The organism is Amycolatopsis sp. SB7-3 (assembly GCF_041021335.1).
Taxonomy (GTDB): Bacteria; Actinomycetota; Actinomycetes; order Mycobacteriales; family Pseudonocardiaceae; genus Amycolatopsis; species Amycolatopsis japonica.
This window is the reverse complement of record NZ_JBFPJQ010000007.1, coordinates 55,783-171,125: the sequence shown is the minus strand read 5'-3', so window position 1 is coordinate 171,125 and position 115,343 is coordinate 55,783. Positions and strand designations below refer to the sequence as shown.

103 protein-coding genes (2 of these 103 only partly in view) are annotated in these 115,343 nt (G+C 68.6%); 48 read left to right on the top strand and 55 right to left on the bottom strand.

Translation table 11 applies throughout. The features are described 5' to 3' along the window. Together AB8M46_RS35645 and AB8M46_RS35640 are read right to left on the bottom strand one after the other, a co-directional pair. A protein-coding gene (locus AB8M46_RS35645; protein ID WP_037346196.1) for a response regulator crosses the window boundary here: on the bottom strand, positions 1-567 show its 5' portion. 96 nt of this gene lie to the left of the window's left edge; only the first 567 of its 663 coding nucleotides appear in the window; the start codon lies at positions 565-567; the stop codon falls past the left edge of the window. Continuing rightward, a complete protein-coding gene (locus tag AB8M46_RS35640; RefSeq protein ID WP_394363034.1) occupies positions 564-2,096 on the bottom strand; it encodes an ATP-binding protein in 1,533 nt (510 codons plus the stop codon). The genes AB8M46_RS35645 and AB8M46_RS35640 overlap by 4 nt, the downstream gene beginning before the upstream one ends. A 132-nt stretch (positions 2,097-2,228) precedes the next feature. On the opposite strand from AB8M46_RS35640, the gene AB8M46_RS35635 reads away from it, so the two are divergent. The 4 genes from AB8M46_RS35635 to AB8M46_RS35620 all read left to right on the top strand — a co-directional run bounded on the left by AB8M46_RS35635 (position 2,229) and on the right by AB8M46_RS35620 (position 6,883). Next, entirely contained in the window at positions 2,229-3,197 is a 969-nt protein-coding gene (locus AB8M46_RS35635; RefSeq protein WP_016331771.1) for a tripartite tricarboxylate transporter substrate binding protein, read from the top strand. Next, a complete protein-coding gene (locus AB8M46_RS35630; RefSeq protein ID WP_037346191.1) occupies positions 3,194-3,688 on the top strand; it encodes a tripartite tricarboxylate transporter TctB family protein in 495 nt (164 codons plus the stop codon). Before AB8M46_RS35635 ends, AB8M46_RS35630 begins: the two co-directional genes overlap by 4 nt. Further along, positions 3,688-5,205: a tripartite tricarboxylate transporter permease gene (locus AB8M46_RS35625; protein WP_037346190.1), complete on the top strand. Its 1,518-nt coding sequence runs from the start codon at positions 3,688-3,690 to the stop codon at positions 5,203-5,205. The genes AB8M46_RS35630 and AB8M46_RS35625 overlap by 1 nt, the downstream gene beginning before the upstream one ends. Before the next feature lie 241 nt (positions 5,206-5,446). Next, positions 5,447-6,883: a DUF1996 domain-containing protein gene (locus tag AB8M46_RS35620; RefSeq protein ID WP_394363115.1), complete on the top strand. Its 1,437-nt coding sequence runs from the start codon at positions 5,447-5,449 to the stop codon at positions 6,881-6,883. A gap of 213 nt (positions 6,884-7,096) precedes the next feature. Here the strand turns inward: AB8M46_RS35620 and AB8M46_RS35615 are convergent, their stop codons facing one another. From AB8M46_RS35615 to AB8M46_RS35590, 6 genes are all read right to left on the bottom strand, one after another. After that, a complete protein-coding gene (locus AB8M46_RS35615) occupies positions 7,097-7,786 on the bottom strand; it encodes a hypothetical protein (RefSeq protein ID WP_037346187.1) in 690 nt (229 codons plus the stop codon). Positions 7,787-7,907: 121 nt separating this feature from the next. Continuing rightward, entirely contained in the window at positions 7,908-8,609 is a 702-nt protein-coding gene (locus tag AB8M46_RS35610) for a Crp/Fnr family transcriptional regulator (protein ID WP_037346186.1), read from the bottom strand. 29 nt (positions 8,610-8,638) lie between these two features. Beyond that, entirely contained in the window at positions 8,639-9,004 is a 366-nt protein-coding gene (locus tag AB8M46_RS35605; RefSeq protein ID WP_016331763.1) for a hypothetical protein, read from the bottom strand. A gap of 50 nt (positions 9,005-9,054) precedes the next feature. Then, the gene (locus AB8M46_RS35600) at positions 9,055-9,567 is read right to left on the bottom strand and encodes a hypothetical protein (protein WP_394363033.1); all 513 of its coding nucleotides are present in this window, start codon (positions 9,565-9,567) and stop codon (positions 9,055-9,057) included. Between the two features lies 1 nt (position 9,568). Continuing rightward, positions 9,569-11,323 (bottom strand): substrate-binding domain-containing protein, encoded by a 1,755-nt coding sequence (locus tag AB8M46_RS35595; RefSeq protein ID WP_394363032.1) that lies wholly within the window; start codon positions 11,321-11,323, stop codon positions 9,569-9,571. 36 nt (positions 11,324-11,359) lie between these two features. Then, positions 11,360-13,981, bottom strand: a complete 2,622-nt coding sequence (locus tag AB8M46_RS35590; protein WP_394363031.1) for a P-loop NTPase fold protein — start codon at positions 13,979-13,981, stop codon at positions 11,360-11,362. Positions 13,982-14,119: 138 nt separating this feature from the next. Between AB8M46_RS35590 and AB8M46_RS35585 the strand changes: the two genes are divergently transcribed. Continuing rightward, positions 14,120-14,671 (top strand): snapalysin family zinc-dependent metalloprotease, encoded by a 552-nt coding sequence (locus tag AB8M46_RS35585; RefSeq protein ID WP_037346175.1) that lies wholly within the window; start codon positions 14,120-14,122, stop codon positions 14,669-14,671. Between the two features lie 49 nt (positions 14,672-14,720). Here the strand turns inward: AB8M46_RS35585 and AB8M46_RS35580 are convergent, their stop codons facing one another. Both AB8M46_RS35580 and AB8M46_RS35575 read right to left on the bottom strand, forming a co-directional pair. After that, the gene (locus tag AB8M46_RS35580) at positions 14,721-14,900 is read right to left on the bottom strand and encodes a ferredoxin (protein WP_037346172.1); all 180 of its coding nucleotides are present in this window, start codon (positions 14,898-14,900) and stop codon (positions 14,721-14,723) included. Positions 14,901-14,905: 5 nt separating this feature from the next. Next, the gene (locus tag AB8M46_RS35575) at positions 14,906-16,108 is read right to left on the bottom strand and encodes a cytochrome P450 (RefSeq protein WP_394363030.1); all 1,203 of its coding nucleotides are present in this window, start codon (positions 16,106-16,108) and stop codon (positions 14,906-14,908) included. Positions 16,109-16,270: 162 nt separating this feature from the next. On the opposite strand from AB8M46_RS35575, the gene AB8M46_RS35570 reads away from it, so the two are divergent. Then, complete coding sequence (locus tag AB8M46_RS35570; RefSeq protein WP_394363029.1) at positions 16,271-17,212, top strand: helix-turn-helix domain-containing protein; 942 nt, start codon at positions 16,271-16,273, stop codon at positions 17,210-17,212. 153 nt (positions 17,213-17,365) lie between these two features. On the opposite strand, the gene AB8M46_RS35565 is transcribed toward AB8M46_RS35570, so the two are convergent. From AB8M46_RS35565 to AB8M46_RS35550, 4 genes are all read right to left on the bottom strand, one after another. After that, on the bottom strand, positions 17,366-18,589 hold the full coding sequence (locus tag AB8M46_RS35565) for a DUF222 domain-containing protein (protein ID WP_394363114.1): 1,224 nt from the start codon (positions 18,587-18,589) through the stop codon (positions 17,366-17,368). A 284-nt stretch (positions 18,590-18,873) separates the two neighbouring features. Beyond that, entirely contained in the window at positions 18,874-23,757 is a 4,884-nt protein-coding gene (locus tag AB8M46_RS35560) for a DNA repair ATPase (RefSeq protein ID WP_394363028.1), read from the bottom strand. After that, positions 23,754-25,700, bottom strand: coding sequence for a flotillin family protein (locus AB8M46_RS35555; RefSeq protein WP_235213451.1), 1,947 nt, complete (start codon positions 25,698-25,700; stop codon positions 23,754-23,756). Before AB8M46_RS35555 ends, AB8M46_RS35560 begins: the two co-directional genes overlap by 4 nt. Before the next feature lie 80 nt (positions 25,701-25,780). Then, positions 25,781-26,365, bottom strand: coding sequence for a hypothetical protein (locus tag AB8M46_RS35550; RefSeq protein WP_037346159.1), 585 nt, complete (start codon positions 26,363-26,365; stop codon positions 25,781-25,783). A gap of 277 nt (positions 26,366-26,642) precedes the next feature. On the opposite strand from AB8M46_RS35550, the gene AB8M46_RS35545 reads away from it, so the two are divergent. From AB8M46_RS35545 to AB8M46_RS35510, 8 genes are all read left to right on the top strand, one after another. Then, positions 26,643-27,080: a hypothetical protein gene (locus AB8M46_RS35545; protein WP_038518537.1), complete on the top strand. Its 438-nt coding sequence runs from the start codon at positions 26,643-26,645 to the stop codon at positions 27,078-27,080. A 23-nt stretch (positions 27,081-27,103) separates the two neighbouring features. Then, entirely contained in the window at positions 27,104-29,203 is a 2,100-nt protein-coding gene (locus tag AB8M46_RS35540; protein WP_037346153.1) for a (Fe-S)-binding protein, read from the top strand. Positions 29,204-29,251: 48 nt separating this feature from the next. Then, a complete protein-coding gene (locus AB8M46_RS35535; RefSeq protein ID WP_394363027.1) occupies positions 29,252-30,166 on the top strand; it encodes a metal ABC transporter substrate-binding protein in 915 nt (304 codons plus the stop codon). Further along, positions 30,163-30,906, top strand: a complete 744-nt coding sequence (locus tag AB8M46_RS35530; RefSeq protein ID WP_394363026.1) for a metal ABC transporter ATP-binding protein — start codon at positions 30,163-30,165, stop codon at positions 30,904-30,906. Before AB8M46_RS35535 ends, AB8M46_RS35530 begins: the two co-directional genes overlap by 4 nt. Next, complete coding sequence (locus tag AB8M46_RS35525) at positions 30,903-31,772, top strand: metal ABC transporter permease (RefSeq protein ID WP_037346150.1); 870 nt, start codon at positions 30,903-30,905, stop codon at positions 31,770-31,772. Before AB8M46_RS35530 ends, AB8M46_RS35525 begins: the two co-directional genes overlap by 4 nt. Positions 31,773-31,844: 72 nt before the next feature. Beyond that, the gene (locus AB8M46_RS35520) at positions 31,845-32,660 is read left to right on the top strand and encodes an ABC transporter ATP-binding protein (protein WP_394363025.1); all 816 of its coding nucleotides are present in this window, start codon (positions 31,845-31,847) and stop codon (positions 32,658-32,660) included. 17 nt (positions 32,661-32,677) lie between these two features. Continuing rightward, positions 32,678-33,655 (top strand): ABC transporter substrate-binding protein, encoded by a 978-nt coding sequence (locus tag AB8M46_RS35515; RefSeq protein ID WP_394363024.1) that lies wholly within the window; start codon positions 32,678-32,680, stop codon positions 33,653-33,655. Next, entirely contained in the window at positions 33,655-35,670 is a 2,016-nt protein-coding gene (locus tag AB8M46_RS35510; protein WP_394363023.1) for an iron ABC transporter permease, read from the top strand. The genes AB8M46_RS35515 and AB8M46_RS35510 overlap by 1 nt, the downstream gene beginning before the upstream one ends. A 62-nt stretch (positions 35,671-35,732) precedes the next feature. On the opposite strand, the gene htpG is transcribed toward AB8M46_RS35510, so the two are convergent. From htpG to AB8M46_RS35495, 3 genes are read right to left on the bottom strand one after another with little or no spacing between them, the layout of a single operon-like run. Beyond that, the gene (gene htpG / locus AB8M46_RS35505; protein WP_037346144.1) at positions 35,733-37,598 is read right to left on the bottom strand and encodes a molecular chaperone HtpG; all 1,866 of its coding nucleotides are present in this window, start codon (positions 37,596-37,598) and stop codon (positions 35,733-35,735) included. Positions 37,599-37,618: 20 nt separating this feature from the next. Beyond that, positions 37,619-39,214: an alkaline phosphatase D family protein gene (locus AB8M46_RS35500; protein WP_394363022.1), complete on the bottom strand. Its 1,596-nt coding sequence runs from the start codon at positions 39,212-39,214 to the stop codon at positions 37,619-37,621. A 51-nt stretch (positions 39,215-39,265) separates the two neighbouring features. Further along, the gene (locus AB8M46_RS35495) at positions 39,266-40,501 is read right to left on the bottom strand and encodes a YncE family protein (RefSeq protein ID WP_394363021.1); all 1,236 of its coding nucleotides are present in this window, start codon (positions 40,499-40,501) and stop codon (positions 39,266-39,268) included. A gap of 144 nt (positions 40,502-40,645) precedes the next feature. Here AB8M46_RS35495 and AB8M46_RS35490 point away from each other — a divergent pair, with 144 nt between their 5' ends. Beyond that, positions 40,646-41,785 (top strand): helix-turn-helix domain-containing protein, encoded by a 1,140-nt coding sequence (locus AB8M46_RS35490; RefSeq protein ID WP_394363020.1) that lies wholly within the window; start codon positions 40,646-40,648, stop codon positions 41,783-41,785. Between the two features lie 62 nt (positions 41,786-41,847). Beyond that, positions 41,848-43,509, top strand: a complete 1,662-nt coding sequence (locus tag AB8M46_RS35485; protein WP_394363019.1) for a sulfatase — start codon at positions 41,848-41,850, stop codon at positions 43,507-43,509. 18 nt (positions 43,510-43,527) lie between these two features. On the opposite strand, the gene AB8M46_RS35480 is transcribed toward AB8M46_RS35485, so the two are convergent. Then, positions 43,528-44,487, bottom strand: coding sequence for a helix-turn-helix transcriptional regulator (locus AB8M46_RS35480; protein WP_394363018.1), 960 nt, complete (start codon positions 44,485-44,487; stop codon positions 43,528-43,530). A 61-nt stretch (positions 44,488-44,548) separates the two neighbouring features. Here AB8M46_RS35480 and AB8M46_RS35475 point away from each other — a divergent pair, with 61 nt between their 5' ends. Continuing rightward, positions 44,549-45,706, top strand: a complete 1,158-nt coding sequence (locus AB8M46_RS35475) for an epoxide hydrolase family protein (protein WP_394363017.1) — start codon at positions 44,549-44,551, stop codon at positions 45,704-45,706. 71 nt (positions 45,707-45,777) lie between these two features. Here the strand turns inward: AB8M46_RS35475 and AB8M46_RS35470 are convergent, their stop codons facing one another. Continuing rightward, on the bottom strand, positions 45,778-46,782 hold the full coding sequence (locus AB8M46_RS35470) for an aldo/keto reductase (protein WP_394363016.1): 1,005 nt from the start codon (positions 46,780-46,782) through the stop codon (positions 45,778-45,780). A 46-nt stretch (positions 46,783-46,828) separates the two neighbouring features. Here AB8M46_RS35470 and AB8M46_RS35465 point away from each other — a divergent pair, with 46 nt between their 5' ends. Continuing rightward, positions 46,829-48,178 carry a PLP-dependent aminotransferase family protein gene (locus tag AB8M46_RS35465; RefSeq protein WP_394363015.1) on the top strand — a complete coding sequence of 450 codons (1,350 nt, stop codon included), beginning with the start codon at positions 46,829-46,831 and terminating at the stop codon, positions 48,176-48,178. Between the two features lie 184 nt (positions 48,179-48,362). Here the strand turns inward: AB8M46_RS35465 and AB8M46_RS35460 are convergent, their stop codons facing one another. After that, positions 48,363-48,722 carry an arsenate reductase family protein gene (locus AB8M46_RS35460; protein ID WP_037346133.1) on the bottom strand — a complete coding sequence of 120 codons (360 nt, stop codon included), beginning with the start codon at positions 48,720-48,722 and terminating at the stop codon, positions 48,363-48,365. 90 nt (positions 48,723-48,812) lie between these two features. Between AB8M46_RS35460 and AB8M46_RS35455 the strand changes: the two genes are divergently transcribed. Beyond that, positions 48,813-49,382 (top strand): YdeI family protein, encoded by a 570-nt coding sequence (locus tag AB8M46_RS35455; RefSeq protein ID WP_394363014.1) that lies wholly within the window; start codon positions 48,813-48,815, stop codon positions 49,380-49,382. Between the two features lies 1 nt (position 49,383). Here AB8M46_RS35455 and AB8M46_RS35450 read toward each other — a convergent pair whose 3' ends face one another. Continuing rightward, positions 49,384-50,589, bottom strand: a complete 1,206-nt coding sequence (locus AB8M46_RS35450; RefSeq protein ID WP_394363013.1) for a PP2C family protein-serine/threonine phosphatase — start codon at positions 50,587-50,589, stop codon at positions 49,384-49,386. Between the two features lie 9 nt (positions 50,590-50,598). Then, positions 50,599-51,294 (bottom strand): TetR/AcrR family transcriptional regulator, encoded by a 696-nt coding sequence (locus tag AB8M46_RS35445; RefSeq protein WP_394363012.1) that lies wholly within the window; start codon positions 51,292-51,294, stop codon positions 50,599-50,601. Between the two features lie 58 nt (positions 51,295-51,352). On the opposite strand from AB8M46_RS35445, the gene AB8M46_RS35440 reads away from it, so the two are divergent. The 9 genes from AB8M46_RS35440 (at position 51,353) to AB8M46_RS35400 (ending at position 62,868) form a co-directional block, all read left to right on the top strand. Beyond that, positions 51,353-52,150, top strand: coding sequence for a thioesterase family protein (locus tag AB8M46_RS35440; RefSeq protein WP_394363011.1), 798 nt, complete (start codon positions 51,353-51,355; stop codon positions 52,148-52,150). Between the two features lie 78 nt (positions 52,151-52,228). Continuing rightward, the gene (locus AB8M46_RS35435) at positions 52,229-54,277 is read left to right on the top strand and encodes a hypothetical protein (protein ID WP_394363010.1); all 2,049 of its coding nucleotides are present in this window, start codon (positions 52,229-52,231) and stop codon (positions 54,275-54,277) included. A 247-nt stretch (positions 54,278-54,524) separates the two neighbouring features. Beyond that, complete coding sequence (locus tag AB8M46_RS35430) at positions 54,525-54,932, top strand: DoxX family protein (protein WP_394363009.1); 408 nt, start codon at positions 54,525-54,527, stop codon at positions 54,930-54,932. A 298-nt stretch (positions 54,933-55,230) separates the two neighbouring features. After that, positions 55,231-56,523 carry an extracellular solute-binding protein gene (locus AB8M46_RS35425; RefSeq protein WP_037346124.1) on the top strand — a complete coding sequence of 431 codons (1,293 nt, stop codon included), beginning with the start codon at positions 55,231-55,233 and terminating at the stop codon, positions 56,521-56,523. Beyond that, positions 56,520-57,506 (top strand): carbohydrate ABC transporter permease, encoded by a 987-nt coding sequence (locus AB8M46_RS35420; protein ID WP_037346123.1) that lies wholly within the window; start codon positions 56,520-56,522, stop codon positions 57,504-57,506. The genes AB8M46_RS35425 and AB8M46_RS35420 overlap by 4 nt, the downstream gene beginning before the upstream one ends. Beyond that, a complete protein-coding gene (locus tag AB8M46_RS35415) occupies positions 57,503-58,333 on the top strand; it encodes a carbohydrate ABC transporter permease (protein ID WP_037346122.1) in 831 nt (276 codons plus the stop codon). Before AB8M46_RS35420 ends, AB8M46_RS35415 begins: the two co-directional genes overlap by 4 nt. A gap of 3 nt (positions 58,334-58,336) precedes the next feature. Then, complete coding sequence (locus AB8M46_RS35410; RefSeq protein ID WP_037346120.1) at positions 58,337-59,779, top strand: glycoside hydrolase family 3 protein; 1,443 nt, start codon at positions 58,337-58,339, stop codon at positions 59,777-59,779. Between the two features lie 209 nt (positions 59,780-59,988). Then, positions 59,989-61,890, top strand: coding sequence for a GTP-binding protein (locus AB8M46_RS35405; protein WP_394363008.1), 1,902 nt, complete (start codon positions 59,989-59,991; stop codon positions 61,888-61,890). Positions 61,891-61,905: 15 nt separating this feature from the next. Then, the gene (locus AB8M46_RS35400) at positions 61,906-62,868 is read left to right on the top strand and encodes an LLM class flavin-dependent oxidoreductase (protein WP_394363007.1); all 963 of its coding nucleotides are present in this window, start codon (positions 61,906-61,908) and stop codon (positions 62,866-62,868) included. A gap of 56 nt (positions 62,869-62,924) precedes the next feature. On the opposite strand, the gene AB8M46_RS35395 is transcribed toward AB8M46_RS35400, so the two are convergent. After that, positions 62,925-63,788 (bottom strand): NAD(P)-dependent oxidoreductase, encoded by an 864-nt coding sequence (locus AB8M46_RS35395; RefSeq protein WP_394363006.1) that lies wholly within the window; start codon positions 63,786-63,788, stop codon positions 62,925-62,927. A 103-nt stretch (positions 63,789-63,891) separates the two neighbouring features. On the opposite strand from AB8M46_RS35395, the gene AB8M46_RS35390 reads away from it, so the two are divergent. Next, positions 63,892-64,092: a hypothetical protein gene (locus tag AB8M46_RS35390; RefSeq protein ID WP_394363005.1), complete on the top strand. Its 201-nt coding sequence runs from the start codon at positions 63,892-63,894 to the stop codon at positions 64,090-64,092. 5 nt (positions 64,093-64,097) lie between these two features. Here the strand turns inward: AB8M46_RS35390 and AB8M46_RS35385 are convergent, their stop codons facing one another. The 3 genes from AB8M46_RS35385 to AB8M46_RS35375 form a co-directional block, all read right to left on the bottom strand. Beyond that, positions 64,098-64,835, bottom strand: coding sequence for a GNAT family N-acetyltransferase (locus AB8M46_RS35385; protein ID WP_394363004.1), 738 nt, complete (start codon positions 64,833-64,835; stop codon positions 64,098-64,100). 55 nt (positions 64,836-64,890) lie between these two features. After that, a complete protein-coding gene (locus AB8M46_RS35380; RefSeq protein ID WP_394363003.1) occupies positions 64,891-65,985 on the bottom strand; it encodes a glycosyltransferase family 4 protein in 1,095 nt (364 codons plus the stop codon). Between the two features lie 78 nt (positions 65,986-66,063). Beyond that, a complete protein-coding gene (locus AB8M46_RS35375; RefSeq protein WP_125735722.1) occupies positions 66,064-66,852 on the bottom strand; it encodes an inositol monophosphatase family protein in 789 nt (262 codons plus the stop codon). A gap of 18 nt (positions 66,853-66,870) precedes the next feature. Here AB8M46_RS35375 and AB8M46_RS35370 point away from each other — a divergent pair, with 18 nt between their 5' ends. Next, positions 66,871-67,566: a creatininase family protein gene (locus AB8M46_RS35370; RefSeq protein WP_378424388.1), complete on the top strand. Its 696-nt coding sequence runs from the start codon at positions 66,871-66,873 to the stop codon at positions 67,564-67,566. Here AB8M46_RS35370 and ribA read toward each other — a convergent pair. The 5 genes from ribA to AB8M46_RS35345 are packed head-to-tail and all read right to left on the bottom strand — an operon-like array spanning position 67,522 to position 72,390. After that, complete coding sequence (ribA, locus tag AB8M46_RS35365; protein ID WP_394363002.1) at positions 67,522-69,114, bottom strand: GTP cyclohydrolase II; 1,593 nt, start codon at positions 69,112-69,114, stop codon at positions 67,522-67,524. The two genes, AB8M46_RS35370 and ribA, sit on opposite strands and share 45 nt — an antisense overlap. Next, entirely contained in the window at positions 69,111-69,929 is an 819-nt protein-coding gene (locus AB8M46_RS35360) for a methyltransferase domain-containing protein (RefSeq protein ID WP_394363001.1), read from the bottom strand. The genes ribA and AB8M46_RS35360 overlap by 4 nt, the downstream gene beginning before the upstream one ends. Then, positions 69,926-70,993: a glycosyltransferase family 4 protein gene (locus AB8M46_RS35355; protein ID WP_394363000.1), complete on the bottom strand. Its 1,068-nt coding sequence runs from the start codon at positions 70,991-70,993 to the stop codon at positions 69,926-69,928. The genes AB8M46_RS35360 and AB8M46_RS35355 overlap by 4 nt, the downstream gene beginning before the upstream one ends. Continuing rightward, complete coding sequence (locus tag AB8M46_RS35350) at positions 70,990-71,388, bottom strand: 6-carboxytetrahydropterin synthase (protein ID WP_016331711.1); 399 nt, start codon at positions 71,386-71,388, stop codon at positions 70,990-70,992. The genes AB8M46_RS35355 and AB8M46_RS35350 overlap by 4 nt, the downstream gene beginning before the upstream one ends. Positions 71,389-71,409: 21 nt before the next feature. Further along, positions 71,410-72,390: a zinc-binding alcohol dehydrogenase gene (locus AB8M46_RS35345; protein WP_394362999.1), complete on the bottom strand. Its 981-nt coding sequence runs from the start codon at positions 72,388-72,390 to the stop codon at positions 71,410-71,412. Between the two features lie 60 nt (positions 72,391-72,450). On the opposite strand from AB8M46_RS35345, the gene AB8M46_RS35340 reads away from it, so the two are divergent. Continuing rightward, a complete protein-coding gene (locus AB8M46_RS35340; protein ID WP_125735729.1) occupies positions 72,451-73,146 on the top strand; it encodes a CDP-alcohol phosphatidyltransferase family protein in 696 nt (231 codons plus the stop codon). On the opposite strand, the gene AB8M46_RS35335 is transcribed toward AB8M46_RS35340, so the two are convergent. Genes AB8M46_RS35335 through AB8M46_RS35325 form a run of 3 tightly spaced genes read right to left on the bottom strand, consistent with a single transcriptional unit; the run spans position 73,147 to position 76,723 of the window. After that, entirely contained in the window at positions 73,147-73,509 is a 363-nt protein-coding gene (locus AB8M46_RS35335) for a tautomerase family protein (protein ID WP_350592283.1), read from the bottom strand. A 1-nt stretch (position 73,510) separates the two neighbouring features. Next, complete coding sequence (locus AB8M46_RS35330) at positions 73,511-74,074, bottom strand: TetR/AcrR family transcriptional regulator (protein ID WP_394362998.1); 564 nt, start codon at positions 74,072-74,074, stop codon at positions 73,511-73,513. A 48-nt stretch (positions 74,075-74,122) separates the two neighbouring features. Beyond that, entirely contained in the window at positions 74,123-76,723 is a 2,601-nt protein-coding gene (locus AB8M46_RS35325; protein ID WP_394362997.1) for an EAL domain-containing protein, read from the bottom strand. 134 nt (positions 76,724-76,857) lie between these two features. Between AB8M46_RS35325 and AB8M46_RS35320 the strand changes: the two genes are divergently transcribed. From AB8M46_RS35320 to AB8M46_RS35310, 3 genes are all read left to right on the top strand, one after another. Further along, positions 76,858-78,009, top strand: a complete 1,152-nt coding sequence (locus AB8M46_RS35320) for a beta-ketoacyl synthase N-terminal-like domain-containing protein (RefSeq protein ID WP_378424376.1) — start codon at positions 76,858-76,860, stop codon at positions 78,007-78,009. Positions 78,010-78,090: 81 nt separating this feature from the next. Further along, positions 78,091-78,756: a DUF998 domain-containing protein gene (locus AB8M46_RS35315; protein WP_037346072.1), complete on the top strand. Its 666-nt coding sequence runs from the start codon at positions 78,091-78,093 to the stop codon at positions 78,754-78,756. A 55-nt stretch (positions 78,757-78,811) separates the two neighbouring features. Continuing rightward, positions 78,812-79,438, top strand: coding sequence for an AAA family ATPase (locus tag AB8M46_RS35310; RefSeq protein WP_125735732.1), 627 nt, complete (start codon positions 78,812-78,814; stop codon positions 79,436-79,438). A 146-nt stretch (positions 79,439-79,584) separates the two neighbouring features. Here AB8M46_RS35310 and AB8M46_RS35305 read toward each other — a convergent pair whose 3' ends face one another. The 5 genes from AB8M46_RS35305 to AB8M46_RS35285 form a co-directional block, all read right to left on the bottom strand. Beyond that, positions 79,585-80,739 carry a 4-hydroxybenzoate 3-monooxygenase gene (locus tag AB8M46_RS35305; protein WP_394362996.1) on the bottom strand — a complete coding sequence of 385 codons (1,155 nt, stop codon included), beginning with the start codon at positions 80,737-80,739 and terminating at the stop codon, positions 79,585-79,587. Between the two features lie 72 nt (positions 80,740-80,811). Then, on the bottom strand, positions 80,812-81,753 hold the full coding sequence (locus AB8M46_RS35300) for a DNA polymerase domain-containing protein (RefSeq protein WP_394362995.1): 942 nt from the start codon (positions 81,751-81,753) through the stop codon (positions 80,812-80,814). A gap of 77 nt (positions 81,754-81,830) precedes the next feature. Further along, on the bottom strand, positions 81,831-82,346 hold the full coding sequence (locus tag AB8M46_RS35295) for a lytic polysaccharide monooxygenase auxiliary activity family 9 protein (RefSeq protein ID WP_016331699.1): 516 nt from the start codon (positions 82,344-82,346) through the stop codon (positions 81,831-81,833). A 212-nt stretch (positions 82,347-82,558) separates the two neighbouring features. After that, positions 82,559-85,048, bottom strand: a complete 2,490-nt coding sequence (locus AB8M46_RS35290) for a CHAT domain-containing protein (protein ID WP_394362994.1) — start codon at positions 85,046-85,048, stop codon at positions 82,559-82,561. 214 nt (positions 85,049-85,262) lie between these two features. Beyond that, positions 85,263-85,436 (bottom strand): hypothetical protein, encoded by a 174-nt coding sequence (locus AB8M46_RS35285; RefSeq protein ID WP_158073312.1) that lies wholly within the window; start codon positions 85,434-85,436, stop codon positions 85,263-85,265. Positions 85,437-85,803: 367 nt separating this feature from the next. Here AB8M46_RS35285 and AB8M46_RS35280 point away from each other — a divergent pair, with 367 nt between their 5' ends. Together AB8M46_RS35280 and AB8M46_RS35275 are read left to right on the top strand one after the other, a co-directional pair. After that, the gene (locus AB8M46_RS35280; protein ID WP_378424368.1) at positions 85,804-86,436 is read left to right on the top strand and encodes a hypothetical protein; all 633 of its coding nucleotides are present in this window, start codon (positions 85,804-85,806) and stop codon (positions 86,434-86,436) included. After that, a complete protein-coding gene (locus AB8M46_RS35275) occupies positions 86,393-86,776 on the top strand; it encodes a hypothetical protein (RefSeq protein WP_235213449.1) in 384 nt (127 codons plus the stop codon). Before AB8M46_RS35280 ends, AB8M46_RS35275 begins: the two co-directional genes overlap by 44 nt. A 39-nt stretch (positions 86,777-86,815) precedes the next feature. Here AB8M46_RS35275 and AB8M46_RS35270 read toward each other — a convergent pair whose 3' ends face one another. Then, on the bottom strand, positions 86,816-87,274 hold the full coding sequence (locus tag AB8M46_RS35270) for a membrane protein (protein ID WP_037346056.1): 459 nt from the start codon (positions 87,272-87,274) through the stop codon (positions 86,816-86,818). Positions 87,275-87,429: 155 nt separating this feature from the next. On the opposite strand from AB8M46_RS35270, the gene AB8M46_RS35265 reads away from it, so the two are divergent. Both AB8M46_RS35265 and AB8M46_RS35260 read left to right on the top strand, forming a co-directional pair. Next, a complete protein-coding gene (locus AB8M46_RS35265; RefSeq protein WP_394362993.1) occupies positions 87,430-88,326 on the top strand; it encodes an ABC transporter ATP-binding protein in 897 nt (298 codons plus the stop codon). Further along, entirely contained in the window at positions 88,316-89,140 is an 825-nt protein-coding gene (locus AB8M46_RS35260) for an ABC transporter permease (protein WP_125735739.1), read from the top strand. Before AB8M46_RS35265 ends, AB8M46_RS35260 begins: the two co-directional genes overlap by 11 nt. 58 nt (positions 89,141-89,198) lie before the next feature. On the opposite strand, the gene AB8M46_RS35255 is transcribed toward AB8M46_RS35260, so the two are convergent. The 3 genes from AB8M46_RS35255 to AB8M46_RS35245 all read right to left on the bottom strand — a co-directional run bounded on the left by AB8M46_RS35255 (position 89,199) and on the right by AB8M46_RS35245 (position 91,254). Next, complete coding sequence (locus tag AB8M46_RS35255; protein WP_037346047.1) at positions 89,199-90,056, bottom strand: aldo/keto reductase family oxidoreductase; 858 nt, start codon at positions 90,054-90,056, stop codon at positions 89,199-89,201. Between the two features lie 86 nt (positions 90,057-90,142). Continuing rightward, the gene (locus AB8M46_RS35250) at positions 90,143-90,811 is read right to left on the bottom strand and encodes a TetR/AcrR family transcriptional regulator (RefSeq protein ID WP_037346045.1); all 669 of its coding nucleotides are present in this window, start codon (positions 90,809-90,811) and stop codon (positions 90,143-90,145) included. Positions 90,812-90,840: 29 nt separating this feature from the next. Continuing rightward, the gene (locus AB8M46_RS35245) at positions 90,841-91,254 is read right to left on the bottom strand and encodes a PGPGW domain-containing protein (RefSeq protein ID WP_037346915.1); all 414 of its coding nucleotides are present in this window, start codon (positions 91,252-91,254) and stop codon (positions 90,841-90,843) included. A 129-nt stretch (positions 91,255-91,383) separates the two neighbouring features. Here AB8M46_RS35245 and AB8M46_RS35240 point away from each other — a divergent pair, with 129 nt between their 5' ends. Next, positions 91,384-91,725: a YciI family protein gene (locus AB8M46_RS35240; RefSeq protein WP_037346043.1), complete on the top strand. Its 342-nt coding sequence runs from the start codon at positions 91,384-91,386 to the stop codon at positions 91,723-91,725. A gap of 78 nt (positions 91,726-91,803) precedes the next feature. Here the strand turns inward: AB8M46_RS35240 and AB8M46_RS35235 are convergent, their stop codons facing one another. Both AB8M46_RS35235 and AB8M46_RS35230 read right to left on the bottom strand, forming a co-directional pair. Next, positions 91,804-92,385, bottom strand: a complete 582-nt coding sequence (locus tag AB8M46_RS35235) for an FMN reductase (protein ID WP_394362992.1) — start codon at positions 92,383-92,385, stop codon at positions 91,804-91,806. Then, positions 92,382-93,455 (bottom strand): LLM class flavin-dependent oxidoreductase, encoded by a 1,074-nt coding sequence (locus AB8M46_RS35230; protein WP_037346041.1) that lies wholly within the window; start codon positions 93,453-93,455, stop codon positions 92,382-92,384. The genes AB8M46_RS35235 and AB8M46_RS35230 overlap by 4 nt, the downstream gene beginning before the upstream one ends. 135 nt (positions 93,456-93,590) lie before the next feature. On the opposite strand from AB8M46_RS35230, the gene AB8M46_RS35225 reads away from it, so the two are divergent. Next, complete coding sequence (locus tag AB8M46_RS35225) at positions 93,591-95,012, top strand: glycoside hydrolase family 76 protein (protein WP_394362991.1); 1,422 nt, start codon at positions 93,591-93,593, stop codon at positions 95,010-95,012. Here the strand turns inward: AB8M46_RS35225 and AB8M46_RS35220 are convergent. Further along, on the bottom strand, positions 94,996-95,937 hold the full coding sequence (locus AB8M46_RS35220) for a hypothetical protein (protein WP_394362990.1): 942 nt from the start codon (positions 95,935-95,937) through the stop codon (positions 94,996-94,998). The genes AB8M46_RS35225 and AB8M46_RS35220 overlap by 17 nt on opposite strands. 230 nt (positions 95,938-96,167) lie before the next feature. On the opposite strand from AB8M46_RS35220, the gene AB8M46_RS35215 reads away from it, so the two are divergent. Together AB8M46_RS35215 and AB8M46_RS35210 are read left to right on the top strand one after the other, a co-directional pair. Then, the gene (locus tag AB8M46_RS35215) at positions 96,168-98,219 is read left to right on the top strand and encodes a type IIA DNA topoisomerase subunit B (protein WP_037346037.1); all 2,052 of its coding nucleotides are present in this window, start codon (positions 96,168-96,170) and stop codon (positions 98,217-98,219) included. 29 nt (positions 98,220-98,248) lie between these two features. Then, on the top strand, positions 98,249-100,735 hold the full coding sequence (locus tag AB8M46_RS35210) for a DNA topoisomerase (ATP-hydrolyzing) subunit A (protein WP_037346035.1): 2,487 nt from the start codon (positions 98,249-98,251) through the stop codon (positions 100,733-100,735). A gap of 203 nt (positions 100,736-100,938) precedes the next feature. Here the strand turns inward: AB8M46_RS35210 and AB8M46_RS35205 are convergent, their stop codons facing one another. From AB8M46_RS35205 to AB8M46_RS35185, 5 genes are read right to left on the bottom strand one after another with little or no spacing between them, the layout of a single operon-like run. Beyond that, complete coding sequence (locus tag AB8M46_RS35205; protein ID WP_394362989.1) at positions 100,939-102,150, bottom strand: acyl-CoA dehydrogenase family protein; 1,212 nt, start codon at positions 102,148-102,150, stop codon at positions 100,939-100,941. Further along, on the bottom strand, positions 102,147-103,016 hold the full coding sequence (locus AB8M46_RS35200; RefSeq protein WP_072028673.1) for an SDR family oxidoreductase: 870 nt from the start codon (positions 103,014-103,016) through the stop codon (positions 102,147-102,149). Before AB8M46_RS35200 ends, AB8M46_RS35205 begins: the two co-directional genes overlap by 4 nt. Positions 103,017-103,026: 10 nt before the next feature. Further along, on the bottom strand, positions 103,027-103,869 hold the full coding sequence (locus AB8M46_RS35195; protein WP_394362988.1) for a MaoC/PaaZ C-terminal domain-containing protein: 843 nt from the start codon (positions 103,867-103,869) through the stop codon (positions 103,027-103,029). Next, positions 103,866-104,297, bottom strand: a complete 432-nt coding sequence (locus AB8M46_RS35190; RefSeq protein WP_394362987.1) for an SRPBCC family protein — start codon at positions 104,295-104,297, stop codon at positions 103,866-103,868. Before AB8M46_RS35190 ends, AB8M46_RS35195 begins: the two co-directional genes overlap by 4 nt. A 17-nt stretch (positions 104,298-104,314) precedes the next feature. Continuing rightward, positions 104,315-105,508, bottom strand: a complete 1,194-nt coding sequence (locus tag AB8M46_RS35185; RefSeq protein ID WP_199755096.1) for a lipid-transfer protein — start codon at positions 105,506-105,508, stop codon at positions 104,315-104,317. Between the two features lie 182 nt (positions 105,509-105,690). On the opposite strand from AB8M46_RS35185, the gene AB8M46_RS35180 reads away from it, so the two are divergent. Together AB8M46_RS35180 and AB8M46_RS35175 are read left to right on the top strand one after the other, a co-directional pair. After that, complete coding sequence (locus tag AB8M46_RS35180; protein WP_394362986.1) at positions 105,691-106,638, top strand: hypothetical protein; 948 nt, start codon at positions 105,691-105,693, stop codon at positions 106,636-106,638. A 9-nt stretch (positions 106,639-106,647) separates the two neighbouring features. After that, on the top strand, positions 106,648-107,355 hold the full coding sequence (locus tag AB8M46_RS35175) for an RraA family protein (RefSeq protein WP_394362985.1): 708 nt from the start codon (positions 106,648-106,650) through the stop codon (positions 107,353-107,355). 167 nt (positions 107,356-107,522) lie between these two features. Here AB8M46_RS35175 and AB8M46_RS35170 read toward each other — a convergent pair whose 3' ends face one another. Further along, positions 107,523-108,344 carry a ThuA domain-containing protein gene (locus AB8M46_RS35170; RefSeq protein ID WP_378423010.1) on the bottom strand — a complete coding sequence of 274 codons (822 nt, stop codon included), beginning with the start codon at positions 108,342-108,344 and terminating at the stop codon, positions 107,523-107,525. Between the two features lie 133 nt (positions 108,345-108,477). Here AB8M46_RS35170 and AB8M46_RS35165 point away from each other — a divergent pair, with 133 nt between their 5' ends. Continuing rightward, positions 108,478-109,377 carry a LysR family transcriptional regulator gene (locus tag AB8M46_RS35165; protein WP_394362984.1) on the top strand — a complete coding sequence of 300 codons (900 nt, stop codon included), beginning with the start codon at positions 108,478-108,480 and terminating at the stop codon, positions 109,375-109,377. 57 nt (positions 109,378-109,434) lie between these two features. Here the strand turns inward: AB8M46_RS35165 and AB8M46_RS35160 are convergent, their stop codons facing one another. Together AB8M46_RS35160 and AB8M46_RS35155 are read right to left on the bottom strand one after the other, a co-directional pair. Further along, positions 109,435-110,229, bottom strand: a complete 795-nt coding sequence (locus AB8M46_RS35160; protein ID WP_037346017.1) for a thioredoxin domain-containing protein — start codon at positions 110,227-110,229, stop codon at positions 109,435-109,437. Between the two features lie 2 nt (positions 110,230-110,231). After that, positions 110,232-110,720, bottom strand: a complete 489-nt coding sequence (locus AB8M46_RS35155) for a MauE/DoxX family redox-associated membrane protein (RefSeq protein WP_394363113.1) — start codon at positions 110,718-110,720, stop codon at positions 110,232-110,234. A gap of 91 nt (positions 110,721-110,811) precedes the next feature. Here AB8M46_RS35155 and AB8M46_RS35150 point away from each other — a divergent pair, with 91 nt between their 5' ends. Further along, positions 110,812-111,639, top strand: coding sequence for a glutamate ABC transporter substrate-binding protein (locus AB8M46_RS35150; protein ID WP_394362983.1), 828 nt, complete (start codon positions 110,812-110,814; stop codon positions 111,637-111,639). Further along, a complete protein-coding gene (gene hrpB / locus AB8M46_RS35145) occupies positions 111,636-114,029 on the top strand; it encodes an ATP-dependent helicase HrpB (protein WP_394362982.1) in 2,394 nt (797 codons plus the stop codon). Before AB8M46_RS35150 ends, hrpB begins: the two co-directional genes overlap by 4 nt. Here the strand turns inward: hrpB and AB8M46_RS35140 are convergent. Next, positions 114,014-114,802, bottom strand: coding sequence for an ion transporter (locus AB8M46_RS35140; RefSeq protein ID WP_037346006.1), 789 nt, complete (start codon positions 114,800-114,802; stop codon positions 114,014-114,016). The genes hrpB and AB8M46_RS35140 overlap by 16 nt on opposite strands. A gap of 135 nt (positions 114,803-114,937) precedes the next feature. On the opposite strand from AB8M46_RS35140, the gene AB8M46_RS35135 reads away from it, so the two are divergent. After that, positions 114,938-115,343, top strand: partial view of an ABC transporter ATP-binding protein gene (locus AB8M46_RS35135; protein WP_125735755.1) — the start only. 512 nt of this gene lie beyond the right edge of the window; 406 of the gene's 918 nt are visible here — the first part of the coding sequence; its start codon is at positions 114,938-114,940; its stop codon lies beyond the right edge, outside the window.

Here is a 115,343-nt window from a genome sequence, read left to right as displayed (position 1 = left end):
GCGCGCGCTCACTCGCGCGACACCGGTCGCCTCCGCGCATTGGCTCGCCGACATCCCGCCGTCCGCGCCCCGCAAGGCGTTCTCCACCAGTCGCGCGGTCTCGGCGGTGAGTCCCTTGGGCAGCACGGGTTTCGCGCTCGGCCGCGCGCCGAAGACCTGGTCGACGTCGGCCTGCCCGGCCTCGGCGAGGCGGTCCAGCCGCCGGTGCAACGACGCGAAATGGGTCAGCTGATCGCGCAGCGACGCGTACTCGAACGGTTTGATCAGATAGTGCAGGACACCGCCCCGCATCGCCTGCCGCACGGTTTCCACGTCGGTCGCGGCGGTGATCAGGATGACGTCGACGTCCTCGGTCGCGCGCAGTTCCCGCAGCACCGAAAGCCCGTCGACATCGGGAAGATAGACGTCCAGCAGCACCAGATCCGGTTTCAGTTCCCGCGCCAGGCGGATCGCGTCGGCACCGGTGTGCGCGACCCCGACCACGGCGAACCCCTCCGTACGCGTGACGTATCCACTGTGGACCTTCGCGACCATGAAATCGTCGTCGACGACGAGCACCTTGATCATCGCGGCAACCTCGCCGTGAACACCGCGCCGCCGGAGTTGTGCACCTCGACCGAACCGCCTCGCCGCACGCACGCCTGCCGGATCAGCGCGAGCCCGAGACCGCGCTGGCCGTGCGCGGCGGCCTTCGTCGTGAACCCGTGCTCGAACACCTCTTCCGCGATCTCCGGGGCGACTCCCGGCCCGGAATCACGGACCTCCACCCGCACTTCGTCCTCCTCCTGCCACACGCCGACCTCGATCCAGCCCTGTTCACCACCCAGCGCGTCCAGGGCGTTGTCGACGAGATTTCCCAGCACTGTCACCAAATCCGTGGAAAGGGCGTCATCGACGCGGTCCAGTTCGCTGTCCGGGGCCATCCGCAGCCCGACCCCGCGTTCGGCCGCGAGCGACGCCTTCGCGATCAGCAACGCCGCCACCGCCGGGTCGCCGACGCGCGAGCCGACCTCCGCGCGCCACTCCCCTTGAGCCGAACTGATCCGGCTGACATAGCCGCGAACCTCTTCGTATTCCCCGAGTTCCAGCAGTCCGGAGATGGTGTGCAGCCGGTTGCTGAACTCGTGCGCCTGCGCCCGCAACGTGTCGGTGGCGTGCCTGCTGGCGTCGAGTTCGTCCCGCAGGGTCATCAGATCGGTGCGGTCCCGCAGGGTGACCACGGCTCCCCGCACGTCGATCGGCATCCGGTTCAGCGTGAGCACCTTCCCCTCCCGCAGCACGATCTGGTCGGCGCCGGTCGCGCGGCCGGTGAGCAGGTCGCGGATGCGTTCGTTGAGGTCGAGGTCCTCGACCGACCGGCCGACCACGTCGTCCGGCAGCGCCAGCAGTGCGCGCGCCTGATCGTTCACCAGGGTGATCCGGTGCTGCGGATCCAGGCCGACGACGCCCTCCTTGATGCCGTGCAGGAGCGCCTCCCGGTTCTCGACCAGCGCGGTGATCTCGTGCGGTTCCAGGCCGAGCGTCTGGTTCTTCACCCGCTGTGCCAGCAGCAGCGAACCGCTCACCCCGATCACCAGCGCGACTCCCAGCACGCGCAGGGCGTTGTCCGGCGACTCGAGCACTCCGGCGAAGAACCCTGGCGACTTCGAGCCCGCCGCGACCATGCGGACCACCTTGCCGCCCTTCTCGTCGAGCACCGGGACGTGCGCCACGATCGAGCCGTCGAGTTCGCCGACCCACGACCGTCCAGAGAGGACGGTGCTGTCGCCGAGGTCGAGCAGCGTGCGCACCTGCCCCGGATCAGGTGACGCGAGCACATAACGGTCCGCTCCCGCGATCACGACGAAATCGACCCCGGAGAGGCTTCGCGCGGTCTCCGCGGGCGCGTTCAGCTCCCACGGGCCGTTGTCGAGGTCGCCCACAATGCCCTGAGCGGCGACACTCTCCGCGACCGAAAGCGCCCGGCGTCCCTCGGTCGTGCGGAAGTTGTTCCCCGCCTGGACGACGGCCAGCACGCCGACCGCGCACAGTAGGCAGCTGACGACTACCAGTTGCCACACGAGGAGCTGGCGGGCCAAGGAACCCCGGGCACCCATCGCCACCTCCTCGTGACCACAAAGAACAAAAGAACCCTTAGGCGTCTAAGCGAGACATCTCTGTTTACACGAGTGCAACATGTCCAACCACGCGGCAGAGAGGCGGGGATCACAGTGAAGCCCAGTAGCTGGTTGGCCATCGCGGCGGCGCTCGTCGCCGTTTTGCTGGTGCCACCGTTGCTCACCCCGGGCAGCGAGGCCGACGAGGGCTCGCAGATCCGGTCGTTGCGGGTACTCGTGCCCAACGCGCCCGGCGGCGGTTACGACATCACGGCGCGGACCGCGACCAAGGCCATGGAGGACGCCGACCTGCTCGGCAACGCGGAGGTGTTCAACCTCCCCGGCGCCGGCGGCACGGTCGGCCTCGGCCGCACGGTGGCCGAACGCGGCAACGGCAAACTCGTCATGTCGATGGGGCTCGGCGTCGTCGGCAGCGTGTTCACGAACAAGTCGCCGTCTTCGCTGCTCGACACCACGCCGGTGGCGAAGCTGATCGAAGAGTCGGACATCGTCGTGGTCGGCAAGGATTCGCCGTACCAGAACATCGGCCAGCTGCTCGACGCCTGGAAACGGGACCCGGGCGCGGTCCAGGTCGGCGGCGGCTCGTCCCCCGGCGGGCCGGACCACCTGGCGCCGATGCTCATGGCGAAGGCGATCGGGCTCGCGCCCAAGTCCGTCAACTACGTCCAGTACGACGGCGGCGGCGAACTGCTCGCCTCGGTGCTCGGCGGCAAGGTCGCGTTCGGCGTCTCCGGTGTCGGCGAGTACCGCGACCAGATCGCGGCGGGCACGCTCCGGGTCCTGGCGGTGACGAGCGAGAAGCGGCTCCCCGGCATCGACGCGCCGACGCTGACGGAGTCCGGGGTGGACGTGAAGTTCACGAACTGGCGCGGCATCGTCGCGCCGCCGGGTATCACCGAGTCGGACCGGGCGAAGCTGGTGAGCCTGTTCGAGCGGTTGCAGAAGACGCCGCAGTGGCAGGAAGCCTTGCAGCGCAACGGATGGACCGGCGCGTTCGCGCCAGGTGAGCAGTTCGGTTCGTTTCTCAAAGAGGAGAACACTCGAGTGGCAACGGTGCTGAAAGAGCTGGGTCTGGCATGACCACGTGGCTGAAAGGGCGCTCCGAACTCGGCGTGAGCGTGGTGCTCGTGGTGCTCGGCGTGCTGGTGCTGACCGACGCGCTGAGCATTCCCACCGACTTCGCCCAGCGCGGTCCCGTCGGGCCGAAGGCGGTCCCGGTCCTGGTCGGCTCGCTGCTGCTGATCGTCGCGGTACTGCTGGCGCGCGACGTCCTGCGCGGTGGCAAGGGCGAGGCCGAGGGCGGCGAGGACATCGACCTCACCGCGCCCGCCGACATGCGCACGGTTCTGTTGCTGTGCGGTGCCTTCCTCGCCAACGCGGCGCTGATCGGCCTCGTCGGCTTCCCGATCTCGGGCGCGATCCTGTTCTGGGGCGCGGCGTTCGCCCTCGGCAGCCGCAACCTGGTGCGTGATCCGCTGATCGCGGCGGGTATGTCGGTCGTGACCTTCCTGATCTTCAACAACCTGCTCGGTGTCCCGCTGCCCGGTGGCCCGTTGATGGAGGTGTTCTGATGCTGCAGCAACTCATCGACGGGTTCGGCACCGCGCTGACCCCGACGCACCTCGCGCTCGCCGCGCTCGGTGTGCTGCTGGGCACCGCGATCGGGGTGCTGCCGGGGATCGGCCCCGCGATGGCGGTGGCCCTGTTGCTGCCGGTGACCTACGGCATGGAGCCGACGGCGGCGTTCATCATGTTCGCCGGCATCTACTACGGCGGCATGTTCGGCGGCTCGACGACGTCGATCCTGCTGAACACCCCGGGTGAGAGCTTCTCCGTGGTCGCCGCGATCGACGGAAACCCCATGGCACGCAAGGGCCGCGGCGCCCAGGCGCTGGCGGCGGCCGCGATCGGGCATTTCGTCGGCGGCATCCTCGGCACGATGGCGCTGGTGCTGCTGGCGCCGATCATCGCGAAGTACGCGGTCGACATCGGCGCGCCCGACCTGTTCGCGATCATGGTGCTGGCGTTCATCGGGGTCACCTCGGTGCTCGGCAACTCGCGGATCCGCGGTGTCGCGTCGCTGCTGATCGGCCTCACCATCGGCCTCGTCGGCCTGGACGAGATGACCGGCCAGTCGCGCCTGACCTTCGGTTCACTGCATCTGGCGGACGGGATCGACGTGGTGATCGTGGCGGTCGCGCTGTTCGCCGTCGGCGAGTCGCTGTGGGTGGCCGCGCATCTGCGGCGCAACACCTTCAAGCCGATCCCGGTCGGCAGGCCGTGGCTCTCGCGCGCCGATCTGAAGCGGACCTGGAAGCCGTGGCTGCGCGGTCCGGTGATCGGGTTCCCGTTCGGTGCCATCCCGGCCGGTGGCGCGGAGATCCCGACGTTCCTCTCGTACCTGACCGAAAAGCGGCTGTCGAAGCACAAGGACGAATTCGGCAAGGGCGCCATCGAAGGGGTCGCGGGCCCGGAAGCGGCCGCGTCGTCCTCGGCGGCGGGCACGCTGGTCTCGATGCTGACGCTGGGCCTGCCGACCACCGCGGTCGCGGCCGTGATGCTGGCGGCGTTCCAGCAGTACGGCATCCAGCCGGGCCCGCTGCTGTTCGAACGCGAGTCGAAGCTGGTGTGGGGCCTGATCGCCTCGCTGTTCGTCGGCCTGACGCTGCTGCTGGTGCTGAACCTGCCGCTGGCGCCGCTGTGGGCGAAGCTGCTGCGCATCCCGCGGCCGTACCTCTACGCGGGCATCCTGTTCTTCGCCAGTGTCGGCGCGTACGCGGTCAACGCGGACATCTTCGACCTGCTGGTGATGTTCGTGATCGGCCTGATCGGGTTCGCGATGCGCCGCTACGGATTGCCAGTCCTCCCGGCTATCATCGGCGTGATCCTCGGCCCGGCCGCCGAACAGCAGATGCGGCGCGCGCTGCAGCTCAGTGACGGCTCGCTGACCGGGCTGGTCAACACGCCGTTCGCGATCGTGGTCTACGTGATCATCCTGGTGATCCTGTTCTTCCCGTTGATCAAGCGTTTCCTTCCGGCCCGTCCCACCGCTCCCGAGGCGGAGCCCAAGGACAAGGTCGACGCCTGAGAAGCGGGAACCGGCCCGGCCTCGACTGCCCCGAGGCCGGGCCTTTTCCTTCTCTGAAGGTAACGAAAAGATAACGGCGAGATCGCTTTTTGAACCGCCTCTCGTTCGGGGCCGTTTCAGCCAACACGGAGTCAGTGACGCCGGCACTCCCGGCGACGCATCCCCCGGGCTCCGGGCAACGACACCGAACGAGGTGAACAAGTTCATGCCCCGTAACCAAAGATCCGCCGGCCGCCATCGCATGGCGCGCCGCACCAAGGTCGCCACGGGCGCCATCGCCCTCGCCTTCGCCGTCGGCGGGATCGTCGTGGTCAACACGACCGGGACCCCAGACGCCGCCAGGGCCGACGGAGCGGACAAGTCGTTCTTCATCGACATCACGAAGGTCCCCCGCGGCAACAACGTCAACCTCGACCTCGCGAAACGAGGCGCACGAGGGACGTTCACCGTGGACTGCGGCCGCAACGAGAACGGCCACTTCAACGGCGACAACTTCATCGCGCAGCCCGGCGTCCGCAATGGAGCCGAGCATCTGCACGACTACGTCGGGAATCTTTCGACCAACGCGGATTCGAACAACAAGAGCCTGCTGCGCGCGGGCACCACCTGCAAGAACGGGGACAAGTCGGCCTACTTCTGGCCGGTCGTCCGGATCAACACCGAGGAAGAGGAAGAAAACGAGGCCGCGAACGAGGAGAAACTCGCCGCCGACCGCGTCGATGCCGCGAAGGACGAGGCGGCCGCCCAGGTCGACTGCCCCGACGTCGCCAGCGAACTCGAAGAGGTTCCCGACCAGGCCATGCCCGCGATCGACGAGAACCTCGACAAACTCGACCGGGAGTCCGAGAACGCGAACAACCAGCTGGCACAAGGAAAACAAGCCGGCCAGGTGCTCGACGAGCTGAAGAACAAACGGAAGCCGTCGATCAAGCAGATCGGCGACACCATGCGGCAGGCGGGCAAGCCGGTCGCGAAGAACGAGGACCAGCTCGCCGGCTGCGCCGTGAAGCAGAACGGCAAGGGCGGTCTCGACAACGGCGGCGACAACAGCAACGTCAACGCCGCCGGTGACGCCGAGAAGAAGAAGTCCGACGGCAAGGCGGCCGATCTGCCCGGCGTCAATGACAACAACGAGATCGGCAACAACGAAGGCGAGATCCAGCGCGCGGAGAAGGTCGACCTGACCTTCACCAGCGGCGGCGCCCGCCGTGTCGTCGCGATGCCGAAGTTCCTGCGCGTGCTTTACGGCGACGCCAAGCAGAGCACCAACGGCCCGGCCAACGCTCGGCCCAGCTGGACCTGCACCGGCTTCGAGGACCGGCTCACCGAGCTGTACCCGATCTGCCCGCGGGGCAGCAAGGTCACCCGCGTCCACTCGTTCCCGAACTGCTGGGACGGCAAGAACACCGACAGCGCGAACCACCGCACGCATATCGTGTTCTCCGACCGCAACGGGAAATGCCCGCGTGGCTTCAAGAACGTGCCGCAGCTGCGGATCACGCTGGTGTACAACATCCCGTCGAATATCCAGGCCGCCGGGCAATACGCGGTCGACGCCTTCGCTCAGGAGAAGCACAACCCGCGCTCCGACCACGACGACTTCGCGAACGTCATGTCGCAGCGGCTGATGAACCAGCTGGTGAAGTGCATCAACAGCGGCAAGAGGTGCCGCCAGTAGGCGCGCCCGGACGTCATGAAAGGGCCGTTCAGGACGAAAAACGTCTTGAACGGCCCTTTCATGACATTTCCATGCGAGGGCGCGGCGGGGATGACCCGCGCCCCCACCCCCCGCGCCCGGGGTCCGGTTCCCGGCCCGGCGTAGGGGTACCGGGCCGGGAACCGGCGAGCGATACGGTTTTCCCTCCCTGGAAACCGGACCGCCCGGTCTGGGTCAGGCCGTCGTGGACAACCGGCTCACCCGGTCGAACACGAGCGGCACCGCGACGGCGGGGTTCAGTTCGGCGAGGACCGCTTCCGCGTCCAAACCGGGCAAGTGGATCCACGCGCTGTCGGCGAAGTCCGGGGTCGTGACGCTGATCCGGGCGCAGCGGGCCGGCGGGACCAGCGCGACCCCGAACGGCTCGACCACGTTGCGCCACACGGATTGCGAGACGATCATCCCGGCGCCGAACTTGTCGCCCGTCGGATCCGAACGGCACCAGTAGCCCACGGCGTCGTTGAAGGTCGAGGCGCACAGCAGCCGGGTCAGCGTGATGTACGTGCGGTGGTAGCGGTGGTTGTCCGCCATCGGTCCCATGTGGACCGCCACCCGTGCCCGCATCGGGACCCTGGCGTAGCGGTTGCGTGTCCGGAGCAGATGGTCCAGGTGGAACGCGACCTCGCAGAGCTGCCCGACGGCATGGTCCGGATACGCGACCATCAGCCCGTCCCCGGTCTCCCGGAAGTGACGCGCTTCCCCCGGGGCGAGCCCCACCGCGTTGAACGAGCGGGAAACCAGCGTTTCCATCTCGGTCTTCATCGGGTCCAGCAGGTCGTCGCTGGCCTTGGACGAACCGACGATGTCGACGGAAAGCACGGCGTGGGTGTGCGCGTTGTATCGGCCTGAGGTCAGCACCTGCATCTCTGCGACCCCTCCCCTGATCGGTGAAAACTGGCGGCAGGAAGCAGTGTTCCCACTCCTCACCGGAAGTTCTGTTCGGAACCGAACAAAACGTGACCTCGCGATGGTCAACGCCAGTGAGCTAAGTCACACCTTTTTCCGTGATCACCCGCAATGCCTCGCGGTCGATGACGGTGATCGCACGGCGCGAACTGGCCACAACTCCCGCCTTCCGGAGTTTGTCCAGCGCCTGCGCGACCATGGTCCGGCCCATCGGGATGAATTGCGCGAGTTCGTCCTGGCTCAACGGGATCCCGATCCGCCAGCCGGCGGGTGTCCGGATGCCACAGACGTCGACCAGGTAGTCGAGCCGGGTCGCGACCCGCGCCACCGCCTGCGGTTTCCACGACTGGGTCCGCTGACGCTGGGCGAGCACGAACCGGCGGGCGACGCTGACGAGCACTTCGCGCATCGCCGCCGGATGATCCAGCAGGAACCGGTTGAACTCGCTCGCCGCGATGCGCCGGACGTGCACCTCTTCGATGGCGACCACGTCGGCCATCCGGATACCGCCCGCGATCACCGCGATCTCGCCGTGCAGATCGCCGGGTACGCCGACGTCGAGGATGACGGTCGCGCCCATCCGATCGGCGCTGGTCACCTTCACGTAGCCGTACCGCAGCAACATGACGAAGTCGCCGGGTTCGCCCGCCCGCATCAGCGCCTGTCTGGCCTCGTAGGTCTGCGGGGTCCCCATCTCCAGCAACCGGGCGCGGACGGGTTCGTCCAGTCGCTCCAGGAACGGACGTTCTCTTTCTTCGGCGGCCTCTTGGCCCAAACCCACGAAACACCCTCCCAGGCAGTCGTGAACACCTATCGCGGAGAGTAACCGAGTCGGCCACCCGATCCGGCGGCGGAACCGTCGTGGGTGGTGAAGATGCCCAGCCGGACCAGTTCCGATCTGATCCACTCGGCCAGCCGGTGCAACGGTCCGTCCTCGGCCTCGACGAAATAGCTGTCCACGATCTGGTGTCGCCTATCGGCGTGCTTCGCCGCGTAAAGCAGCGCTGACCGTACCTCCGACACCTTCAGCGGAGCGACCTTGATCCCCGGAGCGGGCCGCACGGTGCTTTTGGCGGCCATCACCGCCAGCACGGCCTCCTCCAGGCTGAACCGGTGCTCCACCGGCACGACCACATGTTCCACGCCCTCGACAACCCGGCGCCCGATCAACGGCATGCTGCCAGATCAGCATGACGCACGGCCGTAGTCTGTTCGGCACCGAACACTCAACGCGGTTCGACCGCCCGGAGAGCCTCTTCGAGCGTTTCCCGGTACAGCCCCATCCGTTCGACGAGCATCACCGGATCAGGGTTCTCGTCCCCCGCGTGTCGTTCCAGCCGGTCGGTGGTCTGCTTCACCGTCACCCGCAGTTCGACGACTTCGGGGGTGTCCCGGTTCTTGTGTTCTTCCAGCCGGGCCACCGCCCGGCGGAAGGCTCCGGAAAGCTCGGTCTCGCCAGGCCGCACCGCTTCGATGGCCGTCAGCGCCCGGCCGAGCAGGCTGAAGTGGTCGTAGGGCGTGGGTTGCGGCGCACGCTTCTTCTCCCGCGCCGGCCTCCGCCGCCTGCCGTTCAGCACGAAGAACGCGGTCTCGGCCGGGACCAGCACGGCCAGCGCGGCGACCGCGCCGAAAAGCCACGCCTGCGGATGCGGATAGGTCACCGCGCGGCCGATCATCCCGGCGATCAGGCCGAGCACCACCGCGACGACGTGGAACGGCCGGTTGTCGTACTCGGCCATGTCAGAAGTTGCTGAAGACGTTGACGAACATCTTGTCGATGCCGTGCGGGTCGACGGCCTGATAGCTGCGGGCCTTGGACTTCTGCGCGATCTCGTCGAGGACGCGGCTGTCGGCCTGCGCGCCGTAGGCCATGGTGAAGATCCGGACGGAGTTGTCCAGCCGGTCGGCGTCGACGTTCTGCAGCACCTGCTCCTTCGTCCCGGCTTCGGTGTTCTCGCCGTCGGTCAGGAAGACGACGGCGTTGATCAGGTTCGGATCGAACTCCCGCCGCATCTTGTCGTTGGCCGCCATCACCGTCTGGTACAGCGCCGTATCCCCTCTAGGGGTCAGGTTCTCGACCAGCCGGAGCATCGGGTCGCGGACGTTCTTGACCTTGCCGATCGGCATCTTTTCCTCGTACCCGTCCGAAAACGTCCACAGCCCGACCTCGTCCTCGGGATGCAGGTACTCGAGTTGTTTCCGGATCGCGGGTTTCAGCAGGGCGATGCGGCTCTCGGAATACGGTTTGTCCTTGCGGTTCTTGTCGAACGGCTCGTTCATCGAACCGGACAGGTCCAGCACCAGCAGGATCCGGCCGCGCCGCTGCGTGTACTCCCAGCCGTCCAGCATCTTCTGGATCTGCTCGCCGGTGGGGACGCCGATCTTCGGGGGTTCCTGGGTCCCCTGAGTGCCCACGACCCCGGCCAGATCCGGCCCCGGCTTGCCATCCGGGTCGCGGAACCCGAGATCGCGGAACCGCTTCTGCTGCCCCTCTTCCCGCAGGAAGGCGTAGAAGTCCTCGGCCGCGGCCTGCTGGTCCGGCGACGCGTTCGCGGTGGTCAAGAAGGGGTGGTCGATCAGCATCGTCCCCTCCTTGGGGTGCACGGCGACCAGCGGGCGCAGCGGAGCGACGGGGTTCGCGTTCAGCTGCGCCGGATCCCCCGTCGGCACGCCGCGGTTGTAGAGGTAGACCATCTGCTCCTGCATCGCCATCGCGCTGATGTAGGGCGTGGGCTTCTTGCGGTCCTCGTCGTACAGCGTTTTGAGGAACGCCACCGAATCGTCGCTGTAGTAGGCGACCGACGCCTCGATCCCGCGGACGAACTGCACGGTCTCCGCGGTCCCGATCTTGCCGTAGTCGCCGCCGGTCGCGGCGAAGTAGGTCGCGATGGTCGCCGCGAGCCCGGACGTCGACCGCCGCGGATTGTCCTTGCCGAGCGTGAAGTTGCCCCACTTCGCGTACTCCGCGCCCTTCGAGGCCCAGCCACCGTCCCGGTTCACCTGCAGGACGTCACCCCAGCCGAGGGTCTTTTCCGGCCAGCCCATCGCCTTGGCCATCGGTTCCGGCATCGCGATCACCATCGGACTGGTCGCGAGCGACGTCTTCGGCCCGGCCTTGATCCGCTCGCCTTTCCCCCGCTGCCGCAGCAGATCGAGCCAGAGCGAGGAACTCGGCATCCAGACTTGGGGCTCGGGCTGGCGGTCGTCGACGTCGTTCCAGCCGTCGGCAATGAGGTCGAGTGTGGCGCCCGAGGTCTTCTTGTGCGCCTCGACCTTCGCGCATTTGCCGCCGTCGAACGTCCGGCCGGTCTCGTTGTACCGTCCGGCCAGTTCGGCGATCAGATCGCCCTTCTCCGTCGAGGAACTGGTGACCAGCCGGACGCAGTCCGCCCTGGACGCGTTCGACGGCGCGGTGACCGTGGTCGCGAGCAGGACGATCACGAGCGTCCCGACGAGCGCGCCGAAGACGAGCGAAAGCCAGCCTGATCTCCGCATGCGCCGCCCCCTAGCCGTCGTAGCGGGCAAGTGTAGCTACAACGTGGTTTCCGGTTCCGTCTCCTCGGTCACCAGATCGTAGGTTTCGAAACTGAAGCGCGCGAGAGTGCCCACCCAATTCCGGTAAACCTGTAGATCATCGAAGGATTCGACGTCTAGCCGCCATTCAGGTGGAAAGGCGTCGCGTGACGATTCCCCGGCGGAAAGCGCGATGAACGTCGCACGCGCGGCGGCCGGATCGGCGACCAGCAGGGCGAGCAGGACGAGCACCGCGCGATAGGGGCCGGCGACGAACGCCTCCAGCTCCGCGTCGGGGATTCCGATGCGGACGAGCCGGTAGAGATTGACCAGTTTCCGGATCTCGCGCGGGGTGTTCAGTCTTTTCCGCAGCACGTGGACGAAATCGCGTTCGACCTCGGTGAGCCGCAACCGATCCGGCCGCATGTTGTAGAACGTCGGCGGGGCCGTGTCCTGGACCACGACCTCCGCCTGTTCGCCGCGTTCGGGGGAGCTCTCGTCCTCCGGCCATTCTTCGTGCGCCGACGTCCGCGGTTCCCGTCGCTCGATCGGCATCAGGGCGTCGATGAGTTCGTCCGCCGCGCTTCCCATGGGGCGCAGGGCGAACACGATCTGGAAGATCTTGTCGAGGTACTCCGTCCGGCTCGTCTCCCCCGCGCCGAACAGTTCTTCGTGGTGCTGGTCGAGGCATCGCCGCAACCAGCGCGGGTCGACGGCCACCACCACCACGAACGCGGGCAGCGCCAGCAGCAGATGGACCGCGGCCAGCACTTCGATGACCTTCGACGGCGGGCAGCGGTCGAGGTCGTCGATGTAGAGGACGATCCGTTCCAGCGGCGGTTTGCCCTTCCCGCCCGCCAGCAGCCATTGCTCCCGCGCGTCGGCCAGATCGGCGCTCAGATCCGCGAGATCCTCCCGGACCCGGGCGAAAACCCCTTGGTAATCCCCGTATCTACCGGATTTCGCCTCCTCGATCAGATCGCCGAGCCTGCTTGCCGCGTCCAACCGCCGGAGCCGTTCCTCGGTCTCCCGCACCTCGGCCTCGAAGCGTTCCTCGCGTTTGTCGACGTCGTTCCGCAGTTTGTCCAATGTGGACTTGACCGGCGCGAGGGCGGCCCTGGCGGTGGTGAGTGCCGGGGTCAGCACGGCGCCGAGCGCGACGACGGCACCCGCCGCGGCGAGAATCGCGTTGTGCCACAAGGCCCAGCCGGTGATCGCCGCGGCGATGCCGAGCACACCGGCCACGGCGTAACCCGTCACCGCGAGCCGTCGCCGCCGTCGTTCGGCGCGGTCCACCCCGGAAACCAAGAGCCGCCAACGCCAAGTGAGCGGAGAGTCCGCCTTCACGGCCTTCAGCCCCGCGAGCCGGGTCCGCAATGCTTCGCGTTCGGCGTGGACCTCGCCGGCGTCCGCATGCGCCTCGGGTGCGCCGAGGTTGCGGAACAGATGGTCCACCAGCCCGACCCACAGATGGTCGTCGTGATACTGCCAGGCGTTGAACCGGATCTGCCGGATCTCACCGGCGAACACGCTGTTGGCGGCGTCGCCGCGGGACCGGCTGGCCAGTTCGGCCACCCGGTCCGTCACCTGCCGGACGAAACTCGACTTGCCGGACCCCCACGGACCCAGCAGCGCGACGCACAGCGGCGGGCTGGTCTCGCGGTCGGCGATGACCGCGGCGAGCGTGCGCACGTCGTCGTGGAAACCGATCAGATCGACCGGGCTTTCGACGTCGGGCGTGATCCGCGGCCGCGCCCGGCCCGGTTTGGGCTCGACGAACCCGGTGCCGTCGATCTGGTTGCCGAAGCGGTCCCACACCCGGATCGTGCGGTCGTCCCCGACCGTGACGATCTTCTCGTTGCCCGCGGTGCACGCGATCGCCCGGACATTCCCCTGATGCCCCTTGAGGAGCGTGTAGTCCCGCGGGTCGTCGACCTCGCGGACGCGGACCTCGCCGTCGGAACCGCCGGAGAGCACCAGTTTCCCGTCCGCGCCGAAGGCCAGCGCCCGCACCACCCCGGTGTGCGCGGGGAAGACGAGGGCGGGATCGCCGTTGCGGCCCCACAACCGGACCGTCTCGCCGTCGGCGGACAGCACCTGCTCGCCGTCGGGCGAGATCGCGATCACGTGGATCGCGCCCGCCCCACCGAACCGGTAATGGGAAACGACTTCCCGGTTCCACAGCCGCACGCCCCCGGCGTCGTCCCCGGCGACGACGAACCGGCCGTCCGGGGTCACCGCGACCGACTCGATCTCCGGGCCGCCGGTGCGCAGGCCGCGTACCGTCACGCCGTCCAGCCGCCGGACCTCGACGGTGCTCCCCGCGCCGGACACGACGAACTCCTTCGCCACCGCGACCGCCACGGTCCGCTTGGTGGTCTGGACCTCCGGAGGATGCGCCTCGGTGCCGGAGATCCGCCAGCTCCGCACCGTCGCCCCATCGCAACCGACCACGTGCCGACCCGAGATACCCACCGCCAGCACCGGCCGATCATGGCCGCTCAGCGCGAATCGCTGCGCCCCGGTCTCCAGGTCCCAGACCCGGACCGTCCGGTCCGCACCCCCGGTGACCAGCAGGTTCCCCTTCACCGCGACCGCGAGGATCGGTGCTTCGTGTCCGGTGAAACGTGCCGTCGTCATAACGGCACAGTCTTCCGGTCGCGTCAAGATCATGGTTAACGACAGACGACTATCGGCGGGTACCCCGAGCGCTTCGACAGGTTCAGTGTCGACACTGCTCCGAAATTCCAGCACGCCTTCGACGCGAGGAGTTCAAACGTGCTTCGACGTACCTTCGCCGCGGTGCTCACCGGCGCCGCGCTCTCCATCTCGGCGCTCACGGCACCCTCCGCGGGTGCCGCCGAGATCATGGCGACCACTCTGACCTACGACGACAGCCAGGCCGCGGAGTTCAAGGACGCGGTGGCCGCGGGCGTCAACGTCTGGAACACCAACGTCACCAACGTCCGTCTCGTGAAGGCGACGCCGGGCCAGCGGGTCAACATCCGGATCATCGCCGACAACGGCTGGCCGCGCGCCACCCTCGGTCCCGTTCGCCCGAGCGGCACGGTCACCGTGTGGTACGGCAGGCAGGCCGTCCAGCAGGGCTACAACAAGACCCGCATCGCGTCGCACGAACTGGGCCACAGCCTCGGCCTGCCCGACGTGAAGCCCGGGCCGTGCTCGTCGCTGATGTCCGGCTCGACCGGTGGCGTCAGCTGCGCCAACGTGAACCCCAACGCCCAGGAGAAGGCCAGGGTCCAGCAGCTCTACGCCGGCACCGCCGTGCAGAGCGCCGACGCGGGCAAGGTCCTCGCGGAAATCGGCTGATCCCCGCGCCAGGGGGTGCCCGCCCGGCACCCCCTGGCCTGGGTGATCTTCAGGCGTTCGCCGTGATCGCCGCCGCCGGGCACAACTGCACGGCGTCGCCGATCTCCGCCGGATCGCGGTCCAGCAACCGGACCCGGCCGTCTTCCTCGTCCTGCGCGAACACCTCCGGCGCGGTCAGCACGCACATTCCGGCGCCCACACAGCGTTCCCGGTCCACTTCGAGCCTCATCGCGATCAGCTCCAGGCCACCGGGAGCGCGTACACCCCGTAGATGTCGGAATCCGTCCGCATCGGGATCTCGTCGGCCGGAACGGCCAGGCGCAGCTTCGGGAACCGCGCGAGCAGCCCGGTGAAAGCGACCTTCATCTGCACCCGCGCCAGCTGCTGGCCGAGGCACTGGTGCACCCCGTGCCCGAAAGTGGCGTGCCCGGCGGCGTTCCGCCGGACGTCGAGCCGGTCGGGTTCCGGGAACTTCAGCGGATCGCGGTTGGCCGCCTGGGCCGAAAGCGCGACCACTTCGCCCGCTTTGACGAGCTGTCCGCCGATCTCGACGTCTTCGAGCGCGGTGCGCGCCCCGGTGTGCGTGATGGTCAGATAGCGCAGCAGTTCCTCGATCGCGCCGTCGATGAGCTCCGGATCCTCGCGCAGAGCGGCGAGCTGGTCCGGGTGCTGCAGAAGGGCGAAAGTGCCCAGCGCGAGCATGTTGGCCGTGGTGTCGAGACCGGCACCCAGCAAGAGGAAAGCGATGCTGGTCAGCTCCTCGTCGGTGAGCTCCGTGGTCGTCAGCTCGCCGAGGATGTCATCGGTCGGCTCTGCCCGCTTCGCAAGGATGAGCTTGTAGAGGTACTCCCCCAACGCGTTGATGGCGGCTTCCTGCTCCTCGGCCGAGGCGTCCGGCAGGTTCAGCGGCATGACGTTGCGGCGGAAGAACTCGTGGTCCTCATAGGGGACGCCGAGCAGCTCACAGATCATCAGCGCCGGAATGGGCTGCGCGAAGGCGGGTACCAGATCGGCCGTCGTTCCCTGGCGCTCCATCGCGTCGAGGTACTCGGTGGTCACCTGCTCGACCCGCTCGCCGAGCAGCCGCATCCGGCGGACGGTGAACTTGCCGGTGAGCAGCTTGCGGTAGCGGCCGTGTTCGGGATCGTCCATTTTGATGAACATCCCCGGTGCCGCGGGCGGCATCTCCACCATCGCGGCCGCCCCGGGCAGCGGCGAATGCATCAGCTCCTGCCGGGCGCTGAACCGGGGATCCGCGAGGACCGCCCGGGCGATCGCGTGGCCCGTCGCGAGCCAGCCTTCGTGCCCGTCGGGGAACGTCAGCCGGACGAGCGGGTGCTCGTCGCGCAGCGTGCCGAGCTCTGCGGGCGGGTCGAACGGGCAGCCCTTCGGGCGTTCGAGGGGCAGCTCGGTGAGATGTGGGACCGAGGTGGTCATTTCTGTTCCTCCCAGTTTTTACCGATGCCCAAAGGCTACGTTGCATTCAGGTTCCCTTCAAAGCTAGTTGCTGGCCTTTTTGGTGTTCTTGCTGGTAGATTTCCGTAAATCGTTGCAACGATCTTGTCGGTGAATGCAACGACGTGTTGCAATGATCTGCGGGTGAACGCACAGGAGGTGCCCATGCCGGGCGGCAGACTGACCCAGGAGGACCGTCGGCTGATCGCGACCTGGCTCAAGGACGGCCTCGGTTACGCCGAGATCGGCCGTCGGCTCGGGCGTCCGACGTCGACGATCAGCCGCGAGGTCGCGCGCAACAGCGGCCGATCCGGCTACCGCGCCGAAGAAGCGACCCGGGTGACCGGAGAACGCGCGCGGCGCGGCAAACCCCGGCCGCGCGCCGTCCCCGTCGTCGAGAACGGCTACGGCCGCGACCCCGAAGCCGTCCGTGCCTTCGAAACCGAGTTCGCCGAAATGATCGTCGCGACCGGCCTCCCCCGCATGACCGCCCGGCTGCTCGCGTGTTTGTCGGTCAGCGACGACGGTGTGCTCACCGCCGCCGAACTCGCCCAGCGGCTCCAGGTCAGCCCGGCCTCGATCTCGAACGCCGTCGCCTACCTCGAAGCCCAAGCGATGCTCCGGCGGGAACGGGACGGCCGGCGCGAGCGCTACGTCATCGACGAGGAAATGCCGCAACGGGTGTGGGACGAAAGCGTCCGGTCGAATCAGGAATGGGTGCGGATCGCGCGCCGGGGCGCCGAAGTCCTCGGCACCTCGACCCCCGCCGGCGCCCGCATGGACGACCTCTCCCGGTTTCACGCGCGTATCAACGAAATCATGCTCGACGACCGGGTCGCGGTTTTCGCCGGTGACGCCTTGACCGTGCTCGCCGCCCTTCTGCATGCCGACCGGGCGCTTTCCGTTTCGGCCCTCGCCGGCGCGCTGGAGTGGGCGCCTGATCGGGTGGCGGCCGCTTTGCTCGTGGTGGAGGAACATCCGCATATCGCCGGGCCGGTGCGGGTGGATTGCCGTGATGGGTTGTATCGGGCGGTGCCTTTGGTGGAACGGCTCACGGTAGGGCAGTTGGCGGCTTTGGGGTCTTGAGGGTTGGGGGTTGGCTTTGGCGTCGTTTTTCGGCGACGGTGCCTTGTTGGCAGGCTCAGCTGTCGGCGGCTTGCGGTCCTCGCTCGTCGCCGCTCTCCGGCAACTTTCAGCCCACTGCAGCCTTCCGCCCGTCGCCGCTTTTCGGCAACGGGTTCAGAACGGTGGCGGCTCGTCGGCCGCCGGGCGGGGTTCGTGCAGCGGCGGTGGCGTGCTGTCGCACTGCTGCCCGGTGGGTGTGGTGATCGTCAGAGTGCCATCAGAGGCGAGCCGGTAGATCCAGCCGGGTTCGTCTTTCAACCGGTGGTCGCGGCGGCAGAGATCGATGAGGTCGATATCGGAGGTGTGGCCGCCGTGTTGCCACGGCACCGAATGGTCGATGTCGCAGGCTTGGGCGGGTCGGTGACAGCCGGGTCTTCGGCATTCACGGTCCCGCACTCGCACGAACTCGGCCAGACCAGCTGTCGGCCGGTAGCGGTCGCGGCCGAGGTCAAGCACCTGCCCGGAGAGCGGGTCGGTGATGATCCGCCGTAACACAGTGTTCTGACCGGCGGCGATATGCCTGGCCAGTGCGGCGGGGATCGTGCCATGCCCCGCCAGTTCCGCCGGATCGTCGTTCAGGCCGAGATAGGTGAACAAATCCATGTACAGGAACACTTCGCTGCGTTCGCTCGTGCCGCCTTGGCCGCCGAGCAGCAGATCGAGGGCGACATCGGCCCGTAACTGGTCGAGAGTACGGGTTTCACCACCGGTTCTGAGAGCCCGCGCTTCACGATCGATCCGCTGATAAGCGGCAGCGACCTTCTCCACCGGCCCATCCTCGACCTCGATCGACGCCACCCCGGTCTCACCCTGCCGCACCGTCAGACGACGACCCTCACGATGCCGCTCAGCCCGCTTACCGGCGCCCTCGGGATCGATCGTGTTCGCCGCATGGTTGGCCGCCTTCCGGACCTGATCCGGGTTCTTGCCACCAATCCGATCCTCCAACACGGCGTCGACCGCTTGAGCGTCCTCATCGGACAGCCAGGCAGTGGCCGTCGCGACCTTCATCGCGCTGAACCCACCAAGTTCCCCCTCGTCCATCAGATTCAACGTGCGAGGCAGCCGGCTGGTCAGCGCGTCCGCCGCAGCGACCATGTCGCCCGCATGATTGTCCGTGACAGACAATGCGAACGCGACCTCCTGCGCCACACTCCGCGCACCCTCACGATGCCGGTTCAACTGCGCCAACGCCCGAAACCGCACCGCCTCCAAACGCGCGATCCCCGCCGACGCTGCTTGCGCCAACGCGACGGAATCCTTGTCGTCCAACATATTCGCGGCATCGTTCACCGCGGCCAGCACCTCGGGATCGGTGAGGCCTTCCAAGAGCGCCACAGGCGCGGAATGAGTGTCCACCCCACGAACATACGACCCACCACCGACAATTCCCGACCCCACGAGCGGCAGACGCATTGCCGATTTTCGGCAACGCACACGACATCAGTATCACCAGCAAATAACGTGAAACCAATTCCAGCAATGGGAAAACGCGTAGACGCCGTCGCCGTTTTTCGGCAACGAGCCTCCTCAGCGCGAGGACTGTCCACCATGGCAACAAAACCGGCGGCCCATCACCGTCTCCCGGTAATGGGCCGCCGCAGTCAAAACCCAAGAAAGCCCTACATCACATCCCGCACAACCATCCGCTCCGAAGCCCGCTCGATAGCCGCCTCGACCGCACCCACCCGATCAGCCAGCAGCCCCACAGCGCCGACAGCGCGGCTCATCGGGTCCTCATCGTCCCCGCCCAGCGCTTGCGCACGCAGATAAGCCGCCTTCACGTCCGCCCATCGTTGCGCCTGAGAGGCGGTCAGCCGCCCGCGGAGTTCGGCCAGCTTCAACAGGTTGGCTTCGGCGCCCGAAGTGAGCGTCTGCGCTTCGCCGGCGTAGTGGTCGTCGATCAGCGCTTCCAGTTCCGCGTCGTTCATCGCGGGCACGATCCGGCCGGCGAGTTTGTTCATGTTGCGGTACGAGCCTTGGAGCTGGAACGGAGGTTCGACCCGGGACGCGTCCGCTTGCGCCGCGGAAGCGATGTACGCCTGGTTGTTCGTCAGGACGATCCGCTGCACCTTGATCAGTTTTCGCAGCACGGCGAGGATCTGCTCCAGTTCGGTCGCAGAGTACGCGTGTTTCAGCTGATCCGCCCGCACCGAGCCGTCGCCGCGGGCCAGCCGGACCAGAACGTCCACATCGGACCGTTCCCGCGAGACCAGCGGGGCCAGCACGGTGTTGGCGGTGAGCGAGTTTTCGATGTAGCTCAGCGCGAACAGGTCTTCCTTGCCCGACAGCACATCGCCGAGGTTCCACACGTCCGCGCGGTTGGCGAGCATGTCCGGGATCCGGAACCGCTTGCCCTGCTCGGTGTACGGGTTACCGGCCATGCAGACGGCGAACCGCTTGCCCCGCAGGTCGTACGTCCGCGTCCGGCCCTCCCAGACGCCTTCCATCCGCCGCTGCGCGTCGCACAGCGAGATGAACTTCTGCAACAGTTCCGGCGAGGTGTGCTGGATGTCGTCCAGATACAGCAGCACGTTGTTGCCCTGCTCCAGCGCGAACGAGATCTTCTCGACCTCTTGCCGCGCCGTCGCGTTGGGCGCGTCCGCCGGATCCACCGACGTGACCTCGTGCCCGAGCGCCGGTCCGTTCACCTTCACGAAAACCAGCCCGAGACGGCTCGCGACGTACTCCATGAGCGTCGTCTTGCCGTAACCGGGCGGCGAGATGAGCAGCAGCAGACCGGACTGATCGGTCCGCCGCGCATCGCCCGTCGCGCCGAGCTGTTTCGCGAGGTTGTCGCCGATCAGCGGCAAGTAGACCTCGTCGAGGAGCCTGTTGCGCACGAAGGCGCTCATCACCTTCGGCTTGTACTCGGCCAGCCGCAGCCTGTCGCGCTCGGCCGCCACCAGGTCGTTGCGCAACCGTTGGTACGCCCGGAAACCGGGGACTCGGTCGCGCCGGAATCGCCGGGTCCTGGCGAGCGTCTCGTCGAGCCGCAGGGTCAGTGACCGGTTGACGATCCGCGGATGCGAGCCGAGCAGACCGTCCACAGTGGCCGAAAGTTCAGCCGAAGAGTCGTACCGCGGCAGGTCGGCCAGTTCGATCGCGACGGCCTCCGCGAGTTCGTCACGAGAAAGACCAGCAGAGTCCACAAAGGACGAAAGCCAGGCCTCGGCGAGCTGATGACGATCCACCAGATCTTCGAGCGCACGCAGGTCTTCGGCGAAGCTCCGGCGGTCCAGCCGGAACTTGTCGAGCAGCGTCCGCGCGCCACCACTGGTGACGAACCCGGGCGACGCGTCGGCCAGTTCCTCGAACAGGTACTCGCCGGCGAGTTCGAGATCCAGCGTCAGCCCCGAGGACGTCGCGAACGCGGCCATCGCGTCGGCGAGTTCCCTTGCCAGCGCGTCGATCGCCGTGGTGTGCCCGAACGCTTCCCGCACCCGCGAGAGCGACGCGGCACGCGTGGTCCAGGCGGACTTCGCCGTCTCTTCGGCGCCGAAAGCCCAGAACAGCTGGGCGGCGGCCCGGGCGGCGGGCGGATACCGCAGCAACCCGGCGGCGGACCGCAGGCGCACCAGCACCGCCAGGATGGCGGCGGCGTCGTGGTCGTGCACGCCACGCGCGTAACCCTCGTCGTAACGATCCCCTGCCGCACGCCGGACGACATCCAGCAGATCGCCGTCCTGCAAGTCCGGCTGTTCGGCCAGGATCGACGTCGCCAGGTACTCGGCGCGGTAGACCTCGGCCGACTCCGAGACCAGCAACTGGTCCCAGTACGGCCGCGTCTCCTCGAACGCGGGATCCCGCACCGGCGAACGGTAATCGGTGCCGGTGATCGCGAACTTCATCCCGCCGTCGTGCGGCACCAGGGTGAGGTCGATGTCCTGCGTGTTGACCGCGAACGTGTTGCGGCCCAGCCGGATCGTCTCGCCGCCCTCTCCGTAGAGGTCGAGCCTGTCGCGCAGTGCGCGCCCGGCTTCCTGGCGCGCGGCCTTGACCCGGCCTTCAAGCTCTTCGGCGCGCACCTGATCACCGAGGTCACGCAGTTCGGTGACGACGCTGCGCAGCTTCGCGACCATCGGGTCGGAGGCGAAGTAGGTGTTGATCTCGTCGACCGAGCCGAGCGTGCCGACCCGCCGGGTCACGCTCGTGAGGATCCGCTCGGCCGAATCGACCAGCCGGTCCGCCCTGCGCGCCCGCTCGTCGAGCAGTGCCTGCTTGCGCGAGGAGAACGCCTCGTAGACGTCGGTGCGCTTCTCGCCGAGCGACGCCAGGAAGTCGTCGAACTCCCCGAACCGCGACTCGAGGTTTTCCAGCTGCAGCAGCAGTCTGCCGAGCTGCTCGTCGCAGCGGTCGGGCGTGTCCGCGACCGCGAGCCCGCCGGTGATCGCCTGTGCGAGCAGCGCGAACTCGGCGGCGAACTCGGCCCGGCCCTCGGTCTCCAGCAGCTCCTTGCGCCGCGCGTCGAGGGTCGCGCGAGCCCGGTTGACCGCGCCGATGACCTCCCCGACACGTTCGAGGATCTTCGTCCGCACCACGGCGTCCGCGATCTCCAGCCCGCCGACGACGTCGGTGAGGACTTCGAGCCCGCCGGACTGCTCGTCCAGCCGTTCGGCGACCGGGACCGCTTCGGCGACCGTGGAGATCGCGCCCGCCGCCTCGATGAGGCCGTCGACCTCGGCGTGATAGCTCGTGAACGCGTCCTCGCCCTGCAGGAACCGGACGGCGCGCTGCGCCGCTTCGCTGAAATTCCCGTCGAGATCGGCGATCAGCTTGTCGACGCGGTCGGTGTCGACGTACCGCAGCTCCCGCACGGTGACAAGATGCCCGCGCGCACGGTGCATTTCCGCGAGCCTGCGCACCCACGCGTCGGCCGCGTTCAGCGCCTCGCCGCGGACCTTGCGCACCAGCGACGCGGTCTCGGCTGCCGCTTCTTCGACGGCTTCGGCCGCCTGCGCGGTGAGCGAAGTGACCGTCTCGAATTCGTCGAGCACCTGCTCGGCGGTGACCCGGACGTCGGACAGCGGCGACCGCAGATCGCCGAGTTCGGCCTCGCCGAGCCAGTGGTAGTGGTCGAAGACCCGCGAGCACGCGGCGATCAGCGCCTCGAACACCGCCGCCGACGGCGCCATCTCTTCGACCATCCGGCCGATCGAGAGACAGTCGGAGATGCCGCGGACCAGATCGGCGTTGCCGACCCGCTCCAGCGGCCCCGTCCCGGCCGGCTGCGACGCGGCGTACGTGTCCGACTGGAACGGCGTCCGCCACACCTGCATCGGGTGCACGCGGCTCGGCTCGTCGGACAGCGCGCGGAACAGCACCATCGTGCCGTCGTCGAACAGCGAATACCCGTGGCACGGGATCGGGTTCGAGACCTCTTTGCGGATCACGTTGTACGGCAGGAGCAGCGAGCGTCCGTCGGCCCGCGCGTGGAAGACGTAGAGCACGTCCTCCCCGTTGGGCGAACGGATCACGCGCTCGAATTCGAGACCGTCCACAGTGGTGTCGAGGGTCTTGCTGACACCCGTGTCGAGGTAGTAGCCGCCGGGGAAGATGATCCCGTGGTCCTCGGGCAGCCGCTGGCACGCCTGCCCGATGCCGTCGAGGCGCACCACGTTCCGGGTGCGGGTGTTGAACACCAGGTACCGGTACTCGGTCTCCTTGTACGGCAGCATCCGCAGCAGGATCAGCGGGCCGATTCTGGCGTAGGAGACCTCGGCGTCGGCCAGGCTCTGCAGTGGCTCGTCGACCGGTTCGGAGTAGACGCCTTCACCGGTCTCGGTGTTGTTCTCGACCTTGATCGTCAGGTTGCCGCCGACGGTCTCGACGAACACCTCGTCCTCGATCGAGATATGCGGATGCCGCCCGAGGACGTGCTGCTCGCGGCCGGTCTCGACCCATTCGAAGTCGTGCGACGGCGGGAAGACGTGGTCGCGTTCGCCCCGGCTGTCCACATAGGACACCTTGCCGTCGGCGGCCACGCCCCAGCGCAGCACGCGGATGTCCTCGGTCCGCGGGCCGATCTGGAACACCGCGAGCAGTTTGCCCTCGACCCGCCGCAGCTGCAGCAGTTTCGCCTGCCGGTAGTACCGGTACAGCTCGGCGAAATCGCGGACGAACTGCTCGTCGCGCAACAGCTCCGGCAGCTCCTCGGCCGGCACGTCGTCGAAGCGGAACGCCTCGTCGTCATGGCTGAAACCGTGCAGCGAGAAGACGTCGTCGACCGTCGTCTCCGGTTTGAGGCCGATGAAGACGTTGTAGCCGAACAACATCCGGCCGCCGACCGACACGACGTCGCGCGGTACGCAGTTGTTCGCGGTGCGGATCCGCTCCGTGCCGATCAGCGCGAGCTGCGCGCTGCCGAAGACGCCGAGCCGCGCGGTGTTGAGCTCGTCCGCGCGTTTCGCCAGTTCGGCGGCCTGTGCGGCGAGCCGGGCGCGGAGCACCTCGTAGGTGCCCGCGTCCAGCTGCTCCGTTCCTGCCGCCGGTTCGGTCGTCGTCACTGCTTCGCGGGGGCGAGAGCGGCGACGGACGTGTCAGCGAGGCCGAGCCGCTGCGCCATGGCCAGCAGCTCCTGCACCTTGCCGCTGTCCGGGCCGCCCGCCTGCAGCTGCTTGGCCAGGAAGGCCGACAGCGTCAGGTTCTTCACGTCCTCCGTGCTCACCGAGCCGACCAGTTTGGTCAGGTCGTCGGTGAAGCTGCCCGTTCCGTCGAGCCACGACTTCCCGAGCGTCTGGACGACGTCCGAGTGCTCGACGAAACCGTCCACGCTCTTGCCGAGGCCGATCGAGCCGATGACCTTCTCGAAGAACATGGTCTCGCCGCCGACGATGTCGATGTCGGCCTTCTCCAGCCCGATGCCCAGCACCGTGGCCTGTGCCTCGGCGACCTCGCGCTGCACGTTGAGCGCGGCGAGCCGGATCTCCTTCTCGGCCTCCAGGCGCAGGCGGTACTCCTCGTGCTGGCGGCTGGCGGAGTCGAGCGCGGCCATCGCGGCGGCCTTCTCGGTGAGACCTTCGGCCTCGCCCTTGAGCTTGTCGCGCATCGCGTCGGCGAGCACGATCGCCTTCTCGCGTTCGACGATGGCCTCGGCGCGGCCGACCTTCTCCAGCGCGTCGGCGTCGCGTTCCTTGACCTGCGCCGCGGCCAGGCCGACCGCGGCCTCCTCGGCCTGGATGCCTTCGGCCAGGCGGATCTTCGCCCTGGTCTCCAGCTCGGCGGCCTGCTGGCGCGCCTCGGCCAGCGTCAGCTCCTCGCGGGCCTTGTGCTTCGACGCGGCCTCGGCGGCTTCCGCGGCCTTGATGTCCTTGACGAGGTTCTCCTGAGCCTCCGCCTCGGCCCGGATGATGATGGCCTCGCGCTGACGCTGTGCCTCTTCGACGACGCGGAGCTTCTTGATGTTCTCTTCCTGCTCCGCCACGGTCTTCTCGACGGCGATCCGCTCGCGGATCACCTCGGCGATGGACCGCTTCTCGGTCTCGATCTCCTTGTCCTTGGCGATCCGGGACAGCTCGGTCTCGCGTTCGCGGCCGATGACCTCGAGCAGCCTGTCCTTCTCGATGCGCTCGCTCTCGATGGCGATCACGCGTTCGCGGTTCTTGCCCGCGACCTCGATCTCACGCTGCTGGTTCTGGTGCTGGATCCCGAGCTGCTCGTCGGTGCGCAGTCCGGCGGCCTGCGACTTGAGCCGCTCCTCCGCCTGCACCTTGGCGATCTCGGCCTCTTCGCGGGCACGCATGGTCTCGACCTCGCGGCGCTGCTTGATCTCCGCGTCGGCCTGCCGCCGCTCCAGTTCGAGGATCGCCTCCTTGGCGTCCACGTTCTGGCGGGTGATCTCCTTCTCCTCGCTGCGGCGGAACTCGTTGGTGCGCACGTGCTCGATCGCGGTCAGCTCGGTGATCTTGCGGATACCCTGCGCGTCGAGGATGTTCGCGGAGTCGAGCTGCGCCATCGGCGTCTGCTCGAGGTAGTCGATGGCCGCGTCCTCCAGGCTGTACCCGTTGAGGTCGGTGCCGATGACGCGGATGATCTGATCGCGGAATTCGTGGCGTTTGGTGTAGAGATCCACGAAGTCCAGCTGCTTGCCGACGGTTTTCAACGCCTCGGAGAACTTGGCGTTGAACAGTTCCTGCAGGGTCGCCTCGTGGCTCGCGCGTTCGGTGCCGATGGCCTGCGCGACCTTGATCACGTCCTCGACGGTCTTGTTGACCCGCACGAAGAACGAGATCCGGATGTCGGCGCGGATGTTGTCCCGGCAGATCAGGCCCTCGCGGCCGGTCCGGGTGATCTCCATGGCCTTGACCGAGGTGTCCATGATCTCGGCCTTGTGCAGCACCGGCAGGACGATCGCGCCGGTGAACGTCACGTCGACGCGGCGGACCTTCGAGATGATCAGTGCCTTACCCTGCGGCACCTTCTTGAACAACCTGGTGATCGTGAAGAGCAAGACCAGGAGGATGACAACTACCACGGCGATCAGAACGCCGGCCCCCACGCTGATGGCACCCATAGTGTTCCTTTTCTGCTTCAGATGTCCAAAGACTCGACCCAGAAGAACTCGCGTTCGGAGTCGTAGTCATAGAGAACCACGCGGCTGCCCGCCGTCAGGTTGCCTTGGCCCGCCTGCCGAACGTCCACAATGGCCGTCGACCCGTCGGCGGCGGCGACTTCGGCCTGCCCGAAGTCGTGCGTGACCGACGAGGTGCGGATGACCGCCGCCCTGCCGACGAAGTCCTTCCTGCTCGGTTCCCTCGCGGGACCGAACACCCGGCGTAGTGGCACCACGATCACCCTCGTCCCGAGTGTGCCGAGGACGAGCGCGACGGCGAGCACGCCGACCCCGAACCCGATCCTCGATGGTGTCGAAAGCTCAAGGTCATCGAGAAGAACCGTCCCTGCCAGGCTGGCGAACCAGGTGAATGCGATCAGCAAAGAGAGCGAAATGGACAGTGGGACGCCGCCGAAACCGGCCAGGAGCCCGTCGCCGCCGTCGAAGTCGTCGACATCGACCGCGCCGAGCAGTGCCAGCAGCCAGTAGCCGATCACCACGATCAGCAGGAAGCTGAAGAGCACGGCCGGGAACCCCAGAGCCGCGGTGACGAACCCGCCCATCGCCGTCGTTCCCTCCCCCATTACCCCGGGTCAGGACTATAACCAGCGCGTGACGCCGGGCGGGCCGTTTTCGGCTACGACTGGGTCACGGTGTGCGGAAGCGTGCGCGGGCCCTCCCCGCATTTAGTCCTCTGAATGCGATCCGGCCTGGGAGCGGAGCGTTACGCCGACCGGCCGCCCGGAAGCCATCCGGTTGGACCTGTCGCGCCATCGGGGCGAGCCCTACTCTCCAGTATTGAGAGTGACACAGGACACACCACGGTCTTGGGAGGCTCCCTTGGGTTGGCACGTTCGCGAGACGATCGACGAGGATCAGCGCGAACGGCGGATCCGCCACGTCACCCGGTGCCTGAGTTGCACGCTCACCTGCGTCCATTGTGGACTCCCCGCGCGCTTCTCCGTGCCCGCCGGACATCCCGGTCTCGGCGTCGTCGAACACCTCCCCGGCGTGACCTCCCCCGGTCTCCCCGATCTCGCGCTGCTGCACCGATTCTGCCGGGACAACCTCGCCGCGGAGCCGGGGATCGCGCTCAGGCGCGCCTATCTCGGCCTGGCGACCGAACTCTTCGAAACGGGGCGGCGGATCCGCCGTCACCGCAGGCTCGGCGTGCATCCGCCACGGCCGGGCCATCTGGAGGCCTACCGAAAACGGTGGCGAGTGGCCAAAATGCGGTACGCCTGCAAGGCGTGCCGGTACTACACCGGCTCTCACTGAGCCGATTCTCCCCCGGAGGACTCGTGCTCGTTCGTCTCATCCTCGGTCTGCTCATCACCGTCGCCGGCCTCGCCTTCGCCGCCCGTCGCGCCGTCTGGCTCTACAAACTGATCCGCTCCGGCCAGCCGGACGAGAAACGCTCCGACGTCATGGCCGTCCGCGCGAAAACGCATCTGGCCGAGGTCTTCGGGCAGCGCAAACTGCTCAAATGGTCCGTCCCCGGACTCGCGCATCTGTTCACGTTCTGGGGTTTCGTGATCCTCGGTTCGGTCTACGTCGAGGCGTACGGCGCCTTGTTCGACCACGACTTCCACATCCCGCTCATCGGGCACTGGGCGGTCCTGGGCTTCCTGCAGGATTTCATCGCGGTCGCGGTACTCGTCTCGCTCGCGGTCTTCGCGGTCATCCGGATCCGCCAAGCGCCCGAACGGAAGGAGCGCGCGTCGCGGTTCTTCGGCTCGCACACCGGCGGCGCCTGGCTGATCCTGTTCATGATCTTCAACGTGATCTGGACGATGTTCCTCTTCCGCGGCGCTTCGGCGGCGGTCGGCGTCTTCCCGTACGAGTCGGGCGCGTGGGTCTCCCTCGGCGTGGGCGAACTCCTGGAGCCGCTGGGCACGTCGGTCACCGAGCCGCTGGAAACCGTCGGGCTGCTGCTGCACATCGGCGTGATGCTGGCGTTCCTGTCGATCGTGCTCTACTCCAAGCACCTGCACATCTTCCTGGCGCCGGTCAACGTCACCGCGAAACGGCTCCCGGACGCGCTCGGCCCGCTGCTGCCGATGGAATCCGGCGGCAAGCCGATCGACTTCGAGGATCCGGGCGAAGACGACACGTTCGGCCGCGGCAAGATCGAGGACTTCACCTGGAAGGGCATGCTCGATTTCGCCACGTGCACCGAATGCGGCCGCTGCCAGTCGCAGTGCCCGGCGTGGAACACCGGGAAACCGTTGTCCCCCAAGCTGTTGATCATGGATCTGCGGGACCATCTCTTCGAGAAGGCGCCGTACATCCTGGACGGGAAGGAAGCCCCCGAAGAGCGTCCGCTGGTCGGTACCAAGGAGGACTTCGGGGTCATCGACCCGGACGTCCTCTGGTCGTGCACCACGTGCGGCGCGTGCGTCGAGCAGTGCCCGGTCGACATCGAGCACGTGGACCACGTCGTGGACATGCGCCGCTACCAGGTGATGATCGAGTCGGCCTTCCCGAGCGAGCTCGGCGTGCTGTTCAAGAACCTCGAGACCAAGGGGAATCCCTGGGGCCAGAACAACTCCGACCGCCTCGCCTGGACGAAGGACCTCGGCTTCGAGGTACCGGTCTTCGACGGCGAACTCGCCGACGACGTCGAGTACGTCTACTGGGTCGGATGCGCGGGCGCGTTCGACGACAACGCCCGCAAGACCGTCCGCGCCACGGCGGAACTCCTGCATCTCGCCGGGGTGAAGTACACGATCCTGGGCACCGACGAATCGTGCACCGGCGACCCGGCGCGCCGTTCCGGCAACGAATTCCTCTTCCAGATGCTCGCGCAGCAAACCGTCGAGACGCTGAACGCGGTGTTCGAAGGCCGCGAACCGGGGACCCGCAAGATCGTCACCACCTGCCCGCACTGTCTCAACACCCTCGGCCGCGAGTACCCGCAACTGGACGGGCACTACGAGGTCCTGCACCACACGCAACTGCTGAACCGGCTCGTCCGCGCGGGCAAGCTGACGCCGGTCAAACCGGTCGACGCCGGCCCGGTGACCTACCACGACCCGTGCTACCTCGGCCGCCACAACAAGGTCTACGAGCCGCCGCGCGAACTCGTCGGCGCGACCGGCGCGACGCTCAGCGAGATGCCCCGGCACGCGGACCGCTCGCTGTGCTGCGGCGCCGGCGGCGCGCGGATGTGGATGGAGGAGCAGATCGGCAAGCGCATCAACCTCGAACGCGTCGACGAAGCGCTCGGCACCGACGCCGAAACGATCGTCACCGGCTGCCCGTTCTGCCGCGTGATGCTGAACGACGGTCTCGTGCAGCGGCAGAGCGAGAAGCGTGGCGAGAACGTCACCGTGCGCGACGTTTCCCAGCTACTGCTGGAGTCCGTACGGGAGCGGGACCGGACGGCCACGGAGATTTAAGGCACACGTGAGTTGGAAGTTCGGCATACCGAACTCTAGACTCACGGGATGGCGAATCTGCGCAAGACCGTGTGCGCGCTGGCGGCGTCCGCACTCGTCCTGTCCGCGTGCGGCGGGCCCGCCGGCGGCACGGACGACAAGCGGCCCGTGGTGCTGACGACGTTCACGGTCCTGGCGGACATCGCCTCGAACGTCGCGGGCGACAAGCTCAAGGTCGAGTCGATCACCAAACCCGGCGCGGAGATCCACGGCTACGAACCCACGCCGGACGACATCAAGAAAGCCGCGAAGGCCGACTTGATCCTCGACAACGGGCTGAACCTGGAGGCGTGGTTCGCCCGGTTCGTCAAGGAGAGCGACGCGCCGCACAAGGTGGTCAGCGAAGGCGTCCAGCCCATCGCCATCGGCGAAGACGCCTATCAGGGAAAGCCGAACCCCCATGCGTGGATGTCCCCGAAAAATGTGGGTATCTACGTGGACAACATGGTGAAGGCGTTCAGCGGGCTCTCCTCCGGCGACGCCGCCGTGTTCAAGGCCAACGGCGACGCCTACAAGGCGAAATTGCAAGGGGTGCAGGACGAGATGACGAACGCGCTGAGCGCACTGCCGAAGAACGAGCGCGCGCTGGTCACCTGCGAAGGCGCCTTCTCCTATCTGGCGCGCGACACCGGGCTCACCGAGCGGTACATCTGGGCGGTCAACGCCGAACAGCAGGCGACCCCGCAGCAGATCACCCGCGCGATCGGGTTCGTCAAGGAGAACAAGGTGCCCGCGGTGTTCTGCGAGTCGACCGTCTCCGACGCCCCGATGCGGCAGGTCGTCTCCGCGACCGGGGCCGCGTTCGGCGGCGTGCTCTTCGTCGACTCCTTGTCCGGGCCGGAAGGTCCGGTGCCGACGTACCTCGACCTCATCCGCCACGACTCGAAGACGATCGTCGCCGCGCTCACCGGGGCGAAGCCGTGACGGCCGCGATCCGCGTCGAAGGCGTCACCGTCCATTACGGAGACGTCCTCGCGCTCGACGGTGTCGACGTCACGCTCGATCACGGCCGCGTGTGCGGACTGGTCGGGATGAACGGCTCCGGCAAGTCGACACTGTTCAAGACGATCATGGGGATGGTCCGGCCGGACACCGGCACGGTGTCGATCGACGGTGGCGCCCCCACCCGCGCCCGCAAGACCGGCGTGATCGGGTACGTGCCGCAGAGCGAGGACGTCGACTGGTCGTTCCCGCTGTCCGTGCGGGACGTCGTGATGACCGGCCGCTACGGGCGGCTCGGCTTCACGCGCCGCCCGCGCCGCGCCGATCACGAAGCCGTCGACCACGCGCTGGAACGGGTCGAGCTGACCGAACTCGCCGGACGCCAGATCGGTCAGTTGTCCGGTGGACAGCGCAAACGCGCGTTCGTCGCGCGCGGGATCGCCCAGGGTGCCCGTGTCCTGTTGCTGGACGAGCCGTTCGCCGGGGTGGACAAGCGATCCGAGGCCACGATCACCCGGCTGCTCAAGGAACTCGCGGCCGGCGGCGCCGCGGTCCTGATCTCCACCCACGATCTGCACGCGCTGCCCGGCCTGGCCGACGAGGCGATCCTGCTGATGCGCAAGGTGCTCGCGCACGGCTCCCCCGGCGAGGTGCTCCGGCCCGAGAATCTCGCGCTGGCCTTCGGACTCGACGTCCTGCAACGGGAAGAAGAACTCGCGTGAGTCTGTACGACCTGTTCCTCGAACCGCTGAGCTACGACTTCATGGTGCGGGCGCTGGCGTCCACGGTCATCGCGTCCGCGGTCTGCGCGGTGCTCTCGTGCTGGCTGGTACTGATCGGCTGGTCGCTGATGGGTGACGCGGTCTCGCACGCGGTGCTGCCCGGTGTCGTGCTCGCCTACGTCCTCGGCGCGCCCTTCGCGCTGGGCGCCGTGGTGTTCGGCTTCCTCGCCGTGGCGCTGATCGGCGTCGTCCGGGACACCAGCCGGGTCAAGGAGGACGCCGCGATCGGCATCGTGTTCACCACGTTGTTCGCGCTCGGTCTGGTGCTGATCTCGGTGACCCCGAGCCAGACCGACCTGAACCACATCATCTTCGGCAACCTGCTCGGCGTCGACACCTCGGATCTGATCCAGATCGGCGTCCTCGGCGCGATCACGCTCACCCTGCTCGTGCTCAAACGCCGTGATTTCACCTTGTACGCCTTCGATCCCACGCACGCGCACGCGATCGGCCTCAACCCGCGGGTGCTCGGCGCCGCGCTGCTCGGCCTGCTCGCGCTGACCGCGGTGGTGGCACTGCAGGTGGTCGGCGTGATCCTGGTGGTGGCGATGCTGATCATCCCCGGCGCGACGGCGTACCTGCTGACCGACCGGTTCGGCCGCATGCTCGTGATCGCGCCGTCGTTCTCGGTGCTCGCGGCGGTGGCCGGGCTGTATCTGAGCTACCACCTCGACACCGCGTCCGGCGGGATGATCGTGCTGGTGCAGGGCGCCGGGTTCACGCTGGTCTACCTGTTCGGGCCGCGGCACGGGATCGTCGGGAAGCGGCTGGCCAAGCGGCGGCGGGAAACGGCACGGGCAGCGTAACCGGACAATCACCCCGCGCTCTGTGTCTCTCGTGACATGGGGCTGAGCCTCGCGTTAGGTTAGGCTCCCCTCATGTCTACGGAAGACGCGCTGCTCACCGGCCATGACCTGGTGCTCGCGCACCAAGAGCGGGCCGTGGTGGACGGGGTGTCCCTGTCCCTGCGCGCCGGTACGGTGACCGCGCTGGTCGGGCCGAACGGCTCCGGCAAGTCGACGCTCCTGCGCTCGCTGGCGCGGCTGCACAAGCCCCGCGAGGGCGGCGTCCGGCTCGGCGAACGTGCCGTCTGGGGCGGCAACGCGTTGTCCGGCAAGGAATTCGCCCGCCAGGTCACGCTGCTGACCCAGCACCGGCCCACCCCGAGCGGGGTCTCCGTGCGCGACGTCGTCGCCTACGGCCGGTATCCATACCGCTCCGGCTGGCGCGGGGTCGACGTCGACGGCGCCGCCGCGGTCCGCCGCGCGATGGAGCTCACCGGCGTGACGGCGATGGCCGAACGCGGGGTCGACGAGCTCTCCGGCGGCGAACTCCAGCGCGTCTGGCTCGCTTCCTGTCTCGCCCAGCAGACCTCCGTGCTGCTGCTCGACGAGCCCACCAACCATCTCGACCTGCGCTATCAGGTCGAGATCCTCGACGTCGTCCGCGATCTGGCAGGAGAAGGCGTCGCGGTCGGCGTGGTGCTGCACGACCTCGACCACGCGGCGATCATCGCCGACGAGGTCGTCCTGCTGAGCGAGGGAACCATCGTGGCCACGGGTGACATCGGGCAGGTGCTCACCTCCGAACACCTCTCCCAGGCCTACGGCGTCACCGTCCACGTCGCGAACGACCCGGTGACGGGCGCGATCCACTGCAGGCCACTCGGGCGGTATTCGCCCAGGCCCGCCTGAGAAATCCAGGAAGAACCATGCGTTTGTCGATCCCTGCCGCCCTCGTCGCGGCGACGGCCCTGCTGTTGTCCGCCTGCGGCACCACGGAGAACACCGCGGCCGCGCCGGGCGAATCCGCCGCCGCGAGCGGACCGGTCACGGTGACCGACGCCCGCGGCAAGACCGTCACCCTCAAGGCCCCGGCGAAGCGCGTCGTCGCGCTGGAGTGGGGCGAGGCCGAAATGGTCGCGTCGCTCGGTGTCATGCCGGTCGGCGCCGCGGACGTCGCGGGCTACAACGTCTGGGACAAGGCCGCTCCCCTGTCCGCCGAGGTCAAGGACGTCGGCAAGCGCAACGAACCCAGCGTCGACGCGATCGTCGGGCTGAACCCCGACGTCGTCATCATCGCCGACGAGCGCGACTCGACCCTGGTCCCGCAGATCGAAAAGTACGTGCCGGTCGTGGTGACCAAGTCCAGCGACGCGAGCCGGAACTTCGACCGCCTGCGCGAGGACTTCAAGCTGATCGCGAAGACGGTCGGCAAGGAGGCCGACGCGGACAAGCAACTGTCCGAAATGGACGCCAAACTCGCCGAGGGCAAGAAGGCCGTCGAGGCCAAGGGCGCCGCGGGCACCCCGTTCCTGATGGCCGACGGCTACCTCGAAGGCAGCACCGTCAGCATCCGCCCGTTCGGCAAGGGTTCGCTGGTCTCCGACACCGCCGAGGCCGTCGGCCTGAAGAACGCCTGGACCGGCAAGGTCGACCCGCAGTGGGGTCTCGGCCAGACCGACGTCGAGGGCCTGACCGCGATCACCGACCCGAAGACCGTGCTGTTCTACAGCGCGTCCGAAGAGGACGTCTTCACCACCGGGCTCGCGCAGAACGCCGTCTACCAGCGGCTGCCGTTCGTGGTGTCGAAGAAGATCCACAAACTCGAGTCGGGCACGTGGACCTTCGGCGGACCGAAGTCGATCATCCTGACCGCCGACCAGATCGTGAAGGCAGTCACGACCTGATGCGTGCCCGCACCATCGCGGTGTCGGCGGGACTGGTGGTGCTCATCGCCGTCCTCGCCGGCATCCACCTGACGCAGGGCACTTCGACGTCCGGTCCGCTGGACGTGGTGAAGGCGATCTTCGGCCAGGGCGACGCGCAGACCCTCGCGGTACTGGAGGGTGCGCGCGTCCCCCGGCTGCTCGCCGCGTTGCTGCTCGGGATCGCACTCGGTGTCGCGGGCGCGGGAATGCAGTCCGTGGCACGGAATCCGCTCGCCTCGCCGGACACGCTCGCAGTCAACGCGGGCGCGCACTTCGCCGTGGTCGCCATCTCCGCGTTCGGTCTCTCGTTGCCGCTCGTGCCGGTGGGCGGGGCGGCGTTCGTGGGCGGGCTCGCGGCGGCCGTCGTCGTCCTCGGTCTCGCGGGCGGCGGTGCCGCGAGCCCTCGGCTGGTGCTCGTCGGTTCGGCGATGCTGCTGGCGCTCCAGTCGGTGACCGTCCTGCTGCTGCTCCTGTTCGAGGAGGAGACGAGCGGGTTGTTCGCCTGGGGCAGCGGTTCGCTGACGGTGGCCGATCTACGCGCGACCGGCCAGATGACGCCGATCGTGGTGATCGCCGTGGTGGCGCTCATCGCGATGGGCGGCAGACTCGACATCCTCGCCCTCGGCGACGACAACGCGACCGTGCTCGGCCTGCGCGTCCGCCAGACCAGGGTCACCGCGATCGTGCTGACCGTCGCGCTGACCGCGGCGGCGGTGACCGTCGCCGGCCCGGTCGGGTTCGTCGGGCTGAGCGCGCCGGTGATCACGCGACTGCTGCTGCCGATCGCCAAACATCGCGCCCTGCTGCCGGTTTCCGGACTGGTCGGCGTCGTCACGGTGCTCGGCGCCGACGTCGTCCTGCGGGCGATTATGGGTTCGGCCGCCGCCGTGCGGGTGCCCACCGGGGTGGTGACCACGATCGTCGGCGCCGTCGTGATGGTGTGGCTGGCGCGGCGCGGCCGGGGAAGCGGCTCGCGTCGACCGGCCCCGGCCGGGCGGGTCGGGGTCGCCGGATCGACCCGGCGGCTCGTGCTCATTTCCGTCGTCCTGGTGGCTCTCCTCGCCGTCGTCCCGGTGGCAGGCCTGATGCTGGGCGACCGCATGGTGCTGCTCGGCGACCTCGCGAACTGGGTCACCGGCAACACCGGGACCGCGCTCACCTTCGTGCTGGACCAACGGCTTCCGCGGGTGCTGGCCGCGCTGCTCGCCGGTGCCGCGCTGGCCGTGTCCGGCTGCGGCATCCAGTCGGTCAGCCGCAACCCGCTCGCCGAACCCGGCCTGCTCGGCATCACCGCGGGCGCCGGACTCGGCGCGATCACGCTGATCACCATCGTCCCCGCGGTCGGCGCCTGGTCGATCGCGGGTGCCGCCGGGGCCGGCGCGACCGTGGTGTTCCTGCTGGTCTACGGGCTGGCTTGGCGGTCTGGGCTGGACTCGGACCGGCTGGTGATCATCGGCATCGCGGTCTGGTCGGCCGGGATGGCGCTGATCACGCTGCTGATCGTGGTCTCCGACCCGTGGAACTCGGCCAAGGCGCTGACCTGGCTGTCCGGCTCGACCTACGGCCGCACGCTGGAACAGGTCGTGCCCGTGGCGCTCGCGCTCGTCGCGCTGACGCCGTTGCTGTGGATCAAGCACCGCGAACTCGACCTGCACGCCCTCGACGAGGACACCCCGCGCGTGCTCGGGATGCGCATCGAACGGTCACGTCTGGTGGTGCTGGCGGCGTCCGGGATCCTCGCGGCCACCGCGGTGTCCGCCATCGGCGTGGTCGTCTTCGTCGGCCTGGTCGCACCGCATCTGGCGCGCTCGCTGGTCGGGGGACGGCACGGCCGGATCGTCCCGGTGGCCGCGGCGCTCGGGGCGCTGCTGGTGAGCGTCGCGGACACCCTGGGGCGGACGGTCATCGCGCCCGCCCAGATCCCGGCGGGTCTGGTCATCGCGATGGTCGGGACGCCGTACTTCGTGCTGGTGCTCTGGAAGACCCGGCCCTGAACGCGCGTGAAGGCCTCCTTCCCTCGGCTGAGCCGAGGGAAGGAGGCCTTCACGCGCTTCGACTACAGAGTCTTCTGCAGGTGTGTGGCGAGCAGCTTGGTGAAGCGCGCGGGGTCGGCCAGTTCGCCGCCTTCGGCGAGCAAAGCCATGCCGTACAACAGTTCCGCGGTCTCCGCGAGCCCTTCGGACTCGCCCTTCTCGGTGAACGAGGACCGCAGCCCGGACACCAGCGGGTGCCCCGGGTTCAGTTCCAGGATCCGCTTGATCTGCGGCAGTTCCTGGCCCATCGCGCGGTACATCTTCTCCAGCGTCGGGGTGACGTCGTTCGTGTCGCCGACGATGCAGGCGGGCGACGTCGTCAGCCGCGACGAGAGCCGGACCTCCTTGACCTGCTCCGACAGCGTCGTCGTCAGCCAGGTCAGCAGACCGGAGAACTCCTCCTTCTGCTCGTCGGTGGTGTCGGAGTCGAGTTCGACCTCGCCCTTCGCGACCGACTGGAACTGCTTCTCCTCATAGCCGGAGACGGCGTCGACCCACATCTCGTCGATCGGGTCGGTGAGCACGAGCACCTCGTAACCCTTGGCCTGGAAGGCTTCCAGATGCGGGGAGTTCTCGATGCTCTGCCGCGACTCGCCGGTCAGGTAGTAGATGTGCTCCTGGCCGTCCTTCATCCGCTCGACGTACTCACGCAGCGACGTGAGCTTCTCCGGGTCGTTCGTCGAGGCGAACGAGCAGATGTCGAGGATCGCGGTGCGGTTCTCGTGGTCGTCCAGCAGGCCTTCCTTGACGGCCCGGCCGAACTCCTTCCAGAAGGTGTCGTACTTGTAGCGGTTCTCGTCGGCCATCAGGGTCTTGACCGTCGACAGCACCTTCTTGACCAGGCGACGGCGGATCAGCTGGATCTGCCGGTCCTGCTGCAGGATCTCGCGCGAGACGTTGAGCGAGAGGTCCTGCGCGTCGACGACGCCCTTCACGAAGCGCAGGTACTCCGGCATCAGCGCTTCGCAGTCGTCCATGATGAAGACGCGCTTCACGTACAGCTGGACACCGCGTTTGCGCTCCCGCATGAACAGGTCGAGCGGCGCGTGGCCGGGCAGGAACAGCAGCGCCTGGTACTCGAAGGTGCCCTCGGCCTGGAGCCGGATCGTCTCCAGCGGGTCGTTCCAGTCGTGCGCGACGTGCTTGTAGAACTCGTTGTACTCGTCTTCGGTGACGTCGGACGACGGACGGGCCCACAGCGCCTTCATCGAGTTGACCGTGACGACCTCTTCGCCTTCGGTCATCCGGATGGGCCAGGTGATGAAGTCCGAGTACTTCTTGACGATCTGCTTGATCTTCGTGGCCGAGGTGTAGTCGAAGAGCTGGTCTTCGGCGTCCTCGGGTTTGAGGTGCAGGACGACCGACGTGCCCTGCGGCAGGTCCGGGACCGTCTCGATGGTGTATGTGCCTTCGCCCTCGGATTCCCAGCGGACGCCCTCGTCCGATCCGGCACGGCGGGTCAGCAGCGTGACCTTGTCGGCCACCATGAAGCTGGCGTAGAAGCCGATGCCGAATTGGCCGATCAGATCCTGCGAGGCCGCGGAATCCTTGGTCTCCTTCAATTTCTTCAGGAATTCGGCGGTGCCGGATTTCGCGATCGTGCCGATCAGCGCCACGACGTCGTCCCGGCTCATCCCGATTCCGTTGTCCCGCACGGTGAGGGTGCGGTTTTCGGGGTCGGTCGCGATCTCGATGTGGAGATCGTCGGTGTCCGCCTGGAGTTCCTTGTCGCGGAACGCTTCGAGGCGGAGTTTGTCCAGTGCGTCGGAGGCGTTGGACACCAGCTCCCGCAGGAAGGTGTCCTTGTTCGAGTAGATCGAGTGGATCATCAGCTGAAGCAGCTGACGTGCCTCCGACTGGAACTCGAGTGTTTCGGCAGAGGTTGTCACGGGCCGATATTACCCAGCGACTATTCGGCCCGGGTAAGCCTCTGTCGGGCCACTTCGACCAGTCCGTCGCCGGTCGCCTGCTCGATCGTCGTGACGCACGCCCGGCCCTCGGTCTCGACCGTGGCGATGACGTTGCCGAAATGCGGTCCGGACACCTTGGTCCAGGTCAGCGGGTCGGCCGCGACGCCGCCCCGGTCGGCCCAGCGGCGCGCGAGGGACGCCACCGCGTCCGACCACGTGCCGGCGAAGGCCCAGCGGAGTGGACGCGGCATGGCGTTGTGGACCGGGGAGCAGGTGAGCTGGAAGACGGTCGATGTCACCGGCTCGGGGTAGTGCGCCTCGGCGATGTAGGCGTGGTGGACGTCGCCCGAAAGCACCGCGATGGTGGCGGGCGGGTCGTCCCGCCGTCCCTCACGGGCGATCATCGCGGACAACCGCTCGAACGAAGCCCGGAACGCGGCCCAGTGTTCGAGGTCGGCGGCTTGGCGGATCTTCTCCGCGAGCCTGCCGCGCCATCCGGGACGCTCGCAGGCACGTTCGTTCAGCGACTGCAGGTGGGAGATGACCGGCGGCAGCAGCCAGGGCAGCGACGAGCCGATCAGCAGGTGGTCGCACGGCGCGGCGGCGTTCTCCTCGATCCAGTCGAATTCGTCGTCGTCGACCATGGACCGCGCGCCGCCCGCCAGGATCCGCCCCGCCCGGCTGTCGATGACCAGCAACCGCACGCCGCCGAAGTCGCGGCGATAGCTCCACCGCGCGCCTTTGGTGCCGTCGCGCTCGTTGTCGGCTTCATCGGCGAACGCGGAGAGCAGATCGGCGTTGTCACCGCCGGAACCGATCGCCTGCTGGAAGGTGGCGTCTTCGGCGAGTTCCGCGGGGCCGAGGTTCCCCAGGTGCTGGTAGACCCAGTAGGACATGATCGCGCCGCGCAGCCGTTCCCGCCACCACGGCTGCGCGCGCATCCGCCGCTGCCAGGCGAGGGAGGTGTTCCAGTCGTCGCGGACGTCGTGGTCGTCGAAGATCATCGACGTCGGCACGGTGGACAGCAGCCAGCGGATCGCCGGTTCGCCCCAGGCCTCGAAGTACAGATGGGTGTATTCCTCGAAGTCCATCACCTCGGTACCCGGTGGGCGGGAGGTGTCCCGGCGCCGTTTCAGCCATTCCTGCGTCTCGTCGGTGGTCTCGTCGGCGTAGACCTGATCGCCCAGCATCAGCAACGCCTGCGGCCACTCGGTTTCCTCGCCCGCGGCCATCCGGCGGGCGTACGCGGCCAGCGCGTCCGGGCCGTAGGTGTCGCCGTCGTGCGGTTTGCGGCACGAGCCGAAGACGAGCCGGACCCTCGACTCCTCCTCGGGCAGCGTCCGGATCCGGCTCGGCGGGAACTCGGAATCGGCCGGAGGCCACACCTTTTCGCCGTCGACGCGTACTTCGTATTCGACGCACGAGCCGGGTTCGAGACCGGTCAGCACCAGCAGGGCGTAGTGGTGGCCCTTGATCTCGAACGTCCTCGCGGTGGTGCCGAGCACTTCGACCTCACCGGCTGTGCCGGTCTCGACCCACACCGTCGCCGACGTTTCGTCGACATGCCGCAGCAAGGGCCCCAGACGCAGACTCATTCCTGAAACGGTGCCACAGCGGGGCCAAGATCGTGCGCTGAGCGGCGCGGGTCACCGGCCGGCGGGTCCCGACCAGCCCTCGGGCACGTGGCCGATCCGGATCCGCTGCGGGTGGTCGCCGACCGGGACGGACTTCACCTTCGCGCCGGTCGCGAAGTCGATCGCGGTCACCTGGTCCGAGCCGCTTTCCGAGATGACGCAATGCCTTCCGTCGCCGCTCACGGTCGCCCAGTACGGCTTCGCCGCCGTCACGAGCTGAGCCTCCCGCAGGCTGGCGCGGTCCACAATGGTCGCGTAGTCGTCCATCGTCCCGGCGACGCAGAGCTTGTCACCCGCCGGGCTCATCGAAAGCCCGTGGTGCCGCGAGTCGTTGACCCAGGTGGTGCGGTCCTCACTCGTGTTCGGGTTCTTCGGCAGCGTCGTCGACCGCGTGATCCGGTCGGTGGCGACGTCGTATTCGAGAAGGCCGTTGAAGAACGACACCTGGAAGTACAGCTTCGACTCGTCGGGGGTGAAGGCCACCGGCCGGACGGCGTCGGAGAGATCGCCACGCCCGAAGGTGTCCAAGCGCTCACGCATGTCGATCACCTTCACCTGCTTGAAGGTGGTCGCGTCGACGACGGTGAGCCGCCGGTCGCCCTTGGTGAAGTCCTGCCACGGCGCGTCGAGCGCGGTGTTGACCTCGCCGATCGAGCTGTTCCAGAGGTAGCGGCCGCCGTCGGTGTAGGTGTTCTCGTGCGGTTTGTCGCCGGTCTTGAACGAGCCGAGCTGCCGTCCGGTCTCGATGTCGAGCACGTGGACGGTGTTCGACGTCGAGGCCGACACCGCGATGCTGCGGCCGTCCGGCGAAACGGCCATGTGGTCGGAGCGGAAACCCGACACCGGGAACCGCCAGTTGACCCGGCCGGTGGCGAGGTCGATCGACACGACGTCGGCGAAACTCGGGCGGGACGCGACCACCGCGCGGCCGTCCGGCGTGGTGTAGAGGTCGTCGACGAGCTGGTCGTGTCCCTCGCCGACGCCGTTGCGGATGCCGAGGAAGAAGGCGAGCTTGATCGGGTTCAGGTAGATCTCGGTGAGCCGCTCGGCCTTGTCCGGCACCATGTCGACGCGCGCGATCTTCGCGTAGTCGCCGGAGGGCGCGATGACGTCCGCGGTCCCCTCCCAGTTGTTGCCCACGAACAGCACCTGCCGCAGGCCGTCTTCCGCCGCGGCGGCGGGCACCGAGCCCAGTGCCGCGGCGAGGCAGGTCACGAGGACGGTGTTCAGCAGCCGGCGTTTCCGCATCACGCGCACCTTTCGGCGAGGGCCTGTTACCTTTCGGTAGCTCACAGGAAACCAACCGGCCGGACACCCTCGGTAGGGGACGGTCGCCAAGGACCGCCGGTTTCGTTGTGCACCGGGCACAATCCGCGCGGGAAGGCGGTGGCGATGGCGCACCGGTCGCTCCACGAGGTGCTGGCCGCGATGGCCGCCGACGCCGACGTCGTCGACGAAGTGGTCCGTGCCGCCCGCACGGAGTCGCCGGAGGTCGCGATCCTGCCGGTGGGCGAGAACCGGCGGCATGTCGCGATCGTGCTCGCCGCCGGGCTCGCCTCGTTCGACCGGCCGGGCGGGACCGGGGAGCAGGACTACGCCGCGGCCGCCGTCCTCGGCGCGGACCGGGCCGCGCAGGGGGTGCCGCTCGCCGCGCTGCTGCGCGGGGTTCAGGCCGGCCGCAGCCGCGCGGTCGAGATCGCCGTCGAGCGCGGCAAGGCGGCCGGGGTGCCGGACGACGTCATGCTGGCGGCGCTGGTCGACTTCGACCGGAACACGCGTGCGCTCGAACGGCAGGTCATCGCCGGGTATCACGAGGCCGAACTCGAACTCTCCCGCACGGTGCACGACAGCCGGGCCCGGGTGCTGCGGCGGTTGCTGGGCGGCGACACGGCGGCGCCCTCGGCCGAGGAGGTCGCGAACGCCGGGCTGAACCCGGGCGGGCGCTATCACTGTCTGCTCTCCGACGTCGGCGATCCGTATCAGGCGCGGGTCGTCGAGCGACGGCTCGGCGCGACGGGTGGCGTCTTCGGCCTGGTCGACGGGCGGCTGACCGGGCTGGCACCGCGGCTTCCCACCCCGTCGGCGCTCGGGGACGACGTCCTGATGGTGGTCTCCCCCGCCGTCCCGCTCGCGGAGGTCCGCGGGATGCACGCGCTGTGTGTGATGGCCCTGCCGACGGCCGCGCGGTCCCGCGGTCTGCACGCGGTGGCCGATCTGGCCGTCGAGACCGCGCTCGCCGCCCAGCCGGGGCTCGCCGCGCTGCTCGCTGACACCCTGCTGAGCGCGCTGACGCCGGGCGATGACTTCCACGAACAACTCGTCTCGACCGCGCTGGCCTACCTCGACCACGGGCGGCGGCTCGACCAGACCGCCGCGGCGTTGCACGTCCACGCGAACACCGTGCGGTACCGGCTCGCCCGGCTCGGCGAGATCACCGGGGCGTCGCTCGATCCGCCGGACGACGACGGCGGTACGCATGTGCGGCACACCGTCGGCTGGTGGTGGGCGCTGCGCACCTGGCGCTCGGGCTGAACCGCCCGGGTCCGTCGTCCGTGTAACCCGGTGAAGGCTTCTCCACCCGGAAGGAACCCGCCTTGTCGGTTTTCACGCGCCCCGCCCTCGTGGGCCTGCCCGGCGACCGGACGGCCGCCCGTGAGATCGCGTCCAGCGCGGTGACCACCCTGTCCGCCGTTCTCGTGCTGTTCGCGCTGCTCGCGCCGGCCGACCTCGACGCGCTGACACCCGAGGCGTTCGTGCGGTTGCCGGTGGAGGCGCTGCTCGGGGTGGCGGTGGTGCTCATGCTGCGCGACGGCGCCCGGCGGATCGTCGCGGTGTCCGCCGGCGCGATCCTCGGGCTGCTGACCGTGTTCAAGGCCATCGACATCGGTTTCGGGCTCGCGCTGAACCGGCGGTTCAATCCGGTTTTCGACTGGGGTGTGCTCGGCAACGGCGTCGACCTGCTCGGCACGTCGATCGGCCGGACCGGCGCGATCGCGTCGTTCATCGGGCTGACACTGCTCGCGGTGGTGGTGATCGTGCTGATGGCGCTGGCCGTGCTGCGGTTGAGCCGGGTGGTCGCCGGACGGCGCACGGCGTCGACCCGGGTGACGGCCGTGCTCAGCGTGGTCTGGATGGTGTGCGCGGTCTCCGGCGCGCAGCTCGCTCCGGGACAGCCCCTCGCTTCGCGCAGCGCGGTCGCCTTCGCCTACGACGACCTCCGCCAGGTCCGGGCCGGGATCCGGGACAGGCAGGCCTTCGCCGAGGAAGTCGCCGTCGATGCCTTCCGTGACACGCCGTCTTCCGGGCTGCTGAACGCGTTGCGCGGCAAGGACGTCCTGTTCACCTTCATCGAGAGCTATGGCCGGGTGGCCGTCCAGGACTCGGACATCGCCCCCAAGGTCGACGCGGTCCTCGACGCCGGGACCACGCGGCTGAAGAACGCCGGCTACGGCTCACGCAGCGCGTTCCTGACGTCGCCGACGACGAGCGCGGGCAGTTGGCTGGCGCACTCGACGTTCCAATCCGGGGTGTGGGTCGACAGCCAGCACCGCTACGACGACTTCGTGAAGACCGACCGGTTCACCCTCGGTGGCGCGTTCAAACGCGCGGGCTGGGAGACCGTCGGCGTCGTCCCGGCGCATACCGAGGACTGGCCGGAAGGCAAGGTCTACGGCTACGACCGCTACTACGACTCGCGAAGCATCGGGTATCACGGCCCGCAGTTCTCCTACGCCACGATGCCGGACCAGTTCACGCTTTCGGCGTTCCAGCGGGCCGAACGCGGGACGCCGGACCGCCCGCCGATGATGGCGGAGATCGACCTCGTCACCAGTCACTGGCCGTGGACACCGCTGCCCCGCATGGTCGACTGGGCCGCCGTCGGCGACGGATCGATCTACGATCCCATGCCCTCGCAAGGGAAAACGCCCGAAGAGGTGTTCACCGATCCCGCCAAGGTGCGCGGCGCGTACGGGGACTCGATCGCCTATTCGCTGAACTCGCTCATCTCGTACGTGGAGACGTACGGCGACGACGACCTCGTGCTCGTGTTCCTCGGCGACCACCAGCCGAACCCGATCGTCGCCGGTGCGGGCGCGGATCACGACGTCCCGATCACCGTGGTCACGCGGGACAAGGCCGTGCTCGACAAGGTCGCGGCGTGGCACTGGCAGGACGGCCTGCACCCGGACCGGAACGCGCCGGTGTGGCGGATGGACACGTTCCGGGACCGGTTCCTGACCACCTTCGCCGGCTGAAACCCCGCATTCAGAGGACTAAATGCGGGTGGCGTCGCGATACCGGTCGGCGAGCTCGCGCAAGTAGTCGACTAATTGCGGGGGTTCGGTGACGCGGAAAGGGGCGTTGAGGAGTCCTAAGTGGACGGCCATCGTCTCGATGCTGTCCGCGCCGGTGTGCAGGACACAGGTGTTCGCGTCGACGGCCTCCACCGTCCCGACGGCCGGGTTGATCCGCGCGGTCACCTCTTCGGCGGACGCGTGCACGGTGACGTCGGCCCGGTAGCGCCAAGCGGCGGACGACACCCCGCGCCGCACGCGATCGGTGACGCCCTCGGGCAGCTCGCGCGCGGTGAACCGCGGGCCGGTGGGGACGCGCGGGGTCAGCCTGTCGACGCGGAAGGTGCGCCAGTCGCCGCGGTCGAGGTCCCAGGCGACGAGGTACCAGCGGCGTCCCCAGTTCACCAGGCGGTACGGCTCGACCTTGCGGACGGTTTCCGAACCGTCGTGGGTCCGGTAGCCGAACCGCAGCACCTCACGATCCCGGCAACAGGCCGTCAGCACGGTGAGCGTCTCGGCGGTGACGCGCGGGCCGGGCTCGTCCCTCGGCACCGGGACCGTGTACGCCTGCAAGGCGTTCACGCGGCGGCGCAACCGGGACGGCAGCACCTGCTCCAGTTTGGCGAGCGCGCGCAACGACGTCTCCTCCACACCCGCGATGGTGCCGCCCGCCGCGGTGCGCAGGCCGATGGCGACCGCGACGGCCTCCTCGTCGTCCAGGAGCAACGGCGGCAGGTCGGCGCCCGCGCCGAGCCGGTAACCGCCGACGGAACCGCGGGTCGCGTTCACCGGGTACCCGAGCGCGCGGAGACGCTCGACGTCGTTGCGGATCGTGCGGGCGCTGACCTCCAGGCGTTCCGCCAGTTCGGTGCCGGTCCAGTCACGGGGAGTCTGCAGAAGGGAGAGCAAACGGAGCAATCTTGCCGAGGTTTCCAACATTTCTTCAGGCTGCTCCTCCATTAGGAACGGGATGTTCCTAATGGCACTCTACCTTGGTCTCATGAGCGAAAACACCGAGATCAAGCCCTTCCGCGTCGAGGTCCCGCAGGCCGAACTGGACGACCTCGCCGACCGCCTGGCCCGCGTCCGCTGGGCGAACGAACTGCCCGCCGACCAGGTGACCGACGGGGTGCAGCGCGGACCGGTCACGCCGGGCTGGGAGTACGGCGTGCCGCTGGAGTACGTGCGACGGCTGGTCTCGTACTGGCGCGAGGGCTACGACTGGCGGAAGTGGGAGGCGAAGCTCAACGAGTACCCGCAGTTCACCACGGAGATCGACGGGCAGAACATCCACTTCCTGCACGTCCGCTCGCCGGAGCCGGAAGCGACGCCGCTGATCCTCACGCACGGCTGGCCGAACTCGGTCTTCGAGTACCTCGACCTGATCGACCAGCTGACGGACCCGCGTTCTCACGGGGGCGACGCGGCGGACGCGTTCCACGTGGTGATCCCGTCGCTGCCCGGGTTCGGTTTCTCCGGCCCGACGCGCGAGAAGGGCTGGAACCGGTACCGCACGGCTCAGGCGTGGGCCGAGCTGATGCGCCGCCTCGGCTACGAGCGCTACGGCACGCACGGGAACGACGCCGGTTCGTTCGTCGCCCCCGAGGTCGGCCGGATCGACGCCGAGCACGTGCTCGGCGTGCACGTGACGCAGCTGTTCTCGTTCCCCAGCGGCGACCCGGCGGAGTTCGAGGGCATGACCGAGAAGGAACTGGAGTACCTGCAGTTCCTCCAGTCCTTCAACGACGACATGTCCGGCTACGCGAAACTCCAGGAGAGCGCGCCGCAGAACCTCGCGCACGCGCTGGCCGACTCGCCGACCGGGCAGCTGGCCTGGAGCGCGCAACTGCTGTCGGCCACGAGCGACGACCACGTGCTCACCAACGCCACGCTGTACTGGCTCACCAACACCGCGGCTTCGGCGGCGCGGTTCTATTACGAGGACAAGCACAGCGAGCACCCGGCCGAGCCGACGACCGCGCCGACCGGGCTGGCCAGCTTCGCCTACGACTTCCGGCCGCTGCGGCGCTTCGCCGAGCGGGACCACGCGAACATCGTTTCGTGGCAGGAATTCGACCGCGGCAGCCACTGGGCGACGCAGGACGCGCCGGACCTTTTGGTGGGGGACATCCGGGCGTTCTTCCGCAAGCTTTCCTGAGCTTCCGAAAGTCCGTGAAGGCCTCCTTCCCTACCCTGAAAGTAGGGAAGGAGGCCTTCACGGCCCGGGCCTCAGGCGCCGGCGCCGTCCAGTACCGCCACGGCCTCCGCGCTCAGCTCCAGCGTGAAGGCCGGCCGGATCGCCTCGTAGTGTTCCCAGGTCCGCGGGCCGATCAGCGGCAGCACCCGCGGCGACGTCTGGCGCAGCAGCCACGCCAGCGCGACCTGGTTCCCGGTCGCCCCCACCTCCCGCGCCACGCTCTCGACGGCGGCCATCCGCGCCTCGCCGTCCGCGCCGGCGTAGGTCTGCCAGACGGGATGCGCCAGCCGCCGCGCGGAGTCGTCGTAGATCCCGCGCAGGATCGACGAGTACGCGGCGAGCGCGATGTCTTCGTTGTCTCGCAGGAAGTCGAGCATGTCCCCGGTGGCCAGCGACGCCGAATCGGCCACCGGCCGCAGGTACGAATGCTGCAACTGGACGGCCACCGGCGAGGCCCAGCCGTGCCGCTCCGCGAGCGCGCGGATCCGTTCCAGCCGCCAGGTGCGGACGTTGCTCCAGCCGATCTGCCGCACCTTCCCCGCGCGGACGATCTCGTCGAGCGCGGCCAGCGTCTCCTCCAGCGGCGTCGCCCGGTCGTCGACGTGGACGTAGTACAGGTCGATGTGGTCGGTGCCGAGCCGCCGCAGGCTTTCGTCGACGCCGCGCCGGATCACGTCGCCGCCCGCGCCCTCGAAATGCCGTCCGATGTAGTCCCAGTCCGCGGTGCCGTCGTCGTGGTACCCCTTGCGCGCGCTGTCGGCGTCGGCGACCGCGGCCGACACCTTCGTCGCGAGGAAGACCTTGTCCCGCCTGCCTTTCAGCAGTTTCCCGAGCAGTTCCTCGCTCTCCCCGCCCGTCGCGCCGGGCACCCACCACGAGTAGCAGTTCGCGGTGTCGAGGAAGTCGCCGCCGTCGTCGAGGTACGCGTCCAGGATCCGCGCCGAGGTCCGCTCGTCGGTGGCGGTGCCCATCGTCATGCACCCGAGCGAGACCTGGCTGACCTTCCGGCCGGTCCGGCCGAGTTCCACCTTTTCCATGGTCTGGACCTTATGCGCGATCGGTCCGGTACTACAGTCCGTTCACATGACCAGATCCCGGACCAATCTGGCTTGGGAAGTGCTTCTCGACCTCTCCGGGCCGGGCCCAAGGCACGAGCGGCTCACCAGGGCCCTGCGCACCGTGATCCGCGACGGCACGCTCGGCTCCGGCGCCGCGCTGCCGCCCAGCCGCACCCTCGCCGCGGATCTGGGTTGCTCCCGCTGGGTGATCACGCAGGCGTACGAGCAACTGATCGCGGAGGGCTACCTCGCCGCGCGCACCGGATCGGGCACCGTCGTGCGCTGGTCCACGTCGGGCGCCGAGCCCGCGAAACCCGCCGTACGCAAGGTGTCGCCGCCCGAGATCGACCTCGCGCCCGGCCTGCCCGATCTACGGCACTTCCCTCGGACGCGCTGGGCGGAGGCGGTCCGCGAAGTACTCGTGAACGCTCCCCACGGCGAGTTCGGCTACCCCGTCCCCGGCGGGCATCCACGGCTCCGCGCCGTACTCGCCGACCACCTCCGCCGCTGCCGGGGTGCGGTCGTCGACGACGTGCGGATCGCGTCCGGCGTCACCGACGCGTTCGGCCGCCTGTGCCGGGCGTTGCTCGCGGCCGGGATCACCCGCGTCGCGGCCGAAGACCCCGGCTGGCACACCCTGCGACGCGTCGCGACACGCGCCGGGCTCGACGTCGTCGGCGTTCCGGTCGACGAAGAGGGGCTCCGCGTCGAGGAGATCCCTCCCGGCGTCCGGGCCGTTCTCGTGACCCCGGCGCACCAATTCCCCACCGGCACCGTCTTGTCACCCGCCCGCCGCGCCGGGCTGCTGGCCTGGGCGCGCGAGGCCGACGGCCTGATCATCGAAGACGATTACGACGCCGAGTTCCGCTACGACCGGCGTCCGGTCGGGACGGTGCAGGGCATGGATCCGGCGAGGGTCGCACTGCTCGGTTCGGTCAGCAAGACCCTCAGTCCCGCGCTCGGCCTCGGCTGGTACGCCGTCCCTCCACAGTGGACGGATCGGGTCGAGCCCTCGCCCACTCCGCCGGCACTGGACCAGCTGGCGTTCGCGGCCTTCCTCGAACGCGGCTCGTACGACCGGCATCTGCGCGCGGCCCGACGCCGCTACCGCGCCCGGCGCGACGCCCTGGTCGACGCGCTCGGCCCGGCACGCCTGTCCGGCGTCGCCGCCGGCCTGCACCTCGTACTGGAACTGCCCGGCGGATCCGCCGCCGCGGTGGTGGAACGGGCGGCGGCCAAAGGCTTGCGCGTGGCCGATCTCGACGACTACCGCGTGGCGCCCGGCGAACCCGGGCTGGTCCTCGGCTACGGCAACCTCGCGGATGGCTCCGTGGGCACCGCCGCCCGCCTGTTGCGGGAAGCCATCGCGCGATGACGGTTCCAGTGAGGGGTAAGTGTCCACAGTGGTCACTTTCCCGGCAGCGGGGAGTCGTGAGTGGCAAAGAGGGTTAGAACGACCATTACCACTCACGACCCCCGGCCAACACTGCACAAAAACCCCAAATCGGACCCCTTGATCCCCAACAGTGTCCTTTTTGGACATCCAAGGGGCGGGGCGGTCAGTCCGGAAGTACCGACTGAACGGCCTCCGGGGTCCGCCCGACCACGGTCGTCCCGTCGTCGGCGGTGATGATCGGCCGCTGGATCAGCTTCGGATGCGTCGCCAACGCCTCGATCCACCGTTCACGGTCGGCGGGGGTGCGGCCCCAGGTCTTGAGTTCGAGTTCCTTCGCGATCGGCTCGGCGGTGCGGGTGATGTCCCACGGCTCGAGCCCGAGCCGCTTGAGGACGGCCTTCAGTTCCTTCGCCGTCGGCGGCTCCTCGAGGTACTTCCGCACGGTGTACTCGGCCCCCGCCTCGTCCAGCATCGACACCGCGGTCCGGCATTTGGAACACGCCGGGTTCACCCAGATCTCCATCCAGGGCCACCTCCCTTCGAAAAGTGCTCACTCGATGAGCACTTTGCTTCCGATGATGGTCGTAGACGTTACGACGAAAGGAATCCGGCCATGGACGAGACCACCTTCAGCGCCGCCTCCCCCGCCGAGTGGCGTGCCTGGCTGGCCGAGAACGCCGGGACCGAAAAGGAGGTCTGGCTGGTCATCCGGCACAAGGACAGTGGCGTCCCCAGCGTCCGGATCGAAGAGGCGATGGAGCAGGCCCTGTGCTTCGGCTGGATCGACGGGCTGCACCGCAAGAACGACGCCACCAGCTCACGGCTGCGGTTCACCCCGCGCAATCCCCGGAGCACGTGGAGCCGGGTCAACCGCGAGCGGGCCGCCCGCCTCATCGCCGAAGGACAGATGACCGAACGAGGTCAGGCGATGATCGACCTCGCCAAAGCGAAGGGCCGCTGGCAGGTCGTGCCGGACGGCGACGGTGTCCCGGAGGACCTGCGCGCCCGGTTCGACGCCGACGAGGCCGCCCGCACCCACTTCGAGAAGTTCCCGCCGTCGTCGAAGCGGCTGATCCTGGAATGGATCCTGACGGCGAAGAAGCCGGAGACCCGGGAACGGCGGATCACCAGGACTGTCGAACTCGCGGCCGTGGGCGTCCGCGCGAATCACCCGGTCCGGTGACTCAGTTCGGTTCGCACCGGGCGACGAGGAGGGCGATGTCGTCCTGTGCCGGGATGTTGCCGACGAGCGCGGCCATCACGCGCGCGCAGACCGCTCCGGGCTGCTCCGCGGAGACCAAGCCCGCGAGCCGCTGCAGGCCGACGTCGATCAGCTGATCCCGGCGTTCGACGAGACCGTCGGTGTAGAAGGCGAGCACCGCGCCGGGCGGCAGTTCGACGACGGTTCTCCGGCGCCGCGGCCCGGTCACCCCGATGGGCGGATCGACCGGCGCGTCGACGAACACCGACGGACCGCCGGGCGTCGCGAGCACCGGCGGCAGATGCCCGGCCAGCGAGATCGCCATGCTGTCACGCGAAGCCGTCAGCAGTCCGTACACGACGGTGGCCAGCGAACCAGGCTCGAAATGCTGCACCTTCCGGTCCAGTTTGGACAGTACTTCCGCCGGGTCGTCCGATTCGAGCGCGTAGGCGCGCAGCGCACTGCGCAGCCGCCCCATGATCACGGCGGCGTTGAGGCCGTGCCCGGCGACATCGCCCATCACGATGCCGAGCCGGTCACCCGGTAGTGAGAACAGGTCGTACCAGTCGCCGCCGACCCCGGGTTCGGTACCCGGTACGTACCGCGCGGAGAACTGGATGCCCGGCACGGCGGGCAGCCGCGCGGGCACCAGGCTCCGTTGCAGCGCGGCGGCGGCCGCGCGATCGGTCGACGAGAGTTCGATCTGCGCCGCCAGCGCGAGCCGCGCGGCCACCAGCTGCAGCAGGTCGATGTCGGTCTCGGAGAACTCCCTCGGCTTCAGCGACCCGACATGCAGGACCCCGATCAGTTCGTCGCCCGCGATCATCGGCACGCCGAGCATCGTGCTCAGTCCCCGTTCCCACAGAAGCGAGTTCACCACCGTGGTCTCGTCGACGTGGTCGATGACCACCGGACGGCGTTGCGCGGCGACCTTGCCCGCGAAGCCGGCGCCGACGGGCACCCGGACGTCCTGGTAGACCTCTTCCTCGATCCCGGAGGCGGCGATCGCCAGCAGCTGCTGGGCCGCGGGATCGTGCCGCAGCACCGTGGCGGTGTCGACGCCGAGAACCTCGCGCACGCGAGCGAGGATCGTGGTCATCACCTTGTCCTGGCCGAGGTGCCCCAGCTCCGTGTCGGTGATGGCTTCGAGCACCTGGAGCCGATCGTCGGCTGTCGGAGTCTCGGGCATGCGCAGAGCCTAACCAGTCCGGTCGCCGGCCACCGCCCACCCCGCCGCCAGTCCGTCGAGGTCACCCGCCAGTACTGCACTCGGCGGAATGGCGTCCCTCGGGACGCGGCAGGCGAGCGCCGTGCCGAGCCCGGCCATCCGGATGACGGTGTCGATCAGCGCTTCCGGCTCATCCGGCCAGTCGAACCCCGGCTGGGCGATCAGCAGGCTCACGCAACCGTGCATCGCCGACCAGAGCCCCATCGCGAGGACCTCCGGTTCGCCGCGCAGGATCCCGGCCCGTACGCAGGCGGCGGTCGCGTCGGCGAGGTACCGGAAGCAGGCGACCGCGCCGGGCGACGAGCCGCCGGAGGGACGCATCAGGAGTACGCGGTACTGCACCGGATGGTCGAGGGCGAACCGGGCGTACACCCGTGCGCGACGGCTGAGCGCGCGCATCGGATCGGCGACCTCGACGGCGTGCTCGCGCATACGGCGCGCGAGCTCGTCCCACACCCGCAGGCAGACCGCCTCCAGCAGGGCGTCCCGGCTCGGGAAATGCGCGTAGACCGACGGCGTGGAGACGCCGGTGCGGCGCGCGACGGCTCGCAGCGTCAGCGCCTCGTCGGTACCCGCCTCGCCGAGCAGGGCGTCGGCGGCCGACAAGATCTCGCCGCGCAGCTTGTCCCCTTCACCCGGCCGCGCCTTCGTCCGCTTCGCGCCCATGCCGTGATGCTGCCAGCATTGACTTGACACCGTCAACTTGACGGTGTCAGCTTGAGGTATGGCGCATTTCCGGACCGCGACCGCGCTGGGTCGCCGAGGCGACGACCCGGTCTTCGACATCGAGCTCGATCCACAGTGGACGATCGGGACGAAGCTGCACGGCGGCTATCTCCTCGCCGTGCTCGCCAGGGCGGCCGCCGAGGTCTCCTCGCATCCGCATCTGACCGCGATCAGCGGCTCGTTCTCGGTGGCGCCCGAACCCGGCCCCGCGGTCGTCGAGGTCGAGGTGCTGCGCGAGGGCCGCGGCCTCACCCAGCTGCGCGCGCGGCTGAGCCAAGACGGCGCGCCCTGCACCGAGGCGCTGATCACCCAAGGCGTCCTGACCGACGGCGACGCGTGGTGGTCCGGAGTGGACCCGGTCGAGCTCCCGCCGGAGCAGGACTGCCTGCCCGTGCCCGCCGACGGTGGTGGCGGATTCCGCATCGGCCTGATGGACGTCGTCGAGCAGCGTCTCGACCCGGCGGCGGCCGGTTTCGCGGTGGGACAGCCGTCCCGGAAAGGCGTCATCTCGTCCTGGCTGCGGCTCGCCGACGGCAGCGACTGGGACCCGGTGAGCCTGCTCGTCGCGCTCGATCCGGTGCCGCCGATCTCCTACGACCTGGGCATCGCGGGCTGGGCGCCGACCATCCAGTTCACCGCGTACCTGCGCGGGCTCCCGGCGCCGGGTCCGGTGCGGGTGCGGATGCGCGCGGGCGAACTCGGCGGCGACCGGATGGACGAGGTCGCGGAGCTTTGGGACGAGAAGAACCGGCTGATCGGACAAGCGACCCAGATCGCCGCCGTACGTCTCCCCTGAACCACCCGAAAGCGGGTTCATGACGCGGCGCCGGGAGTTAAGATCCGGCGTCTACGTCATTGTTCTGGGGGCAGGACCATGGAAGCGGAACCACTCCGCGCGGGCGAGAACGATTCCGCCGGCGCCGAGATCACCCGGCTCTGCCGGACCCTGGTACCACTGGCCGCCGCCGGCAAATACGCCGAGGCCGCGTCGACCTATCGCTGGGTGAGCCGGGCTTCGTCCGGCGATCCGATCCGTTACGGCGATCACGCGTCGCGGCTGGAATTCTGCGCCCTCACCGGCAACGAGCACACCGGTCTCGATCTTCTGTCGCTTTTGGACGGTGTCGGCGACCATTCGGACGCCGTCGGCAGGCTCGAGTTCTTCGCCTCGGCGGCGCTGCTCACCCGCCGGTTGACGGAAACCGGATACGGCGAGATCCCGTTCGTTCTCAACGGTCCGTACGACGGCGTCTCCCTGAGCAGGCTGCACGAGCGGATGCGGGCGGCGGCCCTCGTCGAAGCCGAGGAACTCGACGGACGCGAGCACTCCGGATACTTCACCGTCTACGCCGAACGGAAGATGGCCGCGAAACCGGTGGCGGACTTCGTCCCGCTCCTGCCGTCGGCGCTCCCCCGGGTCCCGATCCTGCCGCCGCCGGGGCTGTCCGCCGAGGAACTCGTCGTCCGGGCGGAGATCCACAATCACCGGTGCGAACCGGAGGAGGCGCGAGCCTGCCTCGAAGCGATCGACGATGTCCCGGACGAGCTCGCACCGCGGCTGAGCGAGCTGCGCGCGATCTTCTTCCAGGGCGAGGACACCGAGGAACGGCTGCGTCACGCGGCCGTCGGATTCCGGGGCCAGGGCGACGAAATCCGCTTCCTGCTCAACCAATGCTGGCTCGGCCTGTGGCTCGTCTTCGACGATCAGGTGGAGACCGGGGTCGCGCTGACGACGGTGGCCGCGGCCCGCTTGCGTGCCGGGACGGACGAACGCGCCGCCTGCTGGGGCGAATACTGGCTGGCGCACGTGCTTTCCGGGCAGGGCCGTACTTCCGAGGCGTACGAGGCCTTGCGACGGGGTGCCGAGCGAGCCGGTGAGGCGGGTGATCCCTTGCTCCTCGGGACACTTCTGTGTCTCGAAGCGTCGTTGCGGAACGGCGACGGCGAGGATCCGGTGACCACACTGGAACTCGCGCGGTCGGCGACGGACGCCTTCATCGTCGGGAACGTCGGCGAGAAGGCCGTCGAAGCGGTCGAACAGGTCCGGATCGCCTACGAGCGCACGGGATCGCTCGACGAACTGGACGTCTTCGTGGAGCATCTGCTGGCGACGCTGCCCGTAGGCGGTCCGGAACGGTTGCGCGGGCATCTCCGCCACCTTCGGGCGCTGTCGCTGATCGGCACCGGCAGGTTCGCCGAAGCCGTCGACGACGCCTACGCGTCTCTCGGTGTCTCCGCGTCGAAAGGCAAGGACACCGCGGAACATTGGTACGTCCTCGTCACCGCGTTGCACGGCGCCGGCCGCTACGACGAGGTGCTCGACGTCGCGCCCCGCACCATCGCCCTGCTCGCCACGTCACCGGACTGGGGCCACCGCTGCCGGTGGATGTACGCCGACAGCTACCGCGCGCTCGGCGAATCTTCGCGCGCCTTCGACGAATACGCCGTCCTCGCCGAAATCCTCCACGACTCGGGCGACACCGGGCATTCGTACATCTCGGTGAGCATGGCCGCCGCCGAACAACTCGACCTGCTCGGCTACGGCGCGAACGCCGCGGATTTCTACGCGCGGGCCGCCGACGCGGCCTTGGCGATCGGCGGCGGCTACGTGGCCGCCACTTGCCGTAACGCGGCGACGCTGTCCCGGCTGCGGTCCGGCGACGTCGACGCGGCGCTGAGCGCGCTCGACGCCGCGGAAACCGCCGTGCACGCGGTGGAAACCGAAACCGCGCCCGCGAGGGAACATCTCGTCGCGCAGCTCGACCACGTCGCCGCCCACGTGCTCAGCGCCGCCGGCCGCGTCCGCGAGGCCGCCCGCCGCGCGCTCCGTGCCGCCGAAACGTTCCACCGGATAGGCGAAGCCGAGTCCGCCCGCGACGTCGACCTGCTGCTCGAACAGATACTCCTCGGTGACCAAAACTGACGTGCCGCCTCGGCGGCTTCGCGTGATTGGGCGGACGGCACGTGTGATTCGACGGACGACACACGTGATCAGATGGACGACACGCTCGCGGCGAAGCTTTCGCCGTGAGTCGTCCGTCCAGACACGTGTGTCGTCCGTCTGATCACGTGTGCCGTCCATCCAGTCACACAAGACCGCCGCCACTCACGACCCACTGGACCGACTTCACGCCTTGCCAGCCTCCCTCACCAGGAGAAGGATCCCCGGCATGTCCGGACGAAGCCTGCCCATCGGCTCGATCGTGCTGTGGGTCGTGCGCGTGGCGCTCGCCGCCGAGTTCCTCTACAGCGGCTACCTGCTGTTCTCCGGCGGCCACACCGAACAGGTCTTCGCCGAGATCGGGCTCGGGCAGTGGCTGCGGTACGTCACCGGCGTGGTCGAGGTCGCCGGCGCGATCGGCCTGCTGATCCCCCGCTTCGGCGGCCCGTCGGCGCTGCTGCTGGCCGGGGTCATGGTGGGCGCGAGCGTCACGGAGCTGTTCATCCTCGCCAACGGCGGCCCGGTCCTCCCGCTGATCCTGCTGATCGTCTGCGCGACGCTGGCGTGGTTCCTCCAGGATCAGACGCGCGCACTGCTCGGGATCAAGCCTCCCGCAGACGCCGAGGACGACCTCTAGGCGAACGCGCGCCACCCTTACACCGAACGGCGCAAAGATCACCCGCCGAATGCCCCGATCACCGGGACGGACAAAGAAAAACCGCATGTCAGCCCGCCTCGCGAGGCGCTGACGAGCACGCCGAAAACTGATCATCAGCGTGATCGAACGCTCACTCAAGGTGAAAGATTGCGGCTCGTTTACAACGAACCGGCCACCCGCTTGACAGTCGGAGTGGTACGTACCACGCTGCCCGCATTGGTCTACACCATTTTGTGGGAGCTCGGCATGGTGGCCGGGCATCGAAAGGACGGCACGAGTGAAGCGCTGGCTCAAGATGGCTGCGGGCGCCGCCGCCATCACCCTCGCGACGGCGGGCTGCGCCGGTTCCGGCAGTGGCGACAGCACGAATTCGAGCGCTGCGGCCTCGAACGGCTCGCTCACGGTCTGGCTCATGACGGGGACCGCCCCCGAAGCACTGACGAACTCGCTCCACAAGGAATTCGAAGACGCGCACCCCGGCGTCAAGGTCAAGTACGAGATCCAGCAGTGGAACGGCATCCAGCAGAAGCTGACCACCGCGCTGGCCAGTGACAACCCGCCGGACGTGATCGAGCTGGGCAACACCCAGACCCCCGCGTTCGCGAACCAGGGCGTGCTCGCCGACCTCACCTCCAGCGTGAACGACTTCAACGGCGCGCAGTGGCTGCAGGGCCTCAAGGCTTCGGGCGAGTTCGACGGCAAGACCTACGGCGTCCCGTTCTACGCGGCGAACCGTGAGGTCATCTACCGCAAGGACATGTTCGAGCAGGCGGGCATCACCGCGACGCCGAAGACGCGCACGGAGTGGCTCGACGCGATCACCAAGCTCAAGGCGAAGTTCGGCAGCGACCCCGAGTTCCAGGCCCTCTACCACCCCGGCCAGAACTGGTACGAGCTGCTGTCCTACATCTGGGACGAGGGCGGCGACATCGCCCAGGCCAACGGCAAGTCCTTCAAGTCGACCCTGGACACCCCGCAGGCGAAGGCCGGGCTGGAGTTCTACAAGCAGCTCACCGACGCTTCGGGCACCAAGGCCCCGAAGGACGCCGACGAGGCCACGCCGCAGCAGGCGGGCATCTACGGCGCCGGCAAGGTCGCGATGATGATCGGTGTCCCGGGTGAGGTCGACACCGCGGCGAAGACCGACCCGAAGATCAAGGAGAAGTCGGGCGCCTTCGCGATCCCTGGCAAGACCGCCGACAAGTCGGCCCCGGTCTTCCTTGGCGGCTCGAACCTGGTCATCCCGGCCAACAGCAAGAACGCGGCCGCGGCGAAGGACTACGTCAAGCTGTTCTCCACCCCGAAGTACCAGACCGAGCTGGCCAAGGCCGGTTACGTCCCCGGTACCTCGACCGACGTGTCCGCGCTCGACGCGAACCCGCTCACCAAGGTGATGGCCGAGGCTTCCAAGAACGGCCGTGCCGTGCCGACCAGCCCCAAGTGGGGTGACGTCGAGTCCGGTCAGAACCCGATCAAGGACATGCTGACCGCCTACCTGACCGGAACGAAGACGCTCGACCAGGCGACCGCCGACGCCAACGCAGCGCTCGACAAGCTCATCGGCGGATGACCACGACGAAAGATGTGACGATGCCGGCGGGGGCCACCCCGCCGGCATCGCCGCGCATCAAACCCCCGAAATCCAACCGGCGCCTCCGCCTCGGCGAGCGGACGGCGCCGTACCTGCTGATCCTTCCCGCTCTGGTCGCGATCCTGGTCCTGCTGGGCTGGCCGACGATGCAGCTGATCGGGATCAGTCTCCGCAAACTCGACCTCCGTGAGCTGGTCTCCGGGGAGATGGTCTGGGTCGGATTCGAGAACTTCTCCGAGATCCTGTCCGATTCGGAGTTCTGGGAGATCACCGTCCGGACGCTGGTGTTCACCGCGTCGGTCGTGATCCTCACCCTGCTGCTCGCGCTGCTCATGGCGGTGCTGATGCGGCATCTCAACCCGGTGGTCCGGGTGATCGTGCAGGTCGCGCTGATCCTCGCGTGGGCGACGCCGGTGGTCGCGACGACCACGGTGTTCCAGTGGATCTTCGACCAGCAGTACGGCATCTTGAACAAGACGCTCGCGAAGCTCGGTTTCGAGAGCTTCATCGGGCATTCGTGGTTCTCCACCGGCCCGAGCACGCTCACCGTCATCGGGATCCTGGTGGTCTGGCAGGCGGTGCCGTTCGTGGCCTTCACGCTCTACGCGGGGCTCCTGGGCGTCCCGAAGGAGCAGTACGAGGCCGCGGGTATCGACGGCGCCAACGCCTGGCAGGCGTTCTGGGCGGTCAGCTGGCCGGCGATCCGGCCGATCCTGACCATGGTCACCTTCCTGTCGGTGCTGTGGGACTTCAAGTTGTTCGCCCAGGTATGGGCGATCCGTCAAGGCGGGCCGGACGGCGCCAGCACGACGCTGCCGGTCTACATGTACCTCAAGGGCCTCGCGGGCAACCACTTCGGCCTGGCGGCCACCGCCGCCCTGCTGATGATGCTCGTGCTGATCCTGCTCACCGCCCGGTACGTCCAGCTGCTGGTGCGCACGAAGGAGGCCGACCTGTCATGAGGAAGTCCCTGACCCAGCGGATCGGCCTCGGCACGCTCGGCGTGGTGGTGGCGCTGCTGTTCGTCTTCCCGACGTACTGGATGTTCACCTCCTCGCTGAAGACACCGGGCCAGGTCCTGTCCCCGGACTACGACCTCGTCCCGCTTTCGGTGACGTTCGACAACTTCGTCTCGGCGCTGACGAAACCCGGTTTCACCACGTACCTCACCAACAGCCTGATCGTCACGCTCGGCGCGGTGCTGTGTTCGCTCGTCGCGGGTGTGCTGGCCGCGGTTCCCCTGTCCCGTATGCGTTTCCGCGGGCGCAAGGGATTCCTGCTGCTGGTGCTCGTCGCCCAGCTGGCGCCGTTCGAAGCGCTGCTGATCCCGATGTACCTGCTGATGCGCGACGCCGGGCTGCTCAACCAGCTGCCTTCGCTGCTGCTGGTGTACTTCGCGGCGACGCTGCCCTTCACGTGCTGGATGCTCTACGGCTTCGTCAACGGCATCCCGTACGACCTCGAAGAGGCCGCGATGATCGACGGTTGCAGCCGGGCGGGTGCCTTCCGCCGGGTGACGCTGCCGCTGCTCGCGCCCGGACTGGTGACCACCTCGGTGTTCAGCTTCATCACCGCGTGGAACGAGTTCCTGTTCGCGTTCGTGTTCATGCGCGACCAGAACAAGCAGACGCTGCCGGTGTGGCTGTCGTCGTTCCGGACGGCGTTCTCCGTGGACTGGGGCGGCATCATGGCGGCGTCGGTCATCTACGCCGTGCCCGCGCTGGTGTTCTTCATCATCGTCCAGCGCAAGCTCGTGTCCAACCTGACCGCAGGCGCAGTGAAGGGGTAATCCTTGTCTTCACCGGAAAAGCTCGCCGCGTCCGTTCTCGTCTCGGGCTTCGACGGCACCACCGCGCCGGATTGGCTGCGCCGCAAGGTGGCGGACGGTCTCGGCGGCGCGATCCTGTTCGGCCGCAACGTGGTCGACGACGAGCAGGTGGCCGCGCTGAGCGCGCAGCTGCGGGCGGAACGGCCCGACGTGCTCGTCGGCATCGACGAGGAGGGCGGTGACGTCACGCGGCTCGACGTCGCCACCGGCTCGTTCGTGCCGGGGCCACTCGCACTCGGCGCCGCGGATGACGTCGAGCTGACGGCTTCGGTCGCGGCTGCGCTGGGCGAGAGGCTGGCCGCGTGCGGAGTGACGATCAGCTTCGCTCCGTGCGCGGATCTCACGCTGGCAGCGGAGGATCCCTCGATCGGGGTCCGGGCGTTCGGTTCGGATCCGGTGAAGGCGTCGCCGCATGTGGCGGCGTTCATCACCGGGCTGCAGAAGTACGGCGTGGCGGCGTCGGCCAAGCATTTCCCCGGCCACGGGGCGGCTACGGACGATTCGCACCACGCGCTGCCGGTGCTGCCCCGGACCGAGGCGGAACTGCACGAGATCGAACTGGTCCCGTTCAAGGCGGCGATCACGGCCGGGGTGCGCGCGGTGATGACCGGGCACCTCGTCGTGCCCGCGTGGGGTGAACTGCCCGCGACGCTCAACCCGAAGGCGCTCACCGACGTGCTGCGCGGCGAGCTCGGCTTCACCGGCGCGGTCATCACCGACGCGCTGGACATGGGCGCCGTCGCGGGCGAACTCGGCAAGACCGAGGGCGTCGGACGGGCGTCGGTACGGGCGCTGATCGCCGGCGCGGACGCGCTCTGCCTCGGCGGGGTGTCGTTCGAAGAGGACGAGCTGAACCGGATCGCGGCGGTCATCGCGGCCGCCGTCGAGTCCGGTGAGCTGCCGATGGAGCGGCTGGTGGAGGCGTCGGAGCGGGTCGCCGCGCTCGGCACTCCCCCGGTGTCGACGCCGATCTCGCCGGTGGATCACCGCCTCGGCCTGGAGGCGGCGCGGAAGGCGTTGCGGATCCAGGGTTCGCCGAAGCTGGGCGGCCCGCCGCTGGTGATCGACATCGAGACCGAGCCGATCATCGCGGCCGGGCCGATGCCGTGGGGGCTCGGCTCGCATCTGACCGAACTCGTGCCCGGCACCCGGGCGCTCAAGGTCGGCGCGGACGGGATCGCGACCGCGATCGAGGCCGTCCACGGCGCCCGTGACCTCGTGGTGGTGACCCGCGAGGCGCACCGGCACCCCGAGGTCCGCGAGTTCCTCAGCTGGCTTCGAGAGTCCACTGTGGACTACATCCGGGTCGAGACCGGCGTTCCGGGCCCGGAGACCGAGGGGCCGCGGATCGACACGTTCAGCGGGTCCTACGTCAGCCTCCGCGCCGCCGCGGAGTACCTGGCCTGACCCACCCCTCTCGCATTTCGTCCTCTGGATGCGGTACTTGCACACGCAACTACCGCATTCAGAGGACGAATTGCGTTATTCGGTTGCGGGGCCGAGGCGGGGGTGTTGTAGTCGGGAAGATCGGTTCCCGGCCTAGGAGATGATCGTCTTGCGAGTGACCACGTCCTTCCATCAGGTAATTTCCGCCTACCTCGAGGACGAGACCACTCGTGAAGACCCTCAATCTGGGGATTCTGGCGCATGTTGACGCCGGGAAGACGAGCCTGACCGAGCGCCTGTTGCACACCGCCGGCATCATCGGCGAGCTGGGCAGCGTCGACGACGGCAGCACGCAGACCGACACGCTGGCGCTCGAACGCGCCCGCGGCATCACCATCAAGGCGGCCGTGGTGTCGTTCGCCCTCGGCGACGTCACCGTCAACCTGATCGACACCCCCGGTCACCCCGATTTCATCGCCGAGGTCGAACGCGCGCTCGGCGTGCTCGACGGCGCGGTGCTGGTGCTGTCGGCGGTCGAAGGCGTCCAAGCCCAGACCCGTGTCCTCATGCGGACCTTGCGGCGGCTGGGCATCCCGGTGCTGCTGTTCGTGAACAAACTGGATCGCCGCGGCGCCGACCCGGAGCGCGTTTTCCGTGAGATCACCGAGAAACTCACGCCGTCGGCGATCACGATGGACCCCGATCGGGTGATCGATCTGCTGGCGACGCTCGACGAAGACTTCCTCACCGAGTACCTCACCGCCCCGGACGCGTTCACGCCGTCGCGGCTCCGCGCCGAACTCGCCGCGAAAGTCGCCGAAGGTCGCGCTCATCCGGTCTACTTCGGGTCCGCGATCACCGGTGCCGGGATCGACGCGCTCCGCGACGGCATCGAGAACCTGTTGCCCGCCAAGGAAGCCGACGTCCACGCGCCGCTGTCCGGCACGGTCTTCAAGGTCGAGCGCGCGCCGGGTGGCGAGAAGATCGCGTACGTACGGCTGTTCTCCGGCAGCATCGCCGTGCGTGACAAGGTCCCGCTCGGCGACGGCGAAGGCAAGGTCACCGCGATCAGCGTTTTCGACAACGGCTCGGCCGCGCCGTCCGCGTCGGCCGAAGCCGGGCGGATAGCGAAGATCTCGGGGCTCGACGTCCGGATCGGAGACGTGCTCGGGGCCCGGCCGCCGATGCGGGAGGCGCGGTTCTCGCCGCCGACGCTGGAAACCGTCGTCTCGCCGGTGCGCCCGGCCGATCGCGGACCGCTGCACCAGGCGCTCACCCGGCTGACCGAACAGGATCCGCTGATCGGCCTGCGGCACGACGAGGTCCGCCAGGAGACTTCCGTTTCGCTGTACGGAGAAGTGCAGAAAGAGGTCATACAGGCGACGCTCGCGGACGAGTACGGCATCGACGTCACGTTCAGCGAGACGACCACGATCTGCGTGGAACGCGTCGACGGCACAGGATCGGCCGCCGAACTCATCGGCACGGCGTCGAATCCCTTTCTGGCCACGGTCGGACTGCGCGTCGAACCCGGGAGCGGGATCTCGTTCCGCCTGGAGGTCGAACTCGGCTCGATGCCGTACTCCTTCATCAAGGCCGTGGAGGACACGGTGAAGGAGACGCTGCGCGAAGGCATCCACGGCTGGGAGGTGCGCGACTGTGCGGTCACGATGACGCATTCCGGCTACTACGCCAGGCAAAGCCACGCCCACGGCACGTTCGACAAGAGCATGTCCAGCACCGCGGGCGATTTCCGCGATCTGACGCCGTTGGTGCTGATGGCCGCGCTGCGCGAGGCCGGGACGACCGTGCACGAACCCCTGCACCGGTTCACCCTCCAGACCCCGGCCGACACGCTCGGCCCGGTGACCGCGCTGCTGGCGCGGGCTCGCGCCGTCCCGCGGACGACGCTCACGAAGGGCGGGACGGCCGAGCTGGAAGGCGAGATCCCGGCGGCGAAAACCCATGAGGTGCACCAGCTCCTGCCCTCGGCGACCCGAGGGGAAGGCGCGCTGGAGACGTCGTTCCACGGCTACCGGCCCGTCCGGGGACCGGCGCCGTCACGATCGAGGACCGATCACAACCCGTTGGACCGCAAGGAATATCTGTTACGCGTGCTGCGGCGCGTTTGAGGAACGGAGGACGTCATGGTTTCACGGCTCGGGGTCAGGATCCCTCGCGAGCTGCCCGCCGCCCGGCTGACCGGCCTCGCGCGGCGCGCGGAGCAGGAGGGTTTGGACGAGGTCTGGATCGTCGAGGACTGTTTCTACGCGGGCGGGATCGCGACGGCGTCGGCGGTGCTGGCGGCGACCGAGAAGATCACCCTCGGCATCGGCATCATGCCCGCCGTGGCGCGGAACCCCGCCATCGCGGCGATGGAGATCGCGGCGCTGGCGGAGCTGTACCCGGGACGGCTGATCGCCGGGTTCGGGCACGGCGTGCCGAGCTGGATGCGGCAGATCGACGCGTGGCCGACGTCGGCGCTCGCCGCGTTCGAGGAGACGCTGACGGTCATCCGGCGGCTGCTGGCGGGTGAGCGCGTTTCCTTCGAGGGCAAGCACGTCCGGCTCGACGAGGTCGAACTGGAGTTCCCACCCGCGCTGCCGCCGAAGCTCGTCGCCGGCGTCCGCGGCCCGAAGTCGCTCGCGGCGGCGGGCCGGGTCGCCGACGGGACGCTCCTGGCCGAACCGGCGACCCCGGAGTACGTCCGCGCGACGCGGAACCTGATCGGCGTCGAAGGCCCTTCGATCGCCACCTACAACTGGCTGGCCCTCGACGCCGATCCCGAGCGGGCCCGCGAACGCGCGCGGTCCGACGTCGCGTCCGCGATCGGGCCGAACTCCGGTCCGGCGCTGGAGCCGCTGGACTTCGGCGCCGAACTGCTTGCCGAGGTCAAGGCCGCTAGCGACCGCAAGGACCTGGCCCGGCGGTTGCGGCCGGAGTGGATCGACCGGCTGAGCATCAGCGGCACGCTCGACCGGTGCGTCGAGCAAATCCGCGCGCTGTACGCGGCCGGGACCGAGTCCGTCATCCTGCTCCCGCTTCTCGGTGAGCCGGAGGAGGAGTCCTTCGCCGCGGCGGGCCGGATCGCCTCCGCCCTCCGCGGCTGACCCTCCTTCCGCATTTCGTCCTCTAAATGCGGTCCTTGCACACGCAACGATCGCGTTTAGTCCTCTGGATGCGGGTGGGTGTCGAGCGCCCTGACGACGGCGACCATGTCCTCCTCGCCGAGACCGAGCCGCGCGGTCTCGGCGTAGAGGGCACGGGACGCCTCGATCAGCGGCAGCTTCAGGCCCGCGTCCCCGGCCGCCGCCGCGATCAGCTCGACGTTGGCCAGCACGTTCGCGATCGAGGCCTGCGGCGCGAAATCCTCTTCGACCAGCTTGGGCGCCTTGATCCGCAGGATCGGGCTGGCGAGCTGCCCCGCGCCGAGCACGTCGGCGAGCAGACCGAGATCCAGCCCGTGCGCCCGGCCGAAATGCACCGTCTCGGCCAGCGAAGTCACGACCGCGGTCAGGTGCACGTTGACCGCCAGCTTCATCAGGAGCCCGTTGGGAACCGGCCCGCAGTACACGGTTTCCCGGCACATCGGCCCGAACAGCTCCCGGACCTCCTCGACCGCGCCGGGGTCGCCCGCGAGCATCGCGACCAGCTCCCCCGCCTCCGCCGGGACCCGCGAACCCGAAACCGGCGCCTCCACGTACTTCGCCCCCGCCGCGACGAGGTCCGCCTCCAGCGCGCGGGAATGCCCCGGCGCCGTCGTTCCCATGTGGACGATCGTGCGGCCCGCCACCCGGTCGGCGAACTCGGGCCCGCCGCGCCCGAGTACCGCATCGACGGCGGCCGCGTCCTTGAGCATCAGGATCACGACGTCGCAGCGCGCGAAGAGTTCGGCGACGTCGGCCACCTGGTCGGCCTTGCCCGGCGTGCGGTTCCATCGGAGCACCGGGATCCCGGCCCGCACCAGGTTCCGCGCCATCGGCTCGCCCATACTGCCCAGCCCGGCGAAACCGACTCGTTCGAGGTCCATGGCTCCACTCTGCGGCACCGGAGGACGACGCCGGGCGCGATGCGACGATCGCGGCGGAAATCGCGAGGAATGCCCCGCGACGCGATGTCGAGGAGTGAGCACGATGGCCTGGCCGGAGAAGGACACCCGTCGGGTCTCGCTGCGCAACGGCCAGTCGTTCCTCTGGCATCTCGACGCCGACTGGGAACGTACGACGCGCGCGATCCGCGTCAAGGAAGACGGCACCGACGGTCAGATTCTCGTCCTGGACCCCTACCACCACGCCTTCCTGCCGACGCAGACGCAGGTCCGCCGCGAGGAGTGAGCCGATCAGAACGGGTGCTCCATCCACACGTTCGCCTCCACGTACACCCCGCAGTCCCGCTCGACGTTCGCGTGCACCGGCGCGATCCCACCGGGGATCACGTTGTCGCCGTCGACGAGGTCGACACCGCTCCACTCCTTCCAGTCCGCGATCGAGCCCGAAATGGTCACCGCGAACGGGCACACCTTGATCATCCGCGCGCCGAGCCGTTCGTGGGTGCGCAACCAGCGGTCGGCGAACAGCCCGTCCTCGCGCCGCCGGAGGGCGTAGTCCTCCATGAGGACGTCGGGTTGGTCCTCCTTGCCGATCGGGCGCACGGAGACGATCAACCGCTTCAGCCCCGTCTCGGCCGCACGCGCTTTCAGCGCCTTGAGCATCGGCGTGGACAGGCCGGTCCCGCGCATTCGCGGCGCCACGACGACTTCGAGCGCGCACAAGGTGTCCGGCGCACGGCCGTCCATGAGATCCTGCGCGGCCCACTGGATCGCCTCGTCCCACCCGTGCGACGGCAGCTCGTGGCGGTCTTCGGCCGGATAGGTCAGCGGGACCGACAGCGCCCGCGCGATCGGTTCACCGTCGTCATCCAAGGCGATCAGGAAATACCGGGACCAGTGGCGCAGGAAGCGGTCCGGCGTGATCATCTTGCCGCTGAACCCGGCGTAGATGAACTCACCGCCGACGTCGCCGAGGTTCAGCGCGGCATCGAGGAGATCGGGACGGGACGCAAGATCGACGATTCGCATGCCGCCCAGTCAACCGATCCGGTGATCTCCCCCGATAGCTGCTTCCGGGCGATGATCAAACCGGCTGACGCGGCGCCGCCTGCAGCCGGGAGAGCACGTCGGTGAGCCTGCCCGCGGCGACGTCCCATTCTTCGAGGACGCTGCTGCGCGCGAGCGCCGACGTCCGCAGGGAATGACGGAGTTCGGCGTCGAGCGACCAGCGCAGCAACGCCGCCGCGAGCGCCGACGGGTTGTTCGGCGGCACCAGCATGCCGGGCACGCCGCCGCCGGGCGCGGTGCCGAGCGCGTCGTGCGCGCCGGTGGTTTCCGTTGCCACCACGGGGATCCCTCGCGCCAGCGCCTCGGCGACGACCAGTCCGGAGGTGCCGCCGCGCGCGGGCAGGACGAGCAGATCCGCGCCGTCGTAGACCAGGTCGAGGTCGTCCGGCGGCTGGATGAGGCTGATCCGGGAGCCGAGCCCGAGCCGTTCGACCGTCCAGCGCAGTTCGTCGACGTACGCGGGGTCGTGATGTGTCGCGCCGGCGAACACGCATTTGAACGCCAGTTCGTCGACCAGGGACAGCGCCCGGATGAGCACGTCCTGGCCGTGGCGCGCGGTCATGGGCGCGAGACACAGCAGCCGCGAGACACCGTCGGCCCCGGCGGCGAGCGGCGCCGCGTCCGTACCCGGCGTCGCCACGTACACCCGGGTCGGGTCGAGGTCGTGCCGGTCGATCAGCTGCCGCGCGAGCCACGGCCCGGTGGCGACGATCATCCCCGTCAGCCGCAGGGTCTCCCGTTCGCAGGCGTCGAGTTCGGCGGCCTGCGCCGGATCGAGCGCGGGATCGTCGGCGAGCGGCCGGTGGACCAGGACGGCCAGCCGGAGCCGCCGCGCGTGCGGGACCACGATCTCCGGGACCCCGCAGGCGACCGTGCCGTCGATCAGGACGACGGTGTCGTCGGGCAGCGCGGCGAGCGAACGGGCCAGTCTCGACCGCGACAGCGGCCCCGGCATCGGCCATTCCCCGGCGATCGGCAGTTCCAGCAGCGGAAGGCCGGTGGCCGGGAGGTTCTGGCACATCCGGCGGTCGTATTCACCGCTGACGTCCTCGGTTTCGCCCGGCAGGACGAAGACGACCGGTTCGGTCACGCGGACATTCGAGGTGAACACGGTTACCTCCAGATGCGGGCGCCTTATCAGGAGACACGGATACGGCGCCCGTCCGGTTCATTTCCCGGGTGACAAAGTTCAGCCCGCCACGCGCGCGATCGACGCGACGAGCTCGTCACGCAGCCCGGCGCCGACCGCGATCGTGGCCGCCGAACGCACCGTGTGGTCGCCGCCGTCGAGGTCGACGACCGCTCCCCCGGCCTCGCGCACCAGCAGGACACCCGCCATCGTGTCCCACGGTTTGTTGGCGAGGATGACGCTCGCGTCGAGTTTGCCGTCCGCGACCCACGCCAGGTCGATCGCCGCGGAGCCGAGGAACCGGACCCGCTGCACGCGGCCGCCGAGTTCGGCCAGCAACGCCATCCGGACGCGGTTCTTGACCTCCGCGCCCTCGCCGACCGCGAAGTCGCCGATACTCACGATCGCGTCGGACAACTTCGTCGCTTTCGACGCCGTAAGACGCTCTTCGCCCGCGTATGCGCCCTGGCCCGCCACTGCGGTGTAGGTGACGTCGAGGAACGGCAGGGAGATCGCCGCGACCGTGCTGTTCAGCCCGTCGACGAGCCCGAGCGAAACACCGCACAGCGGAATCCCGCGCGCGAAATTCGCCGTACCGTCGACGGGGTCGAGCGCCCACCACAGGTCCTCGTTCCCCTCATGCCCGCGCTCCTCGCCGAGGATGCCGATCTCCGGCGTTTCGCGCGCCAGGAACTCGCGGACGGCGTCCTCGACGGCGAGGTCGACGTCGGTCACCATGTCGCGATCACCTTTGGCGGCAACGGAAAACGACGTCATCGAGCGGATGATCCCGGTCGCCTTGGCGACGGCCTCGCGGGCCACGGACAACAATGCGGCGTGGTCGGTCATATGGGTACCGTAGCCCGCGTGAACCTGTTCCCGACGGCCACGACGGCCGACGAAAGCGCCCGCGGCGCCGAGGTCGCGGTGCTGCCCGTCGGCAGTTTCGAACAGCACGGAGCGCACCTCCCGCTCGCCACCGACGCGGTGATCGCGACGACGATCGCCGACGCCCTCGCCGCGGCGTATCCGGTGCTGCGGCTCCCGCCGATCACGATCGGCTGCTCCCACGAGCACGCGGATTGGCCGGGCACGGTCAGCATCTCCGCCGCGACGCTGTACGCCGTGGTGAACGACGTCGCCGCGTCGCTGCGCCGGTCCGGCGTCCCGAAACTGGTGCTCGTGAACGCGCACGGCGGCAACTACGTCCTGTCCAACGTGGTCCAGGAGTCGACGTCGCCGATGGCGCTCTTCCCCGGCGTCGAAGGCTGGCAGGCGGCGCACGCCGCGGCGGGGCTGGAGACGTCGCTGGACAGCGACATGCACGCCGGCGAGCTGGAGACCTCCCTGTTGCTGCACGCGCACCCGTCGCTGGTCCGGCCCGGGTTCACCGAGGCGGATCACCTCGCCGACGACAGGCGGCACCTGCTGACGGTGGGCCTGCGCCCGTACGCGGAATCCGGTGTGGTCGGGCGGCCTTCGCTGGCGACGGCGGAGAAGGGACGGCTGGTGCTGGAGTCACTGGTGGAGAGCTTCGGGGACACCTTGGCCGTGCTCGGCTGACTCGATCAGGTCCAGATGCGGCAGGAAATGGTGCATCCGTTCCTGTTTGGTCCGCAGGTACCGCAGGTTCTCGTCGTTCGGCGTGACCAGCAGCGGCACCCGCTCGCTGATCCGCACACCGTGCCGTTCCAGCTGGTCGACCTTCGCCGGGTTGTTGGACAGCAGCCGCACCGACCGCACGCCGAGATCGTTCAGGATCTCCGCCGCGGCACGGTAGTCGCGGGCGTCCACCGGCAGCCCGAGCGCGATGTTCGCCTCGACGGTGTCGAGCCCTTCGTCCTGTAGTCGCATCGCCTTCAGCTTCGCGAGCAGGCCGATTCCGCGTCCTTCGTGGCCCTGGGCGTACACGAGGATTCCGGCGCCCTCGTCGACGATCGCCCGCAACGCGGCGGCCAGCTGGTCGCCGCATTCGCAGTGCATCGAGCTGAACACGTCGCCGGTGAGGCATTCCGAATGGACCCGCGCCAGCGTGCCGGAGGTCGCGATGTCGCCGTGCACCAGCGCCATCTGTTCGGTGCCGTCGGCGTCCAGGTAGCCGTACGCGCGGAAAACGCCGTACCGGGTGGGCAGTCTGGTCTCAACGACCCTCTCGACGGTCATCGGGCTTCTCCTGTCTGTTCGGTGACTCTTGACAGAACGCGCGAGCAGGACGCCCGCACCGGGAAGGCTGGAGACGAGCGCGAGCACGCCGTAGACGACGGCCACGGTGACACCCTGCGCCGAGCCGAGGCCCGCGGCGCCGAACAGCAGCGCGCAAACGCCTTCGCGCGGGCCCCACCCGCCGATGTTCAGCGGCAGCCCCATCGCGAGCAGGGCGAGGATCATCAGCGGCAGCAGGTCGCCGACCGGCGCGGTGACGCCCGCCGCGCGCGCGGCGACGACGAACAGGGCGAGGTGCCCGGCGAGGGTGGCGACCGAGAGCAGGCCCACCCCCGGCCAGGTTTCCTTGGTCAGCAGGCCGAGCCGGACGTCGGCGAGGGACACGGCGAACCCGCGTCGCCATTTCGATCCACTGTGGATCCATCGCCGCCCGGCCGTCATCCCGGTGACGACGGCCGCGAGCGCGAGCCCGACCACGGCGATCCCGGCGGCCGTCACCACGTGGTCGATGGGCGGCGGCACCACGGAAGGCACGCTGAGCACGACGACGACCGAAGCGCCGATCACCACGATCTGCCCGGCCGTGCGCTCCAGCACCACCGCGCGGACGCCGCGCGGCACATCACCGGCTTCGCGTCCGTGCTGCACGGCGCGGTCGACGTCGCCGAGGACGCCCGCCGGCAGCACACCGTTGAGGAACAACGCGCGGTAGTACTCGCCGATGGCAGTCCCCAACGAGAGCTCGAGACTGAGCCGCCGGGCGATCAGGCGCCAGCGCGAGGCGCTGAAAACCGTGGTGGCGAAACCGATCCCGAGCGCGGCGGCGATCCCGCCCGCGTCGACCTCGCGCAGACCATCGAGGAACACGCCGGTTCCCAGCTGCCAGACGAGCGCACCGAGGATCGCGAACGCGCCGACGATCCGAAGCCAGGGCCAGAGCCGTTTCACGCGGGCACCACCAGGAGGTCTTCGTGCTGGATCACCGCGTTCAGCTCGCCTGCCGCGCACTGCGCGAGCCGCCATCGCAGGTAGGAGTCGCCGTCCGCCGCGAGTTCCGGCCGCTGTTCGCAAGCGGCGCCGACCCAGCCGGTGAGCCATTCCGCGGTCAGCGCGGCCTGATCCGCCCCGAGCCGCCACGGGCTCGGCGCACGCCGCACGGTGGCGCCGAGGTGTTCGAAGACCCCGAAGGCGACGTCCACCGCGTCCGGTCCGAGCAACCACCGGCCGCCGGTCACCCGGCGCTGATGCGCGTTGAAGGCGTCGGAGATTTCGATGTCGAACTTGTCCTTGGGCGAAAGCACGACCCGGCCCGAAACGCTCAGCGTGAACAGGACCGCGCAGCGCGCCTCGACGCACGCCTCAGCCAGCCGGGACATCTCCTCGGCGGTGAGCAGGTCGAGCAGTGCCGACGCCGCCACCAGCGAGGTTCCGGCGAGGTCCTCCGCGCGTAACTCGGTGATGTCACGCTGTTCGGTGACGACGGTGACTTCGCTTCCGTCCAAAGCGTGATCCGGACGGCTGGTGCGCGCCAGCGCGTGGGTGAGCAGGTCCGGGTCGCGGTCGTGCAGGATCCAGCGCTGGCGTCCCGGCAGCCGCCTGGCCAGCCAGCGGCCGAGCGAACCGGTGCCGCAGCCGAGATCCCGGATGACGACCTCGTCCTGTTCCTGCAGGAAGGACCGCACCGGCTCGATCAGCTCGGTCGCGCGAGCGGCGGCATCGGCGTCCTCACGCAGCTGAAGCCAGCTGGGGGCGTACTTCGTCATGCCGCCGTCCGTTCGGTCAGCAGCACGGCGGCGACGCCACGGGCCGTCTCGTCCCAGCCGGTCAGCGTCTCGCGGCGCAGGCGGGCGGAGGCGCGAAGGCGGTCACGCAGGTCGGGTTCGGTGAGCCAGCGACGCAGGGCCGCGGCCAGCGCGTTGACGTCCTCACCGGGGACGAGCAGCCCGGGCACACTGCCGTCGGACGCCTGGCCGAGCGTGTCCGGCAGGGCGTCGACGGCCGTCGTGAGCACGGGGATGCCGTGCGCGAGCGCCTCGGTGACGACCATGCCGTACGTCTCCGCGCGCGAAGGCAGCACGAGAAGGTCTGCCGCCGCGTACGTCGCTTCGAGTTCTTCGCCGGACCGGGGGCCGGTGAGGGTGAGGCGGTCGCCGAGCGAGTGTCGCCGCAAACGTTCGACGTAGCGGGTCTCGCGCCGGATCGCGCCGACGCACTCACAGGTCCACGGGAGCTCCTTCAGGGACTTCAACGCGTCCGCGAGCAGGCCCTGTCCCTTGCGCGGCGTCACGTTGGCGACGCAGACCAGACGCGTCCCGTCCAGGCTCCCGGACGCGACTTCGGCCTTGTCGACGCCGGGCGGCACCACGTGCACGCGATGCGCGGCGAGGTCGTGGTGCCCGATCAGGCGCCGGGCCGCCCATTCGCTGGTCACGACCACGGCGTCGACCGCGGCCAGCGTCTCGCGTTCCAGCCGGTCCAATTCGGCGGCAAGCGAAGGCGAAAGTCCCGTCTCGTCGGCCAGCGGCAGATGTACCAGCACCGCGATCGACAGCCGCCGTGCCGCCGGGGCGATCACCTCGGGCACCCCGCAGGCCACCAGCCCGTCGAGCAGCACCGCGGCGCCGTCGGGCAGTTCGGCCAGCTTGCGCGCCAGCACGTTGCGCGCTTCGGTGTCGGGCCGCGGCCAGTTCCCGCGCACGGGGATCTCGTGGACCTCCACCGCCTCGGCGGCGAGGCCGTCACACAGCCGGCGGTCATAGACGTTGCCGCCGCTGGGCGCGCTCACGTCGTCGATGTCGTTGGGCAGGACGACGTGGAGGCGGCTCACAGCGCACGCTCGTAGCTCGCCCACGCGACGTGGGATTCGTGCAGCGAAACGGTGAGCCCTTCGAGGCCGCGCGCCCCTTCACCGAGCGCTCCCGAGTGGACGCGGTCGGCGAGCCGGTCCGCGATGACCTTGGCGAGGAACTCGGTCGAGGTGTTGATCCCGGCGAACTCGGGCACGTCGTCGAGGTTGCGGTAGTTCAGATCGGCGAGCACCGCTTTGAGCTCTTCGGTCGCCTTGCCGATGTCGACGACGATGTTGTCGGCGTCCAGTTCGGACCGGCGGAACGTCGCGTCCACCAGGAAGGTCGCGCCGTGCAGTCGCTGTGCTGGGCCGAAGACCTCGCCGCGGAAGCTGTGGGCCACCATGACGTGGTCGCGGACGGTGATACTGAACAACGGACCTCCCGGGTCGAACCCTTAACGCGTGTCCTCCATCTGATAGGTGACACGGAGGCAGAGCGTTCCTGGTTCATTCGCGGCCAGACGCGGCAAGACGTCCGGCAGTTCACGGAACTGACATTCCCCGCTGACCAGCACTTCGAATCCTGGATCGGCGAGAAGACGCAAAGCGAGCGCCAAGCGGTCGGCGTAGGTCCGGTTCAGCCGGCGAGACGGCGAGACCATGCCGACCTGGCTGCTGCGGATCGCCAGCCGCCGGGAGTGGAAGTTCTCGCCGAGCGGGACGCTGATCCGCCGGTCGCCGTACCAGCTCAGCTCGATGACCTCGCCTTCCGGCGCGAGCAGCTCCAGCGAACGGGCGAGCCCCGCTTCGCTCGCGCTGGCGTGCACGACGAGGTCACAGTCGCCCAGGGCGTCCTCGGGTGTCGAGAAGTCGACACCGAGTGCTTCGGCGATTTTCGCGCGCTCCGGATCGACGTCGATCAGCTGCACCCTGGCCCCCGGGAAACCGGCCAGCAGCTTCGCGACGCTGCTGCCGACCATCCCGGCGCCGACCACGGCGATCCGGTCGCCGATTTTCGGCGACGCGTCCCAGACGGCGTTGACCGCGGTCTCGATCGTGCCCGCGAGGATCGCGCGTTCCGGCGGGACCTCGTCCGGTACCGGCGTGACGGCCGACGCCGGGACGACATAGCGCGTCTGATGGGGATACAGGCAGAAGACGACCTGCCCGACGAGGTTCTCCGGACCGCGTTCGACCACGCCGACGTTGAGGTACCCGTACTTCACGGGACCGGGGAAATCGCCTTCCTGGAACGGCGCGCGCATGGCCGCACGTTGACTCGGCGGGACCTCGCCACGGAAGACGAGCGTCTCGGTGCCGCGGCTCACGCCCGTGTACAGGGTGCGGACCAGCACTTCGTCATCGCCGACCGGAGGGAGCGTGACGGGCCGGAGCTCACCGTCGCCGGAACCACTGAACCAGAAGGCGCGTTCCATCGTGTCCTCTCATGTCGGACCCTGGAAGCGGGGTCACCGCCACCATAACGAGGAGGCCTCGTGATCAACCCCGGTATTTTCCTGGGGGTCCTCGTCCAGCTGGCGCTGCTGGGGACGCTGGACGCCGTCACCGGACTGGGCCCGCTGGGCTGGCTCGCCGGAGCGGCCTACGGCCTCGCCGTGGGCGGATTCCTGACCTACGGCCTGAACCGGAGCACCGCGCGCTCCCTGGGCCCCGCCGACGCCGTGACACTCGCCCGGTCCGGGCTGGTCGGCTGCGTGACCGCGCTTGTCGTCGACACCGCGGGCCGGGAGATCGTCGCGATGGTCGTCATCGCGTCGGTCGCGCTCGCCCTGGACGCCGTCGACGGCCAGGTCGCCCGCCGCACCGGAACGGCGTCGCCGCTGGGCGCGCGGTTCGACATGGAGGTCGACGCGTATCTGATCCTGATCCTGAGCGTGGTCGTCGCGCAGTCGCTGGGCCCGTGGGTGCTCACGATCGGAGCGATGCGCTACGTCTTCGTCGTGGCGGGCAAGCTGTGGCCGTGGCTGAACACGCCGCTTCCGCCGAGCATGGCGCGCAAGACGGTCGCGGCGGTCCAGGGCATCGCGCTGGTCGTGGTGGCCTCGACGATCCTGCCGCTCTGGGCCGGTTTCGTGGTCACGCTGGGCGCGCTGGCGCTGCTGACCTGGTCGTTCGGACGCGACACGTGGTGGCTGCTGGAGCAGCACGCCTTCACCGCCGCGCCCGCGTGATCACGCGTACTGCGCTTCGCCGTTCCCGATCGACCAGTCGACGGGGTTGTTCTCGGTGATCGTGACGAGCACGTTCCTGGGCTCGGTCCCCGCGTACTCCTCGGCGAGCTCCGCGATCCGCCGGTACAGCGCCTTCTTCTGCTCGTCGGTCCGCCCCTGCCGCATGGTGATCGTGACGAACACGACCCCCTCGTCGCGGCGGATCCCCAGGTAGTCGTCGTATTTCAGGATGTTCTGGCCGTTGAGGACCTGGAAGCGGTCGTCGGCCGGGATGCCGATCGTCTCGACCAGCGCGTCGTGGACGGCGTTGCCGAGGGCTTCGAGCTTCTCGGTCCCGATGGTGTCGATGCGGACGAAGGGCATGTCAGTTCTCCTTGGTGGTCAGCAGACCGAGGGCACCGTCGACGGCTTTCGCGAACACGTCCGGGGAGCCGGCGGCGCGGGCGAGGATGTAGCCGCCCTGCAGCACCGCGACCAGCGCGGTCGCCGTGGTGAGCGGGTCGAGTGCCTGGTCGAGCTCACCGGCGGTGCGGCCCTCTTCGAGCAACTCGGCGAGGCGCCCGGTGAGCCAGCCGAAGTACTCCTCGACCGGCTTTCGCAGCTCCGCGTCGGCCATCACGTCGGGATCCTGGGCGAGCCTGCCGACCGGGCAGCCCTTGAGCACGGTGCGCTCGCGGCGCAGGTAGACGGTGATGCGCTCGACGACCGAACCGGGCCCGGAGAACTCGGCCTCCGCCTTGGCGCGCAGATTGTCGGCGCTGCGGCCGATCGCGGCGAGCGCGAGTTCGGACTTGCCCTGGAAGTGGTGGTACATGCTGCCCTGGCCGGCGCCGGAGCGCTCCTGGATCGCCTTCGGGCTGGTGCCGACGTACCCGCGCTCCCACAGCAGCTCGCGAGTGCTCTCGATGAGCCTTTCCCTCTTGTCCACGTTCCTGACCGTACATACTAGTAGGTACAGAGACAAGCTTCCTGCACTTCAAGCATTTAGAGGACTAACTGCGCCCCGCACCACGTGTTCGTACGTGGGCTTCAGGTCTTCGACCCGGCCCGGCGGAGCCACGAGGGGCCCCTTCGCCCAATCGCAGCCGAGTTCGTGCAGCACCTCGAGTTGCCGCGCGGTCTCGACCCCTTCCGCGACGACCATCAGGTCGACGGCGTGCGCCATCGCCATGATCCCGGCGACGATCGGTTCGGCGTCGCTCGATCGCCCGAGGTCGGCCACGAACGACCGGTCGATCTCGATCACGCTGAGGTCGAGCCTGCACAGCTGCGCGAGCGAGGAATACCCGGCGCCGAACCGTTCCGCGGTCACCCGCACCCCGGTCTTCCGCAGCGCGTCGACGGCGTCGGCCGCGTCCTTCAGCGCCGTCTCGTCGACATCGAGACTCAGGTCCTGCGGCCCGAGACCGGCGTCCTCCAACGTTGTCTGAACCACTTGCAGCAACGTGGGATCGCCCAGTTGGCGGACCGAAAGGCTCACATTCACATTACAGTGCACACCATGATCGGCACGCCATCGAGCGATCTCGCGGGCGGCCTTGGCGAGAACCTCCGCTCCGATGACCGTCAAAAGATCGCCGTCGTCGGCGAGTTCGGCCAATTCCGCCGGATCGATCGGCCCGCGAACGGGATGATCCCAACAGGACTTCGCCTTCACCGCGACCATGTCGCCGGTCCGCAAATCGACGACGGGCTGATAAACGGTCTCGACCAGCCCTTCCGCGACGGCGTTCCGCAGATCCTGTTCCAACGCGAAACGGTCTCGTACTCGTTTCCGCATGATCGGCGCATAGAACGCGTAACGACCGGGGCCGAAGGTTTTCGCCTGATACATCGCCAAATCGGCGTCTTCCAGCAATTCGTCGGCGGTGCGCCGGTCGCCCGGTTCGGCGATCACTATTCCAATGCTCGTATTGATATGCAGTTCTCGGCCGTGCACGGTGAGCGATTCGGCGAGCCGCCGCTGGAGATGATCGGCCAGCGCCCGCACCTCGGCGGCTTCGGTATAACCGGTGGTGATGACCAGGAACTCGTCCCCGCCGAGCCGTCCGACCAGGTCCGAAGGCCCGGCGGCGGCCCGCAGCCGGTCGCCGATGATGCGCAGCACCTGGTCACCGACGGTATGACCGAGCGAATCGTTGATGATCTTGAACTTGTCGAGGTCGATGAACATCACGGTGGTCGTGGCCGCCGGGTCGGCGATCGTCCGGCGCAGGTGGTTCAGCGCGTACGTGCGGTTCGCGAGCCTGGTCAGCGGGTCATGGGTGGCCTCGTAGGCCAGCCGCTCGCTGATCGCCCGCCGCTCGGTGATGTCGGCGAAGGACGTCAGTACCGAGGGCACGCTCTGGCCGGGCGCCATCAGCGGCCCGGAGGTCAGCGAAAGCCATCGATGCGCGCCGTCACGCCGCCGCACCTGCACGACCCGCCCGGTCTCGACCTTCCCGGACCGGCGCACCCGCGCGGACGGCAGATCGTCGACGGGCACCGGGACACCCTGTTCGTCGTGCAGCCGCAGCGTCCGGCTCTCCAGGCCGACCAGCGATCCCGGCGGCACGCCGGCGATCCGGTGCGCCGCGGAGTTCGCCAGCTCGATCCGTCCGCCGGGGCCCACCAGCAGCACTCCCTCGTCGAGCGTCTCGACGACGGTGGCGAATTCGGCCTCGGCCCGGCGCTGCGCGGTCTCGTCGGCGCACAGCAGCACGTAGCCGTCGAACATCTCGGCCGCGGAGACGCGCACCGCCAGCGCCGTGCCGTCGGCGCTGTAATGCGTCGCCTGCACGACACCGCCTGCCGCGACGACCTCCCGCGGGCTCATCGGCGCGCCGACGACCTCGGCCACCGGCACCCCGATGACCTGGTCGAGGTCGTGCCCGTAGACGGCCTCGGCCGCCGGGTTCCAGCTCGTCACCAGCCCGTCGGGCGAGGTCGCGATGATCGCGTCGCTCGCGTGGCCGACCAGCGCCGCCTGGAACCGCAGGCCGGCCTCGGCCGCCTTCTGCGTGGTCAGATCGCGCATGATCACCTGGTACGCGGGCTTGCCCTCCCAGGTGGTGAGCACCGCCTGGGATTCGACGGTGACGCTGCGGCCCTGGAGGGTCCTCAGGGTCATCTCCGTCGGTTCGCTGAACGAGCCGGGCGAGGCCAGCGAACCGATCCGCGCCAGCAGCGCGTCCTGCGAACCCGCGTCGACCAGATCCGTGATGTGCATCCCGATGATCTCGGTCGACACCTTCGCGCCGACGAACCGCATGGTGGCCGAGTTCACGAACACGACTTTGCCCCGCTGATGGACACAGATGCCGTACGGGCTCGCCTCCACCATCGTGAGGTATTGCGTTCCCAAAGTGCCGCTGTCGGAATTTTGCTCCAAAAGGCGGTACCCCTGGCCGAGAAAAGCGAGCGCGGGTTCGCCGCGCCGATCCCTCTCGGCGGACAACTCGGTCAGCAGACGGACGAGCGACACGTGCCGGTCGGTTTTTCCCACCGTGCGGGTCGCGGTGCCGTTCGCTGGCGAGGAATCCTGATCCGAGGGCCGGTGGGTGTCGGGAGTCCCACCGTCGAGATCGTCAGGATCCATCTGATCCAAACCCCCTATTCGACTGATGTAGCTTCCGATTAGATCACTAAATCGACGTAGCCGTCCTCCCCGGACAGCTGATCGGTGCGGCTATTCCACCCCAGCGTTGACTGAATGTAGTTGAAGGGAAACACGTGCGGAGCAAAACAGACATCTGCGGCATCGGCGCCGTAACCGCCTACGGCTGGGGGCGCGAATCACTCTGGGAGGGACTGGCGAGCGGCGTCCCCTGCGCCCAATTCACCGACGGCTTCGGGGAGACCCCGGATCTGCCCGGCTGGGTCGCGCACATCCCCGAGGGCGGCAAGGCGAGGGACGGCAGCCTGCACGCGCGCGCCCTGCTCGCCGCGGCACGGGAGGCGATCGAAGACGCTGGCTCGCGAGGCTGGACACCAGGACGGCGGGTCGGGGTCATCTCCGGCGGCGTCCGCGAAGACCTGCGCACCTGGGACAGGCTCACCGAACTCGGTGAACAGCTGATGTACCGGCGCGAATTCATCGGCATGATGCCCTCGACCCCGATCGCCACGCTGATGTCGGAGTTCGGCTTCCACGGCCCCTCCATGGCCACGTCCGCGATGTGCGCGACCGGCAGCGCCGCCGTGCTCACCGCGAAGATGTGGCTGGACGCGGACATGGCCGACGACGTCGTCGTGGTCACCACCGATCTGTCCGCCACCAGGCCGATGGTGCGCAACTTCGTGCACTGCGGGGTGGCGATCACCGACGTGCCCCCGCTCGAAGCCTGCCGGCCTTTCCAAGAGGGCACAAAGGGTTTCACCTTCTCCGAGGCCGCGGTCGCGGTCGTGCTGACCCAGCGCAAGACCGATTCGTACGCGACGCTGCGAGGCGGCGCGATGACGCACGAAGCACACAACGCGATGGCGCTCGACCCCGATTCGACGAGCGCGATCGAAGCGGTGACGAGCGCGCTGGAGAACGCGACCGCCTCGCCGTCGGACGTCCGCTACCTGAACGCGCACGGGACGGGCACGAAACTCTGCCACCGCACGGAATCCCAGATCCTCGAAGCGGTCTTCCCGCGCGAGACCGGGATCTACTCGATCAAACCGCTGACCGGGCACAGCCAGTCGGGCAGCGCGCTGACCGAGATCGCGGCGATCTGCCTCGCGGCCGAACGGGATCTGGTCCCGGCACCGAAACCGGTGGCGGACGGTCATCCGCAGCTGCTGGACGGACCGTCCCGGCCGGAAAGCGGGCTCACCGTCAAGACATCGATCGGGATGGGCGGGTACGTCGCGGCTGTCGTACTGGAGACTCCCTAGCGAGCAATTCGATAACACACGGTCCCACCGTCGTCACGAGCTGTCATTATCTAGCGAACAGCTCTGAGCACGGAGGCGACCATGGGCCTGCGAACGGCATCCGACAATCTCGTCCACAACTACCTGTTCTTGCGGCGCGCCATAGGTTTCCTCGGGATCGGGCTGCCTTTCGTGCTGGTCTTCGGGAAGATGGTCGTCGACGGTGGCGGCCTGCTCAATTCGATCAGCGGCTACTACTACTCGGGAATGCGTGACGTCTGGGTCGGCGTCATGTGCGCCATCGGCGTCTTCCTGTTGTCGTACCGGGGTTACGGCCGGGTCGACGACATCGCCGGGAACATCGCGGCGGTGGCCGCCGTCGGGGTGGCGCTCTTCCCCACGACACCGGCGAACGGCGACCGCTCGGACGAGATCATCGGGCTGCTGCACCTCGGCTTCGCCGCGGTCTTCTTCCTCACCTTGGCGTTCTTCTGCATCGTGCTGTTCACCAAGTCGGACAAGGAGATCCCCGGCGCCCGCAAACCCGAGCGGAACCGGCTGTACGTCGCGTCGGGCGTGATCATGCTGGTGTGCCTGGCGTTGATCGTGCTCTGCGGGCTGGTGTTCGACGACCTGACGAAGGACCTCTACCCGGCGCTGTGGCTGGAGTCGGTGGCGATCCTCGCGTTCGGCGTAGCGTGGCTCACCAAGGGCGGGACGCTGCTGCCGGACAAGACCGCGCTGCCGGGAACGCGCGTGACGGCCTGACCTGTGCCGATCAAGGTAAAGGAACCTTTATCCTCGGCCGGGTCGTTGAGGCCGTATGACCGATCGCATCGCATTCCGGCTCGGCCGTCGCGACCTGCTGGTGGTGGCGGGGATTCCCGGGGCGGGCAAGACCACCCTGCTGTCCCGGGCGGCGACCGGCGCGCTACCGGTACTCGATTCCGACCAGGTCCGCGCGCGGCTGCGTGAACGGCTGCCGCCCGCGCTGCCGTACCGGATCTACCGGCCGCTGGTCCACGTCTGGCATCGCGCGCGGGTGGTCCGCTCCGCGCTGGCGGACGGCGGCCCGCTCGTCGTGCACGAACCGTCGACCAGGGCCACCACCCGCGGCCTGCTGGCCCTGCTCGGCCTGCTGAGCCGCCGTCCGGTCCGGTTGCTGTGGCTCGACGTGGCCCCGGAAGACGCCCGCGCGGGCCAAGTCGCGCGCGGGCGGGTCATCCGGCGGCATTCGTTCGCCCGCCACGTCAAACGGGCCGAGAAGGTCCGCCGCGCCCTGCGTGAAGGCTGGGTCCCGGCGGGCTGGCACAGCGCCCGGATGGTGACCCGCGAGGTCACCGGGGCGCTGCGCTTCGTCACCGAGGAGGAGCCGGGGAGACAGCGCTCAGGCGATGTCCGGCTCCTCCGCGTCGAGCGCCCCGCCGCACACACAGTCCGCGCGGGCTAGCGGTTCCGGCTCGGGTTCGTCCGCGGGGCCGGGACGGTTCGGGTGCGGGTTCGACGGCGTCCAGCGGATGCGTACCGGCATCGTCGTTCGTCCTTTCACTCCGCGAAATCCTCTTTCCCGGAATACGGACGCGACGGGCGTCCGGTTCAGATGCCCACGTAGTTTTCGGCGAAGAAGTCTTGGTGCGCACGGGAAACCCGCAGGCTCTCCAACCGCGCGTCCCGCAGTGCCCGCTGGAAGACGGCCTCGTCGTCGTATCCCGCCGGGCCGTGCAGCAGGTTGATCATCCAGAGCGAGAACTCCTGCGCCCGCCAGATCCGCGGCAGGCAGTCGGCGGAATAGCGATCGAGCGCCGTCGTGTCGCTCTCGGTATGGGCTTCGATCAACGCGTGCGCGAGGATCTCGGCCTCCATCAGCGCGAGATTCGCGCCCTTCGCGGCGGCGGGACTGATGAGGCTCGCCGCGTCCCCCGCGAGGAACAGGTTCCCCCGCTGGATCGTGTCCATCACCCGCGAGGCCATGTCCACGATCCGGCGCTCGATGATGGCGCCGCGTTTGAGCTCGCCGTAGCGATGGGAGCGCATCCGCACGTGCAGTTCGTCCCAGATCCGGTCGTCTCCCCAGTCTTCCGGATCCTCCCCGCGCGGGACTTCGAGGTAATAGCGCGTCACCGTCGGCGTCCTCGCCATATGCCCGGCGAATCCCCGTTCGTGGATCGCGTAGCCGATCGCGGACATGCTCGGCGGCGCCTCGGCGAGGATCGCGAGCCACGAGATGTCGTGGTCCCGCCGGAAGACCCGTGCGGGGACGGATTTCAGCGAAACGCCGCGCCTGCCGTCGCAGCCGGCGATGTACTTGGCGCGCAACAGAAGATCATCGGCGATGACCGTCGCGTCCATGCCCGACACCGACGAGACCTCGGTGCCGAACCTGATCTCCCCGCCGCGAGCGAGGAACTCGGCGATCAGGTCGGTGACCAGGAACTGTTGCGGGTAAACGGTGTGCACCTCACCGTTCCCCCGTTCGCTGTACTTGAGCTCGAATTCGGCCTGATCGTTGCGAAAGGCGCAAGTGTCGTGCCTCGCACCCTTCTCGATCAGCCCGGCGGCGAGCCCGTTCTCGGTGAGCACACGGACGCTGTTCGCGGCGAGGAAACCCGCCCTCGCCCGGTTTTCGACATGCTCACGGCTTCGCCGTTCGAGGATCAGGCAGTCGATCCCGGCCGCCCGCAACAGGTTCCCCAGCACGAGCCCCGCCGGACCGGCCCCCACGATCACCACGTCGGCATCGATCTTTCCCACGAAAGCCCCCAGTACCTTCGCCCGCCCCCAGCGCGGTCCAAGGTACACAAAACACCGTGACGCCGTGGGCGTTCAGTCCTTCCGCTCGCGCGCCCTCGCCCGGCGTTTCCCCTCGTGCATCGCCACGACCCGCGCGATCGGGATCGTGTGGCCCTGTTCGACGAGGTCGGCGGGCAAGGTCTGCGGTTCCGGCATCGACTCGGCCCAGGGATCCTTGCCACTAAGGAGATCGAGCGCCGTGTGCACGGTGAAATCGGCGGGGACCACGTTCTCGAGGTCGTCCCAGGCCACCGGGAACGACACCGGCAGCCCCGGCCGCAGGCGCGGGCTGTACGCCGCCGCGACCGTGTTGCCGCCCGCCCGCGTCGAATCGAGGTACACCTTGCCCTCGCGGTCTTCCACGATGTACGCGGTCGTCGCGATCGACGGATCGAGCCGCTCCGCGCGGGCGGCCAGCGCGCGGGTCGCGGCGAAGACGTCTTCGAAGCCTTGTCCCGGCACCAGCGGGACGAAGATGTGCACTCCCTTGGAACCGCTGGTCTTCACCGTCCCGACGAGCCCGGATTCGGCGAGTGCCTGGCGCACCAGCACGGCGGCCTTCACGACATGCGCGAAATCGTCGCCGGCGGGCGGATCCAGGTCCAGCACGAGATGAGTGGGCCCCGCGTCGACGTCCGTGGTCATCAGCGTCGGGTGGTATTCGACGGCGCGCTGGTTCGCGAACCACAGCAGCGTGCGGCGGTCGTCGCAGAGCGCGTACGACACCTGCCGCTTCGACGTCTCCGCCCACATCCCGTACCGCTTCACCCAGTCGGGCGTGTACTTGGGCAGGTTCTTCTGCATGAACGGGTCTTGGCCGCGCAGGATACGGATCACCGAAAGCGGCCTGTTCGCCAGCACCGGGACGAGGCGGTCCGCGACGGCGTCCAGATAATCCACCAGGTCGCGTTTGGTCGCGCCCTCGAACAAGGGCTGGTCGAGATTGGTCAGCTTGACGCCGTCCCGTTCGCACATGGGACGAGCCTGACACAAAAGCCTCGTGAGTGGTAACGACGGTTAGAGCCGTCATTACCACTCACGAGCGCCACCGCCTAGCTGATGTTGGCGTCGATGCAGGCGTAGAACGCGTTCGCCGTGTCGTAGACGTTCCAGCGGGCGAGGATCTTGTGCCGCCCGCTCTGCTGCAGGTTCACGCTGTGGGTGACCGTGGCACCCGGCTGCGCGCCACCGTCGTTGAAGCTGGCGACCTTGGCACCGTCGACGAAGTACTCCCAAGTGCTGGTGCGGTGGCGAGCCGTCAGCGTCCACCGGAACGTGGTGGTACGCCCGAGGGAGTGCACCTTCCAGCCCTTGCTGTCATCGTTGAGGTCCGCGAAACGGCCGACACCGCCGTTACAGCTCATGAGACCCTTGGGGCCTTCGACACTTTGCGGCTCCCATTTGATGGAGCCACAGGAAACGGTGTTCTGCGCGCATTGCGCCTGCCTGCTCGCGGGCGAGGAAACGTAGCCGTGCGCGCTGGCGGTGCCCGCCGGGATCGCGACCAGGGCCGCCGGCACCATCGCCGCACCGGCCGCCAGGGTCAAAAGCCGTCGTTTGAAGCTCATGCCTACCCCTTTCCCAATCTCTACACCCACCGCGGACTCGAGATTCCTGGGTCACAGCGAGCGAAATACCAATGAAGGTGGGGACACATCCGCCGAAGCGCCGAGCCGGCGAATGTGGTCTAGACCATAATTGGTTCAGACGACTCGGTCAAGAGTAACCAACCGGGCACTTGGAGTCGTGAAGATCGAACAGGGGTTGTCAAGCCGGAGGATCAGCCCGCACCCAAACAGACGAACGGTCGCCGGAACGGATCAACGGCGATGGTGTCCGCCAGCGCGGTCGCCGGTCCGGCCCCTCCCGCGAGACCGCGGTGGTAATCGTCCATCGCGGCCGCCGCGGCCTCGTCACCGACTCGGCTCAACGGCGCGATCACCGTCCGCGAACCGCTCGCGAGCAACGCACTGGCGAAACCGAGGACCTCGTCCCCGGGCCGGATCCGGTTCAGCGCCAGTTCACACGCCGCGAAGACGACCTGTGTCGGCGGTTGCGCCAGCCCGGCCATCTCGTGCGCGAAGAGCGCGCCGTCGGCCAATTCCAGCCGGGAGAACAAGGCGTTCTCGGGCTCGTGCGCGCCGTGCGCGGCGATGTGCGCGAGCTTCGCCCCGTCCAGCGCGTGCAAAACAGAGGACACGGTCGCCTCGGCACCGGCCAGCGTCCGCGCGGTCCGGTAATGCACGGCGAGTTTGTCCAGCTCACCACGCGTCCCGACAAGTCCGGGGCCCCGGACGAGAACGACCTTCCGCGCACGGGAGACGGTCGACCGCGCCGCCCCCAGCCAGGCCGTCGCCGACGGGGCGACGACGATCGGCCGCGACCGCAACGCCGGCAGCACTCCCCACGGCACGGCGAACAACGGGCCGGTCGGCACGACGATCAGGCCGCGATCCCCGAGCAGCGCTTCGAGCGGCCGGACCAGCTGGGTGTCCAGCCGTTCGGCCTGTTTCCGTGCCGAACCGAGCACCGACTGGACCAGGGGCGCCGGCAGCCGATCCGGCGCGAGCGCGTCGAGGTCGACGTTCAGCATCCGTGCGGATTCCGCCGCCCGCGCGGCCGAACCTAGCCGCACCAGCTCGCATCGGCCGTCGACGACGACCATCGCCACCAGGTCGTCCCCCGACGACGCGAAACTCACCAGCGCGCGTTCGCCCAGCTCCTCGGCGACCTCCGCGAGCCGCGCGACCGGCCGGGGCCTGCCCCAGCGACCCGTATGCCAGCCGAGCCGATGCGCCTCGCGCAACCGCTCGGCGTGCTTCGTCCGCAAGGCCGCTGTCGGATGCCCCTCGTGCTGCGCCTGATGGATCGCCTGATCGAGCCCCCGGACCTCGCCGACCCGCTCGGCGAGCTCCGGATCGGTCGCGACAACCGGTTCGTACCGGTAACTTTGCGCGCGGGTCCGCTCCGTCCAGCCGAACAACCGAGCCGCGTCGGCCCGCTCCAGCACGATCTTGACGGCCAGATCCGCCAGCTCCCTGCCGTGCAGCGCCGTACCGGACACCAGCTCGATACCGCCCATCCGGTCGCGGACGCGGTCGAGTTCGTTGAGCCCGGCCCGGATCTCCGCCAGCGCCTTGGCCTTGTCCCCCTCGGCCACCGCGAGTTCCGCGCGGCAAAGCCTGCGCAGCATCCGATAATCGACGGAGGTCAGCCGTCCCGGCTGCGGAATCCGCGCGAGCAGCTCGGCGGCGCGTTTGCGTTTCCCCTTCCTCAGCTCGACACGGACCGCCAGCATCCGCGCCAACGCGGCCTGATCGGCGAGCCGCGGCATCGGCATCCCGTTCGCCGCCCGCAACGCGCGCGAGGTCAGGGAGGGCGGGATTTCGTTGGTGCGCAGGGCTTCCTGCACGTCCGCGCGGAGGCCGACGATGGTCGCGTTGGCGACGCAGGTCTGGCAGCCCCAGCGGAGCGTACGACGCCGGGCCGAAGCGGCGTAGGTCCGCGCGAGCTCCAGATCATCGGTCATCAGCGCCGCGGACGCGCGGAACAATTCCACCCCGCCCAGATCCCTGGTGATACTCCGCTGTTCCAGCATCACCGGCAGGATCTCGTCGAGATGGGCTCCGGCCTCTTCGGCAAGACCCGCGGTCAACAGCGCTTCGGCCCGCTCCCACCTCAGCAGCGGCGGGATGTCCAGGTCGAGCGAGCGGTAGATCCGCTCGCTTTCCTCGTAGAGCCGCAGCGCGGCGGGTACGTTCCCGACCCGGAGTTCGAGCGTGCCCAGCGGGCGGCGGACGTCCGCGGCCTGAGCCCGCAGGCCGTTCCGTTCCGCGAGTTCCACGGCGCTGACGAGGTCTCGCCTGGCCCGCCGCACGTCGCCGAGCCTGGTGTACGCCAGCCCGCGAGTGGTCAACGTGCCCAGGTAAGGGTCGAGCGATGTCGAAGGATCCTTCGACATCGCGAGCGCGGCCTCTTTGTGCGCCAGGGACGAATCGAAATACGCCGTGCTTTCCTCGTTCCGACCCACCGCCATGAGCAGGAGTCCGTAATTGTGGTCGAGCTGACCGCGTAATTCCGCGTAGAGACGGGGGTCGTCCACCGCTTTCAGCAACAGTCGTACGTCGTCCAGACCGGCGAGCCCGGAAGCGACGCCCCCACTGGTCTCCGACCCCACGGTCGCGATACTGGAAGCCAGCCGGATCCGGGCGGCGAGCCAGTCGTGCCGCATCCGTTCGGCGACCGGATGAATGGAATCGAGCAACGCCATGCCCCGGCGGAGCAGAAGGATTCCTTCGCGTTGACGGGCCGAACACGCGGCATCGATACCGGCACGCTGGAGTTCGCGCGCTTTGCGAATGACCTCGATTTGATCGAGCTGTGTTACCGCCACTGATCTATGACAGCACACTCCGTAGCCGAGAGTCGCCCGCCACCGGTTCGAAACCGGGTGACGGGCGTACCTCTTCGACCAGGAGCATCGCTCAGGGAGTGGGCGGCGGCGTCTGGGCGCATCCGCCGGGGCAGTCGCGGACCCGTTCGTTCTGGTGCTCACAATCGGGACTGTGCCGGTGTTCTCCCTGGTCGGGCTTGGGCTGAGCCGGGTCGACCGGCTCCTCCTCGCCGATGGGGTCCTTGACGTCCGTAGGCGTCGACATTTGACGATCTCCTCCCCTGATGATCTTTTCTGTCGTACCAGGCAGCCCCATTACGGCGGCCCCCTCCGTTCGCAGGCCCTCTTCCTGCGAACGGGGCAATAGTGCCACAACGGAGCAGTGATCGGGAGTTTTTACCTACACTGAGTCATCGGCGGCACCCAATAGGGGGACGCTTGATTAGCGAGCCTCACGATCTCCGCCCAATGGACGCACAGGCGTCCGCGAAGCGGCGTAAAAGAGATCATTTCACTGGGCCATCCGGCCTAAGATCCAAAACTTCTTGCGGCACAAGGGTTTCCGGCCGAGAAAGCGGGGAACTCACCGCCTGTCGGGGGATGACCGGCGAATATCCGGAGGAGAGATAACGATGCCCACGTGGTTGGTCATCATCATCGTCATCGCCGCGATCCTGGTGGTGGGAGCGGCCGCTTGGTTCGTCATCGAAGGACAGCGCAGGCGGCGATTGCGGGAGACGTTCGGACCCGAATACGACCGGGCCGTCAAAGAGCACGAAAGCCCGCGAGAAGCCGAACGTGAGCTTTCGTCGCGGGTGAAACGACATTCGGATCTCGACATCCGGCCGTTGCCGGAGACCACAAAGGACCGGTACGCGCAGGAATGGGCGCTGATCCAGGAACAGTTCGTCGACCGCCCGTCCGGCGCCGTCGTCGAGGCGGACCGGGTGCTGGTCTCGTTGATGGCCGAGCGCGGCTACCCGACCGAAGGGTACGACCAGCAGCTCGCGGATCTGTCCGTCCGGCACGCCAACGCGTTGCGGCACTACCGCGCCGGGCACGACACGCTGGTGCGCCACCGGGAATCCGAAATGTCCACAGAGGACCTGCGGGAAGCGATGAAGCACTACCGCGAAGTGTTCGAAGATCTGTTGACCGATGCCGGCGAAGGAGCGGAAACCCATGGAAAGCAGGCCACTGGAAACCGAGGGAACGGAACGCGTGGCGGGGACGACGGAACGACCCGACGAGGATCGGACCACTGACGGCGACGCCGGCCGTCCCCTGGGCACCGAGGACCTGGTGGCCACCGATTCCCAGCGCACCAACGAAGACGACGCGCAGACGCTGTTCGAAAACGTCGACGTCGAGCGGTTCCGCGACAGCTGGCAAGGCATCCAGACGGCCTTTGTGGACGATCCGCGGCGAGCGGTCAAGGAAGCCGACGAACTCGTCGCGGTGGTGATCCAGAACCTGGCGACGACCTTCGCGGACCACAAGAAGGAACTGGAATCCGCGTGGAGCCAGGGCGAACCGGCCACCGAAGACCTCCGGATCGCGCTTCGCCGCTACCGGTCGTTCTTCAACCAGTTGCTGAGCGCCTGACCGAAGCCTCGTGAGTGGTGATCCACTCACGAGGCTCTTTCAGGCCCCGGTGGTCGACCCGGGCCGAACGATCATCAGCACCGTCACCACGGCCCACAGCAGATTGAACATCCCGGTGTACATCGCCACCCGCCCGGCGGTGACCGGCGCCGACGGCGGCTCCGCGTCCAGCGCGGCGAGGATCGCGTTCTGCCCGGGCAGCACCAGCAACGCCAGTACACCGGCGGCCGCGGCGGTCAGCACGATCGACACGATCACCCACGCGTCGCCGAAGACCCGCATGCTTCCCGCCGTCGCCAGCCCGAAGAACGGCACCGCGATACCGAAAATCGCGTAGACGCGGCAGATCCGGTTGAGCGCGCGCAGCACGGACAGCCCGGAACCCGGTTCGGCGAAGGCTTTTCGCGCCGCGGCGGGGAACATGCTCGCCGCGACGGTGACCGGGCCGACCGCGATGACGGCGGCGAGCACGTGGAGGATCAAGAGGATTTTCGACACGCCACCGAGCCTATGATCATCGCCGCGGTGTCCGGTACCGGTGTTTTCGACAGATGTCGCAGGATTCCGGCCATCCGGCTACGTCCGATGACGTACGCGGAGTGCCGCTCGTGAACGGATGTGGTGCAGGCCTCCCCGCGACACCATTCGTCACCATGAACCTTCCCGTGGACACAGACGAACTCACGAAACGGTACGGCGAACAGCTCGCCGTGGACCGGATGAAACTGACCGTGCTGCCCGGCGAGATCTACGGTTTCCTCGGCCCGAACGGCGCGGGCAAGACGACGACGTTGCGGATGCTGCTGGGCCTCGTCCGGCCGACCTCCGGCAGCGTCCGGCTGTTCGGCAGGCCGCCCGGTGACCTCGCCGGGGTCGGGGCGCTGATCGAATCGCCGGGGTTCTACCCGTACCTCTCCGGCTCGGACAATCTCAAGGTACTGGCCCGCTACAGCGGAACGGATCCGCTCCGCGTCGGCGAAGTACTCGCGATGGTCGACCTCGCCGATCGCGGCAAGGACCGGTACTCCACCTACTCCCTCGGCATGAAACAGCGGCTCGGGGTCGCTGCGGCGCTGCTGAAGGACCCGCGACTGCTGATCCTCGACGAGCCGACCAACGGGCTCGACCCGGCCGGGATGGCCGACATGCGGGTGCTGATCCGGCGGCTCGGCGCGGAGGGCTGCACCGTGCTGCTGTCGAGCCATCTGCTGGGCGAGGTCCAGCAGATCTGCGACCGCGTCGGCGTCGTCTCCCGCGGCCGGCTGGTCGCGGAGAACACCGTCGCCGAACTCCGCGGCGGCACGGTGCTGCACATCGAGTCCGACGAGATCACGCGTGCCGCCGATCTGGTGCGGCAACGGATCGGCGCGGAGAACGTGCGCGAGAGCGGGACCGGGCTCGATCTGACCGTCGACCCGGATCGCGCGTCGTGGCTGAACCGCGAACTCGTCACGGAAGGGATCGCGGTGCGTGAACTGCACGTCCGCGAACGGGATCTGGAACAGGTCTTCTTCGAGCTCACCGGAGAGGTGGCAGGTCATGTGGGGTAGCTGCACCGCCGAGCTGGCGAAACTCGTCCGGCGTCCGGCGAACTGGTTCATGCTGGGGATCGCGGTCGTACTCGGCCTGACGTTCACCTACCTGCTGCCGCTCGCGGGCGCGGCGGGCTCGTCGAGCGGAGCTCCCGGTACCGATCGCGGACTGGCCTCGACCCTGCCGTCCAACCTGGTCGGCAACGCGATCGGCGGACTGCCGGTGTTCCTCGGGGCGATCCTGCTCGTGCTCGGGGTGCTGGCCGTCGGCTCCGAATACGGCTGGAGCACCTGGAAGACCGTTCTGACGCAAGGACCTTCACGACTGACCGTCTACAGTGGAAAGTTGTTCGCGCTGGCCGTCGCGTCGCTGACCGTCGTGGTGGCGAGCTTCGCGACCGGCGCGATCACGAGCGCGCTCATCGCGTCTTCGGAGGGCGAGCCGATGAACTGGCCGTCGTTCGGATCGCTGCTGACGGGGATCGGCGCCGGTTGGCTCATCGCGATGACCTGGGCGGCACTCGGCGCGGCGCTCGCCATCGCGATGCGCGGGGTCGCGCTGCCGATCGGGCTCGGCCTGGTGTGGCTGCTGGTGGTGCAGAACCTGCTGTTCGGGGTCGCGGCCCCGCTGGTGGACTGGGTCGGCACGCTTCAGCTGGCGCTGCCGGGAGCCAACGCCGGTTCGCTGGCGGCGTCGCTCGGTGCTTCGGGCGCGACGCCGGGCGTCGGGGAACTCGTCAGCGTCTCTCAGGCGACGCTGGTGGTGGCCGGCTACCTGGTGGTCTTCGCCGGTCTCGGCGGCTGGCTGCTGCGGCGCCGGGATGTCCTCTGAAGCGCGTGAAGGCCTCCTTCCCTCGGCTGAGCCGAGGGAAGGAGGCCTTCACGGACGACTAGGCGAGGGCGTCGAGATCGGCCAGGACGTCCGCTGGCAGCTCCAGGTCCGCGGCTGCGACGTTCTCCCGCAGGTGCGCGGGCGAGGACGTGCCCGGGATCAGCAGGATGTTCGGCGACCGCTGGAGCAGCCACGCGAGCGCGACCTGCATCGGCGTCGCGTCGACCCGGCGGGCGCAGTCGTCGAGCACGCCGGACTGCAGCGGCGTGAACCCGCCGAGCGGGAAGTACGGCACGAACGGGATGTTGATGGCCGCGAGGGCGTCGAGGAGCCCGTCGTTGGCGCGGTTCGCGACGTTGTACTCGTTCTGCACGCAGACGACCGGCGCGATGGCGCGCGCTTCCTTGACCTGCTCGGCCGACACGTGGCTCAGGCCGAGGTGCCGGATCAGGCCCTGCTGCTGGAGCTCGGCGAGCACCTCGAACGGCTCCGTGATCGAGACCGGGATCGGGAAGACGCCGTGCTCCCCCGCGAGCCGCAGGTTCACCACGTCGAGGACGTCGAGGCCGAGGTTGCGCAGGTTGTCGTGGACCGCGGAGGTCAGCTCCTCGCGCGAGAGCGCCGACGGCCAGCCCTTGTCCGGAGACCGCTTCGCGCCGACCTTCGTGACGATGTGCAGCTCGTCCGGGTACGGGTGCAGGGCCTCGCGGATCAGCTCGTTGGTCGTGTGCGGACCGTAGAAGTCGCTCGTGTCGATGTGGGTCACGCCCAGCTCGACCGCCTCGCGGAGGACCGCGATCGCGGCGTCGCGGTCGCTCGGCGGACCCCAGATGCCGGGGCCGGACAGCCGCATGGCGCCGTAGCCCATCCGGCTCACGGTGAGATCGCCGAGGGTGTGGGTGCCGCCTGGGCTCATGATCGCTCCTTGTGCAAGTGGGTTCCGCTCACCTTAGGCAGGTTGTCCCCGACCGGCGCGTGCGGGAAGGGAGCAAGGGACCTTTGCTACCACTCGGGGCGCTGACCTGCACGAACGGCCAGGCCGACCAGCTGGTTCGCCAGCCCCTCGGTCAACCCGTCGACGAACATCGCGTGGCCGGTGGGCGCTCCGCGCTCGGCCAGGACCGTCGCCACGGCCTCTCCTGGGTTCGCGTAGGGCCACAGTCCAGCGACGAGGATGAAGACGGCCTTCGCGAAGTAGCCTGCCGCTTCGCCGTCCAACGCGACTTGAGTGCGGACGATGTCGGCGAGCCGTTCGGTCCGCTCGCCGGCCCGCGTCTTGAACGTCCGCGCGGTCTCGACGGAGATGTTGCGTTCCAGCACGGCGGCCATCGTGCTGATCAGCTCGCAGAGCAGGCGCTGCCGCGAGATCGACGTCGCGATGACGGTGGCGACTCGCTCGTAGCCGGGGCCGTCGAGGGCGCTCAGCTCGCCTTCGAGTTCGTCGAGCCACGAGACCCAGACCGAGTCCAAGACCTCGAGGAAAATCGCCTCGCGGCTGTCGAAGTACCGCAGCACGTTCGACTTCGCCAGGCCCACCCGATCGCTCAGTTCCCGCAGGCTGATCCGGGAGACGGGCCGCTCGGCCAGGAGTTCGCGCGCCACGCCGAGGATCGCCGCGCGCCGGGCCTCGACCTGTTCCGGCCGCCGTGCGCGCTGGAAGTCGGGTGCCACGCGGCGCACGGTACCAGACCACCCGGCTGTTATTCGGCGTTCGCGGACCTCCGCGCCTGCACCCGCTTGTAGCTCCAGATCAGCAACGCGAACAGGATGAGCCCGGAAAGGATCAAGCTCGACCCGGTGCTCCAGCCCGCGAGCGGCAGGCCCGGCACCAGGCCCCAGACGATCCCGGCGGCCAGCAGCCCCAGCCCCGCCAGCACCGAACCGGCGATGCGCAGCGGGGACGAAACGCTGTCCTCGGCCGCCTTCATCGCCCTGTCGCGGATCGGATCGACGTACTTCTCCACCGCGGGGAACTCCGAGGCCAGCACGAGCAGACCCGCGAGCACCAGCAGCAACCCCGGCCCGGGCAGCACGAGCAGCGCGATACCGACCGCCAGCAGGATGATGCCCGCGATCAGGATGAGGGCCTGCTTCACGGGTTTTCCGATGCCCACCGTCGTCTCCTCGCCGTCGTCCCTTTCCGTCGATTGTGCCGGTCGGGACGGGAAGGCGCTGGTCATGACGGTCTGTTTCGGAGGAGACCGTTCGTCGGGGTGATGAACTGATCGACCGAAGGAGGACCGATGCGCTACATGTTGCTGATCTGCGGGACGCCGTTCCCCGGCGCGGACGACTGCGAAGACCCGCTGGACGCGCGGACCCAGGAATGGGTCGACGAGATGACCGCTCGCGGAGTGCGGTTGTCCGGCAGCAGGCTCCGGTCTGCGGCAACGGCGACCACCGTGCGCCACCGCGACGGCGAACTGCTCGTCTCGGACGGGCCGTTCGCGGAGACGAAGGAACAGATCCTCGGCTACGACCTGATCGAGTGCGCCGATCTCGACGAGGCGATCGAGGTCGTGGCGAAGCATCCGGTCGCGAAGTTCGCGACCATCGAGATCCGGCCGGTCTGGCCGACCCCCTGAACGCGCCTCGTGAGTGGCGAGGACGGTCCTAACCGTCCTCGCCACTCACGAGAGCGCAAGAGAGCAAAGGTCCCTTGCTCACCCACCGGCCAGCAGCTGCTCGAACGGCACGAACCCGCTCTCCGGAGCCCCGGCAGGCGATTCCGAAGACAGCCGCGAAGCGAGCTCCCGCCCGGCCCGCGACGCCCGCTTGTCGAGGTCGCCCGGAGACGCCCAGTCCGACGAAGCCGCGTACACCGCCGTCGCGACAGCCTCGGCGCGAAGATAGGCGAAGAGCGGACGCAGCGCGAAGTCGAGCACCAGCGAGTGCCGTTCGGTCCCGCCGGTGGCACCGATCAGCACCGGCTTCCCGTCGAGCGCCTTCTGGTCCAGCACGTCGAAGAACGACTTGAACAGCCCGCTGTACGACGCGGTGAACACCGGTGTCACGGCGATCAGGGCGTCCGCGGTGGTCACCGTGTCGATGGCCGCCCGCAGGGCCGGGGAGGGGAACCCGGTCAGCATGTTCTTCGTGACGTCGACGGCCAGATCGCGGAGTTCGATCACCTCGATCCTCACGTCCGGCAGCGCGACGGAAACCGCCGCGGCGAGTTTGTCGGCGAGCAGCCGCGTCGAGGACGGCTGACTCAACCCCGCGGTGACGACAGCGATCGTGGTCATGCCAGGACCTCCAAACGAGAAGCGTGCGTAGGGGCCTCGGGCACGTGCGCCGGCCGAAGCGAGTCGAGTTCCTTGCGCAGCACCGGGATCACGTGCTCGCCCAGGAGGTCGAGCTGTTCCAGCACGGTCTTCAGCGGCAAGCCGGCGTGGTCCATCAGGAACAGCTGACGCTGGTAGTCGCCGAAGTGCTCACGGAAGCTCAGCGTCTTGTCGATCACCTCTTGCGGGCTGCCGACGGTCAGCGGCGTCTGCTCGGTGAACTCCTCCAGCGACGGCCCGTGCCCGTACACCGGCGCGTTGTCGAAGTACGGCCGGAACTCCCGCACCGCGTCCTGCGACTTGGGCCGCAGGAACACCTGTCCGCCCAGTCCGACGATGGCCTGGTCCGCCTTGCCGTGCCCGTAGTGCTCGTACCGCTCGCGGTACAGGTTGATCAGCGCCTGGAAGTGTTCCTTCGGCCAGAAGATGTGGTTCGCGAAGAACCCGTCGCCGTAGTAGGCGGCCTGTTCCGCGATCTCCGGGCTCCGGATCGAGCCGTGCCAGACGAACGGCGGGACACCGTCGAGCGGCCGCGGGGTCGAGGTGAACTCCTGCAGCGGCGTCCGGAACTTGCCGGACCAGCTGACCACGTCCTCGCGCCACAACCGGTGCAGCAGGTGGTAGTTCTCGATGGCCAGCGGGATCCCCTGCCGGATGTCCTGCCCGAACCACGGGTACACCGGGCCGGTGTTGCCGCGCCCCATCATCAGGTCGACGCGGCCGTCGGCCAGATGCTGCAGCATCGCGAAGTCCTCGGCGATCTTCACCGGGTCGTTCGTGGTGATCAGCGTGGTCGAGGTGGAAAGGATGATCTTCGACGTCTGCGCGGCGATGTAGCCGAGCATCGTCGTCGGCGACGAAGGCACGAAGGGCGGGTTGTGGTGCTCGCCGGTCGCGAAGACGTCGAGGCCGACCTCTTCGGCCTTGAGCGCGATCCGCACCATCGCCTTGATCCGCTCGTACTCGCTGGGCGCCTCCCCGGTGGTCGGGTCGGTCGTCACATCGCCCACCGTGAAGATTCCGAACTGCATGACCTGCTCCCTAGGCCGGGGTTACGTTGCTTGAGCGTTCAACTTCACGCACGCAAGAAGTATTCCAGACCATCGACGCGGGCTGAAAGGGTGACTTGATCGGCCCGGAAAGTGACCGCCCCCACACTCGAATCCATGTGGCTCACCTCCCTGCTTGTGACAACGTTGACATTCGCTCTCACGCCGGCCACCACTCCCGAACCCACCGTCCAGGCGACGATCTGCGCCAAGTACTGCGACAGCCGCGACCCCGCTTTGGCCGTCGGCGAAAGAAGACCCGGCACGGCCTCCGTCTGGGACCGCGCCATCACGCTGCATCTCTCCGACGGCGACAACATGGGCTGGGGCAGCATCACCAACGGAAACCCGGGCGACGAAGTCTGGCTCGACCGCTCCTTCGACGGCGGCCGCACCTGGGCGGGCGACAGCCGGATCGGCGACACGAAGATCCCGGACGGCCAACGCGGCTGGCGCACCCTGATGTTCAACGTCGACGACCCCGCCACCCACCGTTTCGGCGCCCTGCGCGCCTGCGGAAAGGCGGGCGACCGGCCGGAAATCGCGTGCACGCCGTGGTTCCGCACCACGGTCGCCGCCAAGGACCGCGCCGAAGCCGCGGCCACCGCGCTCATGCAGTTCTACGACAACGGCACCGGACTCTGGCCGACCACGGGCTGGTGGAACTCGGCGAACGCGCTCACCGCGATCCTCGACTACAGCACGCGAACGGGTTCGCAGAACTACCGCTACGCCATCGGAAACACCTTCGACCGCAACCGCGGCGGCAACTTCACGAACGAATACATCGACGACACCGGCTGGTGGGCGCTCGCCTGGATCCGCGCCTACGACCTCACGAAGGACCGCCGCTACCTCGACACCGCCGTCATCGCGGCGGACTACATGTACTCCTACCGCGACGGGACCTGCGGTGGCGGACTCTGGTGGTCGACGGCGAAGACGTACAAGAACGCCGTCACCAACGAGCTGTACGTCAAGGTGGCCGCGTCACTGCACAACCGGATCCCCGGCGACACCCGTCAGCTCGCGCGGGCACGCGAGGTGTGGGACTGGTTCCGCGCGAGCGGCATGATCAACGGAAGCGCCCTGATCAACGACGGCCTGAACGCCTCCTGCGCCAACAACGGCCAGGCGGTCTGGAGTTACAACCAGGGCATCGTCCTCGGCGCGCTGGTCGAACTTCAGCGCGCGACCGGTGACGCCGCCCTGCTCACCACGGCCCGGCGGCTCGCGGACGCCTCCACCACGACGTCGCTCCTGCACTCGAACGGGATCCTGCGCGATCCGTGCGAGTCCGGCGACTGCGGAGCCGACGGGCCGTCGTTCAAGGGCGCGTACGTCAGGGGGCTCGGCGAGCTCGACCGGGCGCTGGCGGGCAGGCCGTACCGTGCCTACCTGACGCGCCAAGCGAACTCGACGATCGCGAACAACCGCACGTCGCTCGATCAGCACGGCCTGCGCTGGGCGGGGCCGGTCGACAAGGTCGACGCCGCGCGTCAGCACAGCGCGCTGGAGGTCCTCACGGCAGCTCTCTGAACACCGGATCCGGGACGTGCAGCCAGGCGCGGACCTCGGTCTCCTTCTCGTGCACGAGCACCTGCCGGTAGCTCATCGTGTCGAGACCGGGGCCGCCCTGGTCCTGGACGTCCTCGTGGAACCGGTCCGACACGAGCACCACCACGGGCGACTCGTCCGGCGCTTCGGTGAGCGCGTCCCGCAGCACGCGCGAGTCCAGCAGCCGGGCGAGCAGCACCTTCGGCCGCCCCGTCACGCCGTACTCGTCGAGCGCGATCTCGCCGGCGTGGATCGCCACCCGGACCCGGATCCGCAGGGCGGGCTCGGTGCCGACGTTGTACCTGGCCAGTTCGGCGGCCAGCCGGGACACCAGCGGGTACACCAGGCGGAACTTCGGGAAATGCGGCGGGACCACGACGATCATGCCGTCCCCGGTGTCGCGCTTCAGGCAGGCTTCCCAGGCGATCCCGCTGGCCTCGAAGGCGGTGGAGAGAACACCGAAGAGCATCCGCCGGACCTGGACGAAGACCTCGCTGCTGCGGCCGACCTGCCCGAACCCGGAGATGTCGATCGAGAACAGCCCGCAGTGCATGCCGGACTCGACCCACGCCGTCGGCGGCGGGTAGAGGATCTTCTTCCGCAGCAGCGCGAGATGGACGCAGGACACGGTGATCAACAGGATCGTGCCGAAGAACCACGAAAGGGCCATGACCGTACCGACCGCGCCCTCCGTCTCCTCGAGGGAGAGCAGATAGAGCAGACCGTAGGAGACCCCGCCGTAGAGGAACACGTACAGCACCACGAACGTGCGGCGCAGCCGGATGGCCGCGTGCACGAACGGCAGCGGCGCGAGCAGGCCGAGCGAGCCGATGACCACCACGAAATACCAGAGACTCACGACGCGTTGTGCGGTCGAGACGCGTGTGGGACCGGTTCCGACGGCCACCTTGTTCCCCCCGTCACCCTGTGACACCGGAAACGATAACGCCTCATCCGAGCCTTGAGGAAGTCGCTTTCCCCAGCCGTGACCCGCCCATCGGGACAGGGTGATGCGCCACACGCGGGGCTCGGGAGAACGAAGCTGTCGGAGGGGACGGATATCCTCCAGTACGGTGTCGCGTTGAACACCACCTCCACGAGCTAGTTCGCGAGCCACGACTCCAGGAGAAGTACCCAGTGACTGCTGAGACCCTGTACGGGGCCGACGACCTGACGCATCTCGAGGGTCTGGAAGCGGTCCGCAAGCGCCCCGGTATGTACATCGGCTCCACCGACAGCCGCGGCATCAACCACCTGTTCTCCGAGGTCGTGGACAACTCGACCGACGAGGGCGTGGCGGGTCACGCCACGAAGATCGTGGTCACCCTGCACGCCGACGGCAGCGTCCAGGTCGACGACGACGGGCGCGGCATCCCCACCGGAACGCACGCCAAATCCGGTTTGTCCGGTGTCGAGCTGGTGCTGACCAGGCTGCACGCGGGCGGCAAGTTCGGCGGCTCGGGCTACAAGACCTCCGGCGGTCTGCACGGTGTCGGCGCCTCGGCGGTGAACGCGCTGTCGCACCGCTTCGACGTCACGGTGAAGCAGAGCGGCAAGGTCCACCAGATGTCGTTCGCGCACGGCGTCCCCGGCGTGTTCGACGGGCCGGGCCCGAAGGCCAAGTTCACCCGCAAGTCCGGGCTGAACGTCACCGGCAAGATGAAGCGCGGCGAGCGCTCCGGCACGTCGATCCGCTACTGGTACGACTCGCGCTACTTCGAGAGCGGCGCCGCGCTCGACGTCGAGGGTGTCCGCGCGAAGATGCGCAACACCGCGTTCCTGGTCCCCGGCGTCACGTACGTGCTGCGCACCGCCGTCGACGACTCGATCAGCGAAGAGACCTTCCACTTCCCCAACGGCCTCGCCGACATGGTCGACTTCCTCGCCCCGGACAGCGAAAAACCCGTCTGCGGCACGCTGATCATCAACGGCGAAGGCACATACAAGGAGAACGCGGCCGACGCCAGCGGTGTCATGCAGTCCAATGTGGTGCGTCACGCCGAAGTCGAGGTCGCGCTGCGCTGGGGCACCGGCTACGAGCGCACGGTGGAGTGCTTCACCAACACCATCCGCAACGTGCACGGCGGCACCCATCGCCGCGGTTTCGACCGCGCGGTGCTGAAAGCCTTGCAGGACGCCATTTCCAAAACCCGCGGGCTGCTCAAGCCCAAGGAGGACATGCCGACCGTCGAGGACGTGCTCGAAGGGATGACGGCGGTCGTCCACGTCCGGCTGCCGGAGCCGCAGTTCACCTCGCAGACCAAGGACGAGCTGTCCACCGCCGGCATCACCCGCGTCATCCAGGGCATCGTCGACAAGCACATCCGGTCGTGGACCGAAGAGCGCAAGACCAAGTCCGAGGCGAAGATCGTGCTGCAGAAGGTGGTCGACGCGGCACGCGTCCGGCTCACCCAGAAGCAGCAGAAGGACGCGGCCCGGCGCAAGACCGCGCTCGAAGGCGCGGCGATGCCGCCGAAGCTGGTCGACTGCCGCACCACCGGCGTCTCCCGCAGCGAGCTTTTCCTCGTCGAGGGTGACAGCGCCCTCGGTTCGGCGCGGATGGCGCGCGTCTCGGAGTACCAGGCGCTGCTTCCCTTGCGCGGCAAGATCCTCAACGTCCAGAAGGCGTCGCTCGGCGACACCTTGAAGAACGCCGAGATCGCCTCCATCGTGCAGGTGCTCGGCGCGGGCAGCGGGCGCACGTTCGACCTGTCGACCATGCGCTACGGCCGGGTGATCCTGATGGCCGACGCGGACGTCGACGGTTCGCATATCCGCACGCTGCTGATCACGCTGTTCGCCAAGTACATGCGGCCGGTCATCGAGGACGGCAGGCTCTACGCCGCGATGCCGCCGCTGCACAAACTGGTCACCAAGGGCCGCAACCCGGAAACCCACTTCACCTTCACCCAGAAGGAGATGGAGACCAAGTTCGCGGAACTGGAACGCGCCGGCAAGCAGATCGTCACACCGGTGCCGCGGTTCAAGGGTCTCGGCGAGATGGACGCCGACGAACTGTGGGACACCACGATGAACCCGGCCACCCGCTCGGTCCGCCGCATCACCCTCGACGACGTCGAAGCCGCGGAGAACGCGCTCGAACTGTTGATGGGCGAGAAGGTCGAGCCGCGCCGCAACTGGCTGGTCGAATCCTCCGACCGGGTCGACCGCGAAGCCATCGACGCCTGATTTCGTTGCTATTCAAGGAGCTTTGAGCAATGGCACGCCGTAAGGGCACCACGACCAAGGTCGACCCGTCAGCGTTCGACAAACCAGGCGCGAACGTCTTCGACAACTCGCTGAAGACGGAGATCGAGGATTCGTACCTGGAGTACGCGTATTCGGTCATCCACTCGCGGGCGCTCCCGGACGCGCGGGACGGGCTGAAGCCGGTGCACCGCCGGATCATGTACTCGATGAACGAGAACGGCTACCGGCCGACGCACGCGTACGTGAAGTCGTCCCGCGTGGTCGGCGACGTGATGGGCAAGTACCACCCGCACGGCGACACGGCGATCTACGACGCCATGGTCCGGCTCGCGCAGGACTTCTCGCTCAACGTCCCGCTGGTCGACGGGCACGGCAACTTCGGCTCCCCCGACGACGGCCCGGCCGCCTCGCGGTACACCGAGGCGCGGCTCTCCCCCGAGGCGATGTTGCTGGTCGGTGAACTCGGTGAGGACACCGTCGACTTCCGGCCGAACTACGACGGCTCGCTCGAAGAGCCGTCCGTGCTGCCCGCGGCGTTCCCGAACCTGCTGGTCAACGGCACTTCCGGGATCGCGGTCGGGATGGCGACCAACATGATCCCGCACAACCTGTCCGAGGTCATCGGCGCGGCGCGGTGGCTGATCAACCACCCGAACGCCACGCTGGACAAGCTGATGGAGTACGTCCCGGGTCCCGACCTGCCGACCGGCGGTTCGCTGCTGGGGCTGGACGAGGTCCGCCGCGCGTACGAGACCGGCCGCGGGGTGGTGCGCATGCGCGCCAGCGCCGAGACCGGGCCGCTGGAGGGCAGCCGTGGTCGTCAGGCCATCACCATCACCGAACTGCCGTACGGCGTCGGACCGGAGAAGGTGATCGAGAAGATCACCGACGAGGTCAACAAGTCCAAGCGGCTCACCGGTATCGCCGACGTCAAGGACCTCACCGACCGCGAGAACGGCACGCGGCTGGTCATCGAATGCAAGGTCGGCGTGAACCCGCAGGCGCTGCTGGCGGATCTGTACCGGCTCACGCCGCTGGAGCAGTCGTTCGGCATCAACAACCTGGTGCTGGTGGACGGGCAGCCGCAGACGCTGGGGCTCAAGGCGCTGCTGGAGGTCTTCCTCAGCCACCGCTACGAGGTCGTCACCCGCCGCACGCGGTACCGGCGCCGCAAACGCGAAGAGCGGCTGCACCTGGTCGACGGTCTGCTGATCGCCCTGCTCAACATCGACAAGGTGATCAAGCTGATCCGCGAGAGCGAGAACGCCGCGGCCGCGAAGGACGGCCTGATGAAGCGGTTCAAGCTCTCGGAGATCCAGGCGACCTACATCCTGGACACCCCGCTGCGGCGGCTCACGAAGTACGACCGGATCGAGCTCGAATCCGAGCAGGACAAGCTGCGCGAGGAGATCGCCGAGCTGTCGAAGATCCTCGACGACGAGTCGGTGCTGAAGAAGGTCGTCTCGGCCGAGCTGGCCAAGATCGCCAAGGACCACCCGACCGAACGCCGCACCGCGCTGATCGACGGCGACCTCAAGGAGGTCCTCGCCGCGTCGAAGCCGTCGGGTCCGCTGGAGGTCGCCGACGATCCGTGTCAGGTGATCCTGTCGGCCACCGGGCTGGTCGCGCGGACGGCCGCGGAATCGGAGGAGGCGTCGGAAGTGCGGCGCCGCAACGGCCGCGTCAAACACGACTCGGTGGCCGCGGTGGTCCATTCGACCGCCCGCGGGCAGGTGCTGCTGGTGACCAACCGCGGCCGCGCCTTCAAGACCGACGTGCTGCCGCTGCCGGTGCTGCCCGAGCAGGCGGGCACGGTGTCGCTGCGCGGTGGTATGGCCGCGAAGGAACTGGTGCCGCTGGAAAAGGGCGAGCGCGTCATCGGCCTGGCCCCGCTCGGCGAACAGGCCGCCGGCTCCCCCGGCCTCGCGCTCGGCACGAAGCACGGTGTCGTGAAGGTGTGCGCGCCGGAATGGCCGGTCCGCTCCGACGAGTTCGACGTGATCAGCCTGAAGGACGGCGATGAGGTCGTCGGCGCCACCTGGCTCACCGACGGCAACGAGACGCTGGCGTTCCTTTCGTCCGAAGCGTCACTGCTGCGCTACGCCGCTTCGCTCGTGCGGCCGCAAGGTCTCAAGGGCGGTGGCATGGCGGGCATCGCCGTGCGCGGCGAGGCGGAAGTGGTCTTCTTCGGCGCGATCCGCACCGATGACGCCGAACACGGCGAGCCGATGGTCGTCACCGCGACCGGCGCGAGCGTGAAGGTGACCCCGTTCAGCGAGTACCCGGCCAAGGGCCGCGCGACCGGCGGCGTCCGGGCGCAGCGGTTCCTCAAGGGCGAAACGCGGCTGATCGTCGGCTGGATCGGCCCGCGCCCCGCCGGTGCCGCCCGCAACGGCGACCCGGTGGAACTCCCCGAAGTCGACCTCCGTCGCGACGGCTCCGGCCACGCCCACCCCGGCCCGGAGGTCGTCGGTCACCTGATCGAACGCGACTGACCCCGCACTCACGTGATCGGGCGCGGAACTCGCGTGTTTGGAGCCGGAACGCCCCCAAGCACGCGAGTTCCGGCCCCGATCACGCGAGTTCCGCCTCCAATCACGCGTGTCGTCCGTCTGATCACGCGTGTCGTCCGCCCAATCACGCGAGTCGTCCGTCGGGGAGCCGGACCCCCGCGTGGTAGCAAAGGTCCCTTGCTCCCTCAGCGACCCAGCAGGCCCTTCGCGATATGCGTCACCTGGATCTCGTTGCTCCCCGCGTAGATCATCAGCGACTTCGCGTCCCGCGCCAGCTGCTCCACCCGGTACTCCGCCATGTACCCGTTGCCGCCGAAGAGCTGCACGGCCTCCATCGCGACCTCGGTGGCCGCCTCCGACGAGTACAGCTTCATCGCCGAAGCCTCGGCCAGCGTCGGCATCTTGCCCGCGCGCAGGTTCTCGATCAGCTGGAAGACCATGTTCTGCACATTGATCCGCGCGACCTCCATCTTCGCCAGCTTGAGCTGGATCAGCTGGAACCGCCCGATCTCCTGGCCCCACAGCTTCCGGTTCTTCGCGTAGTCCACGCACAGCCGATGGCATTCGTTGATGATCCCGAGCGCCAGCGCCGCGACCCCGATCCTCTCGACGGCGAACCCGGACTTCACCTCGGCCTTGCTGTCGCCGTCGCGGCCGGTCTCGGACTCGCCGAGCAGCCTGTCCCGCCCGAGCCGGACGTCGCTGAAGAACAGCTCGCCGGTCGGCGACGACATCATGCCCATCTTCTTGAACGGTTTGCCCTGCGTGAGTCCCGGCATGCCCTTGTCCAGCACGAACGTCAGCACCTTGCGGTCCCGGACCTCCGAGCCGTCGTCCAGCTTGGCGTACACGATGATCGTGTCGGCGTAGGGCCCGTTGGTGATGAACGTCTTCTGTCCATTGAGGACGTACTCGTCACCGTCGCGCCGCACCGACGTCTTCATGCCACCGAAAGCGTCCGAACCGGAGTCGGGTTCGGTGATCGCCCACGCCCCGACCTTCTCGAACGTCGCCAGCCCGGGCAGCCAGCGTTCCTTCTGCGCTTGCGTGCCCTTCGTCAGGATCGTCTGCGCGGTCAGCCCGATGCTCACGCCGAGCGAAGCGACGATGCCGAGGCTGACCCCGGCCAGTTCACTCACCGCGATGAGCGCCATCGCCTCCTGCCCACCGAACGCCAGGCCACCACCCGAACCGGATCCAGGAGACTTCGACAGCAGTTTCGACACCGATTCCCGGGCGAGCGCGTCGATGCCGAAGGACGCGAACATCTTCCGGATGATGTCGTACGGCGGCAGCGTCCCGCTTTCCAGCGCGTCGAGGTGCGGCCGGATCTCCTTGTCGACGAATTCCCGGATCGCGTCCCTGATCAGCAGTTCGGTCTCGGACCACTCGATCACGGGAGCCTCGCGGCGATGTCGTCGATCTCCCAGGCGGCCTCGGTTTCGATCACCTTGACGTCGTGCCAGCCCGCGAGTTCGGAGATCGCGCCGCCCTGCACCGCGAACACCTTGCCGGTGAGCGGGCATTTCTCGGTCGCGAGGTAGGCCACCAGCGGCGAGATGTTCGCCGGGGAGAACGCGTCGAACTCCCCCTCTTCCACCTCCTGGGCGAAGATCGCGCCCATCCCCGGCGTCGCCAGGGTGAGCCGCGTGCGCGCGATCGGCGCGATCGCGTTGACCCGCACGCCGTAGCGCTCCAGCTCCTCGGCGGCGACCAGCGTCAGCGCGGCGATTCCCGCCTTCGCCGCGCCGTAGTTCGCCTGTCCCGCGTTCGGCAGCGTGGTCCCGGACGCCGAGGCGGTGTTGATCACCGAGCCCGCCACCGGCTCGCCCGCCTTGCTCGCGGTCTTCCAGTACGCGGCCGCGTGCCGCAGCACCGCCGCGTGCCCCTTCAGATGCACGGCGATCACGGAATCCCATTGGGACTCCTCAAGGCCGGCGATGAACGCGTCGCGCAGGATGCCGGCGTTGTTCACGACGACGTCGAGCTTGCCGAACTCGTCCACCGCCTGCGTCACCAGCTCGGCGGCGCCCGCCCAGTCGGCGACGTTGGCCGTGTTCGCCACCGCCTTCCCGCCCGCCGCGCGGATCTCGTCGACGACCTCCTGCGCGGGCCCGGCGTCGCTGCCGCTGCCGTCGTTCGCCCCGCCGAGGTCGTTGACCACGACGCTCGCGCCCTCCCGCGCGAACAGTAGCGCGTGCTCGCGGCCGATCCCGCGTCCGGCGCCGGTGATGACGGCGACGCGTCCGTCGAGTGCTCCCATGGCTTTGCTCCTACTCCGCGAATTCCGCGAGACCGTCTTTGATCACGACGGTTTCGCCGACGGTGGTTTCGAACGCGTAGCTCCCGGCGCCCGCGCGCCAGATCCGCGTCGTCAGCTCCTGGCCGGGCAGCACCGGCTTGGCGAACCGGACGGCGAACCGCTTCAGTCTGTCCACATCGGACCCGGCGACCTCGGTCAGCAGCGCCCACGAAGTGAACGCCATCGTGCACAGGCCGTGCGCGATGATCCCCGGCAGCCCCGAATCCTTCGCGACCTCTTCGTCGAGATGGATCGGCATCGGATCGCCGGCGGCGGGCGCGTACCGATACGTCTGGTCGTCGTCGACGTGCTGATTCACCTTCGCCACCGGCGCCTGGGCACGGAGTCCTTCGTCGAACTTGTGGTCCGGCCCGAGTTCGCCGCGGGTCTCCCCGGTGTCGAACCCGCGCACGAACAGCGTCACGTACTGCTCGTTGACCAGGTCGCCGTCGTCGGTCCGGCATTCGAGATGGATCGTGCCGCGGGTGCCGTTCGGCAGGCCCTCGTAACCGGTCATCCGCGCCCGCGACACGAGCTTGTCGCCGGGGCGGATCGGCCGGTGGAACCGGAACTCCTGTTCCCCGTGCACGATCCGGCCGAACAAGCCGACCGGGACGACCTCGAGCGCGGGTTCCATCAGCGACTCGAACACCGGCACGATCGCGAACACCGGGCTCGCGACGTCACCGGCGAGATGCGCCGAGATCGGGTCGTTGGTGGCCTTCGCGTACTCGATCAGTCGCTCGCGCGTGACCTCGAACCGCGACTCGTCGGTCCATTTGCCGAGCCCGCCGGGGTCGAACCGCTCGGTCACGAGACCAGCGCCTTGAAGTTCTCTAGGGAGGCGTCGAGGTTCTTCTTGCCGTCCTTCTCGACGGCCTTGCCGAGCGCGCCGACGATCATCTGACCGGCGAACTCGGCGTCGATGCTGGCGAGCGAACCGCCTCCGGACGCCTCCACCGACAGCTCGAACTTGACCTTCACCCCGGCCATCCCGGTGCCGGAGATCGCCAGCTTCGACGGCGCCTCGAACTCGTCGACGGTCCAGGTGATCGTGTTCGGCATCCCGAGCATCGTGACGACCTCGGAAGCCTGTGCTCCCTTGGAGAATTCGGCGGGGACCTCGCCCTTCCACTTGGTGTGGATGGTCAGCCACTTCTCGAAGTTGTTGGGGTTGGAGAACTCCGCCCACACCTTGTCGGGAGCGGCGGGGAGTTCGACGGAGGCACTGATCTTGCCCATGGTTCTTCCTTTCGGGGTCAGCGCTCGGCGCGCTGGTAGGCGGTGACGACGGCGGCGCCGCCGAGTCCGATGTTGTGCTGCAGCGCGGCCTGAACGCCGTCGACCTGGCGTTTGTCGGCGGTCCCGCGCAGCTGCCAGGTCAGTTCGGCGCATTGCGCGAGGCCGGTGGCGCCGAGCGGATGCCCCTTGGAGATAAGCCCGCCGGACGGGTTGACGACCCACTTCCCGCCGTAGGTGGTGTCTCCGGAGTCGACGAGCTTCCCGGCCTCCCCTTCGGCGCAGAGTCCGAGCGCTTCGTAGAGCAGGAGTTCGTTGGCGGAGAAGCAATCGTGCAGCTCGATGACCTGGAAGTCCTCCGCGCCGAGCCCGGCCTGGTCGTACACCTGGCGCGCGGCCTGGACGTTCATGTCGTAGCCGATGATGTTCTTCGCGGTCCCGTCGAAGGTGCTGGCGAAGTCGGTGGTCATCGCCTGCCCGACGATCTCCACGGCCTGCCCGGCCAGCCCATGCGAGTCCACAAAGGACTCGCTGGCGAGGATCGCCGCGCCGGAACCGTCCGAGGTCGGCGAGCACTGGAGTTTCGTGAGCGGGTCGTAGATCATCCGCGAGTCGAGGATGTCCTGCAGCGAATAGCTTTCCTGGAACTGCGCGTACGGATTGTTCACCGAATGCCGGTGGTTCTTCTCGCCGATCTTGGCGAAGTGCTCGGCGGTGGTGCCGTAGGTCTTCATGTGTTCACGGCCGGCCGCGCCGAACATCCACGGCGCGGGCGGGAAGAGCACCTCGGAGATTTCGGCGAGCGCCTGGATGTGCCTGCCCATCGGCTGCTCGCGGTCGTCGTAGGTCGAGCCGAGCGATCCGGGCTGCATCTTCTCGAAGCCGAGCGCGAGCGCGCAGTCCGCACGGCCGCCCCGGATCGCCTCCGCGGCCAGGTACAGCGCGGTCGACCCGGTCGAGCAGTTGTTGTTGACGTTGACGACCGGGATCCCGGTCATGCCGAGTTCGTAGACCGCGCGCTGCCCCGAGGTCGACTCGCCGTAGACGTAGCCGACGTAGGCCTGCCGCACCTCGTCGAAGGAGATCCCGGCGTCGGCGAGCGCCTTGGTCCCGGATTCCTTGGCCATCTGCGGGTAGTCCCAGCCCTCACGGCGGCCGGGTTTCTCGAACTTCGTCATGCCCACGCCGACGACGTACACCTTGTTGGCCACCACGACGCTCCTTGTCGTTGCCGGGTCGCTGCTGCCACTGAAGATACAGACAGGTTTGTATTTATCAACCCCTTACATACAGGTCTGAACGGATGTTACTTACGGCACCTTGCGTGTCAGGTGACGCAGACGGGCGAGCCGCACCCCCGTTAAACAGGGAGAACACGACTCACAGGGGGTTAACGATGAAACGGACGAGCTTGGTCTTGGCAGCCACCGTCGCGGCCGGACTGGTGTCGGCGGGCACGGCGTCGGCGAGCGGCTGGACGATGAGCTACCTGCGGCCGCCGGGCGGAGACGCCATCCGGGTGGTGGCCACCGATGGGGCCGGAAGCTACGCGGGGCACTCCGACCGGGGACTGCTCACCTGGTCGGGCTGGAGGGTGCGCAACCACGGCTTCCCGGCGGGCTACGGCTCGGTCGAAGCCGTGGACGAGAACACGTCGAAGGCGATTCTCGCGAACGGATACGCGATCTCGACGGGGACCAAACGCTCGTTCGTCCACCAGGACGGCGGGTTCCAGCTCCTGGAAACGGTCCCGGGATATGCCCAGACGGTCGTCACCGGGATGAACAACCGCGGCGACATCGTCGGCCGCGTGTACAACGATCCTCGCTATGGCTCATGGGCGGCGTTCTGGCCGGCCGGCGACCGCGCGCACCCGGTGCTTCTGGACTCCCCGCCGCTGCTCAGCCCGGTGGACATCGACCACGACGGCACGATCCTGATGCAGGAACAGTTCGGCGGCGTCTGGCTCTGGAAGGACGGCGCGGCACGGCAACTGGTCCTTCCCGAGGGCGTCCGCGAAGCACGCGCCCTCGCGATCCGGGACGGCAAGGTGCTGGCCGACCTCCAAGGGGGACAACGGCTTTGGACGGCCCCTGACACGTCCATCCCGGTGCCGGAGACCATGACGGTGACCGCGCTCAACGGGTCGGGACTCCTCACCGGCTGCTTGCGGACCATGGGTACCGCCACGATTCCCGCGGCGTGGACGCCGGGCGGCCCGGTCGAGACGCTTCCCGCGCCGTCCAGCGGTTGCGGCGCGATCGTGGGCGACAACGGGGAGATCATGGGAACTCTGCAGGACGACGACTACTACGACAAGCTCGTGGTGTGGCGCCGTGGCTAAAGTCGGGGCATGGATCCCGAAGAGCTTCGGCAGCGGTTCTCCCTGCTGACCACCGCGCATCTGACCGACGGCTGTGTGCGCGCCGGCGTTCAGGTCCGGTGCGCGCCCGCGGGCACGCACTCGGTCGTGCCCGGCGCCCGCGTGGCCGGGCGGGTCACCCCCGCCCGGCATGTCGGCAGCGTCGACGTCTTCCTGGAGGCGTATGAAATCGCGAACCCCGGTGACGTCCTCGTCGTCGACAACGGCGGCAGGCTCGACGAGAGCTGCGTCGGGGACCTCGCGGTCCTCGAAGCGGAGGCGGCCGGGCTGAGCGGTGTGGTGATCTGGGGGCTGCACCGCGACTCGGCCGACATCAAGAAGATCGGGCTGCCGGTGTTCAGCCTCGGTTCGATCCCGACCGGCCCGCTCTCGGTCTCCGCCCGCCCGGACGGCGCGCTCGAATCGGCCGTCGTCGGGGACTGGACGGTGACGCGGGAAGACCTCGTGTTCGGCGACGAGGACGGTGTCCTGTTCGTCCCCGCCGACCGGGCGGACGAGGTCCTGGACCGCGCCGAAGGCATCCGCGACACCGAGCGGCGCCAGGCCGACCGGATACGCGGCGGAGAGTCCCTTCGCGAACAGGTCCGCTTCGCCGACTTCCTCGCGGAGCGGGCGAAGTCGCCTTCGCTGACGTTCCGGCGGCATCTGCGGGCGGTCGGGGGCGCCATCGAGGAGTAGCAAGGGACCTTTGCTACCACCCGGCTCTGGGCACACCGCGGGCCGTCCGTGAAGGCCTCCTTCACTACCTTCAGGGTAGGCAAGGAGGCCTTCACGGCACCGCGGGAGAGCAAGGGACCTTTGCTACCACCGACGCCTCTGACCTGCGGAAATAGCGCAAGACCGGCTCATCCTCGCGCGGTTTGCCTTCCACCGAGCCACAGCAGACCATCGACGACGAAGCGGTTCTGCACCTCGCTGCCGAAGGTCGACGAAAGCGGCTGGTTCGTCTCGTAGTTCATCTTGTTGTGCCCGAAGTTGGCGTAGAGCATCTTGTACTTGGCGTTGGTCCAGAGGATCGGGTAGTACCCGCTGTACCAGGACTGGTTCGGGTCGGTCCCGAGCGGGAAGCTCACCGGGTCCACCGACGCGAGGATCCGGATGTCCGGGTTCTTGCGCAGGTCGCTGGTCCAGGCGTACCACTCGCTCACCGACGAGGTGAACGTCGCGGGCAGCCGCGTGGTCGAGGGATGCGGCCGGTTCTCCACCTTCAGCGTCGCCGTCGTCGGCCCCCAGGTGTTGGACTTGAACGCGCCCGTGCCGAGGAACCTGTTGTGGTACCAGTCCCAAGTGGACGGATTGGTGGTGAACGCGGCCACGTGGAAGCCGAAGAACGCGCCCCCCGCGTTCATGTAGCGCTCGAAGCCCGAGCGTTGCGAGGAGGTCTGCGGCAGGTCGTCCAGGAACAGCACGACCTGATACTGCGACGGCTGCAGCGAGCTCAGCCGGTTCCAGTCGTTGGTCGCGGTGTAGCTGAAGTTGTTCTGCGAAGCGGTTTTCGGGAACCACTGGTTGGCTTCCTTGACGAAGCTGATGTGCGCCGCGTCGTAGGTGCCGTTGTAGAACGCGAGCACCTTGAACGCGGGTGCCGCCTGTGCCGCCACCGGCGCCGACGCCAGCGCGAGACACGAAACGAACAGCAGAGCGAGCCGGACCACGAATTTCGTCATACCTCACCACCCATGCCGAGAACGCGTAAATTCATTGCTTGAATTAACACATGACACAGCATCGATGGTCTAGACCTGCGCGAAATACGGTTCCCGGTGACCGGCACCGGCCCGCATCGATAACCTGGAGATTATGGAACTGCGGGATATCGAGATCTTCCTGGCGCTGGCCGACGAGCTGCATTTCGGCCGCACCGCGGAGCGTCTGCATGTCTCGCAGGCGAGGGTGAGCCAGTCGATCAAGCAGGTGGAGCGCCGGATCGGGGTACCGCTGTTCGCCCGCACCAGCCGACGGGTCCGGCTCACGCCGATCGGCGAACGGCTTCGGGACGACCTCGGCCCCGCCTACCGCGCGCTGCACGAGGGCGTCGACCGCGCGATCGCGGCCGGCCGCGGGATCGGCGGCGTGCTGCGGCTGGGCTTCGAGGCACCCGGCGTCGCCGACCTGACCGAAGAGCTGCTCGACCGTTTCCGGCAGCGCTACCCGGACACCGAACTACTCATTCGCGAGGCTGATTTCGCCGACCCGTTCGCGATGCTGCGATCGGGTGAGATCGACGTGCTGGTGACACTGCTTCCGGTCGACGAACCCGATCTCACGACCGGACCGGCCGTGTACACCGAACCGATGGTGCTCGCGGTGTCGTCGAAACACCCTTTCGCGCGACGGAGGTCAGTCACCCTCGACGACCTCGCCCGCGACACCGTCCTTCGCGCGGCGCATCCGCCGGAGCCGTACTGGATCGAAGAACCGCGACAGTGGCTGACGCCGGCCGGGCACCCCGTGACCCGGGGCGCCCCCTTCGCGACCTTTCAAGAGCTGCTCGCCGCGATCGCCACCGGTGCCGGTATCTGCCCGCTCGCCGCACACGCGCGGGAGTACTTCAGCCACCCGCGGATCCGCTTCGTGCCCTTCGCCGGCTCACCCGACGTCGAGTGGGGCCTCGTCTGGCCGCGCTCCGCGGAGACAGCGCGCGTACAGGCCTTCGCCACCGTCGCCTCCGCTTCGCACCCCCGACACGCCCGCAATTAGTCCTCTGAATGCGGTACTTGCACACGCCACCAACGCATTCAGAGGACTAAATGCGTACTAGCTGACGACCTTCTTCACCCAGTCCTGCTCGAGCTTCACGACCTGCCCGTTCGAAGTGACGGTCGGCGTGCCGAAACCGGGGCCGTTGCCGAAGTCCTGCTGCAGCGACGGGTCCGTGGAGATCTTCTTGTACGCGTCCTGGATCTCCTGCTCGTACGCGCCGCTGTTGACCTTGACCACGAAGGTCGGGTCCGTGATGCCGACGTCCTGGCCGAGCTTGATCAGCTGCGCCTTGTCGAACCCGCGACCGCCTTCCTCCGGCTGGTCCTTGAACAGCGCGTCGTGGAAGGCGAGGAACTTGCCGGCGTCGGCCGCAGCGAGGGAGGCGTTGGCGGAGTCCAGCGAGTAGCCGGGCGGGTCGGAACGCTGGTTCAGCATCGGCAGCATGTGGTACCGGACCTGCAGGGTCCCGTTGTTCACCTGCTCCTCGATCTGCCCCTTGAAGGTCTCCTCGAACTGCTTGCAGACCGGGCACAGGAAGTCGGCGTAGACGTCGATGGTCTTCTTCGCCTCGGGCTTGCCGACGGTCACGACGGCCCCGTCGCGTTTCTCGACGACACCGGGCGCCGAGGTGCCCGTCTGCGCGCCGATCACCTTGCCCTCGGTGCTGTCCTTGCTGGACGTCGTCCAGATGACGCCACCGATCACCAGCGCGGCGAGGACGACCACCGCGACGGTGATCGCGACGACCTTCTTCTTGTCGCCGCCCGCGACGCCCCTGGCCTGTGCCACCGAACGCGCCGCCGTCTGCTGCTGTTTGCGTTTCCGAGCGTTGCGCTCAGCTCCACCCACGATTATTCGTTCCCTTCAGCGATACCCACATAGTCGTCGTCGGCGGAGGCGCGAGAGTTCCCGAGCCAGCCGTCCACGGAAAGCCAGGTCCGCGGCCGCACGATCAGCCAGACCCCCAGGAGCGCGAATCCGAGGTCCCTGGCGATCTCCTGCGGATACCGCGTCTGGTCCGCGGCGATCTGACCGCCGCCGCCGAAACAGCCGCAATCGATGCTCAGCCCGCGCACCCAGGATTGGGCGATCGCGGCGATGAGCACCGCGAGCAGCAGCACCGACAGCACCGACACCCACCGGGTGACGAACCCGGCGAGCAGGAACAGGCCGAGCGCCAGTTCGACGAGCGGCATCCCGATCGCGACCGGGCGGACGAGCCCGTCCGGCAGGACATCGAACGCCTGGACCGCGATGTAGGTCTGCCCCGGGGCACTGATCTTCAGCGCTCCGGAAACCAACCAGACGGCGGCCAGTCCGAGCCGGGCGAGTGTGCCCACGGCGTCGAGTACGACTTGGGGCGGTCTACGCACGGGCCTAGGCTAACCGCCGACCCTGAGAACAACGTGAGGCGGCGGACGGAGGCACCCGATGAGGGGACGCGCCCTGCTGGTGGCCTGCTTGATGCTGGTCACAGCGGCGGCCTGCGGCGAAGAGGCCGGTCCGTCGGATTCCCTCGTCGCGCGCGCCGTCGCGTCCAACAAGCTCACCATCGGCATCCGCTTCGACCAGCCGGGCCTTTCCAAACGGACGATCGACGGCCGCTACGTCGGCTTCGACGTCGACGTGGCGAAGTACGTGGCGAGCGAATTGGGCGTCGACGAGGATCACATCACCTGGCACGACAGCAGACCGTCGTCCCGCGAGACGGACATCACCTCGGGGATCACGGATCTGATGGTGGCGACCTACTCGATCACCGAAAAACGCAAACAGGTGGTCGCGTTCGCCGGTCCCTATTTCGACACCGGCCAGGATCTCCTCGTCCGCCTCCGGTCGACCGACATCACCGGTCCCGAGAACCTCAACGGCCGCAAGCTGTGCGCCGTGGGCGGCACCACCTCGGCGGAGCAGGTGCGCGACAAGTTCGCCCAGGCCGTGCAGCTCGTCGAGTACCCGCGTTACCAGGATTGCGTCACGGCGCTGCTCGCCGGACAGGTGGACGCGGTGACCACCGACGACGTCATCCTCGCCGGTTACGTGGCGCAGAACCCGGAACTGCTGAGGGTCGTCGGCAAGCCTTTCTCGAAGGAGAAGTACGGCGTCGGCCTGCGCAAGGACGACGTCGAGGGCCGCGCGGCGGTGGCCAAGGCGATCCAGAAGATGATTTCGTCCGGGGAATGGCTCGATTCGCTGAACCGCAACATCGGCCCGTCCGGCTACCGGATCCCGCCTCCGCCACAGGTCACCGAGCGGTGACCCTTCCCGATCTGCCGGTTCGCGCCGTCCTGCCCGAACTCGAAGCCGCACTCGACGCCCACGGCACCGCGGTCCTCGTCGCGCCCCCTGGCACCGGGAAGACCACTTTGGTGCCGCTGGCGCTGGACAACGGCGAAGGCCGGGTGATCGTCGCCGAACCGCGGCGGCTCGCCGCAAGGGCCGCGGCGGCGAGGATGGCGTCCCTGCTCGGCGAACGGGTCGGTGAAACGGTCGGCTATTCGGTCCGCGGCGATCGGAAGGTGTCTTCTTCGACGCGGATCGAAGTGGTCACCTCGGGACTGCTGGTCCGGCGGGTGCAGGGCGATCCCGAGCTGGCCGGGGTGTCGACCGTCCTGCTCGACGAATGCCACGAACGCCATCTCGACGCGGACCTCCTGCTCGCGCTGCTGCTGGACGTGCGCGCCGGGCTGCGGGACGACCTGCGGCTGCTCGCGACGTCCGCCACGGTGGCCTCCGGACGGCTGGCGGCCCTGCTCGGCGACGCGCCGGTGATCACCGCGCACGCGAGGACATATCCGGTCGAGGTCTCGTACTCCCCGCCCGCGCGCGGCGAGCGGATCGAGGCGACCGTGGCCCGCGTGATCCACAAAGCACTGTCCGAAGGGGACGGTGACGTCCTCGCCTTCCTGCCCGGCGCCGGGGAGATCGCCAGAGTGAGCGGACTTCTCAACGGCCTCGACGCCGACGTGCTGCCCTTGCACGGACGGCTTTCGGCGGCGAGCCAGGACGACGCGCTGCGCCCGCGTGATCGTCGCAGGGTGGTGCTCTCGACGTCGGTCGCCGAGTCCAGCCTGACCGTGCCGGGGGTGCGCGCGGTGGTGGACTGCGGACTTTCCCGCGTTCCCCGCGTCGATCACCGGCGCGGCCTGCCCGGATTGGCGACGGTCCGCGTTTCGGCCGCGGTCGCGGAACAGCGCGCTGGTCGCGCCGGACGTGAGGCGCCGGGCCGCGCGTACCGGTGCTGGGCCGCGCACGAGCAGGGTTCGCTGCCCGCCTATCCCGAACCCGAGATCCGGACGGCGGAACTGGCGCGGTTCGCCCTCGAACTCGCCTGCTGGTCCACTCCGGACGGTTCCGGCCTCGCCTGGTGGGACCCGCCCGGCGAAGGCGCGCTGGCCGCCGGGCGCGCGTTGCTGACCACGCTCGGGGCGACCGCGGAGGACGGCACGGTCACCGAGCGCGGCCGGAAGATGGCCGGGCTGGGCCTGCATCCGCGGCTGGCGAGGGCGTTGCTGGACGGCGCGGCGCGGACCAACGCGCGCTCGGCCGCCGAAGTCGTCGCGCTGCTGGACAGCGGCGGCACCCTGACCGATCTCGAAGCCGAGCTGCGCCGGGTGCGCGGTGACGAGCGCTGGAAGCGTGACGTGCGACGGCTTTCCCGGCTGGTGCCCGACGGCGGCAACGCGTCCGATCCGGCGCTGGTGGTGGCGCTGGCGCATCCCGAGCGGCTCGCGCGACGGCGTGCCGCGGGGACGCCGGTGTATCTGATGGCGGGCGGAACCGCGGCCGAACTCCCGCGCGGCAGCGGACTCGCCGACGTCGAATGGCTGGCCGTGGCCGAAGCGACCCGCGATCCCGGCCGCGCACAGGGCGTCATCCGGCTGGCCGCCCCCGCCGACGAGGACCTCGCCGTGCGCGCGGCGCCGAATCTGGTGTCCTCAGTGGACGAAGTGCGCTGGTCTTCGGGTGACGTCGTCGCTCGTTCGGTGCGGCGGCTCGGGGCGATCGTGCTCGCGGAGAAACCGTTGCGCTCGCCCGCGCCGGACGCGATCCGCGCCGCGCTACTGGACGGTTTGCGCACCGAAGGGCTCGGCCTGCTCCGCTGGTCGGAAGACGGGAAGCGATTGCGCGAGCGACTGTCTTTCCTGCATCGAGTACTGGGGCCGCCTTGGCCTTCGGTCACCGACGCGGACTTGCTGTCCACTGTGGACAGCTGGCTGGACCTCGGCTCGGCTCGCCGCCGATCGGACCTGGCATCGCTGGACGCGGGCACCGCGCTGCGTGGATTGCTGCCCTGGCCCGAGGCGTCGCGTTTGGACGAACTGGCGCCCGATCGGCTGGAGGTGCCGTCGGGTTCACGGATCCGGGTCGACTATTCGGGTGAGCAGCCGGTGCTGGCCGTGAAACTGCAGGAGACCTTCGGCTGGCTCGCGACGCCGGAGCTGGCGGGTGTCCCGGTGGTGCTGCACCTGCTTTCCCCCGCCGGACGGCCCGCGGCCGTCACCGCCGATCTGGAATCGTTCTGGCGCAACGGGTACGCGGCCGTGCGCGCCGATCTTCGCGGCCGCTACCCGAAACACCCGTGGCCGGAGGATCCGCTGACCGCCGCGCCCACCCGGCGTACCTCAAGAGGTCAGTCCATCAGCTGATGCTGCGGCCTGGTCGGCAACCGCGCCGCCAGTTCCTCGTCGTCCTCACGCTCGTTCAGCCCCAGCTGCACGGCGCTGCGGATCTGCTCGCGATTCTCCCGCACCACATGCGCGAAGAATTCGTCGATCCGCGGGTCGGTCAGCACTTCGAGGATCACGCGCATCGCGGTGTCGATCACCGAACGCACCACCTCGTCGTGGAACGGCAGTTTCGAAAGCCGCCCGGCCTGCGGATCGTTCTTGAGCTTCTCCGCGATGATCCCCCGCAACAGGGTCTGGTTCTCGCCGAGCGAGCGCGCGAGGTTCTGCGGATAGTTCCCGGTCTCCAGCACCTTCACCACCTCGTCGAGCACCGCGATCGTGATCGGCTTCTTGATCGCCAGCACGATCGGCCGCGAAAGCCGTTCGACCAGCCGCTGGGTGAACCGCTCCCCGAACGCCCGGTCCGCCGTACGGGCGAGCCGGACCAGCACCACGATGATCCGCAACAGCCGGAAGCCGCGCAGCGCCGGATGCGCGATGGGGATCATGCCGAGGATTTCGTACCAGTTGCGCAGCGGGAACCGCTTCTCCCAGCCGTTGCGCCGCCACCGCCAGAGGAATTCCAGCGCGAAGATCCCGCACACCGTCGTGTCGATGACGAAGACACGGTGCGCCGTCTCCGCCGAATGCGGGAAGAACGTCACGTAGGCGAGCAGCCCGACCGAGAACACGGCGAGGACGAGCATCACCAGGTCGAGCGGATTCACGCGCCGTTGTTCGCGGGTGGTCATGGCGCCGATTGTGCCTTTCCGCGCTGACTCGTGCCGAGCGGCACCTGCCGAAAGTAAGGGGTGGCCGATGACTTCGGGGCAATGCCCCCGGGTGTCCCCGCGTCGGAGGATTCAGGGACACGAAGGAGGACGCGGATGATCACGCTTCGAGGACTCACGAAGCGCTATGGCGAGAAGACGGTGGTCGATGGGCTGACCTTCGCCGTCGAGCCGGGCAAGGTGACCGGTTTCCTCGGTCCCAACGGCGCGGGCAAGTCGACGACCATGCGGATGACGCTCGGCCTCGACGCGCCGGACGACGGTGAAGTCCGCATCGACGGCAAGAGGTACGAGGACCTGCGCTTCCCGCTGCGCGAGGTCGGCGCGCTGCTGGAGGCGAAGGCGCTGCACCCCGGCCGGAGCGCGGGCAAACACCTTCTGGCGATGGCGCGCAGCAACGGGATCCCGGCGAGCCGGGTCGACGAGGTGCTCGCGACGGTCGGCCTCAGCGACGTCGCGGGCAAACGCGCCGGAACGTTCTCCCTCGGCATGGGGCAACGGC

Coding starts and splice junctions, on each gene's coding strand:
- AB8M46_RS35640 (WP_394363034.1), bottom strand. CDS start 2,096: ATGGGTGCCCGGGGTTCCTTGGCCCGCCAGCTCCTCGTGTGGCAACTG.
- AB8M46_RS35630 (WP_037346191.1), top strand. CDS start 3,194: ATGACCACGTGGCTGAAAGGGCGCTCCGAACTCGGCGTGAGCGTGGTG.
- AB8M46_RS35625 (WP_037346190.1), top strand. CDS start 3,688: ATGCTGCAGCAACTCATCGACGGGTTCGGCACCGCGCTGACCCCGACG.
- AB8M46_RS35620 (WP_394363115.1), top strand. CDS start 5,447: ATGGCGCGCCGCACCAAGGTCGCCACGGGCGCCATCGCCCTCGCCTTC.
- AB8M46_RS35615 (WP_037346187.1), bottom strand. CDS start 7,786: ATGCAGGTGCTGACCTCAGGCCGATACAACGCGCACACCCACGCCGTG.
- AB8M46_RS35605 (WP_016331763.1), bottom strand. CDS start 9,004: ATGCCGTTGATCGGGCGCCGGGTTGTCGAGGGCGTGGAACATGTGGTC.
- AB8M46_RS35600 (WP_394363033.1), bottom strand. CDS start 9,567: ATGGCCGAGTACGACAACCGGCCGTTCCACGTCGTCGCGGTGGTGCTC.
- AB8M46_RS35595 (WP_394363032.1), bottom strand. CDS start 11,323: ATGCGGAGATCAGGCTGGCTTTCGCTCGTCTTCGGCGCGCTCGTCGGG.
- AB8M46_RS35590 (WP_394363031.1), bottom strand. CDS start 13,981: ATGACGACGGCACGTTTCACCGGACACGAAGCACCGATCCTCGCGGTC.
- AB8M46_RS35580 (WP_037346172.1), bottom strand. CDS start 14,900: ATGAGGCTCGAAGTGGACCGGGAACGCTGTGTGGGCGCCGGAATGTGC.
- AB8M46_RS35575 (WP_394363030.1), bottom strand. CDS start 16,108: ATGACCACCTCGGTCCCACATCTCACCGAGCTGCCCCTCGAACGCCCG.
- AB8M46_RS35550 (WP_037346159.1), bottom strand. CDS start 26,365: ATGGGCGGGTTCGTCACCGCGGCTCTGGGGTTCCCGGCCGTGCTCTTC.
- AB8M46_RS35535 (WP_394363027.1), top strand. CDS start 29,252: ATGGCGAATCTGCGCAAGACCGTGTGCGCGCTGGCGGCGTCCGCACTC.
- AB8M46_RS35520 (WP_394363025.1), top strand. CDS start 31,845: ATGTCTACGGAAGACGCGCTGCTCACCGGCCATGACCTGGTGCTCGCG.
- AB8M46_RS35515 (WP_394363024.1), top strand. CDS start 32,678: ATGCGTTTGTCGATCCCTGCCGCCCTCGTCGCGGCGACGGCCCTGCTG.
- AB8M46_RS35510 (WP_394363023.1), top strand. CDS start 33,655: ATGCGTGCCCGCACCATCGCGGTGTCGGCGGGACTGGTGGTGCTCATC.
- AB8M46_RS35500 (WP_394363022.1), bottom strand. CDS start 39,214: ATGAGTCTGCGTCTGGGGCCCTTGCTGCGGCATGTCGACGAAACGTCG.
- AB8M46_RS35495 (WP_394363021.1), bottom strand. CDS start 40,501: ATGCGGAAACGCCGGCTGCTGAACACCGTCCTCGTGACCTGCCTCGCC.
- AB8M46_RS35490 (WP_394363020.1), top strand. CDS start 40,646: ATGGCGCACCGGTCGCTCCACGAGGTGCTGGCCGCGATGGCCGCCGAC.
- AB8M46_RS35480 (WP_394363018.1), bottom strand. CDS start 44,487: ATGTTGGAAACCTCGGCAAGATTGCTCCGTTTGCTCTCCCTTCTGCAG.
- AB8M46_RS35475 (WP_394363017.1), top strand. CDS start 44,549: ATGAGCGAAAACACCGAGATCAAGCCCTTCCGCGTCGAGGTCCCGCAG.
- AB8M46_RS35470 (WP_394363016.1), bottom strand. CDS start 46,782: ATGGAAAAGGTGGAACTCGGCCGGACCGGCCGGAAGGTCAGCCAGGTC.
- AB8M46_RS35465 (WP_394363015.1), top strand. CDS start 46,829: ATGACCAGATCCCGGACCAATCTGGCTTGGGAAGTGCTTCTCGACCTC.
- AB8M46_RS35460 (WP_037346133.1), bottom strand. CDS start 48,722: ATGGAGATCTGGGTGAACCCGGCGTGTTCCAAATGCCGGACCGCGGTG.
- AB8M46_RS35455 (WP_394363014.1), top strand. CDS start 48,813: ATGGACGAGACCACCTTCAGCGCCGCCTCCCCCGCCGAGTGGCGTGCC.
- AB8M46_RS35450 (WP_394363013.1), bottom strand. CDS start 50,589: ATGCCCGAGACTCCGACAGCCGACGATCGGCTCCAGGTGCTCGAAGCC.
- AB8M46_RS35445 (WP_394363012.1), bottom strand. CDS start 51,294: ATGGGCGCGAAGCGGACGAAGGCGCGGCCGGGTGAAGGGGACAAGCTG.
- AB8M46_RS35440 (WP_394363011.1), top strand. CDS start 51,353: ATGGCGCATTTCCGGACCGCGACCGCGCTGGGTCGCCGAGGCGACGAC.
- AB8M46_RS35435 (WP_394363010.1), top strand. CDS start 52,229: ATGGAAGCGGAACCACTCCGCGCGGGCGAGAACGATTCCGCCGGCGCC.
- AB8M46_RS35430 (WP_394363009.1), top strand. CDS start 54,525: ATGTCCGGACGAAGCCTGCCCATCGGCTCGATCGTGCTGTGGGTCGTG.
- AB8M46_RS35420 (WP_037346123.1), top strand. CDS start 56,520: ATGACCACGACGAAAGATGTGACGATGCCGGCGGGGGCCACCCCGCCG.
- AB8M46_RS35415 (WP_037346122.1), top strand. CDS start 57,503: ATGAGGAAGTCCCTGACCCAGCGGATCGGCCTCGGCACGCTCGGCGTG.
- AB8M46_RS35400 (WP_394363007.1), top strand. CDS start 61,906: ATGGTTTCACGGCTCGGGGTCAGGATCCCTCGCGAGCTGCCCGCCGCC.
- AB8M46_RS35395 (WP_394363006.1), bottom strand. CDS start 63,788: ATGGACCTCGAACGAGTCGGTTTCGCCGGGCTGGGCAGTATGGGCGAG.
- AB8M46_RS35390 (WP_394363005.1), top strand. CDS start 63,892: ATGGCCTGGCCGGAGAAGGACACCCGTCGGGTCTCGCTGCGCAACGGC.
- AB8M46_RS35385 (WP_394363004.1), bottom strand. CDS start 64,835: ATGCGAATCGTCGATCTTGCGTCCCGTCCCGATCTCCTCGATGCCGCG.
- AB8M46_RS35375 (WP_125735722.1), bottom strand. CDS start 66,852: ATGACCGACCACGCCGCATTGTTGTCCGTGGCCCGCGAGGCCGTCGCC.
- AB8M46_RS35360 (WP_394363001.1), bottom strand. CDS start 69,929: ATGACGAAGTACGCCCCCAGCTGGCTTCAGCTGCGTGAGGACGCCGAT.
- AB8M46_RS35345 (WP_394362999.1), bottom strand. CDS start 72,390: ATGGAACGCGCCTTCTGGTTCAGTGGTTCCGGCGACGGTGAGCTCCGG.
- AB8M46_RS35335 (WP_350592283.1), bottom strand. CDS start 73,509: ATGCCCTTCGTCCGCATCGACACCATCGGGACCGAGAAGCTCGAAGCC.
- AB8M46_RS35325 (WP_394362997.1), bottom strand. CDS start 76,723: ATGGATCCTGACGATCTCGACGGTGGGACTCCCGACACCCACCGGCCC.
- AB8M46_RS35315 (WP_037346072.1), top strand. CDS start 78,091: ATGGGCCTGCGAACGGCATCCGACAATCTCGTCCACAACTACCTGTTC.
- AB8M46_RS35310 (WP_125735732.1), top strand. CDS start 78,812: ATGACCGATCGCATCGCATTCCGGCTCGGCCGTCGCGACCTGCTGGTG.
- AB8M46_RS35300 (WP_394362995.1), bottom strand. CDS start 81,753: ATGTGCGAACGGGACGGCGTCAAGCTGACCAATCTCGACCAGCCCTTG.
- AB8M46_RS35295 (WP_016331699.1), bottom strand. CDS start 82,346: ATGAGCTTCAAACGACGGCTTTTGACCCTGGCGGCCGGTGCGGCGATG.
- AB8M46_RS35290 (WP_394362994.1), bottom strand. CDS start 85,048: ATGGCGTTGCTCGATTCCATTCATCCGGTCGCCGAACGGATGCGGCAC.
- AB8M46_RS35285 (WP_158073312.1), bottom strand. CDS start 85,436: ATGTCGACGCCTACGGACGTCAAGGACCCCATCGGCGAGGAGGAGCCG.
- AB8M46_RS35280 (WP_378424368.1), top strand. CDS start 85,804: ATGCCCACGTGGTTGGTCATCATCATCGTCATCGCCGCGATCCTGGTG.
- AB8M46_RS35265 (WP_394362993.1), top strand. CDS start 87,430: ATGAACCTTCCCGTGGACACAGACGAACTCACGAAACGGTACGGCGAA.
- AB8M46_RS35260 (WP_125735739.1), top strand. CDS start 88,316: ATGTGGGGTAGCTGCACCGCCGAGCTGGCGAAACTCGTCCGGCGTCCG.
- AB8M46_RS35255 (WP_037346047.1), bottom strand. CDS start 90,056: ATGAGCCCAGGCGGCACCCACACCCTCGGCGATCTCACCGTGAGCCGG.
- AB8M46_RS35240 (WP_037346043.1), top strand. CDS start 91,384: ATGCGCTACATGTTGCTGATCTGCGGGACGCCGTTCCCCGGCGCGGAC.
- AB8M46_RS35235 (WP_394362992.1), bottom strand. CDS start 92,385: ATGACCACGATCGCTGTCGTCACCGCGGGGTTGAGTCAGCCGTCCTCG.
- AB8M46_RS35230 (WP_037346041.1), bottom strand. CDS start 93,455: ATGCAGTTCGGAATCTTCACGGTGGGCGATGTGACGACCGACCCGACC.
- AB8M46_RS35225 (WP_394362991.1), top strand. CDS start 93,591: ATGTGGCTCACCTCCCTGCTTGTGACAACGTTGACATTCGCTCTCACG.
- AB8M46_RS35210 (WP_037346035.1), top strand. CDS start 98,249: ATGGCACGCCGTAAGGGCACCACGACCAAGGTCGACCCGTCAGCGTTC.
- AB8M46_RS35200 (WP_072028673.1), bottom strand. CDS start 103,016: ATGGGAGCACTCGACGGACGCGTCGCCGTCATCACCGGCGCCGGACGC.
- AB8M46_RS35190 (WP_394362987.1), bottom strand. CDS start 104,297: ATGGGCAAGATCAGTGCCTCCGTCGAACTCCCCGCCGCTCCCGACAAG.
- AB8M46_RS35180 (WP_394362986.1), top strand. CDS start 105,691: ATGAAACGGACGAGCTTGGTCTTGGCAGCCACCGTCGCGGCCGGACTG.
- AB8M46_RS35175 (WP_394362985.1), top strand. CDS start 106,648: ATGGATCCCGAAGAGCTTCGGCAGCGGTTCTCCCTGCTGACCACCGCG.
- AB8M46_RS35170 (WP_378423010.1), bottom strand. CDS start 108,344: ATGACGAAATTCGTGGTCCGGCTCGCTCTGCTGTTCGTTTCGTGTCTC.
- AB8M46_RS35165 (WP_394362984.1), top strand. CDS start 108,478: ATGGAACTGCGGGATATCGAGATCTTCCTGGCGCTGGCCGACGAGCTG.
- AB8M46_RS35150 (WP_394362983.1), top strand. CDS start 110,812: ATGAGGGGACGCGCCCTGCTGGTGGCCTGCTTGATGCTGGTCACAGCG.
- AB8M46_RS35140 (WP_037346006.1), bottom strand. CDS start 114,802: ATGACCACCCGCGAACAACGGCGCGTGAATCCGCTCGACCTGGTGATG.